An 83,335-nucleotide genomic window follows, 5' to 3' on the forward strand; every position below is an offset into this window, starting at 1 on the left:
TCCCCATCCCCATCCCCCTTTTCTCGTCACACCCGCGTCACGCTGCACCGCTAACGTTGCACGCTCCCGTCGCGGCAGTATTGTCGCGATCGGGGTGTACGTGACCGCGTCCGACGCCGTGCCCGTGTCGCGCAGGCTCACCCGGGATCTCGCTCCCGTCAGCGCATTGGCTGCTGCCTCGCATCCATTCCATTCGAAAACGCGATCGACGTCGATCAAACTGCATCGCGTACGGTCAGGAGACACGAACCATGCTGAGCCCGCATGAATTCTCGATGCTGTTGCGCATTGCGCGTGCGCCCGACAGTGTCGACCTCGCGAACCCTGCCTTTGCCGTGCTCGTCGAAAAGCGGCTGGTCGACGACGCGCAGGTGCGCATGAATGCGATAGCGGCGCGCCCGGCGCTGACGCCGATCGGCCAGTTGCTGCTCGCCCGCTTCGACGAGGCGGCCTGAAGGAAAAAGGAAAAGGGGAAGAAGGGAAGAAGGCGAGGAGAACGCTGCAACTGCGCGTCACGCCTTCGCCGCAGCGAAAACGTGACGCATTGAACACGCGCCGAACCGCTTACTGCGCGACCGGCACCGTCACGTCGCTGCCGAACCAGTGCGTCGAGATCTTCTTCAGCGTGCCGTCCTTGCGCAGCGACTCGAGTGCGTCGTTGATCGCCTTCTCGAACTTCGGATTACCCTTGCGGAACGGGATCGCCATTTCCTGCTTGCCGCCGTTCAGCACCGCCCCCGCGCGCAGCGGCAGGTTCGACGTCTTGATCATGTACGGCAGCATCAGGCGGTCGTCGAGCGTCGCCTCGATCCGGCCCGCGGCGAGGTCGCGCAACTTCTCCGGTGCGCCCGGATACGTCTGCACCTCGATGCCGGGCACGGTGCGCGCCATCTGGTCGTAGTTGGTGCCGAGCGTCACGCCGAGCTTCTTGCCCTTGAAATCGTCGAGCGACTTGAAGTTGCGCGTGTCGTCCTTGCGCTGAATCAGTTGCGCGGCCGAGTACGTGTACGGCTCGCTGAAGTCGAGCGCTTCCTTGCGCTGCGGCGTGATCGTGACCTGGTTGACGATCACGTCGAACTTGCCGGCCTGCAGCCCGGCGATGATGCCGCTCCATTCGGTCGGGATGAACTGCGTCTTCACGCCGAGCTTGCCGGCAACGGCGTTCGCGACGTCGACGTCGAAGCCCTCGAGCTGGCCGGACGTGCCGCGGGAGTTGAACGGCGGATACGTGCCTTCGAGGCCGACGCGCAGCACGCCGGCTTTCTTCACGGAATCGAGCAGGTCTTCCGCATGGGCGGCGACGGCCGTGAAGCCGAGGGCCGACGCGAGCAGGAGGCCCGACAGCAGGAACTTCGAACGTTTCATCGCAGATCTCCAGGGTTCAGTATCGTGGGGTGAGCGCCGGGTATCGGTCGGACCCGGGGCCGGCCGGAATGCGGGCACGTAGACACTACTCGCAACCGCGCCGCGCCGGAAGTCGAATTGGCCCTGATTGCAATCGATTTCACCGCGAACGAGTGACGCGATGCGTCATCTGACGCGCGCCGGGAGGCGGGCGGGCGAGGAATTGGCATAATCACGGCCTGCCGCGGGTGGCTCGCGGCCGATGCAACGCAATCATCAATCCGGATCCCACCGCAATACTCATGTCGACCGACTCCCCGACCGCAGCGTCGCTCCACCATATTCTCGAACGTCCCGGCGATTTCTCCGGGTGGCTTTACCTGCCGCCGATGCCGTGGACGCTCGACACCGAGGGGGCGTTCCTCGAAGGCGCCGATGACGCGGAAGCCGACGTTGCGCCCGCCATCGCGGCCCAACCCGGCTGGAAAGCCACGCTCGACAGCGCGACGATCGAGGACATCGTGATCAACGCACACGATCAGGTCGACGAGCCGAGCGTCGCACAATTGCTGGACGCGTTTGTCTTCTACGTCGAGAACGACGCGTTTATCCTGTTCTGATGCTGCGCCGCCGGCACGGCGCCGATCCACGGTTATGCTGGCAACCTGGCTGACTCGCTGCACGGCAGAAAGGAAATGAACATGGCCGACGATCCGGCAGCATTGCGCACGCAACAGGAAGCGCTTTGCGCACGCTACGGCCTGCAGGCCGTCGAACCCGAAGAGATGGTTGCCGTCGCGATGTCGACGCTCCGACGGATGCCCGTTTATGGCACGCGTATCGCGCTGTCCGAAGGCGACAACGTCAGCTGGTTCTTCCACTGCGGCGAATACTCGGACGCCGACGATTTCTATCAGCCGCTGCATGCGGCGCACCTGTCGACCTATTTGCCGTCGGTTCTGCCTTATCTGCGGCTGCCGCCCGGCGCACGCTTCATCATCGACGACGCCGGCTATGAAGACATCTGGATGGCGTGACGCGTTGGCACACCATCGATCTTTTTCAGTTGTCCGGAGGAAGCGCGCAAAAGCAGAAAAGGACCGCCAGGCGGTCCTTTTCTCGTGAAGCGGCGTTCGAAAAACGCGCGCCTGTTTACGGCAACGAGATAGTCAGGTTGGCCGACTCCGGCCCGACCTTGATCACCTGCGAATACGGCGAGAGCGCTTGCAGCGTCTTGTCCTTCAGGTACGTGTTGAGCCCGAGGTACCCGAGCAGCGCCACCAGCGCGAACACGGTCCCGATCGCCCACACCGGCACCTCGCGCTTCAACCGGTGCGCGATCTGGTCCGGCAGCGGCCAGTGCGGCGCGAACGGCGCGCGCTTGCCCTTCATGTGCGCGATCTCGTCGCCCAGCCGCGCGGTCAGGTAAGCGAGCTTTTCCGGCCCTTCGAGCAGGTACTTGCCCTGGAACCCGAGCAGCAGGCACATATGGAACACCTCGAGCGACTGCAGCCGTGCCGCACCCTGCGCACGACCTTCCTCGAGATACTGGAAGAACTTCTCGCCGGCGAGCTGCTCGCCGAACAACACGAGCTGCAGCGGCCGGCGTTCCCAGTCCGCGCGGATCTTGAACTGCGACGACAGCACCATCTCGTCGATGGCCGCGCAGAACGCGAACTTCGCGCCGTACACGTCCTCGGCGGCGATATTCAGCTTCTTCGCGCCGCGCTCGAAATCCGACAGGAATTCCTGGATCCGCGTGCTGAACTCGCTGGCGCTGTCCGGCTCCCGTCCGTTCTTGAGCAGGAACAGCATGAAGAACCCGTCGTACAGCAAATCGAGCAGCGAACGGGCCTGGAACGCGGAGTCCGTCGACGCCGGGGTGTGCAGCGGTGCCGGCGCGTTGTCGCCGAACAAGGAAGGCGCGTAGCTCATGATGTGACCGCGATCAGTTCGAATTTCAGGTCATTGATACCAGTCGGCGCGTAGATCATCGCGGACTGGGCCTGCAGCATGCGCTCGTACAGCGGGCTGCGCGAATCGAGCGCGAAGTAGCACGCGCCGGGGCGCACCGGAATCGCGGGCGGCACCTGCGGCGTGTACGACAGCCGCACGCCGGGCATTGCCGACAGCACGAGCTTGTCGACGTCGTCCGGCGCGCCGACCTTGAAGCGGGCCGGCACCGCATCGACGAGCTCGACGCTCGGCATGTCCGCGGACACTGCGAGGTAGAACTCGGTCTTGTCGTCGATCTTGCCGGAATCGAGGCGGCCGAGGTGGAACGACGGGCGCACCTCGTCGAGCGTGATCGCGAAATAGCGCGTCGAGATCACGGTGTCGAGCAGTTCGCGCAGCATCAGGTCGAGACGCGCGAAGCTCGGGCCCGGATCGTCGTGGCGGTACACGGGCAGGTCGGCGAGCGTATAGCCCTTCGAGAACGTCATCAACTGGCCGGCGAGGCGCAGCAGCTCCTGGAACAGCCGCTCCGGATGCAGCGCCGCATGCTGGTGCAGGTGCGCGAGCGTCGCGAATGCGGCGTTCGCCGTGTGCAGCAGCCAGAACGACGCGATGTCCCCCGAGCGGAACTCGATGATGTTCTTCGACGGCTCGCGGTGAAAGCCGTACAGCGCGTTCACCTTCGCCTGCAGCGCGTCGACCAGCTGGCGCAGCCGCTGGTGCAGGATCGGCGACGCTTCGATCGCGAGGCACGGCGGCACGAAGCTGTCGTCGATCTCGAAGCCGGACGTCGCGGTGCGGCGCACGCGTACGAGCGGCACCGACAGCAGCTGGTCGCGCGGCTCGCTGTGTGCGATCAGCTTGACCTGCGTCTTCAGGAACGTGATGTCGGCTTCGGCGGCGTCGGTGAAGTTGTCGGCGACGCTCGTCTGCTCGCTGACGAACCGCGTCATGAAGCCGGCGGCCGGATCGTCGCTGTAGTTGGTGCCGTTCTCGCGCAGCGGGTGCAGCGCGAGATAGAACACGAATTCGTTGATGCCGTCGGGCAACGTATCCAGTGCGATCGGCGGCGGCAGGTCGTCGGCCTGCGGCGCGGCATACAGCGCGCCGTCCGGGAACACGAGCGCGAGTTCGGCCACCCGCAGCACGTTGCTGCCGAGCGCGTCGCGGTCGATGCGCACCGAGCGCACGCCCCAGTTGTATGGCTGGATCGCCTGGATGGACTCGAACAGGCGCGCCTCGTGGTACGCGTCCTGCCGCTGAAAGTGTTGAGGCCGGAGGAACAGCCCTTCCCCCCACAGCACCTTGGCCGAATAACTCATGTCAAATCCGGTTAATGTGGCGTTTGCGATGTAATCGATTTGGTCGTGCCCGAATTAAATCGCCAAGTGTGTTAACTCTTGTTAATTGACATTCGTGCGTCATGTTTAACCGCAGGAGACCGAAGACAGCATATTCAGCGGTTGCGAAGGCGCACCCTGTTGCGGTGCGATGACCGTGCCGTCGGTGACCGTCATCGCGCAATTATGCAGGCCGATGATTATGCCGGATTTCTCCGACTTCACCGGATCGAACGTCAGTTTCCAGCGTTGCAGTGCGGGATCGCGGAACAGCGCGACAATGCCGAATGCCTGCGCTTCGCGCGATACCTTCTCGGTTGCCGTATAGCGCTGGCCCGGAATCAGCGTGATTTCACGCACGTTCAGCAGATCGGCGCCGAGTGCGGTTTTTTCCTTGGCCGGGTCGGTAAATGCGTCGAACGGCGCTTGCTGGAACGAGGTCGGGTCTTTCAGCGCATAGAGGCGCACGACGAGCGCGAGCGGCTTGTTGTCGGTCGCGGCATTCAGGTTCGGTGCGGCGGCCAGCGTGAGGCCGATGTTGCGCGGCGGCTTCTGCGCGTCGGGCACCTCGGGCTTGCCGATGCCGGCCGCGGACATCACGGCGCTCGCGGCCGAGCCGAGCAGCGGAGCGGCCGCGCATCCGGCCAGAAGGGCGCACGCAAGCAGCGGCAGCGCGTAGCGAATCATGGACGATCTCATCGTTTTTTCCGGCGTGCCGCCTTTATCCCTGTCAAAACTGCCGGGATATTGCCGCGTTCGCTGCGTATCCCCGACATTGCACCGTTCAACTATTAAGCACGCCCGCGTCAGGCGAGCATCCGGAAATTTTTTCCGCCATCCGGGCGGCGCGTCGTGCAACCAGTAAAACTTGCGCATTCCGGTCGAAAGAAAAACCGCTGCGAGCCCGCAGCGAGCGGCCATTCGAGGGGGTAGCGCCCGGTTTTAAAAGGAATTACTCTTCACACGACGATTGAATTATGAAAAATTGATCGGTACTATACCCGCGCGCTTCTTGCAAAGCAAAAGAACCAGATTCTCAACGATTTAAAACTCACGCGCCGGTGGATATAACGATGAAAGACCGTCTCTTCGCAAAACTGTCTGGGGTAGTGGTGGCTTGCGGCGTGATCGCCGGTTGTGCGAGCCAGCCTCCCGCGCCGCCGACTGCGGAAGTGTTCAACAAGTCGCTGGCCGATGCAGACGCCGTCGCGAAGGCGGGGGACCAGGACAAGGCGCTCGGCCTGTACCAGCAACTCGCGAAGTCGGACCCGACGCGCGAGGAACCGTGGTCGCGCATCGCGCAAATCCAGTTCGCACAAAACCATTACGGGCAGGCGATCGTCGCCGCCCAGGAAGCGCTGCAGCGCGACGCGACCGATCGTCAGGCGAAGAGCGTGCTGGCCGTCGCCGGCCTGCGGATCGCGACGCAGTCGCTCGGCGAGCTGCGCCAGGATGCATCGCTCGCGGGCGATGCGAAGTCCGACGCGCAGGCGCTCGCGAAGCAGTTGCGCGACACGCTCGGCGAATCGGCGCTGTTTCCGCCAGAAACCAAGATCGCGAAACCGCGCCCGCCGCGCCGCGTCGTCCATCGTGCGAAGGCCGCGGCCGCACCGGCGGCCGAAGCGGCCGCGAGCGCCGCCCCGACGCCGCCCGCGGCGCAAAAGGGCAGCGCGGATCCGTTCGGCGCACTGCGCAACTGAAACCGCAACTGACGCGATAACCACAACTAACCTGGGAGCCGTCGAGATGGCCAAGAAAGAAAGCATTCAGAAAAGCTTGCAGAAAATACGGCCGCCGCGCGTCCAGCTGACCTACGAGGTCGAGAAGGGCGATGCGATCGAGGTGAAGGAACTGCCGTTCGTCGTCGGGGTCGTCGGCGATCTGGCGGGCCAGTCCGAAATCGAGCAGCCGAAGCTGCGCGACCGCAAGTTCGTCAATATCGACCGCGACAATTTCGACGACGTGATGAAGGCGATCGAGCCGCGCGCCGCGTTCCAGGTGGAAAACCGCCTGAGCCCGGAAGGCGGCAAGTTCGCGGTCGACCTGAAGTTCCGCTCGCTGTCGGATTTCAGCCCGGACGAAGTCGTCGAACAGGTCGAGCCGCTGCGCCGCCTGCTCGAGGCGCGCTCGAAGCTCGCCGACCTGCGCAACAAGCTCGCCGGCAACGACAAGCTCGAGGATCTGCTGTCCGAGGTGCTGAAGAACACGCAGCAGCTGCAGGAGCTCGCGAAGGGCACCGGCGGCGACAAAGACGGCGAATGACGACGGAGTGTTGAGATGAACCAGCAAACGGCTGCGGCCCAAGCGAGCGGCGCGGAATACGCCGCCGGGACTTCGTTGCTCGACGACATCGTCGAGAAGAGCAAGGTCGCGAAATCCGATTCCGAGCATGCGCGTGCGAAGGACCTGATCGGCGAGCTCGTGCACCAGGTGCTCGACGGCACGGTGATCGTGTCGGACAACCTGTCGGCCACGATCGATGCGCGCGTCGCGGAACTCGACCGCCTGATTTCCACGCAGCTTTCCGCGGTGATGCACGCGCCGGAATTCCAGCGCCTCGAAAGCACGTGGCGCGGGCTGGACTATCTGGTCAAGGAAAGCAACACGGGCCAGACGATCAAGATCAAGGCGCTGCACGCGCCGAAGCGCGACCTCGTGCGCGATTTCAAGGGCGCGAGCGAGTTCGACCAGAGCGCGCTGTTCAAGAAGGTCTACGAAGAGGAATTCGGCACGTTCGGCGGTTCGCCGTTCGGTGCGCTGATTGGCGATTACGAGATCTCGCGCCAGCCGGAAGACATGTATTTCATCGAGCAGATGTCGCACGTCGCGGCGGCCGCGCATGCGCCGTTCATCGCGTCGGCGTCGCCGGAGCTGCTCGGCCTCGAGTCGTTCTCCGACCTCGGCAAGCCGCGCGACCTCGGCAAGGTGTTCGACACCGTCGAATACGCGAAGTGGAAATCGTTCCGCGACGCCGAGGATTCCCGCTACGTCGGCCTGACGCTGCCGCGCTTCCTCGGCCGCCTGCCGTTCAATCCGAAGGACGGCCAGACCGCGGAGAACTTCAACTTCGTCGAGGACGTCGACGGCACCGACCACGACAAGTACCTGTGGTGCAACGCGGCATGGGCCTTCGCGGCACGCCTGACGGCCGCGTTCGACGACTTCGGCTGGTGCGCGGCGATCCGCGGCGTCGAAGGCGGCGGCCTCGTCGAGGATCTGCCGACCCACACGTTCAAGACCGACGACGGTGAAGTCGCGCTGAAGTGCCCGACCGAAATCGCGATCACCGATCGCCGCGAGAAGGAGCTGAGCGACCTCGGCTTCATCCCGCTCGTCCATTGCAAGAACTCAGATTACGCCGCGTTCTTCGCTGCGCAGTCGGTGCAGAAGCCGAAAAAGTACAGCACCGACAGCGCGAATGCGAACGCCGTCCTGTCCGCCCAGCTTCAGTACATCTTCTCGGTATCGCGCGTCGCGCACTACCTGAAGGCGATGATGCGGGACAAGATCGGCAGCTTCGCATCGGCGCAGAACGTGGAGACTTTCCTCAACCGGTGGATTTCGCAGTACGTCCTGCTCGACGACAACGCCTCGCAGGAACAGAAAGCGCAATTCCCGCTGCGCGAGGCATCCATACAAGTGTCGGAGATTCCGGGCAAGCCGGGCTCGTATCGTTCGGTCGCGTTCCTGCGCCCGCACTTTCAGCTCGACGAACTCTCGATTTCTCTGCGACTTGTCGCTGATCTGCCCAAACCGGCAAATTCATAAGCGAGTAAATCGCCCGGGCGGGCCGCCTGGGTAGGACGTTAAAACCACCTCTTTGGGGAGTCGAAGGGCCATGTTACATATGCACTTGCAGTTTGGTAGTCCCGCGGTGAAGGGCGAATCCGCGGACAAGGACCATCAGGGCTGGATCGAACTGAAATCGTGGGATCACTCGATCGTTCAGCCGCGTTCGGCAACCGCATCGACCGCTGGCGGTCACACGATGACGCGTTGCGAGCACGGCGACATGATCTTCACGAAGGAAATCGATTCGTCGAGCCCGCTGCTGTACCAGCACGCTTCGGGCGGTACCACGTTCGACGAAGTGACGGTCCATTTCTCGCGCGCGGACGGTGAAGGCAAGCGCGTGCAGTATCTGGAAGTCAAGCTCAAGTACGTGATCATCTCGAGCATCGCCCCGAGCGTCCGCGAGGAAGGTCTGCCCCTCGAGACGTTCTCGCTGAAGTACGCAGCCGTGCAGTGGAAGCAAACCCAGCAGAAGATCGGCGGCAACCAGGGCGGCAACACGCAAGGCGCCTGGAGCCTGACGAAGAACGACAAGACCTACGCGGTCTAAGGTCGGTTGCGGCAACGGGGCGCTCGGCGTCCCGTTGCCGTTTTCGCTGTCAACACCGGCCGATGAAACGATTCGAACCCAGTTTTCTCGACAAGCTGTTCGACGACGAACCGCATCTGCCGGCCTCGGCCGCGATGCGGCAATTGTCGCTGGACGAGCTCAAGAACACGGTCGCCCGCGACGTCGAGGCGATCCTCAACACCCGTATCGCGCATACCGAGAACGAGCTGGCCGCGCTGCCGGAATGCCAGAAATCGGTGCTGACCTACGGGCTGAACGATTTCGCGGGGCTGAGCCTCGCGAGCCACTACGACCGCGCATTCATCTGCAAGTCGATCCAGCAGGCCATCGCGCGCCACGAGCCGCGCCTGCAGCAGGTGCAGGTGACGTTCGAGCTGAACGAGCAGGCCACCAACGCGCTGTACTTCGCGATCCAGGCGCTGCTCGTCGTGCACCCGGCCGAGGAGCCGGTGAGTTTCGACGCGATGCTGCAACCGTCGACGCTGCAGTATTCGGTCACGCGCGCACGCGCGGCACGCATGCAGTAAATCAAGCCGCCGAGCGGGCCGGACCGCCCGGTGGTGAATCAGGTCCGGCAGGAAATATTGAGGTTCGGGGTCGTCGATGGAAGAATTGCTGCCGTATTACGAACGCGAATTATCGTTTTTGCGGCGCTATTCGCGAGATTTCGCCGAACGCTATCCGAAGATCGCCGCGCGCCTCGCGCTGTCCGGCGAGCATTGCGAGGATCCGCACGTCGAGCGGATGATCGAGTCGTTCGCGCTGCTCGGCGCGCGCATCAACAAGAAGCTCGACGACGACTACCCCGAATTCACCGAAGCGCTGCTGGAAGTGCTGTATCCGCACTACCTGCGGCCGTTCCCGTCGTGTTCGATCGCGCAGTTCACGCCGGCTTCGCCCGGCCAGCAGACCGAACCGGTCGTGATCGAGCGCGGCACCGAGCTGAAGAGCCGTCCGATCCGCGGCGTGCAATGCCGGTTCCGTACCGCCTACGACGTGACGCTCGCGCCGATCCGCATCTCGGAAGCACGCTATACGCCGGTCGCGCTCGCGCCGAGCGCGACGGTGCTGCCGTCGAACGCGACGGGCGTGATCTCGATCACGTTCGAATCGCTCGCCGCGCAGCTCGATCTCGGCGCGCTGAAGCTGTCGACGCTGCGCGCGCACCTGCACGGCGAGCAGTCGTTCGTCGCCGCGCTCACCGACTGCCTGTTCGTCAACGTGCTCGGCGCGTACGTCGAGCCCGAACGCAACGGCCGCTGGACCGCGCTGCGCAAGCTGCCGATCGCGCAGGCCGGCTTCGCCGAGGACGACGCGCTGATCGACTATCCGGCGAAATCGCATCCCGCGTACCGGCTGCTCACCGAATACTTCGCGTTCCCAGACAAGTTCGATTTCGTCGACTTCGACCTCGCGGCGATCGCGCGCGCGTCGGGCCGCTGCCAGCGCGCGACGCTGCATCTGGTGCTGCAGGACGTGCGCAGCGATTCGCATATCGCGCGCCTGCTCGAATTGCTGACGGCGAGCCATTTCCGGCTGTTCTGCACGCCGATCGTGAACCTGTTCCGCCAGCACGGCGAGCCGATCCGCATCACGCACCGCGCGGTGTCGTATCCGGTGATCGCCGAGGCGCGGCGCGCGTTCGCGTACGAGGTGTACTCGATCGACTCGGTGAAGCTCGTCCGGCAGCAGGCGCACGAGGAATCGGTGATCGAGTTCCGGCCGTTCTATTCGCTGCATCACGGCGAAGCGGCGCGGATCGGCCACTACTGGTTCGCGCGGCGCAACGACTGGGTCGCGCAGAAGAGCCCCGGCTACGAAACCGAGATCTCGATCGTCGACATCGACTTCGAGCCGACGTCGCCGCAGACCGACACGCTGAGCCTCGACCTCACCTGCACGAACCGCGACCTGCCGGCGATGCTGGCGTTCGGCCTCGAAGGCGGCGACCTGTTCCAGGAAGGCGGCGCGCAGACGAGCGGCATTTCGCTGCTGCGTCGCCCGACGCAGAGCGTGCGCTTCGAGCGCGGCCGCGCCGCGCACTGGCGGCTCGTGTCGCATCTCGCGCTCAACCACGTATCGCTCGTCGCGCACGGCCTCGCGCCGCTGAAGGAAATGCTGACGCTGTACGACCTGCGACGCACGGCGGTGTCGATGCGCCAGATCGACGGCCTGGTCGGCGTCGAGCAGCGCGGCGCCGTGCAGTGGCTGCCCGGCAAGCCGTTCGCGACCTTCGTGCGCGGCATCGAGATCCGGCTGACGATCGACGAGGAACACTTCGTCGGCGCGAGCCTCGCGTCCTTCGTGCGCGTGCTCGACAGCTTCTTCGGGCTGTACGTCCACCTCAACAGTTTCGTTCAATTGGTCGTCGTGTCGAAGCGCACCGGCGAGGAGATCATTCGATGCAAGCCCCGAACCGGCGAATCGATCCTGGCGTAGTCGACGCGCTGCTCGACGAGCCGCACCGCTTCGAGTTCTTCCAGGCGGTGCGCGTGCTGGAGGGGCTGTTCGCGCGGCAGGCGTCGGATGCGCCCGGCGCGTGGCGGCAGGGCGACGTGGTCGCGCAGCGCATCGCATTCCGCAACACGCTGTCGCTCGGCTTTCCGCCGAGCGAGATCGAAGGTGCGCGCTCGTTCGACGGCGACGGCGCGTCGCTGAGTTCGGGCGAGCAGCGCGGCGCCGCGCTGGCCGCCGGCGAACTCGGCCGCGTCGAGCTGACGCCCGCGTTCTTCGGGCTGCTCGGCGGGCAGGGCGCGCTGCCGCTGCACTACACCGAGCAGATCGTCGCGCGCGAGCATCTGCGGCGCGACCATGCGGCGCGCGCGTTCTTCGACGTGTTCTCGAACCGCGCGACCGCGCTGTTCTACGCGGCGTGGAAGAAATACCGGCTGCCGTTCCACTACGAGCTCGACCGCGACGAGCGCTACCTGCCGCTGTTGCTCGCGATCGCGGGCGTGCCGAGCGACGAGGTGCGCGACAGCCTCGCGGCCGGCGCGGGCGGCGTGCTCGACGAGGCCGTGGCCGGCTACGCGCTCGCCGCGCGGCACCGGCCGATGTCGGCCGCCTACCTGCAGCGCACGCTGTCCGATTACTTCCGCGTGCCGGTGAAGATCGACCAGTTCGTCGGCAAGTGGTACGACGTGCCGCCCGATCAGCTGAGCGTGCTCGGCGAAGTCAATGCGGTGCTCGGCGCGACGGCGCTCGTCGGCGAGCGCGTGTGGCAGCGCGACATGCGCGCGCGAATCGTCGTCGGCCCGCTGTCCAAGCGCGACTACGAGGCGTTCCTGCCCGGCGGCGCGCAGGCCGTCGCGCTCGAGCGGATGCTGACGCTGCTCGCCGGCGTCACGCTCGAATACGAGGTGAAGCTCGTGCTGAAGCGCACCGAGGTCGGCGCGAGCGTGCTCGGCGCGGGCTCGCGGCTCGGCTGGGATGCGTTCCTGTGCACGCGCGACGCGGCCGAGGACCGTTCGGACGCCCGCTACGAACTGCACGTGATTCACTGAGACCCTAACAACAACACGCAATCGAACCTGAGATCGACGCCATGAGCACGCCTCTGAAGACCCTGATCACGAAACTGAACCCGCTGTGCCGCCACGCGACCGAGCGGGCGGCGAGCGCGTGCCTGGCGCGCGGCCACTACGAGGTCGATCTGGAACACCTGTTCCTCGCGTTGCTCGACGAGGCGACGGGCGACCTGCCGCTCGCGTTGCGCGCGAGCCGCGTCGATCCGCATGCGCTGCACGCCGATCTCGAACGCGAGCTCACGCGCCTGAAGACCGGCAACACGCGCACGCCGGTGTTCTCCGTGCACCTGATCGCGCTGTTCGAGCAGGCGTGGCTGATCGCGTCGCTCGATTCGCAGCTCGGCCGCATCCGGTCGGGTCACCTGCTGCTCGCGCTGCTGACCGCGCCGGATCTCGCGCAGTTCGCGCAACGGATGTCGTCGCGCTTCGCGGAAATGAACGTGACGGACCTGAAGCACAAGTTCGACGAAATCATGGCCGGTTCGAGCGAAGCCGAGCCGCGCCAGACGGACGACGAGGGCAGCGACGTCGCGCCCGCCGCCGACGGCATGGCACCCGCGGCCGGCCCGTCGAAGACGCCCGCGCTCGACACGTACACGACCAACCTCACGCAGCGCGCCCGCGACGGCAAGATCGATCCGGTGATCGGCCGCGAAGCGGAGATCCGCCAGGCGATCGACATCCTGATGCGCCGTCGCCAGAACAACCCGATCATGACCGGCGAGGCCGGCGTCGGCAAAACGGCGGTCGTCGAAGGGCTCGCGCTGCGGATCGCGGCCGACGACGTGCCGCCGCCGTTGCGCGGCGTCGCGCTGCACGTGCTCGACATGGGGCTGCTGCAGGCCGGCGCGAGCGTGAAGGGCGAGTTCGAGAACCGGCTGAAGAGCGTGATCGACGAGGTGAAGAAGAGCGCGCATCCGATCATCCTGTTCATCGACGAGGCGCACACGATCATCGGCGCGGGCGGCCAGGCCGGCCAGAACGACGCGGCGAACCTGCTGAAGCCGGCGCTCGCGCGCGGCGAGCTGCGCACGATCGCCGCGACGACGTGGAGCGAATACAAGAAGTATTTCGAGAAGGATGCGGCGCTCGCGCGGCGCTTCCAGGTCGTGAAGGTCGAGGAGCCGAGCGAGCCGCTCGCGGCCGCGATGCTGCGCGGGATGTCGGGCCTGATGGAGAAGCACTTCAACGTGCGGATTCTCGACGACGCGATCACCGAGGCCGTGCGCCTGTCGCATCGCTACATCAGCGGCCGTCAGCTGCCGGACAAGGCGATCAGCGTGCTCGACACCGCCTGCGCGAAGGTCGCGCTCGCGCACAGCGCGACACCGGCGGCGATCGACGACACCAAGAAGCGCATCGAGCGCATCGATGCGGAAATCGCGTCGCTCGAGCGCGAGGCGGCGGGCGGCGCGGCGCACGACGAGCGGCTCGGCGAGCTGCGCGGCGCGCGCGACACGGCGCTCGAACAACTGGCAAAGAACGAGGAACGCTACGAAGCCGAGCGCGTGATCGTCGCCGAGATCACCGAGCTGCGCGATGCGCTCGACCGCGCACGCGGCCCGTCGGAAGACGGCCAGCCGGTCGACGTGCAGGCCACCCGCGACAAGCTCGCGGAGCGCGTCGCGGCGCTGCACGCGCTGCAAGGGGGCGAGCCGATGGTGCCGCTGCAGGTCGACGGCCACGTGGTCGCCGAGATCGTCGCCGCGTGGACCGGCATACCGCTCGGCCGGATGGTGAAGGACGAGATCGACACCGTGCTGAACCTGCAGCCGCTGCTGACCGCGCGCGTGATCGGCCAGGACCATGCGCTGGAGGCGATCGCGCAGCGCGTGCGCACCGCGACCGCGAACCTCGAGGATCCGAACAAGCCGCGCGGCGTGTTCATGTTCGTCGGGCCGTCGGGGGTCGGCAAGACCGAGACGGCGCTGGCGCTGGCCGACATCCTGTACGGCGGCGAGCGCAAGATGGTCACGATCAACATGAGCGAGTACCAGGAAGCGCACAGCGTGTCGGGCCTGAAGGGCTCGCCGCCGGGCTACGTCGGGTACGGCGAAGGCGGCGTGCTGACCGAGGCCGTGCGCCGCAACCCGTATTCCGTCGTGCTGCTCGACGAAGTCGAGAAGGCGCACCCCGACGTGCTCGAAATGTTCTTCCAGGTGTTCGACAAGGGCACGATGGACGATGCGGAAGGGCGCGAGATCGACTTTCGCAACACGCTGATCATCCTGACCTCGAACGTCGGCTCGGCCGCGGTGATGCAGGCGTGCCTGAACAAGCCGGCCGAGGAACTGCCCGACCCGGACACGCTCGCCGAGACGCTGCGTCCGCAGTTGTACAAGACCTTCAAGCCGGCGTTCCTCGGCCGGATGAAGGTCGTGCCGTACTACCCGATTTCCGACGACGTGCTGGCCGAGATCATCGAGCTGAAGCTCGAACGCATCCGCCGCCGGATCGAAGCGAACCACAAGGCCGCGTTCGAGTGGGACGAGTCGCTCGTCGACGCGGTGCTCGCGCGCTGCACCGAGGTCGACTCGGGCGCCCGCAACGTCGACCACATCCTGAACGGCACGCTGCTGCCGGAGATCGCGGGCCACGTGCTGGGCCGGATCGCCGACGGCGCGGCCATCGCGCGCATCGCGGTGCGCGCGGACGAGGCCGGCGAATTCGCGTACACCGTCGAATGAGTCCCCGCACGCGACATCTCATGCATCAACGGATTCACTGAACCATGCCGATCAATCTCCCCGAGCTGCTGACGCCGATCAGCGAGGCGTCGCCCAGCGGCGACGACCTGCTGTTCTCGAACGAATTCGACGCGATCCAGGACGCGCGGCGCTACGACGACCCGACGCTCGACCAGGGCGAATGGGTGACCGAGATCAAGGAGGCCGACTGGGGCTTCGTCGTCGACCATGCGGGCGAGCTGCTGCGCACGCGCACGAAGGACCTGCGGCTCGCCGTGTGGCTGACCGAGGCGCTCGCGCTCGAGGACGGCATCACCGGCCTCACCGAAGGCTATGCGCTGCTCGAGGGTCTGTGCCGCGAGTTCTGGGACACCTTCCACCCGCTGCCCGAGGACGACGACATCGAGCACCGGCTCGGCAACGTCGCATGGCTGTCCGGTCGCACGGCCGAGCTGCTGCGCGCGGTGCCGCTGACCGACGGTGCATCGAATGCGTTCAGCACGCTCGACTGGGAAGTCGCGCAGCACGTCGCGCAGTCGATCAAGCGCGACCCCGAGCATGCGGACGACATCGCGCGCGGCAAGCCGTCGATCGAGCAGATCGACGCGTCGCGGCGCGTGACGTCGATCGCGTTCTACACGGCGCTGCTGGCGAACCTGAAGGCGTTCGAATTCGCGCTCGATGCGTTCGAGGAGCGGCTCGTCGAGCGCGCGGGCGATTCGGCGCCGAGCTTCCGGCAGGCGCGCGACGCGTTCGAGACCGTGTACCGGCTCGCCGAGCGCTTCGCGCGCGAACAGGGCTATACCGGCAGCGCGCCGCACACGCAGGCGGTGCAGCAGGCCCAGCCCGAGCGCATCGAGCCGGTGTTCGGCCAACCGATCCAGACCGAGGAGACCCACGTGCAGCAGCAGACCGCTTCGCGTCCTCCGGTGACGCAGACGATCGCCGGCATCCAGAACCGTGCGCAGGCCGTCGACCAGTTGCGTGCGGTGGCGCGCTATTTCCGTCAGACCGAGCCGCACAGCCCAGTCGCGTATCTCGCCGACAAGGCGGCCGAATGGGCCGACATGCCGCTGCACAAGTGGCTCGAGAGCGTCGTGAAGGACGACGGCTCGCTGTCGCATATTCGCGAACTGCTGGGCGTGCGGCCCGACGAGCAGTCGTAAACGCAAGACGGGCGGTGCATCGCTGCCGCCGCCCGTCGTATGCCGTGCCGCCGCCGCGCTCCGTCATGGAGACGGCGGCCGGTCGAGGTCCCGTTACTGCCCGACGCGGAATTCGATCCGCCGGTTCCGCGCCCGCCCGTCGGCCGTATCGTTCGGCGCGATCGGCTGATCCGGCCCGACGCCCGTCGTCGTCATCTGCTGCGGCGGAATGCTCTTCGTGATCAGGTAGCCCTTCACCGCATCCGCGCGCGCCTGGCTCAGCGCGATGTTCGACGTCCGGTTCCCCGAGTTGTCGGTGTGGCCGATGATGTCGACCGTGCGGTTCTGCATCTTCGCGAGCGCGGCCGCCATCTGGTCGAGGATCAACTTGCCCTGCGGCGTCAGCGTCGCGCTGCCGGTCTCGAACTCGATCGTCCGGTTCGCGAGCGTCTGGTCGAGCACGCCCTGCTCGGACGCCGACACGCGCAGCCCGTTCTTGATCGTGTACGTCGGGTTCAGCGTGTTCGCCATGTCGCTCGCGAGCTGCTGGCGCTGCGCCTCGTTGTGCACCTCGCCCTTCATCTCGATCTGCGTGCCGTTGATCTTCAACTGGCCCTTGCTGATCTGCTTGAGCTGCGCGCCGAGCAGTTTCTGCACGTTCGCGCTCCAGTTCGGCGGCGTCGCGACGTCGCCCACCTCGATCTGGTCGACGACGTTCGTCGCGCCGTAGGTATCGCGCAGCTTCTGCAGCACGGCGGCCTTGGTCGCCTCGTCGGGCACCTTGCCGCCGACCACCACCTGGCCGGGCGCCGCGTTCGCGGGCGGCGGCGTGAGCGTGCCGGCGGTGCCGTGCACCACCGTGCCGGACGCGCCGCCGGCGTTGGGGTTGGCCTGCGGCAGCGCGGTCGTCGCGACCGTGCCGTTGCCGACCGGCGTGACGGTCGCGCCGGTGTTCTGCGCGAAGGCCGCGCCGCTCGCGACGAGGCCGGCCGCGAACAGCGCGGCGAGGGCGGGCGAGACGGCGGCCGACAAGCGCGCGCGCCGGACCTGAATCGTGCGATGCATGCGGTCAGCCTCCGATGAACGCTTCGCGGAACGCGTCGATGGCGACGCGCAGCGAGAGTTGCGGTTGGTCGAGGTAGCTGACGAGCTTGCTGATCTGGTGATCGTTTTGCGCATGGGCGTCGATCCACTCGGGATCGTCGATGTCGATGTTGTGGGCGGCGTAGGTCTGCGGGTCGACGACGCTCAGCAGCGTCTTCGCCGACGCGCCGTTGAAGCCGATGACGAGCCGTTCGCGTTCGGCGATCGTGCCGATGAAGATCGCGAGCTCGAAGTCGGCCTGCGCGACGAACGGCGCGATCAGCTCGAGCCAGAACGCGGCGACGAGGCTGCGGTAGAACGGATCGACCGGCAGCGGCAGCGTGAGGCCGCGTTCGATGTGCGACGAACCGCTCTGCATCACCGGCCGCAGCAGCGAGCCGAGCGCGAGCATCGCGCCGCGCAGCCGCACCGGATGACCGCTTTCGAGCAGCATCTCCTGCAGGCCGTGCAGCGTCTGGTGTTCGACGAAATCGTTGAAGGTGCCGTCATGCGACGTGCCGGGGCCGCCGATGTCGATCGGCACCTGCGTGTCGCCGAGCGCCTGCAGCGCGCCGGGCGGCTCGTCCTTGCCGAGCAGCGGCGGGATCTGCGCGGCGACGCGCGACCACAGCCGCGCGAACGCGAGCGGGCTGCGCGCGAGGAAGGCGACCGGCCGGTCGACCTCCAGCGCGGTGGCGCCGAGGAACGGGAAGCGGCGCATCGACACGTCGTGGCTCGCGACCATGTGGCCCGCGATCGCGAGCTTGCTGCGCGAGCCGAGGAACGCGAAATGCATCGGCTTCGCATCCTCGTAGACGATCTTCCAGCGCGGATCTTCCGCGAGCAGCTCCAGCGCCTGTGCGATCCAGCGATCGAGCGTCTGCAGCAGTTGCGGATTGTGCGCGCTCTTCACGAAGTCGCCGCGCGACGGAATCTTGCCGAAGTAGGCGATTTGCGCCTGTACGGTTTGCGTCATTGCGCCCTCTGTGCATTCGTTGCGTTGGCGGCCGCGACCGCCGGCGCGGCGCCCGGCGTGCCGATGCCGGCTTGCGTCGCGTTCTGCGCGGCGCCCGCGCTCGCGTCGGCGACCGACGACGGCAGCTGCAGGCCGCGCAGGCTTTGCTGCTGCGGCTGGTCGCCGCCACCGGCCGACGGTTGCGACGTGCTGATGATGCGCATCGTCACCGACACGTTCACGCTGCCCTGTGCCCACGTCAGGTCGAAGGTGCCGTCCGGACGGCGCTTGCGCTGCGCCGAGTTGATCAGCTTCTCGAGACCGTAGCGGCCCGGCTCGTTGACGAGCTGCACCGTGCGGCCGTCGAAGGTCGTCGCGGACAGCGTCGCGCCCGGCGAACCCTGCGGGTTCGGCCACACGAAGTTGGTCCACTGCGGCGGCGTGTTGCGGTAGCGCAGCTGCTGGCCGTCGATCGCGATCGTGTATTCCGTCGTGCCCGTGCTCGGTTGCGGCAGGATCTGGAACACGGTCTGCGGCTCGGCCGACGCGGCTGCGCTGCCGGCCGCGCCGCCCGCGAGCGGCGCGACCCAGCGGGCGAAGCCGTTGGTGAAGTCCGGCGTGAGTCCGATGCCCATGTCGCCCCACGTGCGGGCGGCGAGCGTGTCGCCGCGGCGCACCGCGAGCGGCCCGAGCGTCGTCCCGACGAACTTCGCGATCGAGCCGTCCGGACCGAACACCTGCGCGATCTCGCCGGCGCCGGCCTCGACCTTCGCGTTCGCGGCGAACGGGTACTTCGTCGCGAGCGAGCTCTGGAACGGCTGGTAGACCTGCGCGTTCCACACCTTGTTGACTTCGGCGCTGGCCGGCTGGATCACGACCGCGAACGCCTGCATCAGCGGCCGCACCAGCAGCGGACGCAGCGACTTGCGTTGCGAATCGGTCAGGCCCGTCAGCATCTGCTCGTCGACGAGCTTCAGCGAATCGGCGAGTTCCGAACCGCTGCCGTCGAGCGTCTGCTGCATCAGCTGGCGCGCGCCCGGCCCCGGGTCGCCCTGATTCTTGATCACGTTGAAGCGCGTGCGGACCTTCGACAGCGACTCCATGTAGCCCTTCAGCATCGACGTGCCGTCGTGCGTCGCGACGATCCGCGCGAGCCCGACGAACTCCTGGCCGATCGGACCCATCGGCACCTCGGCCGGATTGCCGTTGATGTCGATGTTGGCTGCCGCCACCTGGCCGGCCTGCGAGCGCGAGAACAGCTGCTTGACCCAGTTCACGACGCCCGTCTGCGCCTTCTTGATCGTCACGTTCGCGAGCGACGGGTTGTCCCACGACGTCTGGTCGTACGCGGTCTCGAGGATCTTGCGGATCGGCGAATCCTGCGGGTCGCCGAGGCGGTTCATCCCGTCGACGGCCTGGCCGAAGCTGGTGAAGCCCTGTACCGCGATGCCCTGCATGAACTTCTGCCAGTGCTGCGCGTACTCGGTCTTGTACATGCCGACGAGCGTCTTCTGGATCTGCTCGGGGCTGCCCTCGAGCGTCAGGTCGTCCTGCGTCGACGTGTTGAGCACCCAGTCCTTCGCCTGCAGCTCCTTGGTCGCCGCATCGCGGATCGCCGGCTGCACGTAGTCGAACCACGCTTCACGCGTGAACGTGCCCGGAATCGCGTAGCTGCCTGCCACGAGCCCCTGGTTGCCGTCGCCGACGATGCGCGCGATGGTCATCGGCGCGAAGCGGGTCGACGCGCGGGCCTTGATTTCCTCGTAGACGCGCTGGCGGGCCGGCATGCCGCGCACCACGCGGCGCAGGTTCTCGCGGGTCTGGTCGACGAGCGCGAGGTTCGCGTCGATCATCGGCCAGTCGTTGTCGTTCACGCGGGACAGGTAGAACGAGATCATCCGCTCGGCGCTCCGGATCATCTCGTCGCGCGGCATGTTGCCGCGATTCGTCTCGAGCCAGCCGCGCCAGAAGCGGGCGAGCTGGTCGGTCAGGTGCGCCTGTTCGACGTGACGCTTGTCGGACAGCATCAGGTACGTCTTGAGCGCGTTGTACGCATCCTGCACGTTGGTTGGCGACGCGTCGCTGTAGAGGCCGCCTTGCGGGGCGGCCGCCTGTTGCGGTGCGGTGGCCGGCGCGGTGCCGGACGCGGCCGGCGCGGCGCCCGCCTGCGGGGCGGCGCCTGCCGCGTTCGTCGAGACCGGTATCGTGCCGCCCTGCACGGCGCCCGATTCGGGCGGGCGCGTCATCGGCACGAGCTGCTCGGGGTGCGCGTTCACGTCCTTCATGAACGACGCGAGGTTTTGCGAGACCGGCGCGAGCAGGATCTGGCGCACGCCGTTGTAGTACTCGGTCAGCAGATGCTGCTCGAGCCGGTCGCCCTGGTACAGGCCGAGCGACACCGACATCGGCTTGTCGCGGCGGAACTGTTCGAGCTGCTCGATCCGGTCCTCGAGGATGTCCATCGCCTGCAGGCGCGACTGCAGGTCGTTGCGGCCCTGCTGCAGGCGCGTGACGTTGTCGAGGTCGGCCTGCACGTTCGCGACCAGCTGCTGGTTGCCGATCGTCGACCAGGTCCAGCCGCCCAGCGCGAGCGCGAGCGCCGCGACGAAGCCGAAGAAGGTCGCGTAGCGCAGCCGCGTCTTGGTCGGGCTCGCGAACTGGCGCACCGTCTGGCGGTCCGCGAAGATCACCTTCGAGAACAGGTCGCGCAGGAAGAAGCCGTTCTTCGAGAACGCGCTGTGCGGTTTCGGCAGCGCATTCCCGTCGAGGCCGAAGCGGTGCGCGATGCGCTGCGCGGCCGCGCTGTTGGTTTCGCCTTCCTGCAGCGCGCTGGTGAAGTAGAAGCCGCGGAAGATCGGCTTGTACTGGAACGGGTTGTTCTCGAACAGCGTCGCGAGGAACGCGCGCAGCGACGGCTTGATCGTCGAGAATTCGAGCGGGAAGCTCAACTGGCCCGGCGACAGCTGGTTGCCGCGCGACAGCGACAGCTGCGCGACGCTGATTTCCTTCAGCCCTTCGTAGAGTTCCTCGAAGTGCGTGTCGAACTGCGCGACGACGTCGCGCTTGTCGTCGGGCTCGTAGGGCAGGGTGGCGCCCCACACGCGGTCGTACTCGTGCTTGTCGCTGCTGCTGAAGAATTCGGTGAAGCCGGTGATCAGGTCGGCCTTCGTGAACATCACGTAGACCGGCGCGAACACTTCCAGCTTTTCCGTCAGCTCCTGAACGCGCTGACGGAGGTTTTTCGCGAGGTTGATCGCGAATTCGGGGCGGTTGCCGGTGAGTTCGGCGATGCTGGCCGTGACGATGATGCCGTTGATCGGCGCCTTCGGACGGTAGCGCTTGAGCAGCCCGAGGAAGCCGAGCCACTCGCTGCGGTCTTCCTCGTGCACCGAATAGCGGCCGGCCGTGTCGAGCAGGATCCCTTCGGTCGTGAAGAACCAGTCGCAGTTGCGCGTGCCGCCGATGCCGTGGATCACGGCGCTGTTCTTGTCCGCGAACGGGAACTGCAGGCCGGAATTGAGCACGGCGCTGCTCTTGCCCGCGGCCGGGTTGCCGATCACGATGTACCACGGCAGTTCGTACAGCGCGGAGCCGCCCGACACCTGGCCGATCTTCGACGTCTTGATCGTCTTCACCGCATCCGACAGGCGCGTGCGCAGCACGTCGAGGTCGGCGGTCTTCGCGTCCGGTGCGAGCGCGGCAGCGGCCGGCGCGGCGATCTTGCCGGTTTCCGCCTGCTCTTCCAGCACCTGGCCGAGCTGCTGGTTCGCACGCTTCACGCGCCAGCGGCGCCACAGCGCGACCACGAGCCACAGCGCGAGGATCGCCGCGAACGCGGTCGCCGCCCACAGGAGCGGCAGCTGCAACATGTCGGCGACGATGAACAGAATGGCCGCTAGCGCGACGATCCCGACGATCGAGAGCGTACGCGGATGAGTCAGCACGTTAAGGATGCGTTGCATAGGACGTTCAGGTTCCGGTGCGATTCGGTGAGGCGACGCAGGCGCGTCGAGCGGCAAGGGTGGCGCCGCGATGTGTCGCCATGCTGTCAAACGGGATGAAGGGGGCTGGCATCAATGCGCCCGCGGCATCGGAGAAGGCGCGCGCATTAACGAAAGGACGCTGTGAGATTTAAAACGGAAGCGGCGGCCGGAAAAAATCGCGCACCGGAATGCCCGATTTTCTGCGTCGCCCATATCGTTTCCTGCCGGGATATTAAAAAGCCCCATGCCGCCCTCATTATTTCCTGTCCGGCAGCCCTGGCTAGCTGCCGCGTCCCAGTTTAAAACCGGGTTTATGGTATTCCACGTGCCCGAGATCCATCATTTTCCATCGGCCGCCCCAGGTCAGGCCGACTTGTTCGGCGACCTGGCCGTACAACTGGTAGCCGCGCATCGCCCACGGATCTTTCTCGGAAATGACCAGCTTGCCGTCGCGCAGGAATGCGTTATCGGCCGCCAGCCCGAATTGGTGATAACTCTGGAAGGCTGCCGCGTTGGTCACGTTGCTGCCCATCTGCGCCAGCCGGTTCTGCCGTTCCGGGCTCCGGTAACCTTCCAGCAACGCCATTTCATAACCGTGCTGTTCGTGCATGATCTTGTAGATCAGCAGCAAACGCGTACGGAAATCCGGATCCAGCAGGTTCCAGTCGCGGCTCGCATCCTTCAGCGCCGGGCGGACCTGTTCGACTTCCTTGGTGGCGAAGACTTCCGGCGGCAGCGGCGGGGGCGGCACGAGTTGCTCGCCCTGCAGCAGCGCGGCGATCTTCTCGTCGGGCACGCGCGCCGTGTCGTCGTACTGGAACAATTGCCGGCCGCGTAACGCAATGGCGACCAATGGCGGCGTCGCAAGAATACCTGCCGATACCATAATCATCAAGCGCCGCCGAACCAGTAAATTTTGCACATCGTTTAATGCGCCGCGCGTAACGCTTGCCGATTTAACAATCTGACTCCGCGTGCGCGCGGCGCGATCGTTCGCACGGCGGGTAAGACGGCCGTGAAACTGGGCAACGGATTCGAAAACGGTCGCGCGGATACCCGGTAAAAGCAACAGTGCCGCAACGGCGACGGCAAGGGCGAAATAGGCGACGAGTGCGACGGCAATCAACGATATCCCCGGAAATTGGAATTGATTGTGTTTTGCAATGCTTGCTCTTAGAATCAGGCTGCTTCGAGAGGCCGGGCTATATTATCGCGGTGAATTAAACCAGGATTCAATGAGACGCTGAATGAGTGCGCCGGAAAATTCAAATTCGAAAACTCCGCCCAGCCTGCTGTCCGATACTAAACCGGCGGGCGAGGGAGGGCCACGGCAGTCGCGCATTCTCGCGGATCTGGAAGGGCGTGTCACGCCGCCCGCCGAGCCGCCGCGCCGTTCGCTGAAGGCGCCGATCGCCGCGGTCGTGGCGTTGGTCGTGGCCGTCGGCGGCTGGGGCGCGTGGCGCATGCAGCAGTCGTCGGGCGAGCAGCCCGCGGTCGTCACGGCCGCGACGGCACCCGCGGCGGCTGCGCCGGACAAGGCCACGCCGGCCAGCGGCGCCGCCGCGCAGGTCGCGCAGAACGGGGCGTCCGCTGCGTCGGCCGTGCAACCGGCCACGATCGTCAACGACGATTCGGCGTCCCAGGCCGTTGCATCCGCATCGGCTTCCGCCGCCTCCGCGGCGGACAACAGCCGGCTGTCGCGCGCGCTCGCCAACGGCGCCGAAGAGGGCTCGGGCGGGGCGGCTGCGGCCGGCGTCGCCGCCACTGCGGCCGCCGCAGCGGCGACGTCCAAGACCGCGAAGGCCGACGTGTCGAAGAGCACGAAGGTCGCCGCGCACGGCAAGACCGACACGAAAACCGAGGCGAAGGCCGACACGAAGGCCGAAGCCCGCAAGCATCGCAAGGAACAGCAGGCCGAGCTCGCGCAGGCGAAGAAGCGCCGCGAGGCGACGCCCACCCGAACCGCGAAGGCGGCGGGGAAGGACGATCCGGATGCCGATCTGCTCGCGGCGCTCGTCGCGCGCACGAAGCCGGCCGACAAGAAACTCGCCGCTCAGAAGGGGCAGGCCGTGCCGACCAAGACGGCGGCAACCACCGGCGGCTCGCTGGCGTCGCGCGTGAAGGAGTGTTCGGAGCGCGGTTTCTTCGAGGATCAGCTGTGTCGCTGGCGCGTGTGCGACGGCCACTGGGGCAAGGACCCCGCGTGCCCGAGCGCCGCGCAGTCGGAGACGCGGCAGTAACGCGTGCCGCGCCCGTCACGAGGTCTTTCCGGTCAGCGCCGCCCATCGGGCGGCGCGTTGTTTTTGGGGCAGGAGAAGCTGCCGGTATGATGTCGCGTGACACTGTCACGCGCGCGTCACGCCCGTCGGGCATACGTCTCCTTTCCTTACCCGGCGCGGGCCCGCGACCCACGATGTGCGGCGCGCCGCGTGCCGCCCCCCCTTCGACACGATGGACCTGATCGTACAGACTTACGGCGCCGATACCTCCGGCATGGTGTGCGGATTCCGCTTCGATCCGGGCGGCGCCGGCGCGCTGCTCGATGCCGACGCGGCCGCCGCATGGCTGCGCACGTGCCGCGAGCACGGCGCGGCCGCATCGGGCGATTTCGTCTGGCTGCATTTCAATCTCGCGCACGGCGCGAGCGAGCGCTGGATGCGCACGCATCTCGGGTTGCCCGACAGCTTCTTCGAATTCCTGCACGAAGGCTCGCGCTCGACGCGCATCGAGCAGTAAGACGGCGCGTTGCGCGCGATCGTCAACGACGTGATGTTCAACCTCGAGCTCACGCCGTCGGAGATCGCGACGCTGTTCGTCCACGTCGAGCGGCGCATCATGGTGACCGCGCGGCTCAAGCCGCTGCGCTCGGTCGACACGCTGCGCGCGTGCGTGCGCGACGGCGAGCAGTTCCGCTCGCCCGCGGAGCTGCTCGTGCACCTGTTGCGCGACCAGGCCGACCTGCTGATCCAGATCATGCGGCGCACGAGCATCGACGTCGACCGCATCGAGGATCGCTTCCTGTCGCAGCGGCTCACGTCGAGCCGCATCGAACTCGGTGCGATGCGCCGCACGCTGACGCGCCTGCAGCGCATGCTCGCGCCGGAGCCCGGGTCGATCTTCCGGCTGCTCGCGAAGCCGCCCGCGTGGCTGCACACGGAAGACGTTCAGGAGCTGCGCGAGTCGACCGAAGAGTTCTCGCTGGTGCTCGCCGATCTGGCGGGGCTCAACGAGCGGATCAAGCTGCTGCAGGAAGAGATCGGTTCGCGCCTCGACGAGCAGAACAACCGGACGCTGTTCACGCTGACGCTCGTCACCGTGATCGCGCTGCCGATCAACATCGTCGCCGGCTTCTTCGGGATGAACGTCGGCGGCGTGCCGTTCTCGGAGAACAAGCACGGCTTCTGGCTGATGGTGCTGCTCGTTGCCGGCTTCACCGCGCTGGCCGCGTGGTGGGCGTTCCGGCGCCGCGACGATCGTTAGCGCGGCATCGGGCGTTGCATCGACGCATCAACGCAGCAGCGCGATCGCGCGTTCGCCGATCACCATCCCGAGCAGGCCGACGAGCGCAACGAGCGGCGGGGCCGGCGAGCGCACGTGCAGCAGCGCGTACAACACGCCGACACCGACGCCCACCACGAGCGAGGTCACGTAATCCATCATGGCGGTCTCCCGTTGGGGCCGGTGTCAGGGCTTGAGGATGACGCGCTCGCGCGCGCCGGCCAGCACCGCGCGATACGCGTCGTGCGCACGCTCGAGCGGGTACACGTAGTCGTCGCCGATCGGGAACGGGCGCAGCGTGCCGTTGCCGAAGCCGGGCGCGAGCGTATCGAGGATCTGCGCGACCGCGGCCGCGCCGAGCTGCAGCGAATCGATGCCCACGAACGTGTGCTGGCCGCGATAGAACGCGAAGATGTCGAACGGCACGCTGCGCTCGATCGTCGAGATGAAGATCTGTCGCGCGCCGATCGCCATCGACGCGTTCGCCGCTTCGAAATACGGGCTGCCGACCGTGTTGTAGACGATGTCCGCGCCGTGGCCGCCGGTCAACTCGCGTACCGCGTCGGCCACCGTCCGGCTCGATGCGTCGATCATGGGGACGTCGCCCGACGCATGGCCGCGATAGGCGCCGGGCCCGCGCTCGACGCCGATCACGGTCGCGCCGCGTGCGGTGGCGAGCTGGATCGCGGCCTGACCGACCTTGCCGTTCGCGCCGAACACGAGCACGACGTCGTCGGCCGTCGGCATGCCGGCTCGGCGCAGGCCTTCGTACGCGGTGACGAACGGCACGCCCACGCCGGCCGCCTCGTCGAGCGTCAGCACGCCCGGCTTGCGGCGCACGTGCGCGGCGTCCAGTACGAGCCATTCCGCATGCGAACCGTCGCGCCCGACGCCGAGATCGCCACCCGAGCCCCACACCGGCGCGCCGATCCAGTTGTCGGGGCCGCTGCGCACGATGCCGGCCCAGTCGCGCCCCGGCGTGCGCGGCCACACCGCATGCGGCATGCGGCCGAGCGCGGCCTTCACGTCGCTCGGGTTCACGCCGGCCGCGCGCACCTCGATCAGCATCTGGCCGTCGGCCGGTACGGGCGGGGCGATGTCCCGGACCCGCGCGTCGAGCGACTCGATGTCGGCGGCGGGGCTGTCGAAGCGGATGCTGCGCATGATGATCTCCGTGAACGATGGCGGCTGCCCGGCCCGGCGGGCCGGCGCGTGCGGCGGATGAAACCGGTGAATGCAGTCTAGTGGGCCCGGTTTGACGCGGAAACGTGCAAAGGCGGATGATTGTTTTGCGTATTCCGCATAGCCCATCCACAGGCTCACGAATGGACGACTTCCTTTCCCCGCACCTCGCGCTGTTCGTCGACGTGGTCGACCAGCAGAGCTTCTCGGCGGCCGCGCGCCGGCTCGGCGTCGCCGCGTCGTCGGTCACGCGGCGCATCGACCGGCTCGAGACGCAGCTCGGCATCCGTCTCCTGCATCGCACCACGCACGCGCTGCGGCCGACCGAGGCCGGGCAACTGCTGTACGGGCGCGCGACCCGAATGCTGGCCGAGCTGCGCGGATTGCAGGAAGACCTGCACAGCCAGCACGACGAACCGGGCGGGCTGCTGCGCGTCGACTGCCCGGCGCCCTTCGGTCGGCGGCACCTGATGGCCGCGCTGGCCGCGTTCATGCAGCGCTATCCGGCGCTGCAGGTCGACCTCGTGCTGACCGACAGCATGGTCGACCTGCAGGGCGCGCGGCTGGGTTCCGACGTCGATCTCGCGGTGCGCATCGGCCCGCTCGAGGACACGCGTTTCGTCGCGACGGTGCTGGCGCCGCAGCGGCGCGTGCTGTGCGCGAGCGCGGCCTACCTCGCCCGGCGCGGCGAGCCCGCATCGCCCGACGCGCTCGCCGGCCATGACTGTCTCGCATGGCATGGCGCGCCGCCGCCCGGCGCGTGGCGCTTCGGCGAGCGCCGTCACGTGCCGGCGCAGCCGCGGTTTCGCAGCAATCATTCGGAAGCGTTGCTCGAGGCGGCCATCGACGGGCTCGGTCTCGCGCACCTGCCGACCTGGCTCGCGGCGGACGCGCTGCGCGACGGACGGTTGCGCGCGCTGCTGCCGCAGTACGCGGCGGCGCCCGAGCCGGCGACGATCCACGTGCTGCGTCAGCAGGCGCGCGGCAGTGCGCGCACGTCGCGGCTCGTCGCGTTCCTCGCCACGTGGTTCGCGCAGCCGGCGTGGGACGCCGCGTGGGCGTGACGACGGGCGAACGTCGCGCCCCATGAAAAAAGGGCCTCGCATGCGAGGCCCGTCAACAGGTCGGAGAAACCGGTACGCCGGCCGGCGCCGCGGGTCGCGCGGCACCGGCCGGACGCGCACCGTTACTGCGTGACTACCTTGCGCGGCTTGAAGATGCCCTGGTATTGCAGGGCCGGGCGTTGCTTCGTCACCGGTTCGATGCCGCCGAAGCTCGGCGTCTGGCGCAGCTTCATCGCGGCCGGCGAAGCGACCGAACCGATCGACGTCGAGCGCGAAGCCGGCGCGAGGTTGTTCGCGACGAGCAGCGCCGCTTCGCTCTTCAGGTTCGCCAGCAGCACCGGATCGGTGGAGCTGTTGATCTGCGTGAGCAGCCCGCTCCAGGCCGCGTCGCTGTAGTTCACGACGTAGTAGTCGAGACCGCTCGGATCGGCGACCACGCCCGTGCAGCCGTCGATCCGCGTCTGCGTCTGCGTGTCCTTCAGCGCGAGCGTCGTGCGTTTCGCGAGACCCTGGCCGTACGCGAGCGTGAGCGGCACCGTCCACTGCAGGCCCGGATACGCGTTCTTGTTCGGGAACGGCTGCTGTTTCAGCGTGACGACCGTCTGGTTCTTCGTCAGGTCGCATTGCGTGTCGAGCGAGATCAGCGGCACGCCGGTCTGGCGCACGTAGCTGTCGCCGATCGGGCCGACCGCCTGGCCGCTTTCCTTCGACAGCGCATCCCACAGACGCTTCGGCGTCCCGTTGCCGAACGAGTAGTCGACCAGGTACTGCTGCAGGCCCTTACGCAGCGTCTGCTCGCCGAGATAGTTCTCGAGCGTCTTCAGCACGTGGCCGCCCTTGTCGTACGTGAACGCGCTGGCGCTCAGCACGAAGTCGTTCGACGCCCAGTCGTTGAAGTTCGGCGCGACCGGGAATGCGTTCGGGCCGATGTCACGATTGATCACGCGATACTTGTTCTTCACCTGGTCGAGCCAGCTGAACTCGTCGGGGAAGAACTGGATCGTCGTCTTCGTCTCGAAGAACGTCGCGAACGATTCGTTGAGCCACACGTTGTCCCACCAGTCGGTGGTCACGAGATCGCCGAACCACTGGTGCGCCACTTCGTGCGTCAGCACTTCGTTGCCGTAGTGCGACATCGGCTGACCCGGCTGCGGCAGGATGTCGTCGGCGAACTCGAGGATCGAGCCCCAGTTCTCCATCCCGCCGAAGTTCAGGTCCTTCTGCTCCTTGAACGCATCGTTCGCGGCCACCGTGTCGAACTTCGTGAGCGGCAGCGGGATGCCGGTGTAGCGGTAGTAGTAGTCGAGCGCCTGCTTGGTGCGGTCCATCGCCGGCTTCGCCCACTCGCTCATGCCCGGCGGCGTGAACACGCGCAGGTGCAGGCCGCCCTTGCCGCCCGGCAGCGGGCTCGTGAAGTCGTCCTCGTAGGTGTCGAACATGCCGCCGCCGAAGAACAGCAGGTACGACGGCATCGGCGGGGTCTTCTCGAACTGCACGAGCTTGTAGCCGCCGCCGACGTTGGTCGACGGCTTCTCGGCCGCGTTCGACACGACGCGCCAGCTTTGCGGCACTTCGGCCGTCACTTCATAGGTCGGGCGGAACGCCGGCTCGTCCCAGCCGGGGAACCACTGGCGCGACAGGTTGGTTTCGCCCTGCGTCAGGATCGCGCCGCTCGTCTTGCCGTCGGTGCCCTTCAGGTCGACGCGGAACACGCCTTCCGCGGCCGAGCAGCCCGGATACGGATCGTCGCCGCAGCTGCCGCCCGTGTGGTTGACCGGATCGTCATACGACTTGAAGTTGATGATGCCCGACCACTCCATGTGCAGCGAATAGTTGCCCGGCGAGATCGAGCCGCTCACGGGGCGCAGCTGATAGAAGTCGCCCTTGTCCTGCGGCGTCGCGATCAGCTGGATGTTGCCCGGCTGCAGCGTGATGCGGCCGTTGGTGAACTTGATCCGGTGGCCGGCGATCACGATGTTGTTGACCGGCTTGAGCACCTTGATCTCGACGTCGGCGCGGCCGTCGAACGCGTTCAGCGCTTCGTTCGGGCGGAACCACAGCCGGTAGTTCACGGGCACCACGGTGTCCGGCAATTCGACGGGCGAGACGCTCTTGTCGACGTTCGATGCGCTCGGCGGCGCGGCGACGGTGGGCGACGAGCCCGTATGCGGCGCGCCGGCGGAGCTGAGCGCGGAAGCGGAGCCCGCACCGCCGTCGTCGCCGCCGCACCCGGCGAGCGCGAGTGCGGCGACGAGCGGCAGATAACGCATCTTGCGAATATGGATCGACATGACTGAAACCTCGATTGTTGAAAGAATCGTTCAGTGCTGCGAAAACGCCGGCAAAAGCAATCCCCTCGCCGTTTAATCAACAGCGAAAAAATGCCAATGACGGATTATTCGAAAAGACGGCGGCCGACTACGTGAAGGTAATCATGGTTTACTGCCCCCTCTGGATTTCCGGATGTCGGTTAACTTGCCGGTTCAAAATGGCCGGGCGCGTGTTGTACTGAATTGATTTCGCGCGCACGACACGGGGCAGCACGCCCGGCGCAGGCGCGCAATCCCTTTGAACCGACGACCTACGGGGCTGGCCGGGCCAGGCCGCAGGACGGAAGGACAGCGTGTCGCCGTCCCGTAAATTCGCCGTCATGCGGCTTCAAGGTTTGTCGGCTTGCTCCAAGGATGCGTAAATATACTTGATGGTTTTGGGTAAAGGAAACGAAAAATTTAGAAAGAGCATCTATTGAATTCCGAGCGCTTCATTGAATGCTGAAAGTCATTAATGCGCTTTCCGTTTAGCCGGAAATTTCGTAGTTTTAATCTATTAACGATCTGCCGGCGCCACGAAAACTACGAAGTCCGGCGAGAGGCTGCATGGTCGGTACAATGCGTCGACGACCCGTTCACCGATCGCCACGAGGAGGCCTCCCCATGCCATGCGCCCTGTTCCGTATCGCGCCGCGGCGCGCCGTGCTGCTGCTGTTCGCGACCGTGTTCCTGCTGGGCGGTTGCGCGGCGCTCACGCGCGAGCCCGTGCGCGTGTCGGTCGCCGGACTCGACCCGCTGGTCGGGCAGGGTCTCGAGATGCGCTTCAGCCTGAAGTTGCGCGTGCAGAATCCGAACGACGCGCCGATCGACTACGACGGCATCTCGGTCGCGCTCGACCTGAACGGCGCGCCGTTCGCGAGCGGGGTCAGCGACCGGGCGGGCACCGTGCCGCGGTTCGGCGAGGCCGTGCTCGACGTGCCCGTGTCGGTGTCGGCTTTCGCTGCCGCCCGGCAGGCGTGGAACCTGCCCGGCGCGGCCGCAAACGGCGAGCTGCCGTATGCGTTGCGTGGCCGGCTCGCCGGCAGCGTGCTGGGCACGGTGCGCTTCAACGACGCGGGCACGCTGCGCCTGCCGACCATGCCGGGATGGGGCGGCTAGATCGTTCGGCCGGATTCAACGTCGGTCAAAGATGTCTGAAAATTCACCATTTGACAGTCTTTAACGCTTATCTCCGCGAAATGTCGATTTTTGTCGGCATGCCCCTTACACTTGCCGATGTCCGAGGGTCGGACATTTTTTTAGGGGAACGCCATGGCGGCAAAATTCGAACTCAAGAAGGCCACGAACGGCCAGTACTACTTCCACCTGAAGTCGGCGAACGGCGAGATCATCCTCGCGAGCGAGCGGTACGAGGAGAAAAGCGGGGCGAGAAACGGGATCGCGTCCGTGCGGGAAAACGCGCCGCTCGACGAGCGTTACGAACGGAAGCTCGCCCACAACGGTGAGCCCATGTTCAATCTGAAGGCGGCCAACCACCAGGTCATCGGCACGAGCGAGACGTACAGCAGCGTGCAGGCTCGCGAGAACGGCATCGCGGCCGTCAAGCGCGATGCACCCATTGCGGAAACCGTCGATCTCGCCTGATTGACGAGATTGCGCCGCGATGAACGCTTCCGGGCGATTGTCGCGGCGCCTGTTTTGCCGGGTCGGGCAAAGCGCGGTATGGTGTGGTCCGCGCGGCGAATTCTCGCTGCCGCTGAGCCAACCGTAACCGAGTTCGCGTGACCGATTCCCCCGTTTTCCACTGGACCGACGCCGACGGCGTCGATCATGCCGTGCGCTGGCGCTCCGAAGCCGGCGTGCAACCGCCGAAGCGCGCGGTGCCCGCCGACGACCGCCTGACCGCCGACGCGGCCTACCGCCTCGCGTGCGAGGGCACCGCGCTCGTCTGGCAGGGCGACTTCCAGAATGCACGCCAGCTCGTGCAGGCGATGGCGCGCCGTGTCGAACGCAAGCCGAAGAAGGCGAAAGCCGCGGCCGGCGTCGATGCGTTCAACCTGCATCGTCTCGCGCAATCGCAGCGCGCCCGCACGCTTGGCATGCTGCTGATCCCGCTCGACGCCGATTACACGATCCCGCTGCGCCGCGCGCCCGACGTGCGCGCGGCCTGCGAGGAAGCGTACGGCCCCGGCGGCGCGCCGTCGGTGGTGTCGCTGCGCGAACTGCTCGGGCTCGTCGGTGCGCATGAGTGGCGCAAGAAGGGCGTGCCGATCCCGGCGCTCGGCGGCGCGCCGATCCACCCGCATTACGGCGTGTTCTCGCCGGTGCGCGGCGAATACGTCGAGCTCGTCGCACGCGCGCCGCTGCCGGCGACGTCGCTCGCATTCGACATCGGCACAGGTACCGGCGTGCTGGCCGCGGTACTTGCCTCGCGCGGCGTCGAGCATATCGTCGCGACCGATCAGGATCCGCGTGCGCTCGCTTGCGCGCGCGAGAACGTCGCGCGGCTCGGTCATGCGGGCCACGTCGATATCGTCGAGGCCGACCTGTTTCCCCCCGGCCGTGCGCCGCTCGTGGTCTGCAACCCGCCATGGGTGCCGGCCCGGCCGAGCGCGCCGATCGAATACGCGGTCTACGATCCGGACAGCCGCATGCTGCGCGGTTTCCTCGCGGGGTTGGCCGCGCATCTGGAGCCGGGCGGCGAGGGCTGGCTGATCCTGTCCGATTTCGCCGAGCATCTCGGCCTGCGGCCGCGTGAAACCCTGCTGCAATGGATCGACGAAGCCGGCCTCGTCGTGCTCGGCCGCGACGACATCCGTCCCGCGCACCCGAAGTCGACGGACGCCGACGATCCGCTGCATGCGGCGCGTCGTGCCGAGATCACGTCGCTGTGGCGGCTCGGCGCCCGGGCCTGACCGCGTATTTTCGGTAAACTGTCGCCATTCCTCACGAATTTCCGCCGCCGGGCCGTGGTCGACCGACCGTGGCCCGGCGGCGCTTCACGATGTCGAACAAGACCCACGAAATCCGCCCGGAGCAGTCCGTCGAGCTGCTGAAGGAACTGCACATCCTCACCCGCGACGGGAAGCTGAACCAGGACAGCCGCCGCAAGCTGAAGCAGGTCTATCACCTGTTCCAGTTCATCGAGCCGTTGCTCGCCGGCGTGCAGGCCGACAAAGGCCATGTGACGCTCGTCGATCACGGCGCCGGCAAGTCGTATCTCGGCTTCATCCTGTACGACCTGTTCTTCAAGCAGCAGCCGGGGCACGGCACGCCGGCGTTCGCGTCACACGTGTACGGCATCGAGACGCGCGAGGAACTCGTCACGCGCTCGACCGAGCTCGCCGCCCGGCTCGGGTTCGGCGGCATGTCGTTCCTGAACCTGTCGGTCGCCGATTCGATCACGTCGCCGCAACTGCCCGACACGGTCGACGTCGTCACCGCGCTGCACGCGTGCGACACGGCGACCGACGACGCGATCCGCTTCGCGCTCGCGAAGCGCGCGCAGCACATCGTGCTGGTGCCGTGCTGCCAGGCGGAAGTCGCGGGCGTGCTGCGCAAGAACAAGGGCAAGTCGCTCGCGAATGCGCTGACCGAGGTGTGGCGCCATCCGCTGCATACGCGCGAATTCGGCAGCCAGATCACCAACGTGCTGCGCTGCCTGCAGCTCGAAGCGCACGGCTACCAGGTTAGCGTGACCGAACTGGTCGGCTGGGAGCATTCGATGAAGAACGAGCTGATCATCGCGCAGTACAAGAACCTGCCGCGCCGGCGCCCCGGCGAGCGGCTGAACGAGATCCTCGGGATGTTCGGGCTCGCCGAACTCAACGAGCGCTTCTTCGTCGCGCAAGCCGCGCCGGCGAGCGACGCCGCCGTCGAGCCGGCCGAAGGCTGACGCGGCCGCGCGGGCATGGCGCTCGCGCCGCACGTTGCACGCCGCACGTGACACGCCGCGTCACACGTCGTCGCCCGGCCGGCGCATCCATTCGCGCCAGCCTTCGTGGCCGAGGCGGCGCAGCGTTTCCTGATTCTTTTCGTAGATCGCGGACGCGTCCGGAAACGCGTCGACCGCGCGCGCGATGCTGTCCTCGCGCAGCAGGTGCAGGATCGGATACGGCGCGCGGTTCGTGTAGTTCTCGATGTCGTCGGGTTCGGTGCCGTCGAACCGGTATTGCGGATGGAAGCTCGCGATCTGCAGCACGCCGTCGAGCCGCAATTGCTGAACGAGCCGCTCGGCGAAGAACAGCGCATCGTTGTAGTCGACGAAATCGGCGAACGCATGCGGGTAGATCACGAGCGTCGTATCGATCTGCTGCGGGTCCGCCGCGTCGAGCAAGCGCAGCTCGGTTTCGAGTTCGGCGAGCGCGTCTTCGAGTGTCGTCGCTTCGCTGATCGCGTAGCGCACCTGTTCCTTCACATAGACGCTTTTCGCGAACGGGCACAGGTTGAGCCCGATCACCGCGCGCGCGAGCCAGTGCCGCGTGGCGGCGAGAATGTCGTCGTGTGAGTCGGGGCGGGTGTCGGTCATCGTGATACCAGTCGGGCGGAGGAGTGGCGAGGGCCGCATTGTAGCGGGCACGCCGGCGACGGGCGGGCGCGGCCCGTCACGCGCAGGCGGCTTCGATCAGCTGCGTGACGAGCGCGGGCGCGGTGCCGATCGGCGTTTCGCCGTGCCGATAGGTCTGGCTCGCCGCATAAATGCCTTCGACCACCAGCGCGAGCGCATCGGCGAGCGCCTTCGGCTGCCGCGCGCCGGCGCCTTCGCACAGCGCGACGAGCCGTTTCATCAGCTGTTCCTTGTTCTGCGCGACGCGTTCGCGCGCCGGATGCGACGCATCCGGGAATTCGGCGGCCACGTTGACGAACGGGCAGCCGCGATAGTCCTTTTGCGTCGCGCGTTCGGCGAGATCGACGAAGTACTGGATCAGCTGCGCCTTCGGCTGCCCCGGATGCTTCGCGGCGCTCGTGTCGAGCCGCTCGAAGAAGCACGCGTCCATCCGTTCCAGATACGCGAGGATCAGCTCGTCCTTCGACGAGAACTGGCGGTACAGGCTCATCTTGTTGACGCCCGCGCGCTCCACCACCGCCTCGACGCCGACCGTTCGCACGCCTTCCTTGTAAAACAGCTCCTCGGCGGCGCGCAGCAGGTGCTCCTGCGCGGTGGCGCCGTCGATCGGCCGGCGCGTGCGCCGTGCCGGCGGTTTGGCGACCTCGATGCCCGACATGATGACCCTCGACTTCGTGGTGAATTGCTTGACATGTTACCGACTGGTCACTACGATCGCAACACACTTGTGACCGGTCGGTAACAATCGCGGCCGGATCAACAGACGAATGCCAAGCGTCGGCCCGGGTCAGCCGATGTTGAAATGCGCGGCGGAGGTGGCCTGGTTGGGACGGAGCGGGTGCGACGACACCGGAACCGTCAACTGGAGAACATGAAGATGAACTGGGCAGTGACACGAATCGGCGGGCGCTTCCATTACGGATGGCTCGCGGCGGCGGTGGTATTCCTGATCCTGCTGGCGGCAGCCGGCACGCGCGCGACGCCGAGCGTGCTGATGGTGCCGCTCGAACGCGAGCTCGGCTGGAGCCGCGCGGCGATTTCGCTGGCGATTTCGGTGAACATCGCACTGTACGGCCTGACGGGCCCGTTCGCGGCCGCCGCGATGCAGCGCTTCGGGCTGCGCCCGACGATCCTCACCGCGCTCGTGACGATGAGCGCGGGCGTCGCGCTGTCGTCGATGATGACGCAGAGCTGGCAGATGGTCGTGATCTGGGGGCTGATGGTCGGTTGTTCGACGGGCGTCGTCGCGCTGACGCTGTCCGCAACCTTCGTCACGCGCTGGTTCCACGCGCGGCGCGGCCTCGTGATGGGGATCCTGACCGCGAGCACGGCCACCGGCCAGCTCGTGTTCCTGCCGATGCTCGCGGCGATCGCGCAGCGCCACGGCTGGCGGCCGGTCGTGCTGGTCGTCGCGGTGGCGGCCGCGATCGTGATTCCGCTCGTCGCGTTCCTGCTGCCCGAGCGGCCGGCCGACGTGCGGCTGCGCCCGTACGGCGAGCCGGCCGATGCGCCGCCCGCGCCGGACGCGACGAAGGAGAATCCGCTCGCGGTCGCGTTCCGCACGCTGCTGATGGCGAGCCGCTCGCGCGATTTCTGGCTGCTGTTCTTCAGCTTCTTCATCTGCGGTGCGAGCACCAACGGCTATGTCGGCACGCACCTGATCGCGATGTGCAGCGACTACGGGATGACCGAGGTGCAGGGCGCGTCGCTGCTCGCGGCGATGGGCGTGTTCGACCTGTTCGGCACGACGTTGTCGGGATGGTTGTCGGACCGTTACGACAATCGCGTGCTGCTGTTCTGGTACTACGGACTGCGCGGGCTGTCGCTGATCTACCTGCCGCATGCGTTCGGGATCGATTTCTTCGGGCTGCCGTTGTTCGCGATGTTCTACGGGCTCGACTGGATCGCGACCGTGCCGCCCACCGTGCGGCTCGCGACCGACGTGTTCGGCAAGGCCGCGGCGCCGGTCGTGTTCGGCTGGATCGTCGCCGGCCACCAGCTCGGCGCGGCATTCGCGGCGCTCGGCGCCGGGCTGCTGCGCGCGAGCCTCGGCACCTACACGATCGCGTCGATGATCTCGGGCGGGTTGTGCATCGTCGGCGCGCTGATCGTGCTGCGGATCAACCGCGGCCCGTCGCGCGCGGCCGCGCAGGCGGCCTGATCGCGGCGGACCGGCCGGCCGCACCGCCGCGGCCGGCCATTGCACGCACGCAGATTTGCATAGCGCGGCGGGATCGGGCGCGCTGTCGCTCAAGCGGGTATGCTTGCGGTTCGCCGGGCGTTCGCGCCCCTTCATCGATGTCAGCGAGGAACCGCATGTCCGTCAAACCTGCTCCCACCACTGTTTCGATTCACGATCTGATCGCGGGCCGCTGGAGCCCGCGCGCGTATTCGGATGAGCCAGTCAGCGCCGGCGATCTCCACGCGGTGCTCGAAGCGGCACGCTGGGCCCCGTCCGCGTACAACGCGCAACCGTGGCGTTTCATCGTATTCGATCGCACCCAGGACGAAGACGCGTTCAAGCGCGCATTCGCGACGCTGGTGCCGTTCAACCAGGGCTGGAATGCACCGGCGCCGGTGCTGATCGCGGTCACCGCGCACACGCTCACGCCGAAGGGCGAGCCGGCGCCGACCGCGCTGTACGACGCCGGCGCCGCCGCGATGTCGCTGGTGCTGCAGGCGCACGCGCTGGGCCTCGCCGCGCACCAGATGAGCGGTTTCGACCCGAAGGCATTCCGCGACGCGTTCGCGATTCCGGCGGACGTCGCGATCGTGTCGATCATCTCGCTCGGCCACTACGGCAACGTCGACAAGCTCGATCCCGTGCTGCGCGATCGCGAGAAGGCGCCGCGTACGCGCCATGCGATCGGCGAAGTCGTCTACGCGGGTGCGTGGAAGAAGAGCTTCGACGCGGCAGCCTGATCCCGCGGGCGGGCAGGCTGCGTCGCGCATCCTGTCCGCGCATGTTCGCGGCGCGCCACGGCGCGCGCCGTCGCCACCGGGCGCCCGTTGCGCGGCGCCGCTGGCCGGCCCCGGTTGTGATCCCGCGGGCTTCATGTTAAAAAGCCCGTCCTTTCCGTTTTCGCGCCGGCCCTGCTGCGGCAATTTCCCATGACTTACTGCGCGATCGATTTCGGCACGTCCAATTCCGCCGTGGCGCTGCCCGACGGCGATGGCATGCGCCTCGCGCCCGTCGAGGGCGACCACCTGACGCTGCCCACCGCGATCTTCTTCAACAACGACGAAGAGACGGTCGAATATGGCCGGGCGGCGCTGGCCTCCTATATCGACGGTTTTGACGGCCGGCTGATGCGCTCGATGAAGAGCATCCTCGGCTCGCCGCTCGCGGAAACGACGACCGATCTCGGTGACGGCAGCGCGATCGCCTACACCGACATCATCGCGCGCTTCCTGACGCACCTGAAGCGCAAGGCCGAAGCGCGCGCGGGCGCGCCGATCGGCCGCGCGGTGCTCGGCCGGCCGGTGTTCTTCGTCGACGACGATCCGCGCGCCGACCGGCTCGCGCAGGATCAGCTCGAGGCGGCCGCGCGCTCGGTCGGCTTCGCGGACGTTCACTTCCAGTACGAACCGATCGCCGCCGCGTTCGACTACGAGTCGCGCCAGCAGGCCGAGCGTCTCGTGCTCGTCGCCGACATCGGCGGCGGCACGTCCGACTTCTCGCTGGTGCGCGTCGGCCCGCAGCGGATGGCGCGGCTCGAACGCAAGGACGACGTGCTGGCGCACCACGGCGTGCACGTCGCGGGCACCGACTACGACCGGCGGGTCGAGCTGGCGGCGATCCTGCCCGCGTTCGGCTACCGTTCGCTCGACCCGGAAGGGCGCGAGCTGCCGAACAAGATCTACTTCGATCTCGCGACCTGGCACCTGATCAATACCGTCTACACGCCCAAGCGCGTCGGCGAGCTGAAGCTGATGAAGCACCTGTACCAGGATGTGCGGCAGTACGACCGGCTCACGAGCGTGGTCGAGCAGCGGCTCGGGCATGCGCTGATGGCGCGCGCGGAAGAGGCGAAGATCGGTGTCGCGGCGGGCGGGGAGACGATGATCGACCTGAACGACGTGGAAGAGGATCTGCTGATCGCGTTCGACGCGGATCGCCTCGTCGACGCGAGCCAGGACGATACCGCGCGCATCGTCGATGCCGCACGCGAAACGGTGCGGCTCGCGGGCGTCGCACCGCGTGACGTCGGTGCGCTGTATTTCACCGGCGGTTCGACGGGGCTCGCGTTCCTGTCGGGTGCGCTCGCCGGCGCGTTTCCGGATGCGCAGCCGGTGTTCGGCGATCGCTTGGCGAGTGTCGCGACGGGGCTCGGCATTCACGCGCAGCGCCTGTTCGGCTGAGCGGCGCGGGCGGCTATAAGCCGCCATGCCGGACGACCGGCGCACAAAAACAAAAAGCCCCGCCGAAGCGGGGCTTTTTTACACGAATTATCGCGCCAAGCTTAGACCGGACGGATGTTCGCAGCTTGCAGACCCTTCGGGCCCGTCTTCACTTCGAATTCAACCTTCTGGTTTTCTTGCAGCGTCTTGAAGCCTTCGACGCGGATTTCCGAGAAGTGCGCGAACAGATCGTCGCCGCCGCCTTCCGGGGTGATGAAGCCGAAGCCCTTTGCGTCATTGAACCACTTGACGGTACCGGTTGCCATGTTACTTGTTCCTAAAAAGATAAAACGGGGCCGAAGCCCATGGGGTGCGGAAAATCAAGGAAGGGGTAATAGGACCAACCGGAGTACCGTTGATGGGCGAACTACGAAAGAACCAATTCACTCGCCACTTGAAATCCTGCGAAGTCCTTTATACGGCTAATCGGTCTGATGGTCAACCGTATTCCCATGCTCTCAGGGTTATTGCGGAGATCGGGTTTACAAAGCTTGCAAGCGATGCGAATTTTTTGTAGGGGCCGATCGATTTTGGCGCCACGTTCGAGGTGCAACCGTTAAACTACGCGCCGCGTGGACGGGTTGCCCCGATCGGGTTGACCGTCCCCCCAAGAATGCGTGCGCGGTGCTGTCCGAGCCGATCCCGGACCGCAGGCCGACCATGCTTTTTGAGACACAGGAGAGGATGTGAAGAGTTCTATTCAACGGAACATCGGCCCGTTTGCATTGATGCTGACGGGGCTGGGTTCGATTATCGGCTCGGGCTGGCTGTTCGGTGCCTGGAAAGCCGCGAAGATCGCCGGTCCGGCGGCGATCTGCGCATGGATCATCGGCGCGGTCGTGATTCTGGCGATTGCGCTGACGTATGCGGAACTGGGCGCGATGTTCCCCGAGTCGGGCGGCATGGTGCGTTACGCGCGGTACTCGCACGGTTCGCTGGTGGGTTTCATCAGCGCGTGGGCCAACTGGATCGCGATCGTATCCGTGATCCCGATCGAGGCGGAAGCGTCGATCCAGTACATGAGCACGTGGCCGTATCCGTGGGCGCATGCGTTGTTCGTGAACGGCGAATTGCAGACTCTCGGTCTGCTGCTGTCGGCCGTGCTGGTCGTCGTCTACTTCCTGCTGAACTACTGGGGCGTGAAGGCTTTCGCGCGGGCGAACACCGCGATCACGATCTTCAAGTTCCTGATTCCGGGCCTCACGATCCTCGGCCTGATGCTGACGAGCTTCCACGCGGAGAACCTCGGCACCGCGTCGAATACGAGCTTCGCGCCGTATGGCTGGTCGGCCGTGCTGACCGCGGTCGCGACGAGCGGCATCGTGTTCGCGTTCAACGGCTTCCAGAGCCCGGTGAACCTGGCCGGTGAAGCGCGCAATCCGGCGCGCAGCGTGCCGTTCGCGGTGATCACGTCGATCCTGCTCGCACTCGTGATCTACGTGCTGCTGCAAATGGCCTATATCGGCTCGGTGAACCCGGCCGACGTCGCGAAGGGTTGGGCGCACTTCAACTTCTCGTCGCCGTTCGCGGAACTCGCGATCGCGCTGAACCTGAACTGGCTCGCGATCCTGCTGTACGTCGACGCGTTCATCAGCCCGAGCGGCACCGGTACGACCTACATGGCGACGACCACCCGCATGATCTACGCGATGGAGCGCAACAACACGATGCCGAAGATGTTCGGCAACGTGCACCCGATCTACGGCGTGCCGCGCCAGGCGATGTGGTTCAACCTGCTCGTGTCGTTCATCTTCCTGTTCTTCTTCCGCGGCTGGAGCTCGCTCGCGGCAGTGATCTCGGTGGCGACGGTGATCTCGTACCTGACCGGCCCGATCAGCCTGATGGCGCTGCGCCGCTCGGCGACCGACATCGAGCGCCCGCTGTCGATTCCGCTGATGAAGCTGATCGCCCCGTTCGCGTTCGTGTGCGCGTCGCTGATCCTGTACTGGGCGAAGTGGCCGCTGACGGGTGAAATCATCCTGCTGATGATCGTTGCGCTGCCGGTGTACTTCTTCTTCCAGGCGAAGTCGGGCTGGACCGGCTGGGGCGCCGACCTGAAGGCCGCATGGTGGCTGGTCGCGTACCTGCCGACGATGGCCGTGCTGTCGCTGATCGGCAGCAAGGAATTCGGCGGTTATGGCTTGCTGCCGTACGGCTGGGACATGCTGGTCGTCGCGGCGATCTCGCTGGTGTTTTACTTCTGGGGCGTGAATACCGGTTACCGGACCCAGTATCTCGACGAGCGCGAGTCGCACGACGAGATCCTCGAAGGGGTCGGTGCCTGACGCCCGACCTGCCGCCGGATTCGGCGGCGGCAGGATGCAGCGAAAAAAGCCCGCCCGAGCGATGCTCGGGCGGGCTTTTTACTGGCCCGGCGGTGGCGCCCCCGTTCAGGTTCAGGCGCCGGCGCTCGCGAACACGTAGTTCGTCATCGCGAGCACGCGCTGGTAAGTGCCGAGCGACTGGATGCCGAGCCGGTAGTCGTCGTCCGCCGCGCCGAGCGCCGTGAAGACCGGCAGCAGATGTTCGTCGGTCGGATGCATCAGCGCCGCGTGCGGCGCCTGCCGGCGGTAGTCGAGCAGCGCGTCGACGTCGCGTGCGGCCAGTTTCGCCTCGAACCAGTCGGTGAATTCCGCGACGCGCGGGTCCGCATCCTCGGGCGCGGCGCCGAAATCGGCGGCGCGCAGGTTGTGCGTGATCTGCCCCGAACCGATCACCATCACGCCTTCGTCGCGCAGCGGCTGCAGCGCGCGGCCGAGCGCGAAGTGATGCGCGGCGTCCGCGCGCGGCTGGATCGACAGTTGCGCGACCGGCACGTCGGCTTCCGGAAACATCAGCAGCATCGGCACCCACGCGCCGTGATCGAGGCCGTGTTCGGTCGTCGCGGTCGCGATGCCGGCTGCGTTGAGCAGCGCGGCCGCGCGTTCGGCCACGTCGGGCGCGCCCGGCGCTGGATAGCGGATGTCGTACAGCGCCTGCGGGAAACCGTAGAAGTCGTGAATCGTGTCCGGATGCGCGGCGACGCTCGCGACCGGCCGCTGCGTGCCCCAGTGCGCGGACAGCATCAGTACCGCGCGTGGGCGCGGCAATTCGGCACCGAGGTGCGTGAACGCGCCGGACGGCAGCGCCGGGTCGATCGGCAGCGTCGGCGCGCCGTGGGACAGGTACAGCGAAGGCAAGCGGTTCATGGTGGTGACCTGCGAAAGAGTTTGCCTGTGACTATAGGCGCGCACCGCGCATTGATAAATCGGCGCGCTGGAATTTGATTGGCGCCTGCTTGTTGATAATCGTGGCGATAGCGGGCTTCCGACTGCCGACTGGCATCGGAAGGCGTGGAATCGACGGAGTTGTGGTGAGGATCGGTGGAGATGCGCGCAGAAGAGGCGTGACTTACTGCGCGTGCCGGATGCCGGCCCACGGTGTCGTGAGCGGCGCGCTGAGCGCGAACAGGTCGAGCACGCGCGTGACGGTCTGATCGACGAGTTCCTCGATCGTCTTCGGCATCGCATAGAACGCCGGCAGCGGCGGAAAGACGATGCCGCCCATTTCGGTGACGGCGGTCATGTTGCGCAGATGCGCGAGGTTGAACGGCGTTTCGCGCACCATCAGCACGAGACGGCGGCGCTCCTTCAGCGTGACGTCGGCCGCGCGCGTGATCAGGTTGTCGGACAGCCCGTGCGCGACGCTCGCGAGCGTCTTCATCGAGCAGGGTGCGATCACCATGCCATCGGTCGCGAACGAGCCCGACGCAATCGTCGCGCCGACGTCGCGCACCGAATGCACGACGTCCGCACGGCTTTCGACGTCGGCCTTCGGCAGCTTCAGTTCATGCTGGATGTTGAGCCAGCCGGCGTTCGAAATCAGCAGGTGTGTTTCGACGCCGCCGGCGGCGCGCAGCAGGTCGAGCAGCCGCACACCGTAGATCGCGCCGGTGGCACCGGTGATCGCGACGATCAGCCGGCGTGGCGGCGCGCTGGAAGATGCCATCGAAAGGGGGACGGGTGCCGCGTGTTACGCGGCGGAGAACAGTTGCTGCAGTTCGCCCGACTGGTACATCTCCATCATGATGTCCGAGCCGCCGATGAATTCGCCCTTCACGTAGAGCTGCGGGATGGTCGGCCAGTTCGAGAAGGCCTTGATGCCCTGGCGGATTTCGTCGTCCTCGAGCACGTTGACGGTCTTGAACTGGTCGACGCCGCAGGCCTTCAGCACCTGCACGGCGCGGCCCGAGAAGCCGCACATCGGGAATTGCGCGTTGCCCTTCATGAAGAGCACGACCTGGTTTTCGTCGACGATTTGCTTGATACGTTGTTGGGTGTCCATGACTGACCTTGCGTTTGCGGGGCGTTAGATCGAAATGATAGCGGATTTCAACCGGGCGGGCCGGGCATCAGCCCGGCAGGCGGCCGCCGGTCGTGCGTTCGATGGCGGCGAGATCGGTCAGCGATTCGACCGCGACGAAGCCGTGCGACACCAGGATCGCGCGCACGGCTTCGGCCTGGTCGTAGCCGTGCTCGATCCAGAGCGTGCCGCCCGGCTTCAGATGGGCGCCGGCGCCCGCGACGATCGTGCGGATCGCGCTGAGGCCGTCGGCGTCGTCGGTGAGCGCGCCGCGCGGCTCGAAACGCAGGTCGCCTTGGGCGAGATGCGGATCGTGCTGCGCGATGTACGGCGGGTTGCTGACGATCGCATCGAACGCGAGCGCGGGATCGAGCGCCGCGTACCAGTCGCTCTGCAGCCAGTGCAGCGGGCCGCCGGGGCGCTGCGCGTCGAGCAGCTTGTCGGCGTTGCGTTGCGCGACCGCGAGCGCGGCCGGCGAACGGTCGAGCGCCCACACGCGCGCATCGGGGCGCTCGGCCGCGATCGACACGGCGATCGCGCCGCTGCCGGTGCCGAGGTCGAGCACGGCCGCGTGCGGCAGCCCGTCGATCGCATCGAGCGCGGCTTCCACGAGCAGCTCGGTTTCGGGGCGCGGGATCAGCACGTCGGGCGTCACGTCGAACGGGCGGCCGAAGAACTCGCGCATCCCGACCAGTTGCGCGACGGGTTCGCCGGCGACGCGGCGCGCTTCGAGCGCGCGGTAGCGTTCGACCGCGGCCGCGTCGAGCGGCGCGTCGCCGCGCGTGATCAGTTGCGTGCGGGTCCAGCCGAGCGCGTGCGCGAGCAGCACGCGTGCATCGACCGCGTCGAGCGGCGAGGTGCGCAGCAGGGCGTCGGCGGTGGTGTCGGGCATCGTGGCCTCAGTCGGCTTCGCCGAGCGACGCGAGCAGCTCGGCCTGGTGCTCGGTGACGAGCGCGCCGATCAGTTCGTCGAGATCGCCGTCCATGATCGCCTCGAGCCGGTACAGCGTCAGGTTGATCCGGTGGTCGGTCATCCGGCCCTGCGGGAAGTTGTACGTGCGGATGCGTTCCGAACGGTCGCCGGAGCCGATCAGGCTCTTGCGCGTCGCGGCTTCCTTCGCATGCTGCTCGTGATACTGCTTGTCCTTGATGCGCGCGGCGAGCACCTTCAGCGCGCGATCCTTGTTCTTGTGCTGCGAGCGATCGTCCTGGCATTCGACGACGATCCCGGTCGGGATGTGCGTGACGCGCACCGCCGAATCGGTCTTGTTGATGTGCTGGCCGCCCGCGCCGGACGCGCGGAACGTGTCGATGCGCAGGTCGGCCGGATTGATCTCGACCTCGCCGATCTCGTCGGCTTCCGGCATCACCGCGACCGTGCACGCGGACGTATGGATGCGCCCCTGCGTCTCGGTGGCCGGCACGCGCTGCACGCGATGGCCGCCCGATTCGAACTTCAGCCGCGAATACGCACCCTGGCCCGCGATCCGCACGATCACTTCCTTGTAGCCGCCGAGATCCGACGCGCTCTCCGACATCATTTCGACCTGCCAGCGCTGGCGTTCCGCGAAGCGCAGGTACATGCGCAGCAGGTCGCCCGCGAACAGCGCCGATTCGTCGCCGCCCGTGCCCGCGCGGATTTCGAGGAAGATGTTGCGGTCGTCGTTCGGATCCTTCGGCAGCAGCATCTTCTGCAGCTCGGTCTCGAGGCGCGCCATGCCCTCGCGTGCGCTGCGGATTTCGTCTTCCGCGAAATCGCGCATCGACGGATCGGCGAGCAGTTCCTGCGCGGCCGCCTCGTCGCTGCGCGATTGGCGCCATAACGCGTATTGCTCGACGACCGGGCCGAGTTCCGCATGTTCGCGCGTCAGCTTGCGGTACTGGTCGAGGTCGGCCGTGACGTTTTCGCGGCTCAGCAGGTCGTTCAGTTCGGCCAGCCGTGTGGACAGCTGGTCGAGCTTGCGTTGCATGCTCGTCTTCATGGTGTGGAGCGGCGCTCCCGGGCAAGGGTATTCGGAAAGGATAGGCCGGCGGCAGGGCAATGCGCGGCCGGCGGCAGGGCGACCGGCCGGCGCTAGTGGCCGGACTGGTCGTTCGAGCGCGGCGCGTGCTGGTAGAAGCCGCGCATCAGGTCGATCAGCGAATCGCGATCGGCACCGTTGACGCGGTTGAGCGCGCTCGTCGGGCCGTGGATCAGCTTGTTGGTCAGCGCCTGCGACAGGGCTTCGAGCACGGCGGCCGGATCGTCACCGCGTGCGAGCAGCTTCTGTGCCTTCTCGACTTCGGCGCGGCGCAGCGCGTCGGCCTGCGTATGCATGTGACGGATCACCGGCACGACGCTGCGCGTGTCGAGCCATTGCATGAAATTCTGCACGCGGGTTTCGATGATCGCTTCGGCCTGCGCGACCGCGGCCTGACGCGACGCGTTGCCTTCGCGCACGATCGCGCCGAGATCGTCGACGGTGTACAGGAACACGTCCTTCAGCTTGCCGACTTCGGGCTCGATGTCGCGCGGCACCGCGAGGTCGACCATGAAGATCGGCCGGTGACGACGCGCCTTCACCGCACGCTCGACCGCGCCGAGGCCGATGATCGGCAGCGTCGACGCGGTGCACGACACGATGATGTCGAATTCGTGCATGCGGGTGGGCAGGTCGGCCAGCGGCATCGCGCGGCCGTTGAAGCGTTCGGCGAGCCGCTGGCCGCGTTCGGCCGTGCGGTTCGCGACGACGAGTTCGCGCGGGCCTTGCGCGGCGAAGTGCGTCGCGCACAGCTCGATCATTTCGCCCGCGCCGATGAACAGCACGCGCTGATCCGACACCTTTTCGAAGATACGCTGCGCGAGGCGCACCGCGGCCGCGGCCATCGACACCGACTGCGTGCCGATTTCGGTCGTGCCGCGCACTTCCTTCGCCACCGCGAACGTGCGCTGGAACAGCTGGTTCAGATAGGTGCCGAGCGCGCCGGCTTCCGTCGCGGTGCGAACGGCATCCTTCATCTGGCCCAGGATCTGGGTTTCGCCGAGCACCATCGAATCGAGGCCGGAGGCGACGCGGAACGCGTGCCGGACCGCTTCCGACTGCGGCAGCGCGTAGACGTGCGGCGCGAGTTCGTCGACCGGAATCCGGTGATACTCCGACAGCCAGCGGAGCGCGCCTTCGCGGGCCGCGCGATCGTCGGTCGCGCAATACAGTTCAGTGCGGTTGCAGGTCGAGAGGATCGCCGCTTCGGGCGTATTGGGCGCCTGCGGGCCGAGAAACACGTTCTTGAACGTGACGAGAGCCGGTTTGATTTGCTCGAGCGGAAACGCCACGCGTTCGCGCAGGGCGACAGGCGCAGTGTGGTGGTTGATTCCGATCGTGAGGAGTTGCATATCGAGGGCTATCGTTTAGCCCCATATTATAGCGTTTCAGCGATTTCCTCACTCGCCGCATACCGGGCATCAGCGTGGCGGGGGCGCGAATTTGGGGGCTCGATCGGTACGCGGTCAAGCTGGTAGCCGAAGCCGTAGAGCGGCAGCAGCCGGTAGCCGCGCTCCGGAAGCAACTGCAATTTGCTGCGCAGCCGCGACGCGTGGGTATCGAGCGTGCGCGACTTCATGTCGCGGCGGCGCGCCCATACCGTTTCGAGGATATGGGCGCGCGACACGGGCCGCGACAGGTTCGTGAACAGCAACTGCGCGAAACGGAACTCCTTCGGCGTGAGTGAAACGATTGCGTCGCCGAAACGCACGAGGCAGTGCGTGGCGTCGAACGCGTATTCGCCGTACATTTCGCGCGAGCGGGTGGGCGGCCGGCGAACGCCGGCGCGCCGGCTCAGCGCGTTGACGCGCGCGAGCAGCTCGGGCCCGCTCACGGGGCGCACGAGGCAATCGTCGGCGCCCGCGTGCAGGCACGAGACGATTTCGCTTTCGCGTGCCGACTGCATCACGGCGATGGCCGGCAATCCCGGCAGGACCGCCTGCGCGCGCGGAATGACTTCCTGCGCCGGCTGATCGCCGGCCCAGTGGCCGGTGACCAGCATGTCGCAGGTGTTGTCGGCGGCGAGCCACTCGAAGAAAGCGGCGCTGGATGGAAAAGCATGGCACACGTGACCGCCGGCAAAGAGCAGGCGGTTCAGGAGTGCGGTGTGACGCGACTCCGGATCGATCAGCGCGATTCGCATGAGAATTTCTTCAATACGGCAGCCGGTGTGCGCTTGCCATAACGTCGAGTCGGCCCCTACACTCGAATGTTCGCGGCGCCCGGCTGGTCTCGGGTTCGATGGATGAATCGATGCTAGCCGCTGGCAACGTTCACGCCTATGGGACGAATCTGAATTTATAGAAGGCGTCGAATGAACTGGTTTGGAATCCTTGTCCTGGGAGCGGCCGTCGGGTTGTTCGGCCGCTGGCTGCATCCGATGCGGCGCACGGGCCGGCCGGCGTGGTGGATCGCGGTGCTCGTCGGCATCGTGGGCGCGGCCGCCGCCCGCATGGTCGGCAATCTCTCGGGACTGTTTTACGATGGCGAGACGCTCGAATGGCCGGTCTGCACCGGCGTCGCGTTCCTCGCCGTAGCCGTGACGGTCGCGCTGTCGGCCCGTCGCTGAATGCTCTCAGGTGAAATCATGAATGCCCGTCTCCCCGAAGTCTCGCCGGTGCCGGCCCGTCTCGCGCTATTGCGCGACGCCATGGTCCGCGAGAACCTGGCCGCCTATCTCGTGCCGTCCGCCGATCCCCACCTGTCCGAATACCTGCCCGAACGCTGGCAGGCGCGCCGCTGGCTGTCCGGCTTCACGGGTTCGGTCGGCACGCTGGTCGTCACCGCGGACTTCGCGGGGTTGTGGGTCGACAGCCGCTACTGGGTGCAGGCCGACGCCGAACTGGCGGGCACGGGCGTGCAACTGATGAAGATGACGGGCGGGCAGCAGAGCGCGCCGCACGTCGACTGGCTCGCGCAGAACGTGGCGGCGGGCGCGACGGTCGGGGTCGACGGCGCCGTGCTCGGCGTCGCGGCCGCGCGCGGGCTGACGGCCGCGTTGAGTGCGCGCGGCATCGCGCTGCGTACCGACGTCGACCTGCTCGATGCGATCTGGCCCGAGCGGCCGGGGCTGCCCGGCGATGCGGTGTTCGAGCACGTGGCGCCGCAGGCCGACACGACGCGCGCGAGCAAGCTGGCCGACGTCCGCCGCGCGATGCACGCGCAAGGCGCGCAGTGGCATTTCGTGTCGACGCTCGACGATCTCGCGTGGCTGTTCAACCTGCGCGGCGCCGACGTCAACTTCAATCCGGTATTCGTTGCGCACGCAATGATCGGCACCGATCGCGCGACGCTGTTCGTCGCCGACGGCAAGGTACCGCCGGCGCTGGCCGCGTCGCTCGCGCAGGATGGCGTCGACGTCCGCGCCTACGACGCCGCGCGTGCGTCGCTCGCGGCGCTGCCGGACGGCGCGACGCTGCTGATCGACCCGCGCCGCGTGACGTTCGGCACGCTCGAGGCCGTGGCGGCCGGCGTGAAGCTCGTCGAGGCCGTGAATCCGTCGACGTTCGCGAAGTCGCGCAAGACGACCGCCGAGATCGAGCACGTGCGCGTGACGATGGAGCATGACGGCGCCGCGCTCGCCGAATTCTTCGCGTGGTTCGAACAGGCCGTCAATCGCGAAACGATCACCGAGCTGACGATCGAGGAGAAGCTCACGGCCGCGCGCGCGCGGCGCCCCGGCTATGTGTCGGCGAGCTTCGCGACGATCGCCGGCTTCAACGCGAACGGCGCGATGCCGCACTACCACGCGACGCGCGAGTCGCACGCGACGATCGCCGGCGACGGCCTGCTGCTGATCGATTCGGGCGGCCAGTACGTGACGGGCACGACCGACATCACGCGCGTCGTGCCGGTCGGCACCGTCAGCGACCTGCAGCGGCGCGATTTCACGATCGTGCTGAAGTCGATGATGGCGTTGTCGCGCGCCCGCTTCCCGCGCGGCATCCGCTCGCCGATGCTCGACGCGATCGCGCGTGCGCCGATGTGGGCGGCCGGGCTCGACTACGGCCACGGCACCGGGCATGGCGTCGGTTACTTCCTGAACGTGCACGAAGGCCCGCAGGTGATCTCGCACTACGCGCCGGCCGAGCCGTACACGGCGATGGAAGAGGGGATGATCACGTCGATCGAGCCGGGTGTGTACCGTCCGGGCCAGTGGGGCATCCGGATCGAGAACCTGGTCGTGAACCGCGCGGCCGGTCAGACGGAATTCGGCGATTTCCTCGCGTTCGAGACACTGACGCTGTGCCCGATCGACACGCGCTGCGTGCTGATCGAGATGCTGCACGACGAAGAGCGCGCGTGGCTGAACACGTATCACGCGACGGTGCGCGAGCGCGTCGGCCGGCATGTGAGCGGCGACGCGAAGGCGTGGCTCGACGCGCGCACGCAGCCGATCTGACACAACGCGCGGCAGGGCCGGATAGCGGCTGATCGCGATCGGACAGCGATCGGATAGCGATCGAACGACGGCCGGACAATAACAGCGAGGGCAGGCAATGGCGGACACTGCAGTGATCGTGGTCGACATGCAGCGCGGGCTGGTGGAGCGGGCGCGGCCCGCGTACCGGCTCGACGACGTGGTGTCGGGCATCAACCGGTTGACGGCGGCGGCGCGCGCGGCGAACGCGCCGGTGTGCTTCGTGCAGCACGACGGCGACGCGGACGACGACGTCGTGCCCGGCACGCCGGGCTGGGAACTGCATGCGGGGCTGGTCGTCGGTCGCGACGACTGGCGCGTGCGCAAGCAGGCGAGCGACGCGTTTCACGACACGCCGCTCGCGGCGCAGCTCGATCGCCACGGCATCCGCTCGGTGCTGATCTGCGGCTATGCGACCGAGTTCTGCGTCGATTCGGCCGCACGCCGCGCCGCGTTGCTCGGCTACCGGACGACCGTCGTGTCCGACCTGCACACGACGAACGAGCGCGTCCACCTGTCGGCGGCGCAGATCGTCGCGCACCATCACTTCATCTGGAACAACAATTCGCTGTCGGGCAACGCGGTGACGCCGCGTCCGCTCGCGGACGTGCTTGCTACGGAGTTCGCATGACGATCAAGGCAGTGGTGTTCGATTTCGGCGGCGTGCTGATCGACTGGAGCCCCGAGTACCTTTACCGTGAACTGATTCCCGACGACGCCGAGCGCCGCTGGTTCCTCACGCACGTGTGCGCGATGGACTGGGTGGTCCGTCAGGACGGCGGGCAGACGATCGAGGAAGGCACGGCCGAACTCGTCGCGAAGTTTCCCGAGCACGAAGCGCTGATCCGCGTGTTCTATGCGCGCTGGCACGAGATGATCGGCGGCGTGCTCGAAGAAGGCGCGGACCTCGTCGACCGGCTGGACGCGCAGGGAATGCCGCTGTTCGGGCTGACGAACTGGTCCGCGCAGACGTTTCCGTATGCATGGGACAACTTCCCGGTGCTGCGCCGGTTCAAGGACATCGTCGTATCGGGCCGCGTGAAGCTCGTGAAACCCGATCCGGCGATCTACCGCGAGATGCATGCGCGGATCGAGCCGCACCTGCCCGGCATCGCGTCGCACGAACTCGTGTTCATCGATGACAACGCGAAGAACGCGGCGGCCGCCACGGCGCTCGGCTGGCACGGCATTCATCACACGAGCGCGGCGGCGACCGAGGCGCGGCTGCGCGAGCTGGGCGCGCTGGTGTAAGCGGCGGGACGAGCGCCAGGCGAAAAAAAGCGGGCCATGGGCCCGCTTTTTTCGTTGTGCCGTTCCGGATGCGGCCTCCTTCGATCACCTTCGGCGTCCAGCCCCGCGTGAGCGCGAGGCCGGATGCCCGGGCCGCACCGGTCAGCGGCTGATCGGCTTGTAGCGCAGACGCTTCGGCTTCGCGGCTTCCTCGCCGAGGCGCGCGCGCTTGTCGGCTTCGTACTCCTGGTAGTTGCCGTCGAAGAACGTGACCTGCGAATCGCCTTCGAACGCGAGGATGTGCGTCGCGATCCGGTCGAGGAACCAGCGATCGTGCGAGATCACCATCACCGAGCCCGCGAATTCGAGCAGCGCGTCTTCCAGCGCGCGCAGCGTTTCGACGTCGAGGTCGTTCGACGGTTCGTCGAGCAGCAGCACGTTGCCGCCCGAGATCAGCGTCTTCGCGAGGTGCAGGCGGCCGCGTTCGCCGCCGGACAGGTTGCCGACGATCTTCTGCTGGTCGCCGCCCTTGAAGTTGAAGCGGCCGATGTATGCACGCGACGGCGTTTCGTACTTGCCGACCGTCAGCACGTCGGCGCCGCCCGAGATTTCCTCGAACACCGTCTTCGAACCGTCGAGCGCGTCGCGGCTCTGGTCGACGTACGCGAGCTTCACCGTCGGGCCCATTACGACTTCGCCCGAATCCGGCTGTTCCTTGCCGGTCAGCATCTTGAACAGCGTCGACTTGCCGGCGCCGTTCGGGCCGATGATGCCGACGATCGCGCCGGCCGGGATCTTGAAGCTCAGGTTGTCGATCAGCAGGCGATCGCCGAACGACTTGCTGACGTTCTTGAACTCGATCACTTCGTTACCGAGGCGTTCGCCGGCCGGAATGAAGATTTCCTGCGTTTCGTTGCGCTTCTGGTATTCCTGGCTGCTCAGCTCCTCGAAGCGCGCGATACGCGCCTTCGACTTCGCCTGGCGCCCCTTCGGGTTCTGGCGCACCCACTCCAGTTCCTTCTTGATCGCCTTCTGGCGTGCCGATTCCGACGCTTCTTCCTGCTTCAGGCGCTCTTCCTTCTGGTCGAGCCAGCTGCTGTAGTTGCCCTTCCACGGAATGCCGTGGCCGCGGTCGAGTTCGAGAATCCACTCGGCCGCGTTGTCGAGGAAGTAGCGATCGTGCGTGACGGCGACCACGGTGCCCGGGAACCGCACCAGGAACTGCTCGAGCCAGTCGACCGATTCGGCGTCGAGGTGGTTGGTCGGTTCGTCGAGCAGCAGCATGTCGGGCTTCTCGAGCAGCAGCTTGCACAGCGCGACGCGGCGCTTCTCACCGCCCGACAGGTGCTCGATCTTTGCGTCCCACGGCGGCAGGCGCAGCGCGTCGGCGGCCACTTCGAGCTGCTGCTCGGGGCTGCCGCCGTCGCTCGACGCGAGGATCGCTTCGTATTTCGCCTGTTCGGCCGCGAGCGCGTCGAAGTCGGCGTCCGGTTCGGCGTAGGCCGCGTAGATTTCTTCCAGCTTCTTGTTCGCCTGGAACAGGTCGCCGAGGCCTTCCTCGACGGCTTCGCGCACGGTCTTCGTCGGGTCGAGCTGCGGCTCCTGCGGCAGGTAGCCGATGTTCAGGTTCGGCATCGGCGTGGCTTCGCCCTCGATGTCCTTGTCGACGCCCGCCATGATGCGGATCAGCGTCGACTTGCCCGAGCCGTTCAGGCCGAGCACGCCGATCTTCGCGCCGGGAAAGAACGACAGCGAGATGTCCTTCAGGATCTGGCGCTTGGGCGGCACGATCTTGCCGACCCGGTTCATCGTGAAAACGTATTGGGCCATTTCGGTGTGAAAGTCAGAAGTGGTTGAGACGGCCGCGCAGCGCGCGGGCTGGCGGCGTCGGGTGATTCGGTACGGAGCGTGCCGCGCGGGGCGCGGCGGTGCGAGCGCGTATTGTACTTCGCCGCCGGCTGCCGCTGGCACCGCGCAGCCATTCGGCCGACCCGCGCTCACAGCCACGCGGCGACGCCGCCATGCCCGGAGCAGGTGCCGCGCCGGTGGCGGCTGAAGCTGTACGTGCCGTCTCGGCAGCGCGCGCTCGCGCCGTCCGGCACGCGGCCCGATTTCGAATGCGCGGGCGCATGCACGGTTTCGCCGTCGCGGTTGCGATAGGTGTCGTGACGGTCGAGATCGGCTTCGTTGCCGTAGCCGGGCGACGCGCGATAGGCGTGCGCGGCAGGCGGCAACGCGGTGCACGCGACGAAAAGCGCGGCGGACAGGGTCGCGACGTGGGTCGCGCGGCGAAGCAGGGCACGCATGGTCTCTCTCGTTCTGTTCGTTGTTATCGATGTCGGGCCGACGGCCCGCGCCGCATGTTAGCGGATCGGCGCCGGGGCGCCGCGCGACGCTACGCCGCGCCGGCCATCGACGCCGCGCCGTCGGCCTGCGCGGCGTCGAGGATCCAGCGGCTGAACGCGGCAACCTTCGGCCGTTCCGCGTGATGCGGCGGATAGACGAGGTAGTACGCGAAATCGTCGAGCCATGCGACGTCGGCAAGCTGCACGAGCCGGCCGCTCGCCAGTTCGCCGCGCACCATCGCCGCCGGCAGCAGCCCGGCGCCCTGGCCGGCGACGATCGCCTGCAGCAGCAGGCCCGAGTCGTCGAACGCGGGGCCGCGCGGCGGGCCGAAATCGTCGATTCGCTGCGCGCCGAACCAGATGTGCCAGCCCTTGCGTTCGGCGTCGTGCAGTTGCGGCCAGCCGACGAACTCGGCCGGCGTCGCCGGCATGCCGAGCCGCGCGACGAGGTCGGGCGACGCGAGCGCGACGATTTCCACCGTCAGCAGCCGTTCGCTGCAGAGCCCGATGTAGCGCCCGAGGCCGTGACGGATCGCGACGTCGACGCCGTCGCGCGCGAAATCCGCGAGCGCGTGGCTCGTGACGACCTGCAGGTCGACGTCCGGGCAGGCCTGCCGGAACTGCGCGAGGTGCGGGACGAGCCACGCGGATGCGAAGAACGGCGTCACGCTCACGGTCAGCACGCCGCTGTCGGCGGCGCCCGACACGCGCTGCGACGCGTCGGCGATCTGCCGGAACGCGTTGCGCACGGGCGGCAGGTAGTCGCGGCCGGCGGCCGTCAGCAGGATGCCGCGGTTCACGCGCTCGAACAGCTGCACGCCGAGATGCGTCTCGAGCGTGCGGATCATCTGGCTCACCGCACCGGGCGTGACCGACAGCTCCTCGGCCGCCGACTTCACCGACAGGTGGCGGGCGGCGGCTTCGAAGGCGCGCAACGCATTGAGCGGCGGCAGGCGCGAACGGTTCATTCAGTTTTTCTAAAGCGAAAGGTCGACGAAATATCGTTTGAGACGACGCGTACGCGCGAGTACCGTTGACGCATCGGATCGCCCGTTTCACGGCTGCCCGCCGGCGGCCGATGCGATCAACATAGTTCAACTATATCCACGAGGCAATCCGGACGCCGCCCGGCAGCCGGTGGAACCCGAAAGGAGCATCGTCATGAACCGCCCGGGCGCATCGCGCCTTTTCTACGGCTGGTACGTGGTGGCGGCTGCGTTCGCCGTCACGTTCGTCGGATTCGGCAGCGCGTACACGTTCAGCGCGTTCGTCGAGTCGCTGCAGCGGGATTTCGCCGCGTCGCGTGGCCAGATCTCGCTCGTGTTCTCGCTCGCCGGCTTCCTCTACTTCGGCTTCGGCATCGTCAGCGGGCCGCTGGCCGATCGTTTCGGCTCGCGGCGGCTCGCCGTGGTCGGGATGTTGCTGACCGGCGCGGGGCTCGCGGCCGCCGGCGCGGCGCGCACGCTGCTGCAGGTCTACGTCGCGTACGGGCTCGGGGTCGGGTTCGGCGTCGGCTGCGCGTACGTGCCGGCCGTCGGCGCGGTGCAGCGCTGGTTCGTGCGTCGGCGCGGGTTCGCGTCGGGGCTCGCGGTCGCGGGGATCGGCGTCGGCACGCTGGTGATGCCGCCGCTCGCTTCCGCGCTGATCGCGCAGGTTGGCTGGCGCGGCGCGTATTTCACGCTGGCCGCGATCGCGCTCGTGCTGGGGGCCGGCATGTCGCTGCTGATCGAGAACGACCCGCGCGGGCGCGGATTGCTGCCGGACGGCGAGGTCGCCCGTGACGGCGGCGGCCGGCATGCCGGTGCTTCCCCGGCCGCCGCGAACGCGCCAGCCGGCGCGACGGTGCGCGAAGCCGTCACGTCGCGGCCGTTCGCGAGCCTCTACGCGGCCTGCCTCGTCTGCTCGTTCGGCGTGTTCGTCCCGTTCGTTCACCTCGTGCCGTACGCGCTCGATCATGGCGTCGCGCCATCGACGGCCGTGCTGCTGCTCGGCGCGATCGGCGTCGGCAGCACGGCCGGCCGCTTCTTCCTCGGCGGCCTCGCCGACCGCTTCGGCCGCCGCGCGTCGCTGCTCGCGATGTTCGCGGGCATGGCCGTCGCGCTGGTCGCGTGGGCGGGCGCCGGCACCGTCGCGACGCTCGCTGCGTTCGCGCTCGTGTTCGGCGTGTTCTACGGCGGCTGGGTCGCCGTGCTGCCGGCGGTCGTGATGGACTATTTCGGCGGGCGCAACGTGAGCGCGATCATCGGCATCCTGTACACGAGCGTCGCGTTCGGCACGCTGGTCGGGCCGGCCGCCGCCGGCTTCGTCTACGATGCGGGCGGCGGCTATCTCGTGCCGATCCTCGCGAGCGCCGCCGCGAATGCGATCGCGTTCGCGATCGTCGCGACCACCGGGCGTGCGCCGGCCGCCGCCCGCGCGGCCGGCGGATAGCGCCGCGAGGCTGGGTGCGTCGCGCGATTTCCGGTAGGGTGGCCGGATCGTCAACCTTCGACGCATGGTCGGGGAGGCATCGTGACATTCGACGAAGTCCGGCAGATCGCACTGGCGTGGCGCGGCGTCGAGGAAGGTACGTCGTACGGCACGCCCGCTCTCAAGGTGAAGGGCAAGCTGCTCGCGCGGCTGCGCGAGGACGGCGACACGCTCGTCGTGAAGGGCGTCGGCCCCGACGAGCGCGCGTGGCTGATCGAATCGGCGCCCGACGTGTATTACGTGACCGATCACTATGTCGGCTGGCCGATCGTGCTGGTGCGCCTGTCGGCTGCGCATCCGGACGCCGTGAAAAACCTGCTTCTGCGAGAATGGCACGCAATCGTGCCGGCGCAGTGGCGGAACGAAGCCGCCGCCCGCGACGCGAACTGAACGGCGCGCCCGGCGCGCGAGGCGCGGCCGAACCGGAGCAAGCGTTGCATCGGTTCGCATCGATGCAACGAGTGGTTCCATCGAAATGCTTCAATTGGTTCTTAGTGAAGAACCGTTTGATGCTTACACTCCTTCGCTTCGAAGGCGGCTGACGACAGCCGACGGAACGGGCGTACGCGATGCGCCGGCGCCCGGTGCGCCGCATCGCACCCGCAGCTTCGCAGACTGCGCGGACGACCCGGCCGGAACGGCCCCATCCGGCCCATGCCCGCGTGCGACGCACGCGCGGTCGCAGCCGGATTCAAGAACGACAACTCCCCGCGCCGCCTTCACGCGACACCCGGTCGTATCGGAACCGTTTTTTGGAGAGAGACAGATGAGTGGAAGCAACACAGGCCTCGGCACCGGCCTGAAGCAGCGTCACGTGACGATGATGTCGATTGCCGGCGTCATCGGCGCGGGCTTGTTCGTCGGCTCCGGCCACGCGATCGCGGAAGCCGGGCCGGCATCGATACTCGCGTATGCGATCGCGGGCGTGCTGGTCGTGCTGGTGATGCGCATGCTCGGCGAAATGGCCGTCGCGCATCCGGACAGCGGGTCGTTCTCGACCTATGCCGATCGCGCGATCGGCCACTGGGCCGGCTTCACGATCGGCTGGCTGTACTGGTGGTTCTGGGTGCTGGTGATCCCGATCGAGGCGACCGCCGCCGCGACCATTCTCAATGCGTGGTTCCCGGGCATCGCGACGTGGATCTTCGCGCTCGGCATCACGCTGCTGCTCACCATCACCAACCTCTTTTCCGTCAAGAACTACGGCGAATTCGAATTCTGGTTCGCGCTGATCAAGGTCGTCGCGATCGTCGTGTTCCTCTGCATCGGCGGCGCGGCGATCGTCGGCATCATTCCTGCGCCGTCCGTGTCGGGCGTGTCGAACCTGTTCGTGCACGACGGCTTCATGCCGCACGGCGCGAGCGCGGTGCTCGCGGCGATGCTCACGACGATGTTCTCGTTCCTCGGCACCGAGATCGTGACGATCGCGGCCGCCGAATCGGACAACCCGCAACGCCAGATCGTGCGCGCGACGAACTCGGTCATCTGGCGTATCACGCTGTTCTATCTCGGCTCGATCCTCGTCGTCGCGGCCATCGTGCCGTGGAACGACCCGCTGCTGCCGAAGCACGGCTCGTATCAGCGCGCGATGGAGCTGATCGGCATCCCGAACGCGAAGGCGATCATCGACGTGATCGTGCTCGTGTCGGTCGCGAGCTGCCTGAATTCGGCGCTGTACACCGCGTCGCGGATGCTGTTCTCGCTGTCCCGGCGCAAGGACGCGCCGGCCTTCCTGCATCGCACCGATTCGACCGGCACGCCGCGCGCGGCCGTGCTCGCGTCGACCGCGTTCGGTTTCCTGACCGTGATCGCGAACTACCTGATGCCGGAGCAGGTGTTCGGCTTCCTGCTCGCGACGTCGGGCGCGATCGCGTTGCTCGTGTATCTCGTGATCGCGATCTCGCAACTGCGGATGCGCAAGACGCTCGAAGCGGGCGGCGCCGACCTGACGCTGCGGATGTGGCTGTTCCCGTGGCTCACGTGGGCCGTGATCCTGTTCATCTGCGGCACGCTGACCGTGATGTTCGTCAGCGAGGAGCACCGGATGGAAGTCGGCGCGACGGCCGTGCTTGCCCTGATCGTGCTGTTCGCGTCGTGGCTGAACAAGCGTGGGCGCGATGCGCAGGCGAACGCCGGGCGGAGGGTGTCGGCGACGTGAGCGCGCGAGCGGCCGGATGCGATAGCACCTGAGTGATACGGCCCGGAAGTATCGTGGCCCGACCGGCGTGTGCCGGCCGGGCTTTTTTTGTTCATCAAGGATTACCGGGTAACGGCCCGGCCGGCGTCCGCTCAGACGGCCGCGTCGCGGTCGATTCATTCCTGTTGGGAGATAAATCATCGACAAGCGGGATATTTGTTACCGAGATAGTTTCACTTATTCTACGGGCTCACCACCAATCAAGAGTCCGACCATGTCGATCCGTCATCTGTTTTCTTCCGCACTCGCGGCGACTGCGCTGCTCGGCGCCGCATCCGCAAGCATCGCTGCCCCGCTGACCGTCGATGTCTACAATCCGGGCGCGCATGCGATCTTCCCGGTTTCGTCCGAAATCGTTTCGGGCAAGACCGAGGCGATCCTGATCGACGCCCAGTTCCAGCGCAACGACGCTCAGGCGCTGGTGAGCCGGATCAAGGCGAGCGGCAAGACGCTCAAGGCCGTCTACGTGAGCCACAGCGACCCCGACTATTACTTCGGGCTGGAAACCATTCACGCGGCGTTCCCGGATGCGAAGATCGTCGCGACGCCGCAGACCGTCGCCGCGATCGAGGCCAGCAAGGACGGCAAGCTCGCCTACTGGGGCCCGATCCTGAAGGACAACGCGCCGGCTTCGGTGATCGTGCCGCAGCCGCTCGACGGCAATACGCTGCGCGTCGACGGCGAGCCGCTGCGCATCGTCGGGCTCGACGGCCCGACGCCCGATCGCACGTTCGTGTGGATTCCTTCCGCGCGGACCGTGGTCGGTGGCATCCCGGTCGCCGCGAACATTCATGTCTGGATGGCCGACACGCAGACGCCGCTGTCGCACGCGAACTGGCTGGCGACGCTCGACCGGATCGATGCGCTGAAGCCGGCGCGCGTCGTGCCCGGCCATTTCCTGCCGAATCGCGACGGCGGCCAGCCGTTCACCACGGGCGTCGCGTTCACGCGGAATTACGTGAAGGCGTTCGACCAGGAAGCGGCGCGCGCGAAGGATTCGACGACGCTGATCGCGGCGATGGAGGCGCGCTACCCGGATCTCGGCGAGAAGCCGTCGCTCGAGCTGAGCGCGAAAGTTGCCAAGGGCGAGATGCAGTGGCCCGCGCCGGCGCCGTTCCCCGCGGCGGGCAAGACGGTGCGCGTGCAGTTCGGCGCTACCGCGTTCGACCTGAACTTCAAGGACGACAGGACGATGTCGTTCGTCGGCACGGCCGGCCAATTCAAGGGCGTGACGGATACGGTGCAGTACACGGCGCGCGAGGTCCGTCCGCAGGTGTACATGGTGTACTGGCATGAGCCGTCCACCGGCTCGAACGTCGTGCACGTCGAGGATTTCGAACGCGGCGCGGTGGATACGAACATCGCGATGAAGGACGGACAGTTCCTGCATATGTCCGGGACGCTGAAGATTGCTGAGTAGGAGCAAGCGACCGACGGCGAAACGTGCGGTCGAAGGTTCGGCGACTGTTCCAGACACAAGGTCCGCATCGCGCGGGCCTTGAGGACATGTGGCGGCGCGCGGCGCTGAGTCAAGATATTGCTGTTCTTGGCCTGCTCGAGGCCGGTGCAATGATGCAGGCGTGGCAGTCTACCTTTCGTCGATCCGTGTGCCGTTCGTGCATCGCGGTGAGCGTCATCACGGCCGTTCGCCTGTTACGCCAGCCATGCCTTGCGTCTTAGACGGTCGCCGATATGGCCCGCGCCGCTAGTCGCTCAAGTTGCATACACGCTTTGCTTACGACGATGTGGTAATGCGTTCTACCGAGCATTCTTGGATCTTCTCGCCGAGCAATTTTTTCCGACAATAGTCCGAGATTCTTTAGCTTCAACAAAAAGATGCCCATGTCAGCTAAATCCGGCATGTCGTAATGGATTTTGGGCGCGGTGGTTGAAGGTGAGACTCGATCGGTCGAAATCTCCATAGAGCCAAACTCAATAACCATGCCATTCTGTTCTAAATCGTGCTTATCACTTTGACGGCGAGCTAGCCACGAAGTAAGACCAAGGAAGTCGTGATCGTTTAGCGTTTCCGCACCCTGGAAAATCAATTCTTCATCAGGGGTGGCCTCGCGGTCTTCGAGCACGATGTTGGCGGTCAACATTCCGATGATCATCGGACCGATATCCTTGGACGCCGACAGTGCGACTCGTCGGTACGCGTCGAAGAGTGCGGTCGTTTTCTTATCACTATTCGACATGGCGCGAAGCATATCGTTAAGATCCGCAGACTCGAATCGAACGTCCTTTTCCTTACGGATCTCGTCGAGCAAGGCGTCGAAAAACCTGTTGGCTCGATATTCGCTCCATCGGCCGATCAGATGGTCCTTGAAATACTGAGTCGCCATCTTTAAGGCTTCTTTTTCTGCTAGCTGCTTTGCGACCGCAGTTGCAGTGCTGATGGTAATCGACATGGTTTCCTCTCAATATTTTTCTCAATGAGTCTCGACATATCAGGCATGATGCCTTGTTAGTGACGTCGACGTCGCTAAAAAAGCAAAAAAGGCCCGCTTTTAGCAGGCCTTGACGGTTTTTCGTACTGCGTGAAACGTGGCGATTCGGCTCGTTTCCCTCAGACGTTGAACAGGAAGTTCATCACGTCGCCGTCGTGCACGACATATTCCTTCCCTTCCGCACGCATCTTGCCGGCTTCCTTCGCGCCTTGCTCGCCCTTGTACGTGACGAAGTCGTCGAACGCGATCGTCTGCGCGCGGATGAAGCCGCGCTCGAAGTCGGTGTGGATCACGCCCGCCGCTTGCGGCGCGGTATCGCCGATGTGGATCGTCCACGCGCGCACTTCCTTCACGCCCGCGGTGAAGTAGGTCTGCAGGCCGAGCAGCTTGAAGCCTGCGCGGATCACGCGGTCGAGGCCCGGCTCTTCCATGCCCATGTCGGCAAGGAAGGCTTCCTTGTCCGCGTCGTCGAGATCGGCGATTTCCGCCTCGATCGCCGCGCATACGGCGACCACCGGCGCGTTTTCGCTTTCCGCGTACTTGCGCACCGCCTCGAGGTGCGGGTTGTTCTCGAAGCCGTCGTCCTTCACGTTGGCGACGTACATCGCCGGCTTCGCGGTGATCAGGCAGAACGGCTTGATCAGCGCCTGTTCGTCGTCCGACAGCGCGAGGCCGCGCACGGCCTTGCCCTGGTCGAGCTGCGCGCGCACCTTTTCGAGCACCGCGACGAGCTTCGCCGCTTCCTTGTCGTTGCCCGACTTCGCCGCCTTCGAATAGCGCGTGAGCGCCTTCTCGATGGTGCCGAGGTCGGCGAGCGCGAGTTCGGTGTTGATCACTTCGATGTCGTCGATCGGGCTGACCTTGCCGGCGACGTGAATGACGTTCTCGTCCTCGAAGCAGCGCACGACGTGCGTGATCGCGTCGGTTTCGCGGATGTTCGCGAGGAACTGGTTGCCGAGGCCTTCACCCTTGCTCGCGCCTGCGACGAGGCCCGCGATGTCGACGAACTCGACGACGGCCGGCACGACACGCTCCGGCTTGACGATCTCGGAGAGCGCTTTCAGGCGCGTATCCGGCACTTCGACGATGCCGACGTTCGGCTCGATCGTGCAGAACGGGTAGTTCTCGGCGGCGATGCCGGCCTTGGTCAGCGCATTGAACAGGGTGGACTTGCCGACGTTGGGCAAGCCGACGATGCCGCATTTGAGACTCATGGAATCCTTCGGACGGGTGAGGCGGCGCGGCCGGACAAGGCACGGCGGCGCGGGAAAAAAGGGCGGCCGGCGCGTGGAGCGCGGCGGGCCGACGGTCAAAGACGCTATTGTACCGTGCCGGCGGCCCGGATTCCGGGCTGGCGCCGAACGGCCGATGCGGCGGGCCGCCGCGCCGGCGCACCGGGCTGCGATTCTGCTGATTTCCCGCAAAGTCCGGCCGCGTAAGGGTTTGGCCCCGCGGCTATAATGCCCGCCATGACTGCCCACCACTCCTTCGACGTCGCCGTGGTCGGCGGCGGGCTCGTCGGCAAGACGGCCGCGCTCGCGCTGACCCAGTCCGGCTACAAGACCGCGTTGCTCGCCCAGCCGGCCACGCCGCGCCCCGCGGATCTCGCGTTCGACACGCGCGTCTACGCGCTGTCGTCCAGCTCGCAGGCGTTGCTCGAGCGGCTGCGGGTCTGGCAGGCGCTCGACCACAGCCGGCTCGCGCCCGTCTACGACATGCGCGTGTATGGCGATGCGCATGCCGAACTGCATTTCTCCGCGTATCAGGCGTCCGTGCCGCAGCTCGCATGGATCGCCGAATCGTCGCTGGTCGAGGCGTCGCTCGACGCCGCGCTGCGCTTCCAGCCGAACCTGACGTGGTTCGACGCGCGTGCGCAGGGCTTCGACGTGCGCGACGACGCGGCCGTGCTCACACTGTCGTCGGGACAGGTGCTCGAAGCCGATCTCGTCGTCGGCGCCGACGGCGCGCATTCGTGGGTGCGCTCCCAAATGGGGGCCAGGGTAGAGCGGCGCGACTACCGGCAAACGGGCGTCGTCGCGAATTTCAAGGCATCTTTGCCGCACCGCGAGACCGCGTACCAATGGTTTCACGAAGGCGAGATCGTCGCGCTGCTGCCGCTGCCGGACGGCCACGTGTCGCTCGTGTGGTCCGCGCACACCGCGCACGCGGACGCACTGCTCGCACTCGATCCGGCGCAGCTCGCGGCCGAGGTGGAGCGCGTGTCGCACGGCCAGGTCGGCGCGCTCGAATGCGTGACGCCGGCCGCCGGCTTCCCGCTGGCGCTGCAGACGGTCGACAAGCTGATCGCGCCGCGCGTCGCGCTGGTCGGCGATGCCGCGCACCTGATCCACCCGCTCGCGGGGCAGGGGATGAACCTGGGATTGCGCGACGTCGCCGCGCTCGCCGATGCGATCGCGGGCAAGGAAAGCTTCCGCAACCTCGGCGATACGGTGCTGCTGCGCCGCTACGAGCGTTCGCGTCGGGAGGACATCCGCGCGCTGATGGTCGCGACCGACGGCCTGCAGCGGCTGTTCGCGGTGCCGGGCTCGCTCGCAAAGGCGGTGCGCAATGCGGGCATGGCGTTCGTCGGCGCGCAGCCGCTCGTGAAGCGCTGGCTCGTGTCGGCCGCGCTCGGCTGAGCGAACCTTCCGCCACCGCGCCGGTCGGAGACGGTTCCGTTACGGCGTACACTGTGCCGTGCACTCCGATTGAGCTGAAGGAAGATTTCAATGAAAAAAACGATCCGCATCGCATCGCTGGCGCTGGCCGTCACGATGGCGACGCTTGGCTGCACCGCGCAGGCCGACCAGACCACCGACAAGCTGAAGGCTACGCTGCAGGCCCGGCTGGGCAACGACGCGCCGATCAAGAGCGTGTCGAAATCGCCGGTTGCAGGCCTTTACGAAGTGAACCTCGGCTCGCAGATCATCTATAGCGACGCGGCGGGCGACTACGTGCTGCTCGGCGATCTCGTCGACGCGAAGACGCACAAGAACCTGACCGACGCCCGCCTGTCCGAAATCAACAAGATCGACTTCGCGAGCCTGCCGTTCGCGAATGCGATCAAGGTCGTCAAGGGCAACGGCGCCCGCAAGATCGCGGTGTTCTCCGATCCGAACTGTCCGTACTGCAAGAAGCTCGAGACGACGCTGCAGTCGGTCGACAACGTGACCGTCTACACGTTCCTGTATCCGGTGCTGTCGCCGGATTCGACCGCGAAGTCGAAGGCGATCTGGTGTGCGACCGACCGCGCGAAGACGTGGGAAAGCTGGATGCTCGACCACCGTGCGCCGTCCGGCGCCGGTACCTGCGATACCAGCGCGCTGGACAAGAACCTCGCGCTCGGCCGCGGGATGAACGTCACCGGTACGCCGACGATCTTCCTGCCGGACGGCCGCCGCCTGCCGGGCGCGGTATCGGCCGACCAGCTCAACCAGGCGCTCGCCTCGAGCAAGTAACCGACTGCACGCCGGGCGCATGGCCCGGCCAGCGAGGGGCGCCCGCATGATCTGCCGGCGCCTCTCTTCGTTTTCGCCGCCGTATTCGACCGACCGATTGCCACGATGACCCAGCCGATCCGCTATTCGATTGTCCCGAAAGATCTTGCCGCGCACCTGTTCGAAGTGACGGTGACGGTTGCCGATCCCGATCCCGAAGGCCAGCGTTTCTCGCTGCCGGTATGGATTCCGGGCAGCTATCTCGTGCGCGAGTTCGCGCGCAACATCGTGACGCTGCGTGCGTTCAACGACGCGGGCCGCAAGGTGCGCATCGCGAAGACCGACAAGCACACGTGGCAGGCCGCGCCCGTGACCGGCGCGTTGACGCTGCGTTACGACGTGTATGCATGGGACCTGTCGGTGCGCTCCGCGTATCTCGACGAATCGGGCGGCTTCTTCAACGCGACGGCCGTGTTCCTGAGCGTCGCCGGTCGCGAGGACGCGCCGTGCGAAGTCGATATCGCGAAACCGGCCGGCGCGGCGTTCCGCACCTGGCGCGTCGGCACCGCACTGCCCGAAGCGGGCGGCACCCGGCGCTACGGTTTCGGCGCATATCGCGCGGCCAACTACGACGAGCTGTCCGACCATCCGGTGACGATCGGCGAATTCGCGCTCGCGACGTTCGACGCGCACGGCGTGCCGCACGACATCGTGATCGCGGGGCGCGTGACGCAGCTCGACCTGGAGCGGCTGCGCAACGACCTGAAGCGGGTGTGCGAGGCGCAGATCGCGTTGTTCGAGCCGAAGTCGAAGAAGGCGCCGATGGAGCGCTACGTGTTCATGACGCTCGCGGTCAGCGACGGCTACGGCGGCCTCGAGCATCGCGCGTCGACCGCGTTGATCTGCAACCGTACCGACCTGCCGGTGAAGGGGCGACCGGAAACGACGGAAGGCTATCGCACGTATCTCGGCCTCTGCAGCCACGAGTATTTCCACACGTGGAACGTGAAGCGCATCAAGCCAGCGGCGTTCGTGCCGTACGACCTCACCCGCGAGAACTACACGTCGCTGCTGTGGCTGTTCGAGGGCTTCACGTCGTATTACGACGACCTGATGCTGGTCCGCAGCGGGCTGATGTCGCAGGACGACTATTTCGCGGCGCTCGGCCGCACCGTGGGCGGCGTGCTGCGCGGCACGGGCCGGCTCAAGCAGAGCGTCGCGGAAAGCTCGTTCGACGCGTGGATCAAGTACTACCGTCAGGACGAGAACGCGACCAACGCGATCGTCAGCTATTACACGAAGGGCTCGCTCGTCGCGCTGGCGTTCGATCTCGCGATCCGCGCGCAGACGCGCAACCGCAAGTCGCTCGACGACGTGATGCGCCTGCTGTGGCAACGCTACGGCCGCGACTTCTATCGCGGCCAGCAGGCGGGCGTCGAGGAAAACGAAGTCGAGACGCTGATCGAAGAGGCGACGGGCGTCGCGCTCGGCCGCCTGTTCGCCGACGCCGTGCACGGCACGCGCGACCTGCCGCTCGCCGAACTGCTCGCGCCGTTCGGCGTGACGCTGACGCCCGATGTCGCGACCGGCGCGGCCGCGAAGCCGACGATCGGCGCGCGCCCGCGCGGCGGCGCGGACTGCACGTTGGCGGCGGTCTACGAAGGCGGCGCCGCGCATCGCGCGGGGTTGTCGGCCGGCGACACGCTGATCGCGGTCGACGGCCTGCGCGTGGCGGGTACGAACCTCGATGCGCTGCTGGCCCGCTACCGGCCGGGCGACAAGGTCGAGGTTCACGCGTTCCGCCGCGACGAGCTGCGTACCGCGAAGCTGAAGCTCGACGGCCCGGAAGTCACCCGCTACCGGCTGACGGCGGCCGCGAAGCCGGCTGCGGCCACGAAGGCCCGCGAAGCCTGGCTGAAGGGGTAAGCGGACGCACGCGGGTATCGGGGCGCGATCAAGGATTGTTCCGTTGTTGCAACAATCCGTCGCCCTGAACCCGCTTTTTCGCGGTCATATGGCCACGCACAATGGCGTCACTCGCGCTACCGAAGCGCAACCCCACTGGAGCCTGACATGACGACCATTCTGCAAATCAATTCCGCCGCGCGTTCGCAAGGTGCGCAATCCACGCTGCTGGCCAACGAACTGACGGCAAAGCTGCAACAATCGAATCCCGGCGCGAACGTCGTGGTTCGTGACCTGCTGGCCGATGCGCTGCCGCACCTCGACGAATCGGTGCTCGGCGCGTTCTTCACGCCGGCCGACAAGCGCACCGCGGAACAGAATGCGATCGTCGCGAAGAGCGATGCACTGATCGCCGAACTGCAGGCTGCCGACATCATCGTGATCGGCGCGCCGATGTACAACTTCGGCGTCTCGTCGCAACTGAAGACGTATTTCGACTGGATCGCCCGCGCAGGCGTCACGTTCCGTTACACCGAGAACGGTCCGGAAGGCCTGATCAAGGGCAAGAAGGTTCACGTCGTGACGGCCCGCGGCGGCAAGTACCTCGGTACGCCGAACGACAGCCACACGCCGTACCTGCGTTCGTTCCTCGGCTTCATCGGCCTGACCGACGTGAATTTCATCCATGCGGAAGGCCTGAACCTCGGTCCGGATGCGCAAAGCGCCGCACTGGCCAGCGCACGCGAAGCGATCGCCGCCGCGTAACGCGCAAGCTCGACGCGGGTGCGACGCACCCGCTGCGTCGCCCGATAAAAAAACGCCGCGCCCCGAAAGGGACGCGGCGTTTTTGCATGCGGTGGGGTAGCTGGCGAACCGGCTGCCGAGGCCGTTACGCGAACGTTTCGGCCACGTCCGGCAGGCGCCAGTCGATCGGTGCGCGGCCCGCGCCGACCAGATAGTCGTTCGCGAGCGCGAAATGGCGGCAGCCGAGGAAGCCGCGGTGCGCGGACAGCGGCGACGGGTGCGGCGCCTCCAGCACGCAGTGTTCGCTCGGATCGAACAGCGCGCGCTTGGCCTGCGCATGTGCGCCCCACAGCATGAACACGAGCCCGCGATGGCGGTTGGCGAGTTCGCGGATCAGCGTGTCCGTGCATTGTTCCCAGCCGCGCTTCGCGTGGCTCGCGGCCGCGCCGCGCTCGACCGTCAGCACGGTGTTGAGCAGCAGCACGCCCTGCCGCGCCCACGTATCGAGGCAGCCGTGGCGCGGCGTGTCGTGACCGAAGTTCGCGGCGATTTCCTTGAAGATGTTGCGCAGCGACGGCGGCGTGCGCACGGCCGGCGGCACCGAGAACGCGAGGCCGTGCGCCTGCGGCGTGCCGCGATCGTCGCCGTGGTACGGGTCCTGGCCCAGGATCACGACCTTCACGTCGTCGGGATGCGTCAGGCGCAGCGCGCGAAACACGTCGGTCGGGTAGACCGTCTTGCCGGCCGCGCGCTCGTCGTCGACGAAGCGGCACAGCGGCGCGTACGCGTCGCTGTCGATGAACGGCTTCAGCACGTCGCGCCAGACGGCCGGCAGCGCGTCGAATTGCGCGGCGAGATGCGGTACGTCGGCGGCAACGGACTGCGGTGCCGCGGCGGCCGGGGTCGGCGCGGACGCCGGCGCGGCGGTTTTCTTTGCGGTTTTGCGCGCGGCCGCGGGTGGCTCGGAAGCCGGGGACGGAAGATCGGCCGGTGCCGTTTCCGGCACGGGATCGTCGAACAGCGACGCCTGTTGCGGCGCGCGGGAAGTCTTGCGGGTTGCCATGCGTGATGCGTGTTTATTGCGCGCGCAGCCGGTAGCCGCGCTGCGCCTTGCTGATGTTTTCGGGAACGAGGCCCGGCAGCGCCTGCTGCAGTTCGGCGGCGAGCGTCGCGAGCGCCGTTTCCGGGCCGTCGATCAGTTCGAGTTCGATTTCGCTGATCGGTTCGCGGCGCGTGTCGCGCTCCGCCTGGACGACGATCTCGCCGAGGTCCACCGCGGCTTCGACGGTTGCGCCGCCGATTGCGATGCGCCACAGCGTACGCGAAAAATCCGTGCGGAACAGCGCGTACAGGGCGCCGGCCGCGTCATTCAGCGCGGCGGCGGCTTCCGGCACGTCGCAAGCCGCGACGAGCGCGTCGATTTCGAGCGCGTCGCCGGCGACCGGCAGTTCCCATTCGTGGCGGCGGTGCAGGCCGCCTTCCGCACTGCCGACGGTCTTGAACGTCTGCAGCCAGCCGTCCGGCGTGCGGCGCACGCGCACGGCGCTCTTCGAGCGCGCCAGCGCGAGATCGGGCGTGTCGTAATAGACGTTCGCGAGCGTGATCGCGTGGCCGGGTTCGCCGGTCAGCGTCTCGAAGAAGCGGCGCGCGGCGTCGGCCTGGCCGGCCGGCAGCGCGAGCTTGATTTCCTTTTCGATCGCCATCAGAAGAACATCCGTGCGAGTTCCTCGCCCGGCTGGTCGGCGCGCATGAACGCTTCGCCGACGAGGAACGTGTTCACGTTCGCCGCGCGCATCGTGTCGACGTCGGTGCGCGACAGGATGCCCGATTCGGTCACGACGATGCGGTCCGCCGGAATCATGTCGAGCATGTCGAGCGTGGTCTGGATCGACGTCTCGAACGTGCGCAGGTTGCGGTTGTTGATGCCGAGCAGCGGCGTCTTCAGCGTCAGCGCCTGTTCCATCTCGTGGCGGTCGTGTACTTCGACCAGCACCGCGAGCCCGAGCGAATGCGCATACGCTTCGAGATCCTGCATCAGCGGCGTGTCGAGCGCGGCGGCGATCAGCAGGATCGCGTCGGCGCCCATCGCGCGGGCTTCGACGATCTGGTATGCGTCGACGATGAAGTCCTTGCGCAGCACCGGCAGCGAGCAGGCCGCGCGCGCTTCCTCGAGATAGCGCACGCCGCCCTGGAAGAACTGCTCGTCGGTCAGCACCGACAGGCACGCGGCGCCGTGCGCCGCATACGAACGCGCGATGTCGGCCGGCACGAAATGCTCGCGCAGCACGCCTTTCGACGGGCTCGCCTTCTTGATTTCGGCGATCACGGCGGCGTTGCCGGCCGCATGCTTCGCCCGCAGCGCGCCGACGAAGTCGCGCAGGTCGCGCGCCGATGCGTCGAGTTTCAGTGCCTCGAGCGGCGTGCTGCGCATGGCCGCCGCGACTTCTTCGCGCTTGACGGCGATGATTCGGTCGAGAATGTCGCTCATGTGGGTTCCTGCTGGATTCGTAAGAGGGTCAGCGCTTGAACTGCTGCGTGAAGCGCACGAGTTCGTCGACTTTCGCGCGGGCCTTGCCGCTCGCGATCGCTTCGCGGGCGAGCTGGATGCCGTCCGCGATCGATTCGGCGACGTTCGCCGCATAGAGCGCGGTGCCCGCGTTCAGCGTGACGATCTCGCGCGCGACGCCCGGCTGGTTGTCCAGCGCGCCGAGCAGCATCGTGCGGGATTCGTCGGCATTTTCCACCTTCAGCGTGCGGTTCGACACCATCTGCAGGCCGAAGTCCTCCGGATGGATCTCGTATTCGTGCACCTTGCCGTCGCGCAATTCGCCGACGAGCGTCGCGGCGCCGAGCGATACCTCGTCCATCCCGTCCTTGCCGTACACGACGAGCACGTGCTGCGCGCCGAGGCGCTGCATCACGCGCACCTGGATGCCGACGAGGTCGGCGTGGAACACGCCCATCAGCTGGTTCGGCGCGCCGGCCGGATTGGTCAGCGGGCCGAGGATGTTGAAGATCGTGCGCACGCCGAGCTCGCGGCGCACGGCCGCGATGTTCTTCATCGCCGGGTGATGGTTCGGCGCGAACATGAAGCCCATGCCGGTTTCGGCGATCGACGCGGCGACCTGGTCCGACTGCAGGTCGATGTTCACGCCGAGCGCCTCGAGCACGTCGGCGCTGCCGGACTTGCTCGATACGCCGCGGTTGCCGTGCTTCGCGACCTTCGCGCCCGCGGCGGCCGTGACGAACATCGACGCGGTCGAGATGTTGAACGTGTGCGAGCCGTCGCCACCGGTGCCGACGATGTCGACGAAGTTCGAGTTGTCCTGCACCTCGACGTGGTTCGCGAATTCGCGCATCACGGTCGCGGCGGCGGCGATCTCGCCGATCGTCTCCTTCTTCACGCGCAGCCCGGTGATGATCGCGGCCGCCATCACGGGCGACAGGTCGCCGCGCATGATCAGCCGCATCAGGTGCAGCATTTCGTCGTGGAAGATCTCGCGGTGCTCGATCGTGCGTTGCAGCGCTTCCTGCGGGGTAATCGTCATCGTGAGGCTCCCGTCAGGCGGTGGGCGCGGCCGCGCGGGCCGCTCCGCGCGTCTGCTTCAAGAAATTCTCGAGCAGCGCATGGCCGTGCTCGGACAGGATCGATTCCGGGTGGAACTGCACGCCTTCGACCGGCAGCGTCTTGTGGCGTACGCCCATGATTTCGCCGTCGTCGGTCCACGCGGACACCTCGAGGCAGTCCGGCAGCGATTCGCGCTCGATCGCGAGCGAGTGGTAGCGCGTCACGTCGAAATGCTTCGGCAGGTCGGCGAACACGCCGCGGCAGTCGGTTTCGATCCGGCTTACCTTGCCGTGCATGATGGTCTTCGCGCGCACCACGCGGCCGCCGAATGCCTCGCCGATCGCCTGGTGGCCGAGGCAGACGCCGAGGATCGGCTTCTTGCCCGCGAATTCGCGCAGCACGTCGAGCGTGATGCCCGCGTGCTGCGGATTGCTCGGGCCGGGCGACAGGCAGATCGCGTCGGGGTTCAGGCGCGCGATGTCGTCGAGCGTGATTTCGTCGTTGCGGTAGGTACGCACGTCCTCGCCGAGTTCGCCGAAGTACTGGACCAGGTTGTAGGTAAACGAGTCGTAGTTGTCGATCATGAGCAGCATGGTCAGTCTCCGGTCAGAAGTCGCTATCGAGGCCGTCCTGGACCTGTTCGGCCGCACGCAGCACCGCGCGCGCCTTGTTCTCGGTCTCTTGCCATTCGGATTCGGGCACCGAATCCGCGACGACGCCGGCTGCCGCTTGCACGTACAGGTTGCCGTTGTGGATCAGGCCCGTGCGGATCGCGATCGCGAGATCCATCTCGCCCGAGAACGACAGATAGCCGACCGCACCGCCGTACAGCCCGCGCTTGACCGGCTCGAGTTCGTCGATCAGTTCCATCGCGCGCACCTTCGGCGCGCCGGACAGCGTGCCGGCCGGGAACGTCGCGCGCAGCACGTCGTAGTTCGTCATGCCGGGCTTCAGCTTGCCTTCGACCGAGCTGACAATGTGCTGCACGTGCGAGTACTTCTCGATGACCATCTGGTCGGTCACCTGCACCGAGCCGATTTCCGCGATGCGGCCGACGTCGTTGCGCGCGAGGTCGATCAGCATCACGTGCTCGGCGATCTCCTTCGGGTCGTTGAGCAGCTCGGTCGCGAGTTCCGCGTCGCGCTCGGGCGTGTTGCCGCGCGGGCGCGTGCCGGCGAGCGGGCGGATCGTGACGATCTGGTCTTCGCCGCGCTTTTCCTGGCGCACCAGGATTTCCGGCGATGCGCCGACCACGTGGAAATCGCCGAAGTTGTAGTAATACATGTACGGCGACGGATTCAGCGAACGCAGCGCGCGGTACAGCGACAGCGGATTGTCGCGGTACGGCTTCGTCAGCCGCTGGCCGACCTGGATCTGCATCAGCTCGCCGGCGGCGATGTATTCCTTGGCCTGGCGCACGGCGGCCAGATAGTCGTCCTTCTTGAATTCACGGAACGTCTCGGTGCGCACGCTCGCCGACGTGACGGGCGGCTGCACGGTCGTGCGCAGGCGCTGCTTCAGTTCGCGCAGGCGCTGTTTCGCCTTCGCGTACGCTTCGGGCTGGCCCGGGTCCGCGTAGATGATCAGGTAGAGCTTGCCGGCGAGGTTGTCGATCACCGCGACTTCCTCGGTCAGCAGCAACTGGATGTCGGGCAGGCCGAGATCGTCGCGCGGCGCGGTGTTCGCGAGCTTCTTCTCGATGTAGCGCACCGCGTCGTAGCCGAAGTAGCCGGCGAGGCCGCCGCAGAAGCGCGGCAGGCCCGGGCGCTGCGCGACCTTGAAGCGCGCCTGGAACGATTCGATGAACTGGAACGGGTCGCCGTCGTGCGTCTCGACGACCTGGCCGTCGCGCACGACTTCCGACACGCCGTTGCGGGTGCGCACCAGCGTGCGGGCGGGCAGGCCGATGAACGAATAGCGGCCGAAGCGTTCGCCGCCGACCACCGATTCGAGCAGGAACGAGTTGGCGCCCGCGCGTTCGGGCTGGGCCAGCTTCAGGTAGAGGGACAGCGGCGTTTCGAGATCGGCGAGGGCTTCCGCGATCAGCGGGATGCGGTTGTAGCCTTCGTTCGCGAGCGATTGGAATTCGAGTTCGGTCATGTTCCGGTCCTGTTCGGGACGAGCGGCGCGTGCGCCAGGGATCACTTGACGCTGCGCGGGTGGCCGTCGGCGAAAGGGCGGTCGATCGAGAAGTGCCTGTTGCCGGCCGGCACTCCGGGCGTGAACGTCGCGAGCCTGCGGCCGGTCCTGAACGCGAGCGTTCGGACGCGGTGGAACTCGAGGTGGTGCGACGGTCGGCGCGCGGATGCGCAGCGAGATAAAAAACGGCGCTGAAGACGTGCTTCAGCGTACCTCATCGAAGAGGTTAGCGCGACCAGCGACGCCAGGGCCAGGCTCCCCGGTCGATGCTGCTCAGACTCCGTTTTTTATTCAGAAACATGCGGATGGAAGAAATAATCAGATGGTTGGCCGGCCGGCGTTGTGCGCGGAAATTGTGCGAGCCGCAACCAGCAACGAATCGACTATACCATCCGAATTTATCGTTTGTATAGCTTTGCCGTGGTTGTAGCCGTACGGCACCGTCAGCGTCGCCATCCCGGCCGCGCGGCCCGCCAGCGCATCGTTTTCCGAGTCGCCGATCGCGACCGCGGCGTCCGGCGCGACGCCGAGCGCGTCGCAGGCCGTCAGCATCGGCAGCGGGTCGGGCTTCTTGCGCGCGACGCTGTCGCCGCCCAGCACGATGCCGAAGCAGCCGGCCAGCCCGTATTGTTCGAGCAGCTCGACCGCGAAGCGGTGCGGCTTGTTCGTCACGCACGCGAGCCGGATGCCGGCCGCGCGCAGTGCATCGAGGCCGGCTGCCACGTCCGGATAGAGGCGCGTGTGGCGGCCGTTGATCTTCGCGTATTCGCTCTGATAGATCGCCAGTGCGTCGTCGAAGCGCGCGTGCGCTTCGTCGGCCGGGAAGCGCGGCTTCAGCACGCTCTGGATCAGGTGTTCGGAGCCCTTGCCGACGTAGCCGATCACTTCGTCGCGCGACGTGGCCGGCGCGCCGAGCTGCGCGAGCATCCCGTTCAGGCCGGCCGTGAAATCGTCGGCGGTATCGACCATCGTGCCGTCGAGGTCGATCAGCGCGGCGTCGATGCGCGGCGCGGCAAAGCGGATCGGGCCCGCGTCCGTGGCGGCCTCGGCCGGCGCGCGGCCGGCGAACGACGAGTCGGCCACGGCGTCAGCTCCGTTCGACGGTCGCGAGCGCCGCGCGCATCTCGTCGATCACCTTGCGGTAGTCGGGCTTGCCGAAGATCGCCGAACCCGCGACGAACGTGTCCGCGCCGGCCGCCGCGATTTCCGCGATGTTGTCGGCCTTCACGCCGCCGTCGACCTCGAGCAGGATCTCGCGGCCCGTGCGCTCGGTGTACGCGTCGATGCGCGCACGCGCCTCGCGCAGCTTGTTCAGCGTTTCCGGAATGAACGACTGGCCGCCGAAGCCGGGGTTCACCGACATCAGCAGCACGAAGTCGAGGCGGTCCATCACGTGGTCGAGGTAGTTCAGCGGCGTGGCCGGATTGAACACGAGACCGGCCTTGCAGCCGTGGTCGCGGATCAGCGACAGCGTGCGGTCGATGTGATCGGAGCCTTCCGGGTGGAAGCTGATCAGGTTCGCGCCGGCCTTCGCGAAATCGGGCACGATCCGGTCGACCGGGCGCACCATCAGGTGCACGTCGATCGGCACCTGCACGTGCGGGCGGATCGCCTCGCAGACGAGCGGGCCGATCGTCAGGTTCGGCACATAATGGTTGTCCATCACGTCGAAGTGAATCCAGTCGGCGCCGGCGGCGACCACGTTGCGGACTTCTTCGCCGAGCCGTGCAAAGTCGGCCGACAGGATGCTGGGAGCGATGCGGAATTGAGTCATGACAGGGGAGCGGGGGACGTTGCGGCGCAAAACCGTCATTCTACCGTCCGGCGACCCGGCGCGCGGCGGCAGGCCGTGCGGTTGCGGCCCGATTGCGCATAGAATGCCGAACCAATGCGGCGCGCCCGCGGCCCGGCCGCTCGAGTCGGCGCGCGCGGTTACCTAGAGCGGACACACCATGAGTCAGTATCAGTTCACCGTTTCGGTGAAAACCAGCTACTTGCCGGAACAATCCGACCCCGATCACCGTCAATACGCATTCGCGTACACGCTGACGATCCGCAATACCGGACAGGTCGCGGCGCAACTGATCGCCCGTCACTGGATCATCACGGACAGCGAGAGCCACGTGCAGGAAGTGAAGGGACTCGGCGTCGTCGGGCACCAGCCGCTGCTGCAGCCGGGCGAGCATTTCGAATACACGAGCTGGGCCGTGATCGCGACGCCGGTCGGCACGATGCGCGGTGCGTACTTCTGCGTGGCGGAAGACGGCGAGCGTTTCGAGGCGCCGGTCGACGAGTTCGCCCTGCACATGCCGCGCACGCTGCATTGAGCGTGCAGTGTGCGACGGGCGTCAGCGCGGCTGGCGGTCGTTGTGGCGGGCCTGCTTCTTTCTGCCCGACGACGTCCACACGACGATGAAGATCAGCAGGGCAAGCGCTACGAAGGCTTCGAGCGCGAAGATGAGCATCGGATATTGGTCGAGAAAATCTGACATGGCGGTTTCCATCAAGAACGGACATTGTATGTGGTTTGGGCCCCGGCTGGCCGGGTGGATGGCCGCCGCCGCGGCGGCGGCGCTGCTCGCGGCGTGCGGTGGTGCGCCGACGCGGACCTCCGCGCTGAAGCCGCCGACCGGCGCGGCGATCGTGCCGGGGCAGGTCGCCGCGAAGCGGCTCACGCCGGTCGCGTGGCAGCAGGTGCCGGGCTGGCAGGACGATTCGTTGATCGGCGCGACGGCCGCGCTGCGGCAGAACTGCGCGCGGCTCGCGCGCCAGCCGGCCTGGGCGCGCGCTTGCGCGGCCGCCGACCGGCTCGACGAACTCGACGTCAGCAGCGCCCGCACTTTCTTCGAAACGTATTTCACGCCGTTCCAGCTCGCGAATACCGACGGTACGCTCGACGGGCTCGTGACCGGCTATTACGAGCCGCTGCTGCACGGTTCGCGCGTGCGCCGCGGCCCGTATCAGTACGCGCTCTATCGCTGGCCGGCCGGCTATCGCGCGGGCGCCCCGCTGCCGGCACGCGCGCAGCTCGAGCGCGCCGGCATCCTGAACGGCAACGAACTCGTGTGGGTCGACGATCCGATCGAGGCGTTCTTCCTGCAGGTGCAGGGCTCGGGTCGCGTGCTGCTCGACGACGGTTCGGTGATGCGGGTCGGCTTCGGCGGCACCAACAACCAGCCGTACCGTTCGATCGGCAAGTGGCTGCTCGATCGCGGCGAGCTGACGCCCGCGCAGGCAACGATGCAGGGCATCAAGGCGTGGGCGAAGGCGAACCCGACGCGCGTCGACGCGCTGCTCGACACGAATCCGCGCTTCGTGTTCTTCCGCGACATGCCGACCAAGGAAGATGCGCCGCATGGCGGCGCGGACGGTCCGATCGGCGCGCTCGGCGTGCCGCTGACGCCGGAGCGCTCGATCGCGGTCGATCCGTCGTCGATCCCGCTCGGCACGCCGGTGTTTCTGCAGACCACGCGTCCGCTGACGAATACGCCGATGAACCGGCTCGTGTTCGCGCAGGATACGGGCTCGGCGATCAAGGGGGGCGTGCGGGCCGACTATTTCTGGGGGCTCGGCGACGACGCGGGTGATCAGGCTGGCCGGATGAAGCAGGTCGGCCGGATGTGGCTGCTGTTCCCGAATTCGTGATTCGGGATGACGCGGGCTGCACGGAGGAGGCGGTCTGTGCATGAGCCGCGGGGTTCGTGGCGTGTCTCGGGTGCGTGGCGCATGCCGACGGTCTGATCGCGGGTGTGGCCCTGTGATTTAGGTTCGCGTGATGCAGCGATGTCGCGTCGAACGACGCTTTGGAATTGAAACAGCCCGATCGGTGTTGGCCGATCGGGCTGTTTCATTTGCCGGCACGGATTCGCCGTTGGGCGACGTACAGGTGGCGAGCGACCTCAGCCCTTGCGCTTGTCGACGACCCGGCGCGCCTTGCCGACCGACCGCTCGATGCCGTTCACGGGCAGCACGTTGATCACGGCCGTCACGCCGATCAGCGACTTGATGTCGTACGCGAGCGCCTGTTTTGCCGCCTGGATCGCCGCGGTGTCGGGCGCGGTTTCCGGGCAGGGTTCGACGTTGAGCGTCAGCACGTCGAGCGGGCCTTCCTTCGTCAGCACGATCTGATAGTGCGGCGCGAGCGCGCGCTGCTTGAGCAACTGTTCCTCGATTTGCGTCGGGAACACGTTGACGCCGCGCACGATCATCATGTCGTCCGACCGGCCGGTGATCTTCTCCATCCGGCGCATCGTCCGGGCGGTGCCCGGCAGCAGGCGCGTGAGGTCGCGCGTGCGATAGCGGATGATCGGCAGTGCTTCCTTCGTCAGCGACGTGAACACGAGCTCGCCAAGTTCGCCGTCCGGGAGCACTTCGCCGGTTTCCGGATCGATGATTTCCGGATAGAAGTGGTCTTCCCAGATGGTCGGGCCGTCCTTGGTCTCGACGCATTCGGACGCCACGCCGGGGCCCATCACTTCGGACAGTCCGTAGATGTCGACTGCGTCGATGCCCATCCGCTGTTCGATGGCGACGCGCATGTCGTTGGTCCACGGCTCCGCGCCGAAGATGCCGATGCGCAGCGAGCTTTGCACGGGATCGAGGCCCTGGCGCTCGATCTCGTCGGCGATCGACAGCATGTAGCTCGGCGTGACCATGATGATGTCGGGCCGGAAATCCTGGATCAGCTGTACCTGCTTTTCGGTCTGGCCGCCGCCGAACGGGATCACGGTGAGGCCTGCGCGTTCTGCGCCGTAGTGCGCGCCGAGCCCGCCCGTGAACAGCCCGTAGCCGTAGCTGACGTGCACCTTGTCGCCGCGGCGCGCGCCGGCGGCGCGGATCGAGCGGGCGACGAGATTCGCCCACGTATCGATGTCGGCAGCCGTATAGCCGACGACCGTCGGCTTGCCGGTCGTGCCCGACGACGCGTGGATGCGCGAGATCCGGTCCTGCGGCACCGCGAACATCCCGAACGGATAGCTGTCGCGCAGGTCGCCCTTGGTCGTGAACGGGAAGCGCGACAGGTCGGCGAGCGTCTTCAGGTCGTCCGGATGCACGCCGGCTTCGTCGAACTTGCGGCGATAGACGGGCGAGTGATCATACGCATGCCGGAGCGACCACTTGAGGCGCTCGAGCTGCAGCGCGGTCAGCTCGTCGCGTGAGGCGGTCTCGATCGGCTCGAGCGGTAGCGGGGTAGTCATGCATGTCTCCAGTGTTTGTTATGGGCGAGCCGTCGACGTCAGCGGTCTTCCGGGATGACCGTGCCCTTGATCTGGGCGGATTTGCCGCGAAACATCGCGACCGTGTCGCCTGTCTGGTTCGTGACGCGGATGTCGTAGATGCCGTGGCGGCCGGCGCGCGCCTGCTCGATCGCCTCGGCCGTCAGCACGTCGCCGCCGTGCACGGGGCGCAGGAATTCGATCGAGCAGCCGGCCGCGACCGCACTCAGGTTGTACGAGTTGCACGCGAACGCGAACGTCGAATCGGCGAGCGTGAAGATGATCCCGCCGTGGCAGGTCTGGTGCCCATTCAGGAATTCGGGTCGCACGCGCATCTGCAGGCGGGCGTAGCCCGCGCGTACTTCGGCGATCTCCATGCCGAACGCGCGGCTGCAGGCGTCGGCGTCGTACATGGCCTGCGCGGTTGCGCGGGCGAGCGCATCGGGGGCGAGCGTGGCGGTGGCGTTCGTCATGTCAACGTCCCTCGAAGCGCGGTGTGCGCTTCCCGATGAAGGCCTGCACGCCTTCCGCATAGTCGTGCGACTGGCCGAGCTTGCGCTGCAGGTCGCGTTCCAGGTCGAGCTGCTGATCGAGCGTGTTCGTGACGCTGTCCCGCATCGACTGCTTGATCGATGCGATGGCGAGCGTCGGCTGCTGCGCGAGCTGGGTGGCGAGCTGGCGGGTTGTCGCGACGAGCGCTTCGTCGTCGACCGCACGCCAGATCAGGCCCCACTGTTCGGCCTGTTCGGCGCCGAGCTTGTCGCCGGTCAGCGCGAGCCCCAGCGCGCGTGCCATGCCGACGCGTTGCGGCAGGAACCACGTGCCGCCCGAATCGGGCACGAGCCCGATCTTGACGAAGGCCTGGATGAAACTGCTCGAACGGGCGGCAAACACCAGATCGCACGCAAGTGCGAGATTCGCGCCGGCGCCGGCGGCCGTGCCGTTGACGGCCGCGATCACCGGAATCGGCAGACGCTGCAGGCGGCGGATCAGCGGATTGAAATGCTCGTCGATCAGCGTGCCGAGATCGGTGGACGCGCCCGGCGTGAAGTCGAGGTCGGCCAGATCCTGGCCCGCGCAAAAGCCGCGGCCCGCACCCGTCAGAATCAGCGCACGCGCGCCGGCCGCCTCGACTTCATCGAGCGCCGACTGCAGTTCGCGATGCATCGCCCGCGTGAAGCTGTTCAGCTTGTCGGGCCGGTTGAGCGTGATCGTGGCCACGCCCGCGGCCTGATCGATATCCAGCTGGATCGCCTGATAGGACATGCAGTGTCTCCTTCATGACTTCGTTATAGGCGGACGGTGCGTGGGTTACACGCGTTCGATCGCGATCGCGATGCCCTGGCCGACGCCGATGCACATCGTACAGAGCGCGAACCGGCCGCCGGTGCGCTCGAGTTGATGGAGCGCCGTGGTGACGAGCCGGGCGCCCGATGCGCCGAGCGGGTGGCCGAGCGCGATCGCACCGCCGTTCGGGTTCACGCGCGGATCGTCGTCGGCGACGCCGAGCATGCGCAGCACGGCGAGACCTTGCGACGCGAACGCCTCGTTCAGTTCGATCACGTCGAACTGGTCGATGCGCATCCCGAGCTGGTGCAGGAGTTTCTGCGTGGCCGGCGCGGGACCGATGCCCATTACGCGCGGCTCGACGCCGGCGGTCGCCATGCCGACGACGCGCGCGCGGCGGCGCAGGCCATACTGGTCGGCCGCCTGCGCATTGGCGAGCAGCAGCGCGCAGGCGCCGTCGTTCACGCCCGACGCGTTGCCGGCCGTCACCGAGCCGTCCGGGCGCACGACGCCCTTCAGCTTCGCAAGCGCCTCGAGCGACGTTTCGCGCGGATGCTCGTCACGCGACACGACGATGGCATCGCCTTTCTTCTGCGGAATCGTGACCGCGACGATTTCTTCGGCGAGCGTGCCGTCCTGCTGCGCCCGCGCGGCTTTCTGCTGGCTGCGCAGTGCGAACAGGTCCTGATCCGCGCGGCTGATGTCGTAGTCGAGCGCGACGTTCTCGGCCGTCTCCGGCATCGAATCGACGCCATACAGCTGCTTCATCAGCGGATTGACGAAGCGCCAGCCGATCGTCGTGTCGAAGATGTCGGCCTGGCGCGCGAACGCGCTCGCGGCCTTGCCCATCACGAACGGTGCGCGCGTCATGCTCTCGACGCCGCCAGCAATCATCAGACGTGCTTCACCTGCCTTGATCGCGCGCGCGGCCGTGCCGACCGCGTCCATCCCGGAGCCGCACAGCCGGTTCAGCGTCGTGCCGGGCACGGCAGTGGGCAGGCCCGCCAGCAGCGCCGACATGCGTGCCACGTTGCGGTTGTCCTCGCCGGCCTGGTTCGCACAACCGTAGACCACGTCGTCGATCGCCGCCCAGTCAACGTCGCGGTTGCGCTCGATCAGCGCCTTGAGCGGCACCGCGCCGAGGTCGTCGGCACGGACATCTTTCAGGGCGCCGCCGTAGCGGCCGATGGGGGTGCGAATCGCATCGCAGATGTAGGCGTCTGTCATGGGCGTATCGATGAGTGACGAACCCGCCGGGTGGCGGATTCGTTCATGGTAGAGAACATGGCGGCGTTTGCACGTCGGCCAATCGGGTTATGCCGTCTGGCCGGCTTCCGCAGGTACCGCCTTCGGGGCAACATGGACGCGGCTTTGCACCACGCGGAACCGGTTGGCGACGAATGCCGGATCGGCCAGCGCGGCGTTGGCCGCCGGGTTCGCGCCCGTGCCGTGGAAGTCGGAGAACGCGGCTGACTGGTTGACGAATACGCCGCCCGTGAGGTTGATCGACAGCGCGACGCCGCCACGCACCGCCGCGTCGTGCGCGGCATCGACGATCGCGTCGTCGGTGCTGTAGACGGAGAGGGTCAGTGCGCCATGCTCGGCGGCGATTTCACCGGCCAGGTCGAGCGACTGGGCAGTCGAGTCGGTCGAGATCACGAACGAGATCGGGCCGAACCACTCCTGCGTGAATTTCTCGCGGTCGGCCACGTCGAGTTGCAGCACGAGCGGTGTGCGCACGCGCGCATCGGGGAACGCGGGGTGCTGGAGGGTCTGGCTGTCGGCGAGCACGCGGCCGAGCTTGCGTGCGTCGTCGATGCGCGCGGTCACGCCGTCGTTCTGGATCGCGCCGATCAGTTCGACCGAGCGTGCCGGGTCGCCGGTGAGTTTCTGCACGGCAACCGCGATGGCTTGCGCGACTTCGTCGAAGCTCGCGTGGCCGTCGGCCGTCCGGATGCCGTCGCGCGGCACGTAGATGTTCTGCGGTGCGGTGCACATCTGGCCGGAGTACAGCGCCAGCGAGAACGCGATGTTCTTGGCGGCGGCCTTCAGATCGTCGGTCGAGTCGATCACGATCTGGTTGACGCCGGCTTTTTCGGTGTAGACCTGTGCCTGATGGGCATGGCGTTCGAGCCACGTGCCGTTCTGCGTGCTGCCGGTGAAGTCGATCAGCTTGATCTCGGGGCGCAGCGCGAGTTCCTGGACCAGCGCGCCGTCGTTGGGCTCGGTCGCAAGCAGCGTGACGACGTTCGGGTCGAATCCGGCTTCGCGCAGCACGTCGCGGGCGATCCGCACCGTGATGGCGAGCGGCAGGATCGCGCCCGGGTGCGGTTTGACGATCACCGTATTACCGGTTGCCAGGTCGGCGAACAGGCCGGGGTAGCCGTTCCAGGTCGGGAATGTGCAGCAGCCGAGCACGAGGCCCGTGCCGCGCGGCACGATCGTATAGCGCTTGTGCATCGCGAGCGGCGGGTTCTTGCCTTGCGGCTTTTCCCAGTGCGCATCGGCCGGGATGCGGCGCAGCTCGTCCCACGCATAGGCGACCGCTTCGAGGGCGCGGTCCTGCGCGTGTGGGCCGCCGGCCTGGAACGCCATCATGAAGGCTTGCCCGGTGGTGTGCATCACGCTGTAGGCAATTTCGAAGCTTGCGCGGTTCAGGCGCGCCAGGATTTCGAGGCTGACGCCGACCCACGCGCTCGGGCCAGCTTCGCGCCACGTGCGTTGCGCGGCGGCGGCGGCAGCGATCAGTGCGTCGGGCGTCGATTTCGGGTACCGGACGCCCAGCGCGATGCCGTACGGCGAGCGCTCGGCGCCGACCGTTTCACCGGTCGCCGGCTGGTCGAGTACGAAGGTCGTGTCGAGGTGCGACTTGAACGCGGCCTCACCGTCCGCGCTTGCGCTTTCCCCGTACACTTTGGGGCTCGGCATTTCGGCGAACGGGCTCCAGTACCCGCGGCTCTCGATGGCGGCGAGTGCGTGTTTCAGCGTGTCTTCGTGCTTCGTGAACAGGGCATGGGTCATGGCGGCGGCCTGATGAACGTTGAGAGGGATTGGATCGATTAATTAACCGACCGGTTGGTCGGAGAATGGTAGCATCAAACTATTCGCATGTGCGAGGCGTTTCTCATTTCATTGATCGAGGAGAAATAGATGGCTTACGAGAACATCCTGGTGGAGACCCGGGGGCGTGTCGGTCTGGTGACGCTGAACCGTCCGAAGGCGCTGAATGCGCTGAACGATGCTCTGATGGATGAGCTGGGCGCCGCGCTGAAGGCGTTCGATGCGGACGACGACATCGGCGCGATCGTCGTGACCGGGAGCGAAAAGGCGTTCGCGGCCGGTGCGGACATCGGCATGATGGCGACCTACTCCTATATGGATGTCTATCGGGGCGACTACATCACGCGCAACTGGGAGACGGTCCGCGAGATCCGCAAGCCGATCATTGCCGCGGTTTCGGGCTTTGCGCTGGGCGGTGGCTGCGAGCTGGCAATGATGTGCGACATCATTTTCGCGGCGGACACGGCCAAGTTCGGTCAGCCGGAAATCAAGCTGGGCGTCATGCCGGGGGCGGGCGGCACGCAGCGTTTGCCGCGCGCGGTATCGAAGGCGAAGGCGATGGACATGTGCCTGACCGCGCGCTTCATGGACGCTGTCGAAGCGGAGCGTGCCGGGCTCGTGTCACGCGTGCTGCCCGCCGACAAGCTGCTCGACGAGGCGATTGCCGCCGCCACCACGATCGCCGAGTTTTCGTTGCCGGCAGTCATGATGGTCAAGGAGTCGGTGAACCGCGCGTACGAGACGACGCTGGCTGAAGGCGTTCACTTCGAGCGCCGGCTGTTCCATTCGCTGTTCGCAACCGAAGATCAGAAGGAAGGGATGGCGGCATTCGTCGAGAAGCGGAAGCCGGTCTTCAAGCACCGCTGATCGACTGGCGTCGGTCGGGTGTCCGGTGGCTGGCCTGCACCGGTTGTCGGCGTGATCGCCTTGCCCCGTTCATCAAAAGCCTCCGTGCGCGTGAGCGCACGGAGGCTTTTTCAAACTTTCTTCACAAAGCGCTTGCAAGGATGGGGGCAGGTGCTTAGAATCACGCCTCTTTCGCGCCAACGGAAACGCGGCGCGGAGGGAAGGGAAGCAGTGCTGTTGGGGTTCGGAGGTAGCGAGCCTCGGCGGTACGGAAGTTGAGCCCCGCAGTCGCAAC

At 66.9% G+C, this 83,335-nt stretch carries 77 protein-coding genes and 2 pseudogenes; 38 read left to right on the forward strand and 41 right to left on the reverse strand.

Going from position 1 to position 83,335, the window contains the following annotated elements; all coding sequences use genetic code 11:
• Window positions 1-219 (reverse strand): hypothetical protein (locus H0X91_RS35010; RefSeq protein WP_206532814.1); only part of this gene is annotated, 219 nt, incomplete at its 3' end.
• Window positions 220-251: 32 nt separating this feature from the next.
• Here H0X91_RS35010 and H0X91_RS21765 point away from each other — a divergent pair.
• On the forward strand, window positions 252-455 hold the full coding sequence (locus H0X91_RS21765; protein ID WP_006485326.1) for a hypothetical protein: 204 nt from the start codon (window positions 252-254) through the stop codon (window positions 453-455).
• 109 nt (window positions 456-564) lie between these two features.
• On the opposite strand, the gene H0X91_RS21770 is transcribed toward H0X91_RS21765, so the two are convergent.
• Window positions 565-1,365: a transporter substrate-binding domain-containing protein gene (locus tag H0X91_RS21770; RefSeq protein WP_006485337.1), complete on the reverse strand. Its 801-nt coding sequence runs from the start codon at window positions 1,363-1,365 to the stop codon at window positions 565-567.
• Window positions 1,366-1,646: 281 nt separating this feature from the next.
• Here H0X91_RS21770 and H0X91_RS21775 point away from each other — a divergent pair, with 281 nt between their 5' ends.
• Together H0X91_RS21775 and H0X91_RS21780 are read left to right on the forward strand one after the other, a co-directional pair.
• Window positions 1,647-1,964, forward strand: coding sequence for a DUF7716 domain-containing protein (locus tag H0X91_RS21775; protein WP_048986020.1), 318 nt, complete (start codon window positions 1,647-1,649; stop codon window positions 1,962-1,964).
• A gap of 81 nt (window positions 1,965-2,045) precedes the next feature.
• The gene (locus H0X91_RS21780; protein WP_060214786.1) at window positions 2,046-2,381 is read left to right on the forward strand and encodes an immunity protein Imm33 domain-containing protein; all 336 of its coding nucleotides are present in this window, start codon (window positions 2,046-2,048) and stop codon (window positions 2,379-2,381) included.
• 115 nt (window positions 2,382-2,496) lie between these two features.
• On the opposite strand, the gene icmH is transcribed toward H0X91_RS21780, so the two are convergent.
• The 3 genes from icmH to tssJ all read right to left on the reverse strand — a co-directional run bounded on the left by icmH (window position 2,497) and on the right by tssJ (window position 5,327).
• Window positions 2,497-3,279, reverse strand: a complete 783-nt coding sequence (gene icmH / locus H0X91_RS21785) for a type IVB secretion system protein IcmH/DotU (RefSeq protein WP_006494424.1) — start codon at window positions 3,277-3,279, stop codon at window positions 2,497-2,499.
• Window positions 3,276-4,622 carry a type VI secretion system baseplate subunit TssK gene (gene tssK / locus H0X91_RS21790; protein WP_006477098.1) on the reverse strand — a complete coding sequence of 449 codons (1,347 nt, stop codon included), beginning with the start codon at window positions 4,620-4,622 and terminating at the stop codon, window positions 3,276-3,278. Before tssK ends, icmH begins: the two co-directional genes overlap by 4 nt.
• A gap of 105 nt (window positions 4,623-4,727) precedes the next feature.
• Entirely contained in the window at window positions 4,728-5,327 is a 600-nt protein-coding gene (gene tssJ, locus H0X91_RS21795) for a type VI secretion system lipoprotein TssJ (protein WP_006485335.1), read from the reverse strand.
• Between the two features lie 386 nt (window positions 5,328-5,713).
• Here tssJ and H0X91_RS21800 point away from each other — a divergent pair, with 386 nt between their 5' ends.
• The 9 genes from H0X91_RS21800 (at window position 5,714) to tssA (ending at window position 16,383) form a co-directional block, all read left to right on the forward strand.
• Window positions 5,714-6,340, forward strand: a complete 627-nt coding sequence (locus H0X91_RS21800) for a tetratricopeptide repeat protein (RefSeq protein WP_043204524.1) — start codon at window positions 5,714-5,716, stop codon at window positions 6,338-6,340.
• Window positions 6,341-6,386: 46 nt separating this feature from the next.
• Window positions 6,387-6,902 (forward strand): type VI secretion system contractile sheath small subunit, encoded by a 516-nt coding sequence (gene tssB, locus H0X91_RS21805; protein WP_006484395.1) that lies wholly within the window; start codon window positions 6,387-6,389, stop codon window positions 6,900-6,902.
• A 15-nt stretch (window positions 6,903-6,917) separates the two neighbouring features.
• A complete protein-coding gene (tssC, locus tag H0X91_RS21810; RefSeq protein ID WP_006484397.1) occupies window positions 6,918-8,408 on the forward strand; it encodes a type VI secretion system contractile sheath large subunit in 1,491 nt (496 codons plus the stop codon).
• A 70-nt stretch (window positions 8,409-8,478) separates the two neighbouring features.
• Window positions 8,479-8,982 (forward strand): Hcp family type VI secretion system effector, encoded by a 504-nt coding sequence (locus tag H0X91_RS21815; RefSeq protein ID WP_006477093.1) that lies wholly within the window; start codon window positions 8,479-8,481, stop codon window positions 8,980-8,982.
• Window positions 8,983-9,044: 62 nt separating this feature from the next.
• Window positions 9,045-9,530, forward strand: a complete 486-nt coding sequence (tssE, locus tag H0X91_RS21820) for a type VI secretion system baseplate subunit TssE (RefSeq protein ID WP_006477092.1) — start codon at window positions 9,045-9,047, stop codon at window positions 9,528-9,530.
• Window positions 9,531-9,606: 76 nt separating this feature from the next.
• Complete coding sequence (gene tssF, locus H0X91_RS21825) at window positions 9,607-11,442, forward strand: type VI secretion system baseplate subunit TssF (protein WP_048986026.1); 1,836 nt, start codon at window positions 9,607-9,609, stop codon at window positions 11,440-11,442.
• Complete coding sequence (gene tssG, locus H0X91_RS21830; RefSeq protein ID WP_006494420.1) at window positions 11,406-12,506, forward strand: type VI secretion system baseplate subunit TssG; 1,101 nt, start codon at window positions 11,406-11,408, stop codon at window positions 12,504-12,506. Before tssF ends, tssG begins: the two co-directional genes overlap by 37 nt.
• A 41-nt stretch (window positions 12,507-12,547) precedes the next feature.
• Complete coding sequence (tssH, locus tag H0X91_RS21835) at window positions 12,548-15,217, forward strand: type VI secretion system ATPase TssH (protein ID WP_062911039.1); 2,670 nt, start codon at window positions 12,548-12,550, stop codon at window positions 15,215-15,217.
• Window positions 15,218-15,261: 44 nt separating this feature from the next.
• Window positions 15,262-16,383 (forward strand): type VI secretion system protein TssA, encoded by a 1,122-nt coding sequence (gene tssA / locus H0X91_RS21840; protein WP_006484398.1) that lies wholly within the window; start codon window positions 15,262-15,264, stop codon window positions 16,381-16,383.
• A gap of 93 nt (window positions 16,384-16,476) precedes the next feature.
• Here the strand turns inward: tssA and H0X91_RS21845 are convergent, their stop codons facing one another.
• From H0X91_RS21845 to H0X91_RS21860, 4 genes are all read right to left on the reverse strand, one after another.
• Entirely contained in the window at window positions 16,477-17,427 is a 951-nt protein-coding gene (locus tag H0X91_RS21845) for an OmpA family protein (RefSeq protein ID WP_006494417.1), read from the reverse strand.
• A gap of 4 nt (window positions 17,428-17,431) precedes the next feature.
• Window positions 17,432-18,421: a type VI secretion system-associated protein TagF gene (tagF, locus tag H0X91_RS21850; protein ID WP_006483243.1), complete on the reverse strand. Its 990-nt coding sequence runs from the start codon at window positions 18,419-18,421 to the stop codon at window positions 17,432-17,434.
• Window positions 18,418-22,362: a type VI secretion system membrane subunit TssM gene (gene tssM / locus H0X91_RS21855; protein WP_196433342.1), complete on the reverse strand. Its 3,945-nt coding sequence runs from the start codon at window positions 22,360-22,362 to the stop codon at window positions 18,418-18,420. Before tssM ends, tagF begins: the two co-directional genes overlap by 4 nt.
• Window positions 22,363-22,663: 301 nt before the next feature.
• Window positions 22,664-23,509: a M15 family metallopeptidase gene (locus H0X91_RS21860; protein WP_062911037.1), complete on the reverse strand. Its 846-nt coding sequence runs from the start codon at window positions 23,507-23,509 to the stop codon at window positions 22,664-22,666.
• A 121-nt stretch (window positions 23,510-23,630) separates the two neighbouring features.
• On the opposite strand from H0X91_RS21860, the gene H0X91_RS21865 reads away from it, so the two are divergent.
• Together H0X91_RS21865 and H0X91_RS21870 are read left to right on the forward strand one after the other, a co-directional pair.
• The gene (locus tag H0X91_RS21865; protein ID WP_006494415.1) at window positions 23,631-24,623 is read left to right on the forward strand and encodes a hypothetical protein; all 993 of its coding nucleotides are present in this window, start codon (window positions 23,631-23,633) and stop codon (window positions 24,621-24,623) included.
• A gap of 211 nt (window positions 24,624-24,834) precedes the next feature.
• Window positions 24,835-25,863, forward strand: a pseudogene (locus H0X91_RS21870) (transporter).
• 30 nt (window positions 25,864-25,893) lie between these two features.
• On the opposite strand, the pseudogene H0X91_RS21875 reads toward H0X91_RS21870, so the two are convergent.
• Together H0X91_RS21875 and H0X91_RS21880 are read right to left on the reverse strand one after the other, a co-directional pair.
• Window positions 25,894-26,040 (reverse strand): annotated as a pseudogene (locus tag H0X91_RS21875) (DUF1427 family protein); the annotation flags it as partial.
• 27 nt (window positions 26,041-26,067) lie between these two features.
• Entirely contained in the window at window positions 26,068-27,045 is a 978-nt protein-coding gene (locus H0X91_RS21880) for a quinone oxidoreductase family protein (protein ID WP_034201070.1), read from the reverse strand.
• 161 nt (window positions 27,046-27,206) lie between these two features.
• On the opposite strand from H0X91_RS21880, the gene H0X91_RS21885 reads away from it, so the two are divergent.
• Complete coding sequence (locus tag H0X91_RS21885; RefSeq protein ID WP_006481915.1) at window positions 27,207-28,127, forward strand: LysR family transcriptional regulator; 921 nt, start codon at window positions 27,207-27,209, stop codon at window positions 28,125-28,127.
• A gap of 122 nt (window positions 28,128-28,249) precedes the next feature.
• Here H0X91_RS21885 and H0X91_RS21890 read toward each other — a convergent pair whose 3' ends face one another.
• Window positions 28,250-30,418 carry a M1 family metallopeptidase gene (locus H0X91_RS21890; RefSeq protein ID WP_006481916.1) on the reverse strand — a complete coding sequence of 723 codons (2,169 nt, stop codon included), beginning with the start codon at window positions 30,416-30,418 and terminating at the stop codon, window positions 28,250-28,252.
• Window positions 30,419-31,060: 642 nt separating this feature from the next.
• On the opposite strand from H0X91_RS21890, the gene H0X91_RS21895 reads away from it, so the two are divergent.
• From H0X91_RS21895 to H0X91_RS21910, 4 genes are all read left to right on the forward strand, one after another.
• A complete protein-coding gene (locus tag H0X91_RS21895) occupies window positions 31,061-31,555 on the forward strand; it encodes an LEA type 2 family protein (RefSeq protein ID WP_062911036.1) in 495 nt (164 codons plus the stop codon).
• Window positions 31,556-31,708: 153 nt separating this feature from the next.
• Window positions 31,709-32,041: a YegP family protein gene (locus H0X91_RS21900; RefSeq protein ID WP_034201067.1), complete on the forward strand. Its 333-nt coding sequence runs from the start codon at window positions 31,709-31,711 to the stop codon at window positions 32,039-32,041.
• 137 nt (window positions 32,042-32,178) lie between these two features.
• A complete protein-coding gene (locus H0X91_RS21905) occupies window positions 32,179-33,312 on the forward strand; it encodes a methyltransferase (protein WP_006494412.1) in 1,134 nt (377 codons plus the stop codon).
• An 89-nt stretch (window positions 33,313-33,401) separates the two neighbouring features.
• Entirely contained in the window at window positions 33,402-34,292 is an 891-nt protein-coding gene (locus H0X91_RS21910; RefSeq protein ID WP_034201872.1) for a class I SAM-dependent methyltransferase, read from the forward strand.
• A gap of 60 nt (window positions 34,293-34,352) precedes the next feature.
• On the opposite strand, the gene H0X91_RS21915 is transcribed toward H0X91_RS21910, so the two are convergent.
• The gene (locus tag H0X91_RS21915) at window positions 34,353-34,925 is read right to left on the reverse strand and encodes a DUF1415 domain-containing protein (protein WP_048991979.1); all 573 of its coding nucleotides are present in this window, start codon (window positions 34,923-34,925) and stop codon (window positions 34,353-34,355) included.
• Window positions 34,926-35,001: 76 nt separating this feature from the next.
• Entirely contained in the window at window positions 35,002-35,622 is a 621-nt protein-coding gene (locus tag H0X91_RS21920) for a TetR/AcrR family transcriptional regulator (protein WP_006481919.1), read from the reverse strand.
• 219 nt (window positions 35,623-35,841) lie between these two features.
• On the opposite strand from H0X91_RS21920, the gene H0X91_RS21925 reads away from it, so the two are divergent.
• From H0X91_RS21925 to H0X91_RS21935, 3 genes are all read left to right on the forward strand, one after another.
• Window positions 35,842-37,125: an MFS transporter gene (locus H0X91_RS21925; RefSeq protein ID WP_012492315.1), complete on the forward strand. Its 1,284-nt coding sequence runs from the start codon at window positions 35,842-35,844 to the stop codon at window positions 37,123-37,125.
• A gap of 155 nt (window positions 37,126-37,280) precedes the next feature.
• Entirely contained in the window at window positions 37,281-37,886 is a 606-nt protein-coding gene (locus tag H0X91_RS21930) for a nitroreductase family protein (RefSeq protein WP_006482064.1), read from the forward strand.
• Between the two features lie 189 nt (window positions 37,887-38,075).
• Window positions 38,076-39,326, forward strand: a complete 1,251-nt coding sequence (locus H0X91_RS21935) for an Hsp70 family protein (RefSeq protein ID WP_006494125.1) — start codon at window positions 38,076-38,078, stop codon at window positions 39,324-39,326.
• Between the two features lie 101 nt (window positions 39,327-39,427).
• Here the strand turns inward: H0X91_RS21935 and H0X91_RS21940 are convergent, their stop codons facing one another.
• Window positions 39,428-39,631: a cold-shock protein gene (locus H0X91_RS21940; protein WP_006477070.1), complete on the reverse strand. Its 204-nt coding sequence runs from the start codon at window positions 39,629-39,631 to the stop codon at window positions 39,428-39,430.
• Between the two features lie 420 nt (window positions 39,632-40,051).
• On the opposite strand from H0X91_RS21940, the gene H0X91_RS21945 reads away from it, so the two are divergent.
• Window positions 40,052-41,650, forward strand: a complete 1,599-nt coding sequence (locus H0X91_RS21945) for an APC family permease (RefSeq protein WP_006482046.1) — start codon at window positions 40,052-40,054, stop codon at window positions 41,648-41,650.
• 111 nt (window positions 41,651-41,761) lie between these two features.
• On the opposite strand, the gene H0X91_RS21950 is transcribed toward H0X91_RS21945, so the two are convergent.
• From H0X91_RS21950 to H0X91_RS21980, 7 genes are all read right to left on the reverse strand, one after another.
• A complete protein-coding gene (locus H0X91_RS21950) occupies window positions 41,762-42,553 on the reverse strand; it encodes a DODA-type extradiol aromatic ring-opening family dioxygenase (protein ID WP_062911035.1) in 792 nt (263 codons plus the stop codon).
• Between the two features lie 202 nt (window positions 42,554-42,755).
• The gene (locus tag H0X91_RS21955) at window positions 42,756-43,352 is read right to left on the reverse strand and encodes a UbiX family flavin prenyltransferase (RefSeq protein WP_006482052.1); all 597 of its coding nucleotides are present in this window, start codon (window positions 43,350-43,352) and stop codon (window positions 42,756-42,758) included.
• 24 nt (window positions 43,353-43,376) lie between these two features.
• Window positions 43,377-43,688 carry a Grx4 family monothiol glutaredoxin gene (gene grxD / locus H0X91_RS21960; protein WP_196433343.1) on the reverse strand — a complete coding sequence of 104 codons (312 nt, stop codon included), beginning with the start codon at window positions 43,686-43,688 and terminating at the stop codon, window positions 43,377-43,379.
• 67 nt (window positions 43,689-43,755) lie between these two features.
• Window positions 43,756-44,598: a peptide chain release factor N(5)-glutamine methyltransferase gene (gene prmC, locus H0X91_RS21965; RefSeq protein ID WP_006482071.1), complete on the reverse strand. Its 843-nt coding sequence runs from the start codon at window positions 44,596-44,598 to the stop codon at window positions 43,756-43,758.
• A 7-nt stretch (window positions 44,599-44,605) separates the two neighbouring features.
• Window positions 44,606-45,688: a peptide chain release factor 1 gene (gene prfA / locus H0X91_RS21970; protein WP_006494405.1), complete on the reverse strand. Its 1,083-nt coding sequence runs from the start codon at window positions 45,686-45,688 to the stop codon at window positions 44,606-44,608.
• 92 nt (window positions 45,689-45,780) lie between these two features.
• Window positions 45,781-47,079, reverse strand: coding sequence for a glutamyl-tRNA reductase (gene hemA, locus H0X91_RS21975; protein ID WP_006482047.1), 1,299 nt, complete (start codon window positions 47,077-47,079; stop codon window positions 45,781-45,783).
• A 26-nt stretch (window positions 47,080-47,105) separates the two neighbouring features.
• On the reverse strand, window positions 47,106-47,870 hold the full coding sequence (locus H0X91_RS21980) for a response regulator transcription factor (protein WP_006494404.1): 765 nt from the start codon (window positions 47,868-47,870) through the stop codon (window positions 47,106-47,108).
• A gap of 171 nt (window positions 47,871-48,041) precedes the next feature.
• Here H0X91_RS21980 and H0X91_RS21985 point away from each other — a divergent pair, with 171 nt between their 5' ends.
• The 4 genes from H0X91_RS21985 (at window position 48,042) to H0X91_RS22000 (ending at window position 51,398) form a co-directional block, all read left to right on the forward strand.
• On the forward strand, window positions 48,042-48,296 hold the full coding sequence (locus H0X91_RS21985) for a hypothetical protein (protein ID WP_006477062.1): 255 nt from the start codon (window positions 48,042-48,044) through the stop codon (window positions 48,294-48,296).
• 18 nt (window positions 48,297-48,314) lie between these two features.
• The gene (locus H0X91_RS21990) at window positions 48,315-50,129 is read left to right on the forward strand and encodes an aminopeptidase P family protein (protein WP_196433344.1); all 1,815 of its coding nucleotides are present in this window, start codon (window positions 48,315-48,317) and stop codon (window positions 50,127-50,129) included.
• Between the two features lie 97 nt (window positions 50,130-50,226).
• A complete protein-coding gene (locus H0X91_RS21995; protein ID WP_006482082.1) occupies window positions 50,227-50,778 on the forward strand; it encodes a cysteine hydrolase family protein in 552 nt (183 codons plus the stop codon).
• Window positions 50,775-51,398: an HAD family hydrolase gene (locus tag H0X91_RS22000; RefSeq protein WP_006482054.1), complete on the forward strand. Its 624-nt coding sequence runs from the start codon at window positions 50,775-50,777 to the stop codon at window positions 51,396-51,398. The genes H0X91_RS21995 and H0X91_RS22000 overlap by 4 nt, the downstream gene beginning before the upstream one ends.
• A gap of 141 nt (window positions 51,399-51,539) precedes the next feature.
• Here H0X91_RS22000 and ettA read toward each other — a convergent pair whose 3' ends face one another.
• The 3 genes from ettA to gcvA form a co-directional block, all read right to left on the reverse strand.
• Window positions 51,540-53,207 carry an energy-dependent translational throttle protein EttA gene (ettA, locus tag H0X91_RS22005; RefSeq protein WP_006494122.1) on the reverse strand — a complete coding sequence of 556 codons (1,668 nt, stop codon included), beginning with the start codon at window positions 53,205-53,207 and terminating at the stop codon, window positions 51,540-51,542.
• A 167-nt stretch (window positions 53,208-53,374) separates the two neighbouring features.
• Window positions 53,375-53,683 (reverse strand): DUF3761 domain-containing protein, encoded by a 309-nt coding sequence (locus H0X91_RS22010; RefSeq protein ID WP_006494399.1) that lies wholly within the window; start codon window positions 53,681-53,683, stop codon window positions 53,375-53,377.
• Window positions 53,684-53,772: 89 nt separating this feature from the next.
• Window positions 53,773-54,690, reverse strand: coding sequence for a transcriptional regulator GcvA (gene gcvA, locus H0X91_RS22015; RefSeq protein ID WP_196433345.1), 918 nt, complete (start codon window positions 54,688-54,690; stop codon window positions 53,773-53,775).
• A 193-nt stretch (window positions 54,691-54,883) separates the two neighbouring features.
• On the opposite strand from gcvA, the gene H0X91_RS22020 reads away from it, so the two are divergent.
• The 4 genes from H0X91_RS22020 (at window position 54,884) to H0X91_RS22035 (ending at window position 59,808) form a co-directional block, all read left to right on the forward strand.
• Window positions 54,884-56,152 carry an MFS transporter gene (locus H0X91_RS22020; RefSeq protein WP_006494397.1) on the forward strand — a complete coding sequence of 423 codons (1,269 nt, stop codon included), beginning with the start codon at window positions 54,884-54,886 and terminating at the stop codon, window positions 56,150-56,152.
• An 81-nt stretch (window positions 56,153-56,233) separates the two neighbouring features.
• On the forward strand, window positions 56,234-56,581 hold the full coding sequence (locus H0X91_RS22025; RefSeq protein WP_006482050.1) for an MmcQ/YjbR family DNA-binding protein: 348 nt from the start codon (window positions 56,234-56,236) through the stop codon (window positions 56,579-56,581).
• A gap of 376 nt (window positions 56,582-56,957) precedes the next feature.
• Window positions 56,958-58,349: a GABA permease gene (gabP, locus tag H0X91_RS22030; protein ID WP_006482059.1), complete on the forward strand. Its 1,392-nt coding sequence runs from the start codon at window positions 56,958-56,960 to the stop codon at window positions 58,347-58,349.
• Window positions 58,350-58,602: 253 nt separating this feature from the next.
• Complete coding sequence (locus tag H0X91_RS22035) at window positions 58,603-59,808, forward strand: MBL fold metallo-hydrolase (protein ID WP_048986036.1); 1,206 nt, start codon at window positions 58,603-58,605, stop codon at window positions 59,806-59,808.
• 256 nt (window positions 59,809-60,064) lie between these two features.
• Here the strand turns inward: H0X91_RS22035 and H0X91_RS22040 are convergent, their stop codons facing one another.
• Both H0X91_RS22040 and ychF read right to left on the reverse strand, forming a co-directional pair.
• Window positions 60,065-60,799, reverse strand: a complete 735-nt coding sequence (locus H0X91_RS22040; RefSeq protein ID WP_048986037.1) for a hypothetical protein — start codon at window positions 60,797-60,799, stop codon at window positions 60,065-60,067.
• A gap of 158 nt (window positions 60,800-60,957) precedes the next feature.
• Window positions 60,958-62,052 (reverse strand): redox-regulated ATPase YchF, encoded by a 1,095-nt coding sequence (gene ychF / locus H0X91_RS22045; protein WP_006482062.1) that lies wholly within the window; start codon window positions 62,050-62,052, stop codon window positions 60,958-60,960.
• Window positions 62,053-62,298: 246 nt separating this feature from the next.
• On the opposite strand from ychF, the gene H0X91_RS22050 reads away from it, so the two are divergent.
• The 4 genes from H0X91_RS22050 to H0X91_RS22065 all read left to right on the forward strand — a co-directional run bounded on the left by H0X91_RS22050 (window position 62,299) and on the right by H0X91_RS22065 (window position 66,945).
• On the forward strand, window positions 62,299-63,477 hold the full coding sequence (locus H0X91_RS22050) for a UbiH/UbiF family hydroxylase (RefSeq protein WP_043204516.1): 1,179 nt from the start codon (window positions 62,299-62,301) through the stop codon (window positions 63,475-63,477).
• Between the two features lie 90 nt (window positions 63,478-63,567).
• Complete coding sequence (locus H0X91_RS22055) at window positions 63,568-64,296, forward strand: DsbC family protein (RefSeq protein ID WP_006482072.1); 729 nt, start codon at window positions 63,568-63,570, stop codon at window positions 64,294-64,296.
• Window positions 64,297-64,401: 105 nt separating this feature from the next.
• Window positions 64,402-66,201: a M61 family metallopeptidase gene (locus H0X91_RS22060; RefSeq protein ID WP_034201058.1), complete on the forward strand. Its 1,800-nt coding sequence runs from the start codon at window positions 64,402-64,404 to the stop codon at window positions 66,199-66,201.
• 147 nt (window positions 66,202-66,348) lie between these two features.
• On the forward strand, window positions 66,349-66,945 hold the full coding sequence (locus H0X91_RS22065) for an FMN-dependent NADH-azoreductase (protein WP_006482079.1): 597 nt from the start codon (window positions 66,349-66,351) through the stop codon (window positions 66,943-66,945).
• Window positions 66,946-67,069: 124 nt separating this feature from the next.
• Here the strand turns inward: H0X91_RS22065 and H0X91_RS22070 are convergent, their stop codons facing one another.
• The 8 genes from H0X91_RS22070 to rpe all read right to left on the reverse strand — a co-directional run bounded on the left by H0X91_RS22070 (window position 67,070) and on the right by rpe (window position 74,405).
• A complete protein-coding gene (locus H0X91_RS22070; RefSeq protein ID WP_058901220.1) occupies window positions 67,070-67,987 on the reverse strand; it encodes a uracil-DNA glycosylase in 918 nt (305 codons plus the stop codon).
• Window positions 67,988-68,000: 13 nt separating this feature from the next.
• Window positions 68,001-68,627 (reverse strand): CYTH domain-containing protein, encoded by a 627-nt coding sequence (locus H0X91_RS22075; RefSeq protein WP_006482076.1) that lies wholly within the window; start codon window positions 68,625-68,627, stop codon window positions 68,001-68,003.
• The gene (gene trpC, locus H0X91_RS22080) at window positions 68,627-69,412 is read right to left on the reverse strand and encodes an indole-3-glycerol phosphate synthase TrpC (RefSeq protein ID WP_048989068.1); all 786 of its coding nucleotides are present in this window, start codon (window positions 69,410-69,412) and stop codon (window positions 68,627-68,629) included. The genes H0X91_RS22075 and trpC overlap by 1 nt, the downstream gene beginning before the upstream one ends.
• A gap of 28 nt (window positions 69,413-69,440) precedes the next feature.
• On the reverse strand, window positions 69,441-70,472 hold the full coding sequence (trpD, locus tag H0X91_RS22085) for an anthranilate phosphoribosyltransferase (RefSeq protein WP_006482067.1): 1,032 nt from the start codon (window positions 70,470-70,472) through the stop codon (window positions 69,441-69,443).
• A 13-nt stretch (window positions 70,473-70,485) separates the two neighbouring features.
• Window positions 70,486-71,085, reverse strand: a complete 600-nt coding sequence (locus H0X91_RS22090; protein ID WP_006482053.1) for an aminodeoxychorismate/anthranilate synthase component II — start codon at window positions 71,083-71,085, stop codon at window positions 70,486-70,488.
• Window positions 71,086-71,098: 13 nt separating this feature from the next.
• Entirely contained in the window at window positions 71,099-72,592 is a 1,494-nt protein-coding gene (gene trpE / locus H0X91_RS22095; RefSeq protein ID WP_006482077.1) for an anthranilate synthase component I, read from the reverse strand.
• A 357-nt stretch (window positions 72,593-72,949) separates the two neighbouring features.
• Entirely contained in the window at window positions 72,950-73,714 is a 765-nt protein-coding gene (locus H0X91_RS22100; protein WP_058901225.1) for a phosphoglycolate phosphatase, read from the reverse strand.
• A 4-nt stretch (window positions 73,715-73,718) separates the two neighbouring features.
• Window positions 73,719-74,405: a ribulose-phosphate 3-epimerase gene (gene rpe / locus H0X91_RS22105; protein WP_006482066.1), complete on the reverse strand. Its 687-nt coding sequence runs from the start codon at window positions 74,403-74,405 to the stop codon at window positions 73,719-73,721.
• A 178-nt stretch (window positions 74,406-74,583) separates the two neighbouring features.
• On the opposite strand from rpe, the gene apaG reads away from it, so the two are divergent.
• Window positions 74,584-74,958 carry a Co2+/Mg2+ efflux protein ApaG gene (gene apaG / locus H0X91_RS22110; protein WP_006477037.1) on the forward strand — a complete coding sequence of 125 codons (375 nt, stop codon included), beginning with the start codon at window positions 74,584-74,586 and terminating at the stop codon, window positions 74,956-74,958.
• Window positions 74,959-74,979: 21 nt separating this feature from the next.
• On the opposite strand, the gene H0X91_RS35015 is transcribed toward apaG, so the two are convergent.
• A complete protein-coding gene (locus H0X91_RS35015; RefSeq protein ID WP_006482075.1) occupies window positions 74,980-75,123 on the reverse strand; it encodes a hypothetical protein in 144 nt (47 codons plus the stop codon).
• Between the two features lie 28 nt (window positions 75,124-75,151).
• Between H0X91_RS35015 and mltA the strand changes: the two genes are divergently transcribed.
• Window positions 75,152-76,276, forward strand: a complete 1,125-nt coding sequence (mltA, locus tag H0X91_RS22115; protein ID WP_049126219.1) for a murein transglycosylase A — start codon at window positions 75,152-75,154, stop codon at window positions 76,274-76,276.
• 254 nt (window positions 76,277-76,530) lie between these two features.
• On the opposite strand, the gene paaK is transcribed toward mltA, so the two are convergent.
• From paaK to paaN, 5 genes are all read right to left on the reverse strand, one after another.
• Window positions 76,531-77,829, reverse strand: a complete 1,299-nt coding sequence (paaK, locus tag H0X91_RS22120; RefSeq protein WP_048989069.1) for a phenylacetate--CoA ligase PaaK — start codon at window positions 77,827-77,829, stop codon at window positions 76,531-76,533.
• A 38-nt stretch (window positions 77,830-77,867) separates the two neighbouring features.
• Entirely contained in the window at window positions 77,868-78,320 is a 453-nt protein-coding gene (gene paaI, locus H0X91_RS22125) for a hydroxyphenylacetyl-CoA thioesterase PaaI (RefSeq protein ID WP_006491098.1), read from the reverse strand.
• A 1-nt stretch (window position 78,321) separates the two neighbouring features.
• Complete coding sequence (paaG, locus tag H0X91_RS22130; RefSeq protein WP_034201055.1) at window positions 78,322-79,113, reverse strand: 2-(1,2-epoxy-1,2-dihydrophenyl)acetyl-CoA isomerase PaaG; 792 nt, start codon at window positions 79,111-79,113, stop codon at window positions 78,322-78,324.
• A 45-nt stretch (window positions 79,114-79,158) separates the two neighbouring features.
• Window positions 79,159-80,361 (reverse strand): 3-oxoadipyl-CoA thiolase, encoded by a 1,203-nt coding sequence (gene pcaF / locus H0X91_RS22135; protein ID WP_034201054.1) that lies wholly within the window; start codon window positions 80,359-80,361, stop codon window positions 79,159-79,161.
• An 87-nt stretch (window positions 80,362-80,448) separates the two neighbouring features.
• A complete protein-coding gene (paaN, locus tag H0X91_RS22140) occupies window positions 80,449-82,155 on the reverse strand; it encodes a phenylacetic acid degradation protein PaaN (protein WP_006491101.1) in 1,707 nt (568 codons plus the stop codon).
• 129 nt (window positions 82,156-82,284) lie between these two features.
• Between paaN and H0X91_RS22145 the strand changes: the two genes are divergently transcribed.
• Window positions 82,285-83,061 (forward strand): enoyl-CoA hydratase, encoded by a 777-nt coding sequence (locus H0X91_RS22145; RefSeq protein ID WP_006491102.1) that lies wholly within the window; start codon window positions 82,285-82,287, stop codon window positions 83,059-83,061.
• Window positions 83,062-83,335 lie beyond the last annotated feature (274 nt).

This window comes from Burkholderia sp. 9777_1386 (genome assembly GCF_015712265.1).
GTDB classification, from domain to species: Bacteria; Pseudomonadota; Gammaproteobacteria; order Burkholderiales; family Burkholderiaceae; genus Burkholderia; species Burkholderia cenocepacia.

Bases quoted from the DNA above. Each gene is read 5' to 3' on its own strand.
- ychF (WP_006482062.1), bottom strand. From the start codon at position 62,052: ATGAGTCTCAAATGCGGCATCGTCGGCTTGCCCAACGTCGGCAAGTCC.
- tssK (WP_006477098.1), bottom strand. From the start codon at position 4,622: ATGAGTTATTCGGCCAAGGTGCTGTGGGGGGAAGGGCTGTTCCTCCGG.
- prfA (WP_006494405.1), bottom strand. From the start codon at position 45,688: ATGAAGACGAGCATGCAACGCAAGCTCGACCAGCTGTCCACACGGCTG.
- H0X91_RS22020 (WP_006494397.1), top strand. From the start codon at position 54,884: ATGAACCGCCCGGGCGCATCGCGCCTTTTCTACGGCTGGTACGTGGTG.
- trpC (WP_048989068.1), bottom strand. From the start codon at position 69,412: ATGAGCGACATTCTCGACCGAATCATCGCCGTCAAGCGCGAAGAAGTC.
- ettA (WP_006494122.1), bottom strand. From the start codon at position 53,207: ATGGCCCAATACGTTTTCACGATGAACCGGGTCGGCAAGATCGTGCCG.
- H0X91_RS22035 (WP_048986036.1), top strand. From the start codon at position 58,603: ATGTCGATCCGTCATCTGTTTTCTTCCGCACTCGCGGCGACTGCGCTG.
- H0X91_RS21780 (WP_060214786.1), top strand. From the start codon at position 2,046: ATGGCCGACGATCCGGCAGCATTGCGCACGCAACAGGAAGCGCTTTGC.
- gcvA (WP_196433345.1), bottom strand. From the start codon at position 54,690: ATGAACCGTTCGCGCCTGCCGCCGCTCAATGCGTTGCGCGCCTTCGAA.
- tssE (WP_006477092.1), top strand. From the start codon at position 9,045: ATGAAACGATTCGAACCCAGTTTTCTCGACAAGCTGTTCGACGACGAA.
- H0X91_RS21900 (WP_034201067.1), top strand. From the start codon at position 31,709: ATGGCGGCAAAATTCGAACTCAAGAAGGCCACGAACGGCCAGTACTAC.
- paaN (WP_006491101.1), bottom strand. From the start codon at position 82,155: ATGACCCATGCCCTGTTCACGAAGCACGAAGACACGCTGAAACACGCA.
- tssG (WP_006494420.1), top strand. From the start codon at position 11,406: ATGCAAGCCCCGAACCGGCGAATCGATCCTGGCGTAGTCGACGCGCTG.
- H0X91_RS22060 (WP_034201058.1), top strand. From the start codon at position 64,402: ATGACCCAGCCGATCCGCTATTCGATTGTCCCGAAAGATCTTGCCGCG.
- grxD (WP_196433343.1), bottom strand. From the start codon at position 43,688: ATGGACACCCAACAACGTATCAAGCAAATCGTCGACGAAAACCAGGTC.
- H0X91_RS22070 (WP_058901220.1), bottom strand. From the start codon at position 67,987: ATGGCAACCCGCAAGACTTCCCGCGCGCCGCAACAGGCGTCGCTGTTC.
- H0X91_RS21895 (WP_062911036.1), top strand. From the start codon at position 31,061: ATGCCATGCGCCCTGTTCCGTATCGCGCCGCGGCGCGCCGTGCTGCTG.
- tssM (WP_196433342.1), bottom strand. From the start codon at position 22,362: ATGCAACGCATCCTTAACGTGCTGACTCATCCGCGTACGCTCTCGATC.
- H0X91_RS21910 (WP_034201872.1), top strand. From the start codon at position 33,402: ATGTCGAACAAGACCCACGAAATCCGCCCGGAGCAGTCCGTCGAGCTG.
- H0X91_RS21940 (WP_006477070.1), bottom strand. From the start codon at position 39,631: ATGGCAACCGGTACCGTCAAGTGGTTCAATGACGCAAAGGGCTTCGGC.
- mltA (WP_049126219.1), top strand. From the start codon at position 75,152: ATGTGGTTTGGGCCCCGGCTGGCCGGGTGGATGGCCGCCGCCGCGGCG.
- tssF (WP_048986026.1), top strand. From the start codon at position 9,607: ATGGAAGAATTGCTGCCGTATTACGAACGCGAATTATCGTTTTTGCGG.
- H0X91_RS22000 (WP_006482054.1), top strand. From the start codon at position 50,775: ATGACGATCAAGGCAGTGGTGTTCGATTTCGGCGGCGTGCTGATCGAC.
- H0X91_RS21985 (WP_006477062.1), top strand. From the start codon at position 48,042: ATGAACTGGTTTGGAATCCTTGTCCTGGGAGCGGCCGTCGGGTTGTTC.
- H0X91_RS21995 (WP_006482082.1), top strand. From the start codon at position 50,227: ATGGCGGACACTGCAGTGATCGTGGTCGACATGCAGCGCGGGCTGGTG.
- hemA (WP_006482047.1), bottom strand. From the start codon at position 47,079: ATGCAACTCCTCACGATCGGAATCAACCACCACACTGCGCCTGTCGCC.
- H0X91_RS21955 (WP_006482052.1), bottom strand. From the start codon at position 43,352: ATGGCATCTTCCAGCGCGCCGCCACGCCGGCTGATCGTCGCGATCACC.
- trpE (WP_006482077.1), bottom strand. From the start codon at position 72,592: ATGACCGAACTCGAATTCCAATCGCTCGCGAACGAAGGCTACAACCGC.
- tagF (WP_006483243.1), bottom strand. From the start codon at position 18,421: ATGACGCAAACCGTACAGGCGCAAATCGCCTACTTCGGCAAGATTCCG.
- H0X91_RS21765 (WP_006485326.1), top strand. From the start codon at position 252: ATGCTGAGCCCGCATGAATTCTCGATGCTGTTGCGCATTGCGCGTGCG.
- H0X91_RS21890 (WP_006481916.1), bottom strand. From the start codon at position 30,418: ATGTCGATCCATATTCGCAAGATGCGTTATCTGCCGCTCGTCGCCGCA.
- H0X91_RS21930 (WP_006482064.1), top strand. From the start codon at position 37,281: ATGTCCGTCAAACCTGCTCCCACCACTGTTTCGATTCACGATCTGATC.
- H0X91_RS21845 (WP_006494417.1), bottom strand. From the start codon at position 17,427: ATGCATCGCACGATTCAGGTCCGGCGCGCGCGCTTGTCGGCCGCCGTC.
- paaK (WP_048989069.1), bottom strand. From the start codon at position 77,829: ATGACTACCCCGCTACCGCTCGAGCCGATCGAGACCGCCTCACGCGAC.
- tssA (WP_006484398.1), top strand. From the start codon at position 15,262: ATGCCGATCAATCTCCCCGAGCTGCTGACGCCGATCAGCGAGGCGTCG.
- H0X91_RS22090 (WP_006482053.1), bottom strand. From the start codon at position 71,085: ATGCTGCTCATGATCGACAACTACGACTCGTTTACCTACAACCTGGTC.
- H0X91_RS21865 (WP_006494415.1), top strand. From the start codon at position 23,631: ATGAGTGCGCCGGAAAATTCAAATTCGAAAACTCCGCCCAGCCTGCTG.
- H0X91_RS21980 (WP_006494404.1), bottom strand. From the start codon at position 47,870: ATGCGAATCGCGCTGATCGATCCGGAGTCGCGTCACACCGCACTCCTG.
- H0X91_RS22050 (WP_043204516.1), top strand. From the start codon at position 62,299: ATGCCCGCCATGACTGCCCACCACTCCTTCGACGTCGCCGTGGTCGGC.
- paaG (WP_034201055.1), bottom strand. From the start codon at position 79,113: ATGTCCTATCAGGCGATCCAGCTGGATATCGATCAGGCCGCGGGCGTG.
- H0X91_RS22055 (WP_006482072.1), top strand. From the start codon at position 63,568: ATGAAAAAAACGATCCGCATCGCATCGCTGGCGCTGGCCGTCACGATG.
- tssB (WP_006484395.1), top strand. From the start codon at position 6,387: ATGGCCAAGAAAGAAAGCATTCAGAAAAGCTTGCAGAAAATACGGCCG.
- paaI (WP_006491098.1), bottom strand. From the start codon at position 78,320: ATGACGAACGCCACCGCCACGCTCGCCCCCGATGCGCTCGCCCGCGCA.
- H0X91_RS21920 (WP_006481919.1), bottom strand. From the start codon at position 35,622: ATGTCGGGCATCGAGGTCGCCAAACCGCCGGCACGGCGCACGCGCCGG.
- pcaF (WP_034201054.1), bottom strand. From the start codon at position 80,361: ATGACAGACGCCTACATCTGCGATGCGATTCGCACCCCCATCGGCCGC.
- apaG (WP_006477037.1), top strand. From the start codon at position 74,584: ATGAGTCAGTATCAGTTCACCGTTTCGGTGAAAACCAGCTACTTGCCG.
- H0X91_RS21770 (WP_006485337.1), bottom strand. From the start codon at position 1,365: ATGAAACGTTCGAAGTTCCTGCTGTCGGGCCTCCTGCTCGCGTCGGCC.
- prmC (WP_006482071.1), bottom strand. From the start codon at position 44,598: ATGCCCGACACCACCGCCGACGCCCTGCTGCGCACCTCGCCGCTCGAC.
- H0X91_RS21990 (WP_196433344.1), top strand. From the start codon at position 48,315: ATGAATGCCCGTCTCCCCGAAGTCTCGCCGGTGCCGGCCCGTCTCGCG.
- H0X91_RS21775 (WP_048986020.1), top strand. From the start codon at position 1,647: ATGTCGACCGACTCCCCGACCGCAGCGTCGCTCCACCATATTCTCGAA.
- H0X91_RS22010 (WP_006494399.1), bottom strand. From the start codon at position 53,683: ATGCGTGCCCTGCTTCGCCGCGCGACCCACGTCGCGACCCTGTCCGCC.
- gabP (WP_006482059.1), top strand. From the start codon at position 56,958: ATGAGTGGAAGCAACACAGGCCTCGGCACCGGCCTGAAGCAGCGTCAC.
- H0X91_RS21815 (WP_006477093.1), top strand. From the start codon at position 8,479: ATGTTACATATGCACTTGCAGTTTGGTAGTCCCGCGGTGAAGGGCGAA.
- icmH (WP_006494424.1), bottom strand. From the start codon at position 3,279: ATGAGCTACGCGCCTTCCTTGTTCGGCGACAACGCGCCGGCACCGCTG.
- H0X91_RS21800 (WP_043204524.1), top strand. From the start codon at position 5,714: ATGAAAGACCGTCTCTTCGCAAAACTGTCTGGGGTAGTGGTGGCTTGC.
- H0X91_RS21880 (WP_034201070.1), bottom strand. From the start codon at position 27,045: ATGCGCAGCATCCGCTTCGACAGCCCCGCCGCCGACATCGAGTCGCTC.
- H0X91_RS21935 (WP_006494125.1), top strand. From the start codon at position 38,076: ATGACTTACTGCGCGATCGATTTCGGCACGTCCAATTCCGCCGTGGCG.
- tssJ (WP_006485335.1), bottom strand. From the start codon at position 5,327: ATGATTCGCTACGCGCTGCCGCTGCTTGCGTGCGCCCTTCTGGCCGGA.
- H0X91_RS21885 (WP_006481915.1), top strand. From the start codon at position 27,207: ATGGACGACTTCCTTTCCCCGCACCTCGCGCTGTTCGTCGACGTGGTC.
- H0X91_RS22065 (WP_006482079.1), top strand. From the start codon at position 66,349: ATGACGACCATTCTGCAAATCAATTCCGCCGCGCGTTCGCAAGGTGCG.
- tssC (WP_006484397.1), top strand. From the start codon at position 6,918: ATGAACCAGCAAACGGCTGCGGCCCAAGCGAGCGGCGCGGAATACGCC.
- H0X91_RS22040 (WP_048986037.1), bottom strand. From the start codon at position 60,799: ATGTCGATTACCATCAGCACTGCAACTGCGGTCGCAAAGCAGCTAGCA.
- H0X91_RS21915 (WP_048991979.1), bottom strand. From the start codon at position 34,925: ATGACCGACACCCGCCCCGACTCACACGACGACATTCTCGCCGCCACG.
- H0X91_RS22075 (WP_006482076.1), bottom strand. From the start codon at position 68,627: ATGGCGATCGAAAAGGAAATCAAGCTCGCGCTGCCGGCCGGCCAGGCC.
- tssH (WP_062911039.1), top strand. From the start codon at position 12,548: ATGAGCACGCCTCTGAAGACCCTGATCACGAAACTGAACCCGCTGTGC.
- trpD (WP_006482067.1), bottom strand. From the start codon at position 70,472: ATGACGATTACCCCGCAGGAAGCGCTGCAACGCACGATCGAGCACCGC.
- H0X91_RS21950 (WP_062911035.1), bottom strand. From the start codon at position 42,553: ATGAACCGCTTGCCTTCGCTGTACCTGTCCCACGGCGCGCCGACGCTG.
- H0X91_RS35015 (WP_006482075.1), bottom strand. From the start codon at position 75,123: ATGTCAGATTTTCTCGACCAATATCCGATGCTCATCTTCGCGCTCGAA.
- H0X91_RS22145 (WP_006491102.1), top strand. From the start codon at position 82,285: ATGGCTTACGAGAACATCCTGGTGGAGACCCGGGGGCGTGTCGGTCTG.
- rpe (WP_006482066.1), bottom strand. From the start codon at position 74,405: ATGACTCAATTCCGCATCGCTCCCAGCATCCTGTCGGCCGACTTTGCA.
- H0X91_RS21925 (WP_012492315.1), top strand. From the start codon at position 35,842: ATGAACTGGGCAGTGACACGAATCGGCGGGCGCTTCCATTACGGATGG.